This is a genomic window from Streptomyces sp. SDr-06 (assembly GCF_003324565.1).
In the GTDB taxonomy this organism is placed as follows: domain Bacteria; phylum Actinomycetota; class Actinomycetes; order Streptomycetales; family Streptomycetaceae; genus Streptomyces.
This window is the reverse complement of sequence record NZ_QOLA01000022.1, coordinates 1-112,827: the sequence shown is the minus strand read 5'-3', so window position 1 is coordinate 112,827 and position 112,827 is coordinate 1. Positions and strand designations below refer to the sequence as shown.

The following is a 112,827-nucleotide window of genomic DNA, read 5'->3' as shown; positions in this document are numbered from 1 at the left end:
CGAGCCAGAAGGCGTGGGTAGCAGTCATGCCCTCACCGTAGGCCGGGGGGCGGGGGCGTGTGTTTGTCCGAGGTGGAGTGGTCGCCCCCCCGGCATACGCCGCTTTGTCATCCCCGCCCACCCTTTCAGAGGCTCTGCACCGGTGCCGCCAAGGGGCGCGGGGAACTGCGCGAGAAGCGGGCACGGTCCGCAGGCGAGAGCGGGTTGAGGGGCGCGGGGAACTGCGCGGGAAGCGGGCACGGTGCGCAGACCGAAGAGGGTGGATGGGGCGCGGGGAACGCGCGGGAAGCGGCCTCGGCTCGCGGCCGAACGAAGCCCCCGGAGGGTCTCGGGAAGGGGCGGGGCGGGGAGAAATTCAGCCCCCGGAGGCAGACGTCGCCTTCAGGGCCAGCCACAGCTCCATGCGGACATCGGGGTCCTCCAGGGACCGCCCCAGGATCTCCTCGACCCGCCGAATCCGGTACCGGAGAGTGTGCCGGTGCACCCCCAGGTCCGCCGCCGCCGCGTCCCACTGCCCGTGCCGCGACAGCCACGCCCGCAGCGAGGCGACCAGATCCCCGCGCCCCGTGGCGTCGTGCTCGTACAGCGCCCGCAGCATCCCGTCCGCGAAGGCCCGCACCGCGTCGTCGGCCAGGAGCGGCAGGACGGACCCCGCCGCGAGGTCCTCGTGCTCGACGAGCCGTTTGCCGCGCCGCCGGGCCACCGAGAGCGCCTGCTCGGCCTGCTTGTAGGCGGAGGCCGCCGCGATCGGCCCGGCCGGGGCGGAGAGCCCGACGACGAGTTCCTCGCCCTCGGCGTCCTCGTGCCGCTGGCAGGCGGTGACGGCCTCGCCGCCGTCGGTGGCGAGCACAACGAGCCGCCGGCCGTCGGGCACCACGAGCACCGCCTCGCCGCCGCGGGCGGCGGCCGACTCCATGGCCTCGGCGAGCGCGGCGAGCCCGGCGGGCTCGCCCTCGCCCGCGACCTCGGCGACGACCAGGCGGAACGGCGCGTCCAGGAGCCCGCCGTAGAGATCGCCCGCGACCGCGCGGGCGTGGTCCTGCTGGCCGGACAGGAGCATGCGCAGGACCGCCGCGCCCAGGCGTTGTTCGGCCGCCTGGAGGGACCGGGAGCGTTCGGTCGTCAGGGTCAGCAGGGCGACCGCGGAGTGCACGGCGTACCGCTCCGCCGTGCCGAGCGGCGCCCCCGTGCCGACGGCGAGCGCGCCGCGCACCCGGCGTCCGGTGCCGAGCGACTGGAGCTCGACGCGGTCGCCGGAGGCGTCCTCGGCGCCGCCGACCACCGCGCTGGCCGGGGCCGCGCGTTCGCGCAGCCGGGCGACGTCGGCGGTCAGCCGGGCGGCGCGGCGCGCGGCCCAGTCCGGGGCGGCGGCCACGACCGCGCCGGAGGCGTCGTACAGCGCGGCCCAGCCGTCGACGTGCGCGGCGAGCTTGGCGATCAGGACGGACGGGCCGTCGGCGAGGGCCGCCTTGGTGAGCTCGCGCTGCGCCGCGAACCCGGCGGTCACCGCGCGGTACTGGTCGGCCGAGATCGCCGCCGAGACCTCCTTGGAGATGGCCAGGAACGGGGTGCGCCGGGGCACCTCCAGGAGCGGCAGGCCCTCCTCGCGGGCGGCCGTGAGCAGCGCGTCCGGCACGGTGTCGTAGTTGACGCCGACGGCGAAGCCGAGCCCGACCACCCCGGCCCTGGCCAGCCTGCGCACGTAGCGGCGCATGGCCTGGGGGTTCTCGGCGTCCAGCGTCATGGCGGTGATGAGCAGCAGCTCGCCGCCCTCCATGTACGGGACGGGGTCGGCGAGTTCGCTGACGTGGGCCCAGCGCACCGGGCGGTCCAGGTGCTCCTCACCCGCGCGCACGGTGAGCTTGAGCGCCGAGTGCTGGACGAGCGAGGCGAGCGTGGGCGGCATGGGACCGGGCTACCTTCGGCGGAGGTGCGGGACGCGATTGCTACGTCCCGTATGAACGGGGCACCTCCATTTTGCCAGCCCGGCCAGGTTCCGGGGCGCCGGTCGACCGACCGGTACCGGCCTCATCCGCGCAGGTCGACCAGGAGCGGCGGGGCGTGTTCTCCGTTCACCGTCGTCAGCGAGAGCACCGCGTGCCCCGCGGGCACCTGGTGGGCGAGCTCGGAGGCCGACCAGCGCTCCCGCTCGACCTTGCGCACCGTGACGGCGTCGGTGGTGACGGCCTTGCCGGTGACGAGCTTGCGCAGCGCGTGGACCGCGCGGGTGAGCGGCTGGTCGGCGAAGACGGTGTGCTGGGCGACCTCGGTGGTCTCGACCCACTCGGTGCCCCACGCCTGCGCGAAGAGCCGTCCGTCCCAGGTGGTGACCCCGGAGAACGCCATGTGGCAGCCGACCGAGCCGAGCAGCGAGGTGTGCAGCTGCTCCGGTACGTCGCCGAGCGCGCGCAGGGTGAGCAGCACCCCGGCGTTGCAGTTCCGCAGCCGCTGGAGGGCTCGTACGGACTCGGCGGTGACGGCGTGCGTGGCGTCGTCGACGGCCAGGAAGGCGAAGAGGGACCGGTCCCTGCGGGCGGCGGCCGCCGCGGTGAACTGGGCGAGGACGAGCCGGGTCAGCAGGTGGGCCGCCTCCGGGTGGCCGCGCTCGGGCACGTCGATCCGCACCCGCAGGGGGTGTTCGAGCGAGCGCAGCGAGAACGGCCGACTCTCGCCGGTGGTGTCGAAGAACCCCTCGAAGGCGGGGCGGTCGAGCACCGCGACGCGCGCGGCGAGCGCGAGCCCCGGGTCGCCCGGTGAGCCCAACTGCCGCTCGCGGGCATCGAGTTCACGGTGGTAGGCGCGGTGCGCTTCGGCGTCCAGACGTGCCCGGAGGCCTTCCACCGCGCCCGGCGATCCGTCCAGGAGTTCACGCAGGACGGGGACGGAGGGGAAACACCCGTGGGCCGCGCGGTAGGGGCCGAGCAGCTGGGCCAGCGCGGTCGCCGCGCGCCGCGAGTCGACCTCGGGGAGGTCGCCCGCGAAGGCCTCGGCGAGCAGGGCGGCGGCCTCGTCGGGATCGGTGGTGCCGCCGTACAGATCGAGGTCGTACGCGGATGCCGCGTCGCCCGGCTTGATCACCACGTCGTAGCCGTCGTCGGGGCCGAGCGGGGTGCCCGCCGCGCACACCGCGACGACGGCGGCCTTCCCGGCGAGCGCCTGGAGGGCGAGCGATTCCACCACGGGCCGGACCAGATGCCGGGTCTTGCCCGAGCCGAACGGTCCGACGGCGAGGAGCGAGGAGCCGAGCGCGGCCGGGTCGACGGCGGCGCCCGCTCCCCTGCGGGCGGCCGGGGTGCGTTCCGTGTCGGGGTAGCGGCCGATCCGCACCTGCGAGGTCAGCAGGTCGTGGGTGGCCGCGCGGGCGGGCAGATCACGGTCGCCGGAGGGGTGCAGACAGGCCCGCGCGCCCTGGTGCGCGACGGCCTCGGTGAACGCGCCGAGCCGGGACGGGTCGGCCTTCACCGAGGCCCAGGCGCGCCGGATCCGTACGCAGTCGACGTCGTTCATGCGCCCGGACCGCTCCTCCGCCACGAGCCGGTCGGCGGCGGCGCTCTGCCCCGCGGCGCGCAGCTGGGGCCAGTCGGCCGGGGAGGGCGCGGGCGCGGCGGGGGGCGCGGCCGGGGTCCCCGGCGCGGGAGCGGCCTTGCGTCCGCGCAGCTGCCCGAGCCAGTCGCCCGCCTTGGCGAAGGGCCACAGCACGGCGGCGCCGACCACGACGTACAGGGCGTAGTTGACGAAGGTGGCCACCGCCCGGTCGCCGTCGCCGGTGGTCCAGGACAGCGGGAACAGGCTCCAGATGGTGAAGAAGAAGGGGAACAGACCGGTCCCGATCACGAGCCACACCGCGAGGGCGCCCGCGAGGCCGGTGCGCAGGGTCCGCTCCGGCTGGGGGCAGTCCACGGCGTACCGGCGGAAGACCTCCAGCCAGTTGCCCATCCGGCCGAACACGTAGATCAGCAGCGCCGCGAACAGGCTGTTGTAGACCTCGATGGCGGTCAGCGCCTGCGGCGGCCGCGGATAGCTCCACCACTCGGTGGGGGTGAAGAGTTCGAGCAGGACCCGGCTGTGCGGGACGTAGCCGTTGGTCCACAGCGACCAGACGAGGGTGGCCGCGAGCAGCGCCACGAGCGCGCCCACGAGCAGGGCCCGGTCGGGCACCCGGTCCGGGTCGGCGTCCGGGCGCGGCCGGTGGCCGAAGCGCCACAGCCCCGGCTCGGCGGGGGCGCGCGGGGTGCGCAGCCAGTCGCCGAGGGCGGGCCCGGCCGTCGGCGCCTCGACGGGCCTGGGCGGGAGCGCCGGGCGCGGCGGCGGTCCGGCGGGCCGTGGGACGCCCCCCGAACGGGTGCCGCGTGCGTCGTGCGTGCCTTCGGTGTCCATCGACCCCTTGCCCCCTGACCAGCCAGGTCCGTTCCGAGCGGTGCGAACGCTCAATCTAGTGGCAGCACACGTCGGTTCACCGCTGCCGCGCACCGCGCGCCCATCCGGGGCAACTGTCCGCCGAGGACAAGGGGCACACCCCCACCACTACCGAACGGAGCATGCCGCGGCCCGGCCGGGCGCTCTAGCCTGCCAGGAAAGCCAAGGAAGCGTCCGCATCCCCCAGAAGATCTCCAGGAGCCCCTCATGAGCGCGATCCCGCAGGAGCGCCGCGTCGTCACCGCCATCCCCGGCCCGAAGTCGCAGGAGCTTCAGGCCCGCCGTCTCGCGGCGGTCGCCGCCGGTGTGGGCTCCACGCTGCCGGTCTTCACCGCGCGCGCGGGCGGCGGCATCATCGAGGACGTCGACGGCAACCGCCTGATCGACTTCGGCTCCGGCATCGCGGTGACCTCGGTCGGCGCCTCCGCCGAGGCCGTGGTGCGCCGCGCGAGCGCCCAGCTGCAGGACTTCACGCACACCTGCTTCATGGTCACGCCGTACGAGGGCTACGTCGCCGTCGCCGAGCAGCTCGCCGAGCTGACGCCGGGCGACCACGCCAAGAAGTCCGCGCTGTTCAACTCGGGCGCCGAGGCCGTCGAGAACGCCGTCAAGATCGCCCGTGCGTACACCAAGCGCCAGGCCGTCGTGGTCTTCGACCACGGCTACCACGGCCGCACCAACCTGACGATGGCGCTGACGAGCAAGAACATGCCGTACAAGAACGGCTTCGGCCCGTTCGCGCCCGAGGTCTACCGGGTGCCGGTGGCCTACGGCTACCGCTGGCTCACCGGCCCGGAGAACGCCGGCGCCGAGGCGTCCGCCCAGGCCATCGACATGATCAACAAGCAGATCGGCGCGGACAACGTCGCCGCGATCATCATCGAGCCGGTGCTCGGCGAGGGCGGCTTCATCGAGCCCGCCAAGGGCTTCCTGCCCGCGATCAGCCAGTTCGCCAAGGACAACGGCATCGTCTTCGTGGCGGACGAGATCCAGTCCGGCTTCTGCCGCACCGGCCAGTGGTTCGCCTGTGAGGACGAGGGCATCGTCCCGGACCTGATCACCACCGCCAAGGGCATCGCGGGCGGCCTGCCGCTCGCCGCCGTCACGGGCCGCGCCGAGATCATGGACGCCGCGCACGCGGGCGGCCTCGGCGGCACCTACGGCGGCAACCCGGTGGCCTGCGCCGCCGCGCTCGGCGCGATCGAGACGATGAAGGAGCTCGACCTCAACGGCAAGGCCAAGCGCATCGAGGAGGTCATGAAGGCCCGCCTCGCCACGATGGCCGAGAAGTACGACATCATCGGCGACATCCGCGGCCGCGGCGCCATGATCGCCATCGAGCTGGTCAAGGACCGCGCCTCCAAGACCCCGAACCCGGAGGCCGCCGGCGCGCTCGCCAAGGCCTGCCACGCGGAGGGGCTGCTCGTCCTGACCTGCGGCACCTACGGCAACGTCCTGCGCTTCCTGCCTCCGCTGGTCATCGGCGAGGACCTGCTGAACGAGGGCCTGGACATCATCGAGCAGGCCTTCACCGGCGTGTGACACCGCCTGTGAAGAAGGTGTGGGGGGCCAATGGCGGGATGGAGTTCCCGCTGTTGGTCCCCCCGTCCTCTGCCGTACGGTTTCTGCAGATGAGAGAAACACCCCGCCCGCAGGGGACTGCGGGTGATTCCAGGGCGGAGCATCCCCAGCCTTGCCCTGGTCGTGCCCTCGCGCACACCACTGGAGCCTCCGGCTCCGGAACTCCTCACCGATCGGATGGCCGTCCGCCCCACACCCCCCGGGGCGCGCGGTACACCGGTCCAGGCGGCCGCCCCGGAACCTCCCCCCCTGTTCCGGGGCGGCCGGCTTTCCTCTTCGCCGCGCTGCTCTGCGCGTTCGCGGTGATCACCTGGCAGGTCGCGTCCGGCGGCCCGCTGCGCCGTCTCGACGAGCGCGTGGACCCCTCGCTCACCGGCCACGGCCCCTCCTGGCTCGCCGAGGCGCTCGCCGACCTGGGCAGCATGCCGGTCGCGCTGCCGGTCCTGGCCCTGGCCATCGGGTACGCCCTGTGGCACGGGCTGCGCCGCCGGGCCCTGATCGCCGCCGCGACGATGGCCCTGGTGCCCCTGCTCGTGGTGCCGCTCAAGGAGTGGATCGCCCGCCCGGGCCCGTTCGACCCGGCCACCGGCTACTACCCCTCGGGGCACACGGCGACCGCGATGGTGGCCTACGGGAGTGCCGCTCTGCTGCTCTCCCCCTTGCTGCGCCGCCGGTGGCCGATGCCCGCCGCCGCGGGGGCGCTGACGGCGGCGACGGGCATCGGCCTGGTGCTGCACGGCTACCACTGGCCGCTCGACGTGCTGGCCAGTTGCTGCCTGTGCGGGGCGCTGCTGGTGGTCAGCTCCACGGGTATGCGTCGTAGTTCTTCGAGAACTCGCCGCCGTTGAACCGGTCCCAGTTGATGGACCAGGTCATCAGGCCGCGCAGCCCCGGCCAGCTGCCGTGGGTCGCGTACGAGCCGCAGTTCGCCTTCCTGGTCAGGCAGTCCAGCGTCTTGGTGACCTCGGCCGGGCTGGTCCAGCCGTTGCCCGCCTGACTGGAGGCGGGCAGGCCGATGGCCACCTGATCGGGCCGCAGCGCCGGGAACGTCTTCGCGGCGTCGCCCGCCACCGGGAAGCCGGTGAGCAGCATGTCCGTCATGGCGATGTGGAAGTCCGATCCGCCCATCGAGTGGTACTGGTTGTCCAGGCCCATGATCGAGCCCGAGTTGTAGTCCTGGACGTGCAGCAGCGTCAGGGAGTCGCGCAGCGCGTAGATGACCGGGAGGTAGGCGCCGCAGCGCGGGTCCTGCCCGCCCCAGGGGCCCGAGCCGTAGTACTGGTAGCCCATCTGCACGAAGAACGTCTCCGGGGCCATCGTCAGGACGAACGCCGGGCCGTACTTGGCCTTGAGGGTCTTCAGGGCGTCGATGAGGTTGACGACGACCGGGGTCGTCGGGCTGCGGAAGTCCGTGTCGCCGGTGTTGAGCGACAGGGAGTGCCCCTCGAAGTCGATGTCGAGCCCGTCCAGGCCGTAGTCGTCGATGATCTTCGAGACGGAGGAGACGAAGGTGTCGCGGGCGGCGGCCGTGGTGAGCTGGACCTGGCCGTTCTGGCCGCCGATGGAGATCAGCACCTTCTTGCCCGCGGCCTGCTTGGCCTTGATGGCCGCCTTGAAGTCGGCGAGCGGCTCGACGGTGGGACATTCGCTGACCGGGCACGGGGTGAAGCGGATGTCGCCGGAGGTCGGGGAGGTCGGTTCGCCGAAGGCGAGGTCGATGATGTTCCAGTCGGCGGGCACGTCCGCCATGCGCGTGTAGCCCGCGCCGTTGGCGAACGAGGCGTGCAGATAGCCGACCAGCGCGTGGCCCGAAGGGGGCGGGTTCCCTCCCCCGGACGTGGTGGCCGCGGTGACGGTGGCCGACTTCGGGGATTCCCCCGCGCTGTTGGTCGCGGTGACCTGGAAGGCGTACGAGGTGGCGGGCGCCAGACCCGTGACGGTGGCCGAAGTCCCGCTCACCGAGGCCGCCTTGGCGCCGTCCCGGTAGACGGTGTAGCCGGTGGCGCCCGCCGAGGCGGACCAGGTCAGGTTCACGGACGAGGCGGTGGCGCCGGACGCGGTGAGCCCGGCGGGGGCGGTGGGTATCTGGACGGGGGCGCCGCCGGGACCGGTCAGGGTCACGTCGTCCGCCCCGTACGCGCCGGTGCCGTACCAGCCGTGTGTGTAGACGGTCACCGACGTGGTGTTCGCGCCGGTCCTGAAGGTGGTCGTCAGTTGCTGCCAGGACGGCGCGGACTGGGTCCAGGCCGACACGTCGGTGGTGCCGGTGCCCGAGGCGCCGAGGTAGACATAGCTGCCCTGCACCCAACCGCTCAGCGTGTACGCGGAGTTGGGCTGGACGGCCACGGTCTGGGAGCACTGCGCGTTGTCGCTGCCCATCGGGGTGGCCCGCAGCGCGCCGGTGCCGCTGTGCACGGGCGAGGAGACCGCGGCCCCGCTGCCCGCGGTGCAGTTCCAGCCGTCGAGTCCGGATTCGAAGCCGCCGTTGCGCAGGAGGTCGGTGTCGGCGGCGCGCGCGGACGGCGCCACGGCGACGAGTCCGGCCGCGGCGAGTGCGGCCGCCGTCACGGCGGCGCAGAGGGATGGCCACAGGGCCGGATGTCTGGTGCGGTCCACGACTGCCTCCCGGCAAGGGGGTATGGAGACACGAAGTCCGCACAACATGGTCCAGACCAATCGGCTTGTCAAGATGTCCGGCGACGAGCCGCCCCGGGCGGTTCCCCTTTTTTTCCGTCAGTCCCCCCCGCGCGCGAGCCGGGCCGCCGCCTCGTGCATCGCCAGCTCCAGGAGGGCGGGATCGGTGAGCGTGCCCGAGCCGTCGGGCGGCACCAGCCAGCGCACCCCGCCCGACGCCCGGCCCGGGTACGGCACCACGATCCAGGTGCCGCGGCCCGCGCCGCGCACCCCCGTCCCGAGCCAGCGCCCCGCGGTGCCGGGCGGCACGAAGAACCCCACCCGCGCGTCACCGAAGTCGGCCAGCACGGGGCCCGGCCGGTCCACGAGCCGGGTCAGCACCTCCAGCGCGCCGTGCCCGAGCTCACCCGGCAGGATCAGTACGTCCCAGCGCCTGCCGGCCGGAAGAAGAGCGACCCCCAGGGGGTTGCGCTCCCATTCCCACCGGCAGGCGTCGGGATCCGGTGCCACCGATGCCAGCCATTCCACCGCGGTCTTCGACCCCGAGGCAGTCATTGCCGTCCTCCGATCCGGTTCCACTTCACCGGGCGGCGCCCGGTGCGTCCCGGGGGAGAGCGGCGCGGGGCCGGACTATGACGCGACTTCGGCCACCTCGTAGGGGTGAACCGGGTCACACCATGATCGAAAGAAGTGCGCCCCCGGCGTGACCGGGGGCGCACGGAGGATCAAGCGCGGTGGACCACCGAGCCGACGGGTCAGGAGTCGAAGCCGAGACCCACCCGGTCCATCGCCCTGAGCCACAGATTGCGCCGGCCGCCCCGCTCGTCGGCGCGGGCCAGCGACCACTTGGTGATGCCGATGCCCGCCCAGGCCACCGGCTCCGGCGGGAAGGGCAGGGGCTTGGTGCGCACCATCTCCAGTTCGGTGCGCTCGGTCTGCTCGCCCGCGAGCAGGTCGAGCATCACCTCGGCGCCGAAGCGGGTCGCGCCGACCCCGAGCCCGGTGTACCCGGCGGCGTACGCGACCCGGCCCGCGTGCGCGGTGCCGAAGAACGCCGAGAAGCGCGAGCAGGTGTCGATCGCGCCGCCCCAGGCGTGGCTGAAGGCCAGCCCCTCCAGCTGAGGGAAGCAGTGGAAGAACTGCTCGGCGAGTTTGGCGTAGGTCTCGGGCCGGTCGTCGTACTCGCTGCGCACCTTCCCGCCGTACGGATAGACGGCGTCGTAGCCGCCCCACAGGATGCGGTTGTCGGCGGACAGCCGGAAGTAGTGGAACTGGTTGGCCGCGTCCCCGAGCCCCTGGCGCCCGTGCCAGCCGATCGAGGCGAGCTGGGCGGCGTTGAGCGGCTCGGTCATCAGCGCGTAGTCATACACCGGGACCGTGTACGGCCGCAGCCGCTTGACCAGCGAGGGGAACACATTGGTGCCGAGCGCCACGTGCTCGGCGCGGATCTTCCCGTACGGGGTGCGCACGCCCATGCCGGTGCCGACCCGGGCCAGCGAGAGGCCCGGCGTGTGCTCGTAGATCCGTACGCCCAGGTCGAGACAGGCCCGCTTCAGGCCCCAGACGAGCTTGGCGGGATGGAGCATGGCGACGCCGTCGCGGTCCCAGAGGCCGCCGAGGAAGGTGGGCGAGTCGACCTCGGCCCGCAACGCCTCCTCGTCGAGGAGTTCGAGCCCGCCGAAGCCGAGGCTGGTGGCCTCCTCGTACATCTCGTGCAGCTCTTCGAGCTGGTGGGGCTCGGTGGCGACGTCGATCTCGCCGGTCCGCTCGAAGTCGCAGTCGATCCGGTAGCGGGCGACGGCGGCCTCGATGGCGTCGAGGTTCGCCGCGCCCAGCTCCTCGAGCCGGGCGAGCTCGTCGGGCCAGCGGGCCAGGCCGTTGCCCAGGCCGTGGGTGAGGGAGGCGGCGCAGAAGCCGCCGTTGCGGCCGGAGGCGGCCCAGCCGATTTCCTTGCCCTCGATGAGGACGACCTCGCGGCCGGGCTCGCGCTCCTTGGCGATCAGCGCGGTCCACAGGCCGCTGTATCCGCCGCCGACGACGAGGAGGTCGCACCTCTCGTCGCCGGTGAGGGCGGGCAGCGCCTCGGGGCGGCCGGGATCCTCCAGCCAGAAGGGAACGGGCTTCGCGCCCGCGAGAGACTTCGTTGCCGCACTGCTCATGGCTCGGGTCACGGCCATGATTTCAACTCCCTCAGGAACTGCGTGGGTTACGCTTTCGCGCTGTTCTTGCGCCGGTTCGCAATGAATTGTCCGGTGGTGACCACCACGACGGCGATGATGAACATGGCCGTCCCGATGACGTTGATCTGCACGGGCGTGCCGCGCTGCGCCGAGCCCCACACGAACATGGGGAAGGTCACGGTGGAGCCCGCGTTGAAGTTGGTGATGATGAAGTCGTCGAAGGAGAGCGCGAAGGCGAGCAGCGCGCCCGCCGCGATGCCGGGCGACGCGATCGGCAGCGTCACCCGCAGGAACGTCTGGACGGGCCCGGCGTAGAGGTCGCGCGCGGCCTCCTCAAGGCGGGGGTCCATGGACATCACGCGGGCCTTGACGGCAGTGACGACGAAGCTGAGGCAGAACATGATGTGGGCGATCAGGATCGTCCAGAAGCCCAGCTGCGCGCCCATGTTGAGGAAGAGCGTGAGCAGGGAGGCGGCCATCACGACCTCGGGCATCGCCATCGGCAGGAAGATGAGCGAGTTGATCGCGCCGCGCGCCCGGAACCGGTAGCGGACCAGGGCGAACGCGATCATCGTGCCGAGCGCGGTCGCGCCGATCGTGGCCCAGACGGCGATCTGGAGGGAGAGCGAGAGCGAGCCGCACATGTCGGCGACCCCGCACGGGTCCTGCCAGGCGTCGGTCGAGAACCGCGTCCAGGAGTAGTTGAAGCGCCCGTTCGGCTTGTTGAACGAGAACACCATCACGACGATGTTCGGCAGGATCAGGTACGCGAGCGTCGCGAGTCCCGCGATGACCACGAGGTTGCGGCGCAGCCACGTGAGAAGGGGCATGGACCTCATCAGACCAAGTCCTCCGTCCCGGCTCGGCGGATGTAGACGGTGACCATGACCAGGACGATCGCCATCAGGATGAAGGACAGGGCGGCGGCGGTCGGATAGTCCAGGACGCGCAGGAACTGCGACTGGATGACGTTGCCGACCATCTTCTGGTCGGTGGAGCCGAGCAGTTCGGCGTTCACGTAGTCGCCGCTCGCCGGGATGAAGGTGAGCAGGGTGCCGGAGACGACGCCGGGCATGGACAGCGGGAAGGTCACCTTGCGGAAGGTGGTGGCCGGGGTCGCGTAGAGGTCGCCGGCGGCCTCGTGCAGCCGGGAGTCGATGCGCTCCAGGGAGGTGTACAGCGGCAGGATCATGAAGGGCAGGAAGTTGTAGGTGAGCCCGCACACCACCGCCATCGGCGTGGCCAGGACCCGGTTGCCCTCGGTCCAGCCCAGCCAGTTGGTGACGTCCAGGACGTGCAGCGAACCCAGCGCGTGCACCACGGGTCCGCCGTCGGCCAGGATCGTCTTCCAGGCGAGCGTGCGGATCAGGAAGCTGGTGAAGAACGGCGCGATGACCAGGACGAGGACGACATTGCGCCAGCGGCCCGCCTTGAAGGCGATCAGGTACGCCAGCGGATAGCCCAGCAGCAGGCACAGCAGGGTCGCCGTCCCCGCGTACAGCAGCGAGCGGACGAACTGCGGGTAGTACTCCTTGAAGGCGTCCCAGTAGGTCTGGAAGTGCCAGGTGACCTGGAAGCCCTTCTCGAGTGAGCCCGTCTGTACGGAGGTCGAGGCCTGGTACACCATCGGCAGCGCGAAGAACACGATCAGCCACAGGATGCCGGGCAGCAGCAGCCAGTACGGGACGAGCCGCTTGCGGGTGGACGCCTTGCGGAGCGGCAGCTCCGCCGGCGCTTCGGCGAGGGCGGTCACGCGGCGTCCTCGACCTTCTCGACACCCGCGTCGATCGCCTGCGCCGCGTCGAGGCCGAAGGTGTGCGCCGGGTTCCAGTGCAGGACGACCTCGGCGCCGGGAACGAGCCCCGCGCGCCTGTCCACGTTCTGCTCGTAGACCGAGAGGCCCTGGCCCGCCGGGGAGTCGACGAGGTACTGGGTGCAGACGCCGATGAAGGACGAGTCGACGATGCGGCCGGGGACGCGGTTGCGGCCCTCGGCGACGGCGCCCTCGTCGTCGCGGTGGGCGAGCGAGATCTTCTCGGGGCGTACGCCGACGAGGAGCTTGCCGCCGCTGCTGGTGGCGGCCGGACATCGCCCGCCGGGCAGCCGCAGCTTGGCGCCACCGGCCGTGACCACCACGTCCTCGCCGGTCTTCTCGGCGACCTCGGCCTCGATGAGGTTGGAGGTGCCGAGGAAGTTCGCGACGAACGTGGTCTGCGGGTTCTCGTACAACTCGGCCGGCGCGCCGAGCTGTTCGACCCGCCCGCCGTTCATCACCGCGACCGTGTCGGCCATCGTCATGGCCTCCTCCTGGTCGTGGGTGACGTGGATGAAGGTGATCCCGACCTCGGTCTGGATGCGCTTGAGCTCCAGCTGCATCTGGCGGCGCAGCTTGAGGTCGAGGGCGCCGAGCGGCTCGTCCAGGAGCAGCACCTGGGGGTGGTTGATGAGCGCGCGGGCGACCGCCACGCGCTGCTGCTGGCCGCCGGAGAGCTGGTGCGGCTTGCGCTGGGCGAAGTCGCCGAGCTGCACGAGCTCCAGCATGTCGTCGACCTGCTTCTTCACCGACTTGATGCCCCGCCTGCGCAGCCCGAAGGCGATGTTCTCGGTGACGTTCAGGTGCGGGAAGAGGGCGTAGGACTGGAAGACGGTGTTCACCGGACGCTTGTACGGCGGCAGGTCGGTGACGTCCTTGTCGCCGAGGAAGACGGTGCCGGTGCTCGGCTCCTCCAGCCCCGCGATCATGCGGAGGGTGGTGGTCTTGCCGCAGCCGGACGCGCCGAGCAGGGCGAAGAACGAGCCCTGCGGAACGGTCAGTTCGAGCGGATGGACGGCGGTGAAGGAGCCGTACGTCTTGCTGATCCCGGTGAGGCGGACATCGCCGCCGGCGGTGCTGTCAGTCATGGGTGGGGTCCCAGGGGGGTCGAGAGGACGGGGGGTAAGGGCGAGCGCCCGTAGGGGCGCGGGGAACTGCGCGACCGGCCACGACGCACCCGCAGCCGAAAAGCGGGCGCACCCGCGGAGCGCTCACGCTCCGATGAGCTTGGAGAACTTCTGCTCGTACGCCGTCTCCTCGGCCTCGCTGAGCGAGCGGAAGGCGTGCGACCTCGCGGTCATCGCCCGGTCCGGCAGGATCAGTTCGTTCTGCGCGAGCGCCGGGTCGATCTTGGCGAGTTCGTCGCGGACCCCGTCGACCGGGCACTGGTAGTTGATGAACGCGGCGAGCTTGGCAGCCACCGGCAGCTCGTAGTAGTAGTCGATCAGCTTCTCCGCGTTGCTCTGGTGGCGGGCCTTCGCCGGGATCAGCAGGTTGTCGCTCGACGTCATGTACCCGGCGGCCGGGATCGCGTACTTGATGTCCGGGTTGTCGGCGCGCAGCTGGGTCACGTCACCGCCCCAGGCGACACAGGCGGCGAGGTCGCCCTTCACCAGGTCACCGGTGTAGTCGTTGCCGGTGAAGCGGCGGATCTGCTTGGTGTCGACGCCCTTCTGGAGCCGTCCGATCGCCTCGTCGAAGTCGGCGTCGGTGACCTTCGCCGGGTCCTTGCCGAGGTCGAGCAGGGTCATCCCGATGGTGTCGCGCATCTCGGACAGGAAGCCGACCCGGCCCTTGAGGCTCGGGTCGTCGAGCAGCTGGGTGATGGAGTCGACCTTCTTGCCGCCGGTCGCCTTGGCGTTGTAGGCGATGATGGTCGGGATGCCGGTCCAGGGGTAGGAGTAGGCGCGGCCGGGGTCCCAGTCGGGCATGCGGAACTGGGGCGCCAGGTTGGCGTACGCGTGCGGCAGGCGCGCCGGGTCGAGCTGCTGCGCCCAGCCGAGCCGGATGAGCCGGGCCGCGAGCCAGTCGGTGAGCACCACGAGGTCCCGGCCGGTGTCCTGGCCGCCCGCGAGCTGCGGCTTGATCTTCCCGAAGAACTCGACGTTGTCGTTGATGTCCTCGGTGTACTTGACCTGGATCCCGGTGCGGCGGGTGAACTCGTCCAGCGTCGGATGGTGCTTCTTGTCGTCGCTGATGTCCATGTACTGCGTCCAGTTGGAGAAGTTGACCTCCTTCTCCTGGGCGGAGTGGTCCGCGTTGGACGGTCCGGTGCCGTTCTCCTTGGTGGCCGCCGGGATGCCGCAGGCGCTCAGGCCGGCGAGACCGCCGACGGTGAGCGCGCCCATGCCCGAGGCGCGCAGCAGGGAACGGCGGGTCAGGGCGCCCCGGCCGTTGGTCATGCTGCGCCGGATGGCCGCCAGTTGGGCCGGGGCGAGGGGGGCTCTCCCCGCTCCGGCCGAGTGGAGGGCCGGGGGGAGGTCGGGCTCGTACTGCTCCATGCGCTGGATGCCCTTTCGGGTGGGTTCGGAGGCCTGGTCGGGCCGCCTCTGCTATCGGTCCCCGAAGATCGTGCGGTGCCAGTCCTTCCTCGGCACCGCTGTGTTGTCGTACATCACATGCTTGACCTGCGTGTACTCCTCGAAGGAGTACGCCGACATGTCCTTTCCGCTGCCGCTCGCCTTGTAGCCGCCGTGCGGCATCTCGCTGAGGATCGGGATGTGGTCGTTGATCCACACGCAGCCCGCCTTGATCTCGCGGGTGGCCCGGCCGGTGCGGTACACGTCGCGGCTCCAGGCGGAGGCGGCGAGCCCGTAGGGGGTGTCGTTGGCGAGCGCGATGCCCTCGTCGTCGGTGTCGAAGGGCAGGGCCACCAGGACCGGGCCGAAGATCTCGGCCTGGACGACCTCGCTGTCCTGGGGGGCGTCCGCGACGAGGGTGGGCCGGTAGTAGGCGCCGTCGCTCTTCGGCGCCTCGCCGCCGGTGACGATCCGGGCGTAGGCCCTGGCCCGCTCGACGAAGCCGGCGACGCGGTCGCGGTGGACGTGCGAGATCAGCGGGCCGAGGTCGGTGTCCGGGCGGAACGGGTCGCCGAGCCGCACGGTCTCCATCAGGGCGGCGACCTGCTCGACGAAGGCCTCGTACAGCGGGCGCTGGACGTAGGCGCGGGTGGCGGCGGTGCAGTCCTGGCCCGAGTTGATGAGCGAGCCGGCGACCGCGCCGTGCACGGCGGCCTCCAGGTCGGCGTCGTCGAAGACCACGAAGGGCGCCTTGCCGCCGAGTTCGAGGTGGATGCGCTTGACGGTGCGGGTGGCGATCTCGGCGACCCGCTTGCCCACGGCGGTGGACCCGGTGAAGGAGGTCATCACGACGTCCGGGTGTCCGACGAGGTGCTCGCCGGCGTCCTTCCCGGCACCCGAGACGATGTTGACGACCCCGTCCGGGATCCCGGCGTCCCGCGCTGCCTCGGCGAACAGGAGCGAGGTCAGCGGGGTGGTCTCGGCGGGCTTGAGGACGATGGTGTTGCCCGCCGCGATCGCCGGGAGGATCTTCCAGGCGGCCATCTGGAGCGGGTAGTTCCAGGGCGCGATGGAGCCGATGACGCCGATGGGCTCACGCCGTACGTACGAGGTGTGGTCGCCGTCGTACTCCCCGGCCGACCTGCCCTCCAGGTGCCGGGCCGCGCCCGCGAAGAACGCCGTGTTGTCGATGGTGCCGGGCACGTCGAACTCCCGGCTCAGCTTGAGGGGCTTGCCGCACTGGAGGGACTCGGCCCGCGCGAACTCCTCGGCGCGCTCGGCGAGGATCCCCGCGAGCCGGTGCAGGGCGTCCGAGCGCTCGCCGGGGGCGGCACCGGCCCAGCCGGGGAAGGCCGCCTTGGCGGCGGCGACCGCCGCGTCGACGTCGGCGGCGCCGGCCAGTTCGTAGCGGTAGACCGTGGCTCCGGTCGCCGGGTCGACGACGTCCTGGCACCGTCCGGAGGTGCCGGGACGCAGCCGCCCGCCGATGTACTGGGCCCCGGCCGCGAAGCGGTCCTGTGCCGGGAAGCGGTCCTCCACGGGAAAGCGATTGCCGGTGTCGGTGTCCATGTCGCCCACGTTCTTCGTAGCTCCAGCTCGATTTGAGTGCCGATCCTGGCAGAGGCACATCTGGCCAACAAGTGATTCCGTTGTTGCCTTTTGGTTACGCGACGGAATCTGTCGACCATGTGTCGCGTCGGGGCGGTCCCGGCCCGACGGAGTGTCAGTGGCGCGTGCCAGACTCGCGTGCATGGAAGGGATCACGGGGGATCGCGCGCCGCTGGACGAGCTGATCGCACAGGTCAAGAACGGTGAACGGATCAAGTTTCTGTATTTCTGGGGACACCGGGCGAAGCGGGACGGCACGCTCGGCCCGAGCTGCTTCAGCCAGTGGTGGCCCTCACGCTTCACGGTCGACGGCGTCGAGTACGCCACGGCCGAGCACTGGATGATGGCGTCGAAGGCGCGGCTGTTCCAGGACCCGGAGGCGGAGCGGGCGGCGCTCGCGGCGGCCAGTCCGGCCCTGGCGAAGAAGGCCGGGCGCTTGGTGCGGGGCTTCGACGACACGGTGTGGCAGCGCGAGCGCTACCGGATCGTGCTGGCCGGCAGTCTGCACAAGTTCGGCCAGGACGAGGCGCTGCGGCGGTATCTGCTCGGCACCGGCGGCCGGGTGCTGGTCGAGGCGAGCCCGCTGGACCGGATCTGGGGCATAGGCCTCGCGGCGGACGCACCGGAGGCGGCGGACCCGGCGCGGTGGCGGGGGCTGAACCTGCTGGGCTTCGCGCTGACCGAGGCGCGCGAGCTGCTGCGCTGACCTCCGGCGATCGCGCGGGCCCGGACCCGGGAGCGGGCCCGGCCCGGACGAACCGGACGGAGGGGCCCGTCGCGGGCCCCTCCCTCGCAGCCATGCCTCAGCGGGCCGAGGAGGCCAACGCCAGGAAGTTCGAGTAGTCGTCGTAGGTGGTGTGGTGCTTGGGCGCGTTGGCCACCACCACGATCAGCAGCACGAGGATCAGGATGCCGAGCACGATGCCGACGATGCCCATGATGACGCCCGCGAGCGCCTGACCCCGGTTGTTCGCCTCACCGCGGGCGACCCGGCCCTTGCCGAGCAGCCCGAAGATCAGCGCCAGTGCGCCGAGCACGATCCCGGCGATGCCCCAGGTGCAGATCATCAGCACGCAGGCGGCGATGCCGAGCACCATCGCGGCGGTGCCGAACCCGTTCTGCGGGACGGGCATCCCGGTCCAGCCGGGGTAGCCGAACGCGGGCTGCTGGCCCGGGTATCCGGGGTAGCCCTGGGCGGGCTGCTGCGGGTAGCTGGGGTAGCCGTAGCCGGCGGGGGCGGTCTGGCCGGGCGCGGGCGGCGGTGTGGGGCCGCCGAAGCCGGGGCCGGGCGGACCGGGGAAGGGGCCCGGCGCCGGCGCGGTGCCGGGAGCGCCCTGGACCGGGGCAGGACCCTGACCCTCGGAGCCGGGCATCGAGACGACCGTCGGCTGGTCGTGGACCGGCGGCTTGTCCAGCGGAACCTTGTGCTCCGGCGGCGCCCAGGGGTCGCGGGGCTCCTGGCCTCCCGACGGCTGCTGGGTGTTGTCTGACATGGGCCTCCCCCATCGTGGTGCCGTCATGCTACGGCCCGCGTTCCGGGCGGCTCCGCCCGGCCTACCATGATCCCCGACGGGCGAAGGCCGTACGCCGCCGACCGCGCGAGGACCCTCGCGGCAGACCCCTGGAGGACCCCATGACCGATCTGCACCCCTTCATCGCGGGGCTGCCCAAGGCCGAGCTCCACGTGCACCACGTCGGCTCCGCGTCGCCGCGCATCGTGGCCGAACTCGCCGCCTGCCACGCCGACTCGAAGGTCCCCACCGACCCCGAGGCGCTCGCCGACTACTTCACGTTCACGGACTTCGCGCACTTCATCGAGGTCTACCTCTCGGTCGTCGACCTGATCCGCACCCCCGAGGATGTGCGCCTTCTCACCTACGAGGTGGCCCGGGACATGGCCCGGCAGAACATCCGCTACGCCGAGCTGACCATCACCCCGTTCTCCTCCACCCGCCGGGGCATCGACGAGCGGGCGTTCATGGACGCGATCGAGGACGCCCGCAAGGCCGCCGAGACCGAATTCGGCACCGTCCTGCGCTGGTGCTTCGACATTCCGGGAGAGGCCGGTCTCGAAGCCGCCGCCGAGACGGCCCGGCTCGCCACCGAGGACGCGGTGCGCCCCGAGGGCCTGGTCTCCTTCGGCCTCGGCGGACCCGAGATCGGTGTGCCCCGCCCGCAGTTCAAGCCGTACTTCGACCGGGCCATCGCCGCCGGTCTCCACTCGGTGCCGCACTCGGGAGAGTCCACCGGACCGCAGTCGATCTGGGACGCGCTGATCGAGCTGCGCGCCGAGCGCATCGGCCACGGCACCAGCGCCACCCAGGACCCGGCGCTGCTCAAGCACCTCGCCGAGCACCGGATCGCCCTGGAGGTCTGCCCGACGTCCAACCTCGCCACCCGGGTGGTGCCCGACCTCGACCAGCACCCTGTCCGGGAGATGGTGGCCGCGGGTGTCCTGGTCACCGTCAACAGCGACGACCCGCCGATGTTCGGCAGCGACCTCAACAACGAGTACGCGGTCGCCGCCCGCCTCCTGGACCTGGACGAGCGGGGCCTGGCCGACCTCGCCAAGAACGCCGTCGAGGCGTCCTTCCTGGACCCGGCGGGCAAGGCGCGGCTCGCCGGCGAGATCGACGACTACACCGCGAAGTGGCTCGCGCGCTGACCTCCCGGCCCCCGGCGCCGGGCCGGCCGGCTGGCTGACCCAGGCGCCGCTCAGCACAATGTCCCCATGCGCACCGTGACAGTCGTGGGCCACCGCGGCGACCCGTACCGCGTCCGCGAGAACACCCTGCCCTCCATCGCCTCGGCGCTGGCGCGGGGCGCGGACGCGGTCGAGATCGATGTCCGCACGACCCGGGACGGCGTACCCGTGCTGCTGCACGACGACACCCTCAAACGGCTGTGGGACTTCGACCGGCCGCTGGCCGAGCTGCCGTACGAGGAGGTGCGCGAGGTCACGGGCGGCGGGGTTCCCACGCTGCGGCAGGCTCTGATGACGGCCGGCGCGCACCGGGTGATGCTCGATCTGCCCGGCGCGGGCGAGGAGACGGTGCGCACGGTGGTGGGCACGGTCCGCGAGTGCGGGGCGGGCGAGCGCGTCCACTACTGCGGGGGGCCGGTCGCCATGCTGCACGTCCGCGCCGCCGACCCGCACGCCGAGATCGCGCTCAGCTGGGTCTCCACCGCCCCGCCGCGGCGTTCGCTGGTCGACGCCGTGCGGCCGCGCTGGCTCAACTACCGCTTCGGTCTGGTCGGTTCGGAGCTGGTGGCGCGGGCGCACGGGGACGGGATGCTCGTCTCGGCGTGGACCGCGGACACCGCGCGGACCATGCGCCGGCTCGTCGGGCACGGCGTGGACTCGATCACCACCAACCGGGTGGACACGCTGTGCGGCATTCTGTCCGGGCGGTAGGACGGGCGCTGTTCGGGACGGGCGGGGGGACACGGGGTGGGTACGGAGACGCTGGCCGCACGGCTGCGGACGGTGAACGGCTGGGTGGTCGACATCGGCCTGGCCCTGCTGGTGCAGGTGGCGGTGTCGATCCCGTTCGTCGTGGACCGGCCCGACGGGCTGCGCCCGGCCACCTGGGCCGACTACGCGATGACCTCCCTCGGCGTGCTGCCCCTCGTGTGGCGGCGCCGCGCCCCGGTCGCGGTGACGCTGGCGGTCCTGGCCGCCCAAGCGGCGTACAAGCTGACCCTGGACGGCCCCGGCCAACCGCTGCCCTACGCGGGGCTCGTCGCCCTCTACACGGTCGCGGCGCTGTCCTCGGCGCGCCGCCGGATCGGCATCGCCGCGCTGGTCGCGGCGCTGATCCTGCCCTCGGTGGCGCTCAACACCCAGGACGCCAAGGAGCTGATGTTCTCCTTCTTCGTCTTCGGCGCCGCGTACGCGCTCGGGCGGCTCACCCACACCCGGCAGGCCTACACGGCGGCCGTCGAGGATCGCGCGGCGCAGCTGGAGCGGGCCAACCGCATCGAGGCCGAGCAGGCGACGGCGCGTGAACGGGCCCGGATCGCACGGGAGATGCATGACATCCTGTCGCACGCCGTCAGCATCATGATCGTGCAGGCCGAGGCGGGGCCGCTGGCCGTGCGGGCGGCGCCCGCCCGGGCGGAGGCCGCCTTCGAGGCGATCTCCGAGACCGGCCGGGACGCCATGGTGCAGTTGCGCCGGATGCTGGGGGTGCTGCGCGAGGAGGCCGCCCCCGACAGCCCGGCCGCCCCGCGCGAGCCGCAACCGGGGATCGCGGCCCTGCCCGCGCTCGCCGAACGGGTCTCGCTCGGCGGGCCGCCGGTCGCGTACGAGGTGACGGGCACCCCGAGTCCGCTTCCGCCGGACACCGAGGCCACCGTGTACCGGATTGTGCAGGAGGCCCTGACGAACACGGTCAAGCACGCCGCGGCCCGGACGGTTTCCGTGCGCCTCGCCTACACCGGGCGGGAGTTGACCCTCACGGTCCTGGACGACGGGCGCGGCCCCGGTGCCGCGCCCGGACCCGGCACCGGGCACGGTCTCATCGGCGTCCACGAGCGCGCCGCGGCGCACGGCGGCCGTGCCTGGGCGGGCCCGGGGCCGGGCGGCCGGGGCTTCGAGGTCGGGGCCGTCATCCCGCTGGACGGCCTCGCCCGCCCGGCGCCGAACGGCGGCTCGGTAGGCTCCTCGGCGGAGGTGGGGGCGTGACGATCCGTGTGGTGGTGGCCGACGACCAGGAGCTGGTGCGCAGCGGCTTCGCGCTGATCCTGGACGTGCAGCCGGACATCGAGGTGGTGGCCGAGGTGGGCGACGGCGCGCAGGCGGTGGAGGCCGTGCGCCGCCTCGCGCCCGACGTGGCGCTGCTCGACATCCGCATGCCGCGCCTGGACGGCATCGAGGCCTGCCGTGCGATCAGCGCGGCCGGGTCCTGCCGCACGGTGATGCTGACCACCTTCGACGCCGACGAGTACGTCTACGAGGCGCTGCACGCGGGGGCGAGCGGCTTCCTGCTCAAGGACGTGCGGCGGGACGACCTGGTGCACGCCGTGCGGGTGGTGGCGGCCGGGGACGCGCTGCTCGCGCCGTCGGTGGCGCGCCGCCTTGTCGCCGAGTACACCGCGCGGCCCGCCGCGCCGAGCCCCTCCTCGCGGCTGGAGGCGCTGACCGCGCGCGAGCGCGAGACGCTGCTCCTGCTCGGCCGGGGCCTGTCCAACGCCGAGATCGCGGCCGAGCTGACCGTGTCCGAGCACACGGTGAAGACGCATGTCGGCAACGTGCTGGCCAAGCTCGGGCTGCGCGACCGCGTCCAAGCGGTGATCTGCGCGTACGAGACGGGCCTGATCGCCGCGGGCACCCCTTCCTGAGCGCGGCCCCGCGGAGGGATCTCGCTCGCGCGGGGGAGGGAGCCGTCGTCGAACTCCCCCGCACCGGTGAGGTGTCGGCCCGCCGGAACCGCCCGCGGCGGCGATCCGCCCGGGGGTCCCTGCTCGGCAGGATGGAGTCCGTCAACACATCGGACCGCCCGAGCACGGAGACCCCCTCATGAACCCCCGCACCCGCACCACCCTGATCGCCGCCGCCCTGGTCCTGGGGATCTCGGCGGGCCCGGCCACCGCCGCTTCCCCGGCTCCCCCGGCGGCCCGGGCCGCCGCGCACCTGGACAGCGGCAGCCTCGACACCGCGGCCCTGCGCGCGGCCATCGCGAAGGCGGGACAGCCGGGCGCCGACGCGACCGCCGCGCTCGTCCGCGTCGGCGGAGGCGAGGGACGCTGGGTCGGCAGTGCCGGGGTGCACGACCTGGCGAGCAGCACCCCGGCGGACCCGGACGCGCGGTTCCGGGCGGGGTCGGTCACCAAGGTCTTCACCGCGGCGATGGTGCTCCAGCTCGCGGGCGAGGGCCGCGTCGACCTGAACCGGCCCGCGCGCGCCTATCTGCCGGACCTGATCCCGGCCGCGTACGCGGAGGTGACGGTGCGTCAACTCCTCAACCACACCAGTGGCATCCCGTCGGCCGGCTCGCCCGACGACTCCGTGGAGTATCTGTACGCGCACCGCTTCGAGGCCCGCGACCCGGCCGACGTGGTGCGAGAGGCGACCGCCCGGAGGCCCGACTTCGCGCCGGGGACCGCGCAGCACTACGACAACATCGGCTACACCGTGGCGGGTCTGCTGATCGAGCGGGTCACCGGTGACACCTACGCCCACCAGCTCGCCGCCCGCATCGTGCGGCCGCTGCGCCTCAAGGACACCTATGTGCCCGGCGCCGACCCCGCCATCCGCGGCCCGCACAACCACGGCTACCAGGTGTTCGCGAAGCCGGACGGCTCGACCGAGCTGCGGGACGTCTCGGAGTGGGGCGCCGGGGACACCTTCGCCGCGGGCGACCTGATCTCCACCACGGCCGACCTGGAGCGCTTCACGCGGGCACTGTTCACCGGCCATGTGGTGCGCGGCGCGCAGCTCAAGGAGATGTTCACGCTGCCCGGCCCGTCGGTGCGCGCCATGGGGACCGGCAAGCCCGCCTCCTACAGCGCGGGCCTGTCGACGATGCGGCTCGGCGGTCACGACGTATGGGGCAAGACGGGTGGCCGCTGGGGCTACAACACGGTGATCGCGGCCACCGTGTCGCCCACCGGAGCGCTGTCGCGGACCCTGGTCTACAGCGTCAACTCCACGGACGCCAAGGGCTCCGACATGAACCCCACCGCCCAGCGGATCATGCTGGCCGCCTTCGGCGCCCCGGACCGCGCCTGACCCTCACGCCGGTACGGGCGCGCCCATCGCCTCCAGGGTCTTGATCTTGCGCCGCACGATGAACAGCGGGATCACGCCGAACACCCCGAACGACATGTCGATCACCGACCACCAGAAGGGGATGCCGCGCAGGGGCCCGCAGATCAGCGCGAGGGGGATGATGCCCGCGCAGGCGATCATCCCGAACTCGACGACCCAGATGTTGCGTACGGGGTCGCGCAGCGGCCCGCAGAAGGCGACCGCGATGACGAGGTGGGCGAAGGCCAGCCAGTCCGTGCCGTACAGCAGGAACGGGTACTCGGCGTCCGCCGAGTCCAGCCCCGCGCGCACGCGGTCGATCCAGGCGGCCGCCCCCGGCAGCCAGTCGCCCAGCGGCGTGTTCCGCAACAGGGACTGCGTCCAGTGCAGTTCATGGACCAGGGGAAAGGCCGTCAGACCGCTCAGCACGAGGCAGACGACGAAGACGGCCAGCCATACGCGGGTACGCCGCACGAGGGCGTTTCGCTCGCTCATGATCACAGCGTACGCCCCTGTTGAACGCGTTCAAAACCCGGTCCGGTCCGCGGTCACAGGCCCACGATCGCGTTCCAGCGTTTGGCGAACTCGACCCGCTCCTCGGAGGTGATGTCCCGGGCGATCGCGAGGCGCTTGCGCATCGCGTCGTCCGGGAAGATCAGCGGGTCCTCGGCGAGTTCGGCCTCGTCCTTGTTCTTGGAGGAGGCCAGGACGTCGCGGGCGGCCGGCACCGGGCAGACGTAGTTGACCGAGGCGGCCAGCTCGGCCGCGACCCGGGGGTCGTAGTAGTAGTCGACGAGCGCCTCGGCGTTGGCCTTGTGGCGGGCCAGGTTGGGGATCATCATCGACTCGGCCCAGAGCTCCGCGCCCTCCTCGGGCACCACGAACTCGATGTCGGGGTTGTCGGCCTTCAGCTGGAACACGTCGCCGCTGTAGGCCTGACAGGCCAGCACGTCGCCCTTGTTGAGGTCGCTGGTGTAGTCGTTGCCGGTGAAGCGCCGGATCTGCTTCTTCGCCACCATCTTCTCGACGTGGTCGCACATCCGGTGGAAGTCGGCCGCGGTCCACTTCGTGATGTCGGTGCCGTCGCCCTGCATCAGCAGCGCGAACGACTCGTCGAGGCCGGAGAACAGCGTGACCTTCCCCGCGAGCCGCGGGTCCCACAGATCGCTGACGTGCTTGATCTCGCGGCCGAGCCTCTTCCTGTTGTACGCGATGCCGGTGATCCCGGACTGCCACGGGACGCTGTGCAGGCGCCCCTTGTCGAAGGCGGGTGTGCGCAGTTGGGGATCGAGGTGGCGGGCGACGTTGGGCTGCTTGGCCCGGTCCATCTCCTGCACCCAGCCGAGCCGCACGAACCGGGCCGCCATCCAGTCGCTGATCACCATGAGGTCCCGGCCGGTCTCCTGATGGTTCATCAGGGCCGGGCTGATCTTCCCGAAGAACTCGTCGTTGTCGTTGATCTCCTCGGTGTACGTGACGGAGATCCCGGTGTTCCTGGCGAACGCGTCGAGGGTGGGGCGCTTGGAGGCGTCCTTGTCGTCGACGTCTATGTAGAGCGGCCAGTTGGCGAAGGTCAGGGACCGGTCGGCCGCCGAGCGGTCGCGCCCGGCCCGGTCGCCCGGTTCGACGTACGCCGCGGGGACCCCGCAGCCGGACAGCGCGGCCAGCGCGGCGCCGCCGCCGAGGGAGCGCAGGAGGCTGCGGCGGGAGAACGGGCTGGCTGCGGGGAAGGCGGTCGGTCGCATTCCGGCAGGATGCCCGCGGCGCCCCGGCGCGTTCAATGGACGCTGCGTACAGCCGTGGGGCCCAGGCCGGACACCCTGTCGGGGGTGCGGCGGCAACGCCGAAGGGGCGGGGCACCAACTCCCCCGCCCCTTCGGCGCGTTCAGGCTCCGACTCAGCCCTCGATGGACGTCATCACGTGCTTGATGCGGGTGTAGTCCTCGAAGCCGTACGCCGAGAGGTCCTTGCCGTAGCCGGACTTCTTGAAGCCGCCGTGCGGCATCTCGGCGACCAGCGGGATGTGGGTGTTGATCCACACGCAGCCGAAGTCCAGGTTCTTGGACATGCGCATGGCGCGGGCGTGGTCCTTGGTCCACACCGAGGAGGCGAGCGCGTACTCGACGCCGTTCGCGTACTCCAGGGCCTGGGCCTCGTCGGTGAAGGACTGGACGGTGATGACCGGCCCGAACACCTCGTTCTGGATGATCTCGTCGTCCTGCTTGAGGCCGGAGACGACGGTCGGGGCGTAGAAGTAGCCCTCCTCGCCGACCCGGTGGCCGCCCGCCTCGACCTTGGCGTGCGCGGGCAGGCGGTCGATGAAGCCGGAGACCTGCTTGAGCTGGTTGGCGTTGTTGAGCGGCCCGTACAGCACGTCCGCGTCGTCCGGCCGGCCGGTCCTGGTCTCGGCGGCGGCCTTGGCGAGCGCGGTCACGAAGTCGTCGTGGATCGCCTCGTGCACCAGGACGCGGGTCGCGGCCGTACAGTCCTGGCCGGCGTTGAAGTACCCGGCGACCGCGATGTCCTCGACGGCCTTGGCGATGTCGGCGTCCTCGAAGACGACGACCGGGGCCTTGCCGCCCAGCTCCAGGTGGACGCGCTTGACGTCCTTGGAGGCGGACTCGGCGACCTGCATGCCGGCCCGTACGGAACCGGTGATGGAGGCCATCGCCGGGGTCCGGTGCTCGACCATGGCGCGGCCGGTGTCGCGGTCGCCGCAGATGACGTTGAAGACACCCTTGGGCACGATCGCGCCGATGATCTCGGCGATCAGGACCGTCGAGGCGGGGGTGGTGTCCGACGGCTTGAGGACGACCGTGTTGCCCGCCGCGAGCGCCGGGGCGAACTTCCACACGGCCATCATCATCGGGTAGTTCCACGGCGCGACCTGCGCACAGACGCCCACCGGCTCACGGCGGACGATCGAGGTCATCCCCTCCATGTACTCGCCGGCGCTGCGGCCTTCGAGCAGCCGGGCCGCGCCCGCGAAGAAGCGGATCTGGTCCACCATCGGCGGCACTTCTTCGGTGCGGGTGAGCTCGATCGGCTTGCCGGTGTTCTCCGACTCGGCGGCGATCAGCTCCTCGGCGCGCTCCTCGAAGGCGTCCGCGATCTTGAGCAGCACCTTCTGGCGCTCGGCGGGGGTGGTGTCGCGCCAGGCCGGGAAGGCCGCGGCGGCGGCCGCCATGGCGGCGTCCACGTCCTCCTGGCCAGAGAGCGGCGAGGTCGCGTACGCCCGGCCCGTCGCCGGGTTGACCACCTCGATGGTCCGCCCGTCGGCAGCATCGCGGAACTCCCCGTCGATGTAGTTGCGCAAACGACGCAGTTCGGTGGTCACTTCGCTGGCCTCCCGGTCCGATGTCCGATGGGTGAGACAGCCCACCCTAGTCGGTCGAGTGACGCTTTCGACAGACCCACCGCCCGTGAACTTCGGATTCAGTTCTCTGGAGGTCACGGAACAACGAATTTCATCGCTTTGGGGTTGCGGGACGGACGACTCGGGTGCACAGTGGCTCCGTGGCCAGCCGAAGCACAGACCCCAGGATCGGGAACGGATCACCCTCCCGTGTCCCGACCACCGCCCCCCAGGCGGACGCCCCGCGTCGCACCAACGGGACGTCGATCGATGCCGTCTCCCTGGCGATCATCGAGCAGCTCCAGGAGGACGGGCGCCGCCCGTACGCCGCGATCGGCAAGGCCGTCGGCCTGTCCGAGGCGGCCGTGCGCCAGCGCGTCCAGAAGCTCCTGGACCAGGGCGTCATGCAGATCGTCGCCGTGACCGACCCGCTCACCGTGGGGTTCCGGCGCCAGGCGATGGTCGGCATCCGGGTCGAGGGCGACCTCGACCCGGTGGCGGAGGCCCTGACGGCCATGGCCGAGTGCGAGTACGTGGTGATGACCGCGGGCTCCTTCGACCTGATGGTGGAGGTCGTCTGCGAGGACGACGACCACCTCCTCGAAGTGATCAACAAGAGGATCCGCGCCCTCCCCGGCGTGCGCTCCACCGAGAGCTTCGTCTACCTCAAGCTGAAGAAGCAGACCTATATGTGGGGAACCCGATAGCCGTGAGCAAGGACCTCAGCCAGACCGCCTACGACCACCTGTGGATGCACTTCACCCGCATGTCGTCGTACGAGAACGCGCCCGTTCCCACCATCGTCCGTGGCGAGGGCACCTACATCTACGACGACAAGGGCAAGAGGTACCTGGACGGCCTGTCGGGCCTGTTCGTCGTCAACGCCGGCCACGGCCGTCACGAGCTCGCCGAGACCGCCTACAAGCAGGCGCAGGAGCTGGCCTTCTTCCCGGTGTGGTCCTACGCCCACCCCAAGGCCGTCGAGCTCGCCGAGCGCCTCGCGAACTACGCGCCGGGCGACCTCAACAAGGTCTTCTTCACCACCGGTGGCGGCGAGGCCGTCGAGACCGCCTGGAAGCTGGCCAAGCAGTACCACAAGCTCACCGGCAACCACACGAAGTACAAGGTCATCTCGCGCGCGGTCGCCTACCACGGCACCCCGCAGGGCGCCCTGTCCATCACCGGCCTGCCCGCCCTGAAGGCGCCCTTCGAGCCGCTGGTCCCCGGCGCGCACAAGGTGCCCAACACCAACATCTACCGCGCTCCGAGCCACGCTCACGCCGATGATCCCGTGGCCTTCGGCCGCTGGGCCGCCGACCAGATAGAGCAGGAGATCCTCTTCGAGGGTCCCGAGACCGTCGCCGCCGTCTTCCTGGAGCCGGTGCAGAACGCGGGCGGCTGCTTCCCGCCGCCGCCCGGCTACTTCCAGCGCGTGCGCGAGATCTGCGACAAGTACGACGTGCTGCTCGTCTCCGACGAGGTCATCTGCGCCTTCGGCCGGCTGGGCACGATGTTCGCCTGTGACAAGTTCGGCTACGTACCGGACATGATCACCTGTGCCAAGGGCATGACCTCGGGCTACTCCCCGATCGGCGCCTGCATCGTCTCCGACAGGATCGCCGAGCCGTTCTACAAGGGCGACAACACCTTCCTGCACGGCTACACCTTCGGCGGCCACCCGGTCTCCGCCGCGGTGGGCCTGGCCAACCTCGACATCTTCGAGAAGGAGGGCCTCAACCAGCACGTGCTCGACAACGAGGGCGCCTTCTTCGACACCCTCAAGAAGCTGCACGACCTGCCGATCGTCGGCGACGTCCGCGGCAACGGCTTCTTCTACGGCATCGAGCTGGTGAAGGACAAGGCCACCAAGGAGACGTTCAACGACGAGGAGACCGAGCGCGTCCTGTACGGCTTCCTCTCCAAGGCGCTCTACGACAACGGCCTGTACTGCCGGGCCGACGACCGCGGCGACCCGGTCGTCCAGCTCGCCCCGCCGCTGATCTCCGACCAGTCGACCTTCGACGAGATCGAGGGCGTGCTGCGCCAGGTCCTCACGGAGGCCTGGACGAAGCTCTGACCGTCGGCGCCCCCGGCCCGGCCGCGCCCATCCGAGTGAGATGGGCGCGGCCGGGCCGCGTGCTGTCCGGGCAGCCATGCCCCAGTCCCTAGCGTGCCCAGTGACCGATCGGCCCTGCCTTCGTTCCCCCGTACGGGGAGCAGGAAATCTGATCTGAACCGAGGTGTGCACCATGGTGGCTCCGCCGGACAACGACGTGCTGTGGGCGCGTTCCCTGCACCATTCCCACAGCGGCTCCCCCGCCCTGACCGGCGTCAGCGTCGGGGTCCGCGAGGGCGAGATCCTCGCCGTCGGCGGACCACGCGGCAGCGGCAAGACGACGCTGCTGCGCTGCCTGTCGGGCTCCCTGGTCCCCGACGAGGGCGAGGTGTGGTTCAACAGCGGGCCGGTGCACACCCTGGGCGCGGTCGCCCGCGAGCGGCTGCGCCGCGACCGGTTCGGCTGGATCGACCCCGAACCCACCCTGGTCCCCGAACTCACCGCCTGGGAGAACGCCGCCCTGCCGCTGCTCCTGCGCGGCATCGCGCACCGCGCCGCGAAGAAGGCCGCCCTGGAGTGGCTGGAGCGGCTCGACATCGACATGTGCGCGAGGAAACGCCCGCACGCCCTGCTCCAGGCGCAGCGTCAGCGCGTGGCCATCGCCCGGGCGCTGATCGCCACCCCGGCCGTGCTGTTCGTCGACGAGCCGACCGCGACCCTGCACCGCGCCGACCGGGCCCAGGTGCTGCGCACCCTGCTCACCGCGGCCCGCTCGCACCGGATCACCACACTCATCGCCACCCACGACACCGACATCGCGGCGCTGGCCGACCGCACGGTGGTCCTGATCGACGGCCGCCGGGTCAACTCCCCCGGAAACAAAGGCGCTTCGGAAACGGAGGGTATCGCGGCGTGCTCGCTCTCCGTCTAGCCCGCGCCACCCATCCCCTGGTCCTGCTGCGCCGTCTGCTGGTGTCCGCCGCGTCCGCCGGGGTCGGCTTCCTGCTGCTGTGCACGCTCGGGTACGCGGTCGGCCATCCCGGCGGGTCGGCGCTGCGGCTGCTGTGGTGCGTGGTGCCCCTGGCGGCCACCGTGTACTTCGCGGTCGCCGTGGCCCGCACCGACCCGAGCACCCGGCCGCGTACCGGGCTGTCCGCGGTCGGCCTGGGCCCGGCCCGCCTCGCCGCGATCGCCGCGGTGTCCACCCTCGTGTCGTGCACGCTGGGCTCGGCGGTGGCGCTGCTCGTCTATCTGCGTCTGCGCGGCGACATCTCGGGACTCCCCTTCGACGGGGCCGCCGCCGGTCTGCTCACCGCGGACCAGCCCATGCCGCTGGCGGGCGCCCTGACCCTGCTCGCCGTCCTGCCGGTGACGGCGTCGGCGGCGGCCGGGATCGCGCTGCGCCCGCGCACCCCGCGCCCCGGCGACGAGAGCGATCCGGTGCGCCCCGAGGAGCCCGCGCCGGCGCCGAGCGGGCTGCCCTGGGGCTTCGCGCTCGTCGCGGCGGGGCTCGCGGTCGAGACGTACGTGAGCCGCGGGAGGTCGCAGGCCGCGTTCCCGATGCCGGGCCACCCCGAGGGCAGCCCGGCCGGGGTGCTGGCCGGGTGGGCGCTGACCGCGGTCGGCCTCGCCCTCGCCGGGCCGGGGCTCGCGCACTTCAGCGGGCGGCTGCTCCAGCTCGCCCGGCCGGGCGCGGCCCGCCTGCTCGCGGGCCGGATCCTGATGACGGAGGCCCGCCGCATCGGGCGCCCGCTGGGGGTGGTGTGCGCGGTGGCCTCCGCGGGGATCGCGGCGGGCACGCTGTACGGGGACCGGGCCGGGCCGCACCCCTTCGGGCCGCTCACCGGGCTCGGCGCGGCGCTGGTGATCAGCTGCACGGTGGCCACGCTGCTGACGGCGACGCTGGAGTCCCGGCACGCCCGTGCCCGCACCACGGAGGCCCTGCTGTCCCTGGGCACCCCGGCGACCCTCCTCCGTACCGCCGCCACCCTGCGCGCCGTGTCCCTGCTGGCCGTCTTCACCCCGCTGACCCTCACGATCGCAGAACTCGCGGCCCTGCCGCTGCGCTGAGGGGCCAGCCCCCTGGGGCTCCGCCCCAGACCCCCGTTCGCGCCTGAACGGCGCTCGTCCTCAAACGCCGGACAGGCTGAAGATGCCCATACTGGCCAGCACCAGTGCCTTTAGGGGCGCGGGGAACTGCGCGAGAAGCGGGCACGGTCCGCAGGTCGAAGGGGGTTTGAGGGGCGCGGGGAACTGCGCGACAAGCCGCGCGCGGTCCGCGGGTGAAAGCGGGGTTGGGGGGCGCGGGGACCCCGTGAGGGGCTCGGGCGGTGCGTTTAGCATGGACGCCGTGCCGGACGAAGAAGCGACGCGCCCCACGCGCAGCGAGACCGAGATCGAATCCCTGGCCGAGTTCGACGCGGCCACCGCCCACCGCGGCCTCGCCGGCTTCAGGGTCCAGTCGGTGGACCTGACCGCCCGCACGCCCGTACTGCTCGCCACCGACACCGCCGACGCCGTGTTCCTCGGCTGCGCGATGGAGCCGGAGGCCGCCGCCAAGGTGCGGGCCGACGGCGCCCTGGTCTTCCCGCCCGTACCGCACCTGCCGTTCGACCCGTACCGGGGCGCGCTCTACTCCCCCGCCGAGCTCTTCGAAGGTCTGGCGTCCGGCTACGAGCGGACCCCGGACGCGCTGTCGTACGCCTGGTTCCAGCGGACCAGGACGGACGGCGACATCTTCTCCTCGATGCTGCGCTCCATCCACGACGACGCGATCTCCGACGCCCTGGACGAACTCCTCGTCGGTGCACGGGTGGTGGGCGTGATGGGCGGTCACGCGATGGCGCGCGGCACGGCCGAGTACGAGGGCGCCGCCGTGCTCGGGCGCACGCTGGCCCGCGCCGGGTTCACGGTGGCCACGGGCGGCGGCCCGGGTGCGATGGAGGCCGCGAACCTGGGCGCGTACGCGGCGCCCTTCGACGACGCGATGCTGGCCTCGGCCCTCGAACTCCTCGCCACGGAGCCGTCGTTCAGGCCGTCCGTGTCCGCGTGGGCGCGCGCCGCCTTCGACGTCCGTACGAAGTGGCCGCGCGGCGGCACCTCCGTCGGCATCCCCACCTGGTTCTACGGCCACGAGCCGCCGAACGCCTTCGCGAACTCGATCGCCAAGTACTTCGCCAACGCCACCCGCGAGGACGGCCTGCTCGCCCGCTCCAACGCCGGGGTCGTCTTCCTGCCGGGCGCGGCGGGCACCGTACAGGAGATCTTCGACAACGCGACGCCGAACTACTACGAGTCGCGGGGCGGCCCCACCCCGATGGTGCTGGTCGACCGCGCGCACTGGACCGAGCGGCTGCCCACCTGGCCACTGCTCCGGGCACTCGCGCGGGACCGGCCGATGGCGGCCCGGATCGCGCTGGTCGACTCGGTCTCCGAGGCTCCGGCGGCGCTGGCCCGTATGTCCCTCCAGCCGTCGGCCGGGTGACGGGCGAGCGCTTCGGAAGCCGATATTCCGTGAGCGTCGCAAGAGGAGCATCCGCTCAGGCAACTCCCAAGGGGCGGTAAACGTCTGGTAAAGCGGAGTGGGGCGGACAGGCCGCCCCCGCCAGGAACGGAGTCACTTGTGCTGCTCGGTCTGCTGACCGCCATCGCCGCCTCGGTCTGCTACGGCACGGGTTCGGTCCTGCAAGCGGTGGGGTCCCGCAAGTCCGCCCGCCGCGACGCGGCCGCCGGTGACCGGACCCAGCACGGCGGGCCCAGCCTCTCCTCCACCGCCAAGGCGGCGACGACGTGGGAGTTCATCGTCGGGACCGTGCTCGACTTCGTCGGGTTCGGCCTCGGCGCGCTCGCGGCCCGCCTCCTGCCCCTCTTCCTCTCCCAGACGGTGATCAGCGCGAACCTGGTCATCACGGCCGTCCTCAGCGTCAAGCTCCTGGGCATCCGGCTGAACCGCGCGGAGTGGACGTCCATCGGCGTGGTGTGTTCGGCGCTGGTCCTGCTCGCCTCGGCGGCGGGCCACGAGGGCAGCGGGCACACCGAGCGGGCCACGCACTGGTGGCTGCTGGCGGTCTCGATCCTGCTGATGGCGGGTGGCACGGTGGTGGTACGGCTCCTGGGCGCCCGCGCCGCGATCCTCGCGGGACTCCTGTCCGGCCTCGGCTTCGGCGCGCTCGGCGTCGGCGTACGCGTCCTGAACGGCATCGACCCCTTCGACGTCGGCGCCCTGCTCGGCGACCCGGCGCTGTACGCGATCCTGGTCGCGGGTGTCGGCGGCATGTACCTGCACACGGTGGCCCTCCAGATCGGCTCGGTCAACGGTGCGACGGCGGCGCTGGTGGTGGGCGAGACGGTGCTGCCCGGCGCGATCGGTGTGCTGTGGCTGGGGGACGCGTCGCGCGAGGGCCTCGCGTGGATGGCGGTGCTGGGGTTCGTCCTCGCGGTGGCCGGGGCGGTGGCGGTGGCGTGGTTCGGTTCGCCCGACGCGCACGGGGCGCCGGAACGCGAGCGCGAACTGACCCCGGTGGGCTAGGCGCGGACACCACGGGGCCCTGGGTGGAACCCGGCCCCACGGAGGGTCTAGGCAACGGGCGGGGTGGGGGAATCGCCCAGCACCACCACCGCCTCCGCCGCGAAGGCGACCCCCGTCTCCGCCCCCACCACGGGCGCCCCCTCCAGCCCGCACTCCGCCTCCAGATGCGGCCCCGCGTCCGGCCGCAGCCGGAGCGAGACGTGGCTGCCGCGGAACGTCCGCGCGACCACCGTGCAGGGCAGCCCGTCCCGCGGGGGGACGAGCCGGACGCCCGCCGGGCGGACCAGGACCCGTACGGGACCCTGGGGGGAGCCCGCGGGGACCGGCACCTTGCCCCAGGGCGTGTCGGCGATCTCTCCCGCCACGGTCGCCGGGACCACGTTTTCGAAGCCGAGGAAGCGGGCCACGAATTCCGAGGCGGGCCGCTGCCAGACCTCCAGAGGCGTACCGGTCTGCGCGATACGGCCGTCGCGCATCACCACGACCCGGTCGGCCAGCGCGAACGCCTCGCCCTGGTCGTGCGTGACGGCCAGCACCGTGGTGCCCAACTGGCCGAAGAGCGCGCGGAGTTCGATCACGAGGCGTTCGCGCAGGGTGCGGTCGAGCTGGCCGAGCGGCTCGTCCAGCATCAGGAGCCGAGGCGAGGGCGCGAGGGCCCGCGCCAGCGCCACGCGCTGCTGCTCGCCGCCGGACAGCGCGGCGACGGCCCGCCGCTGCGCGCCGGGGAGCCCGACGAGTTCGAGCAACTCGGCCACTCGGCGCGCTTGTTCGGCCCGCGCTGCCCCCCGCATCCGGAGCCCGAACGCCACGTTCCCGGCGACGTCGCGCTGCGGGAAGAGCTGGTGGTCCTGGAACATCAGGCCGAGCCCGCGCTGGTGCACGGGCACCCCCGCCTGGTCCACCCCGGCGAGCAACACCCGCCCGGCGTCCAGGGGCTGGAGCCCGGCGACGACCCGCAGCAGCGTCGACTTGCCGCTGCCGCTGGGCCCGAGCACGCACACCGTCTCGTGGTCGGCGACCTCCAGGTCGACCGCGTCGAGCGCGGCGCGCTGTGCGAACCGTACGGTCGCACCGTCCAGTCTCAGCATCAGAACTCCCCGCTCCGGTCGGTCCGGATCCGTTCCAGGACGAGCAGCGACACCGCGCACACCACCATCAGAATCGTGCTGAGAGCCATGGCCTGGCCGTAGTTGAGGTCGCCGGCCCGGCCGAGGAGGCGGGCCACGGCGACGGGCAGGGTCGGATGGTCGGGCCGGGCGATGAAGACGGTCGCCCCGAACTCCCCGAGCGAGACCGCGAAGGCGAAGCCCGCCGCGATCAGGAGGGCGCGCCGCACCAGCGGCAGGTCCACCTCTCGCCAGGCCCGCAGCGGGGACGCCCCGAGCACGGCCGCCGCCTCGCGCAGCCGCCCGTCCACCGCGCGCAGCACCGGCAGCATGATCCGTACGACGAAGGGAGTGCCCACCAGCGCCTGGGCGAGCGGCACCAGGATCCACGAGGTCCGCAGGTCCAGCGGCGGCTCGTCGAGGGTGATCAGGAATCCGAAGCCCACGGTCACGGCGGAGACGCCGAGCGGCAGCATGAGGAGTGCGTCGAAGCCGCGGATCAGCCGGCCGCTGCCGCGCCGGGTCAGGGCGGCCGCCGCCAGGCCGCCGATGACGAGCGCGATGGCGGTGGCGGCGAGCGCGTACTGGAGCGAGTTCCCGATCGCCTCGATGGGCGGCACGAGGAAGCTGCCGTTGTCCCCGGCGTCCTGGAGCGCCCGGTAGTAGCCGAGACCGTAGCCGTCGGGGGTGTCCAGGGAGCGCTCGATCAGTACGCCGACGGGCAGCAGGATGAGCAGGACGACGACCGCGAGGACTCCGGCGAGCAGCGTCCACTGCCCGGCGCCGCGCGGGCGCCGCGCGGTCTGGGCCGGGTCGACCAGTGTGAGCGCGCTCTCGCGGCGGCGCACCGTGCGGGCGTGCACGGCGAGGACGGCGCCGACCGCCGCGAACTGCACGAGCGTCAGGACGGCCGCGGTGGGCAGGTCGAGGAGTTCGGCGGTCTGCCGGTAGATCTCCACTTCGAGGGTGGAGAAGGTGGGGCCGCCGAGGATCTGGACGACGCCGAAGGAGGTGAAGGTGAAGAGGAAGACCATGAGCGCGGCGGCGGCGACCGCGGGACCGAGAGCGGGCAGCGTCACCGTGCGCCAGGCCGCGAACCGTGAGGCGCCGAGCACCCGGGCCGCCTCTTCCTGGCGGGGGTCGAGCTGGGACCACAGGCCGCCGACGGTGCGGACGACCACCGCGTAGTTGAAGAAGACGTGAGCGAGCAGGATCGCCCACACCGTGGTGTCCAGGCGCACGCCCCACAGCTGGTCGAGCAGCCCGCCGCGGCCGAGCAGCGCCAGGAACGCGGTGCCCACCACGACGGTCGGCAGCACGAACGGCACGGTGACGACGGCCCGCAGCAGTTGCTTGCCGGGGAAGTCCAGGCGGGCGAAGACGTAGGCGCCGGGCAGGGCGATCAGCAGGGTGAGCGCGGTGGAGGCGAGCGCCTGCCAGGTGGTGAACCACAGGACGTGCCCGATGTCCGGGTCGCCGAGCACCTCGCCGATCCGGCCGAACTGCCAGGCGCCGTCCGCCCGGAGCCCGCGGCCGACGATGGCGGCCACGGGCCAGGCGAAGAACACGGCGAAGAACACGGCGGGCAGGGCCATCAGGCCGAGCCGCACCGCGCCCCGCCGCGCTTTCGTGCCTACTTCAGGACGAGCGAGGACCACGTCTTGACCCACTGGTCACGGTTCTTGGCGATCTTGTCGGGGGCGACGGTCGCCGAGTTCGTGACCTTCGCGCCGAACTTGGTGAACTCCGGCGGGACCGCCGCGTCCTTGGCGACCGGGTCCACGAACATCTGCAGCGGCATGTCCTCCTGGAACTTCTTGGAGATCAGGAAGTCCAGGAGCGCCTTGCCGCCGGCCTCGTTCTTGGCACCCTTGAGCAGGCCCGCGAACTCGGTCTGGCGGAAGCAGGTACTGGTGGCGACGCCGGTGGGGGCCTCGGCGGGCTTGGGGTCGGCGTAGATCACCTCGGCGGGCGGGCTGGAGGCGTACGAGACGACCAGCGGCCGGTCGCCCTTGGCCTTCCTGCCGCCGGCCGAGCCGGAGAAGTCGGTGTTGTAGGCCTGCTCCCAGCCGTCGACGACCTTGACGCCGTTGGCCTTCAGCTTCTTCCAGTAGTCCTGCCAGCCCTCGTCGCCGTACCTGGCGACCGAGCCGAGCAGGAAGCCGAGCCCGGGCGAGGACGTCGCCACGTTCTCCGTGACGAGGAGGTCCTTGTACTCGGGCTTGATCAGGTCGTCGAAGGACTGCGGCGGGGTGAGCTTCTTGTCCGCGAAGTACTTCTTGTCGTAGTTGACGCAGATGTCGCCGGTGTCGACGGGCGTGACCCGGTGCTTGGCCCGGTCGAGCTGGACGTCGGCGGGGATCCGGTCCAGGCCCTTGGCCTCGTACGGCGTGAAGACGCCGTTGTCGAGGGCGCGCGAGAGCAGTGTGTTGTCGACGCCGAAGAACACGTCGCCGCGCGGGGAGCCCTTGGTGAGGATCTCCTGGTTGAGGGCGGCCCCGGCGTCCCCGCTCTTGAGGACCTTCACGGTGTAGCCGGTCTGGGCGGTGAACGCCTTGAGCACCGGGTCGGACGCGGCGAACGAGTCGTGGCTGACCAGCGTCACCGTCTTACTGGCGGGCCCGCTCGCCGTGCCGGACTTCTTGCCGTCCGAACCGCCGCAGGCCGCCAGGGTGGTGACCCCGAGGGCGGCGGCGAGCGCGCCGGCCGCGAGCCTCTTGGTACGCATGTGTTCATTCCTCCTGGAGATGACCAGGAAGAGACGCGGCCCTGCCCGCACGACGTGGCGTCGTGCGGGCAGGGCGCAACAGCTTGAGTAATCGCCGAACTTCCTACCCCGAATGACCGGGGCAAGGTTCAGAGGGTCTGCGGTCCGTGTCCCTCGCGGGCACCGCACTCTCAGCGCTGTGGCGCTCCCCTGTCGGAATATGCAGATGTTTCCAGCCAGGTTACACGGGGCCCTTCACGCGCCCGGGGCCGTTTCGCCGTTCGGACGCGCCGTGGCTAGCGCTCGGAGGCGGCGAGCTGGCCGCAGGCCCCGTCGATCTCCTGACCGCGGGTGTCGCGGACGGTCACGGGCACGCCGTGGGAGGCGATGGCCTCGACGAACGCCTTCTCGTCCTCGGGCCGCGAGGCCGTCCACTTGGAGCCCGGCGTGGGGTTCAGCGGGATCAGGTTGACGTGCACCCGCTTGCCCTTGAGGAGCCGCCCGAGCAGATCACCGCGCCACGCCTGGTCGTTGATGTCGCGGATCAGGGCGTACTCGATGGAGATGCGGCGGCCGGACTTCTCGGCGTACTCCCACGCCGCGTCGAGGACCTCGCGGACCTTCCACCGGGTGTTGACCGGGACGAGGGTGTCGCGCAGCTCGTCGTCCGGCGCGTGCAGGCTCACCGCGAGGCGGCACTTGAAGCCCTCGTCGGCGAAGCGGTGCATGGCGGGCACCAGGCCCACGGTGGAGACGGTGATGCCGCGCTGGGACAGGCCCAGGCCGTCCGGCTCGGGGTCGGTGAGCCGGCGGATGGCGCCGACCACGCGCTTGTAGTTGGCGAGCGGCTCGCCCATGCCCATGAAGACGATGTTGGACAGGCGCGCGGGACCGCCGGGGACCTCGCCGTCGCGCAGCGCCCGCATGCCGTCGACGATCTGGTGCACGATCTCGGCGGTCGACAGGTTGCGGTCGAGACCCGCCTGGCCGGTGGCGCAGAACGGGCAGTTCATGCCGCAGCCGGCCTGCGAGGAGATGCACATCGTCACCCGGTCCGGGTAGCGCATCAGGACGGACTCGACGAGCGTGCCGTCGTGCAGCTTCCACAGCGTCTTGCGGGTGGTGTCGTCGTCGCACGAGATGTGGCGCACGACCGACATCAGGTCGGGCAGCAGCTCCTCCTGGAGCCGGCCGCGCGCGGCGAGCGGGATGTCGGTCCACTCCGCCGGGTCGTGGGCGTACCGCGCGAAGTAGTGCTGCGAGAGCTGCTTGGCGCGGAACGGCTTCTCGCCGATCGCGGCGACGGCTTCCTTGCGCTCGGCGGGCGAGAGGTCGGCGAGGTGCCGCGGCGGCTTCTTGGCTCCGCGGGGGGCGACGAAAGTGAGTTCTCCGGGCTTGGGCATGGTTCCTCAAGTGTCTCAGACGTACGGAAAAGGGCTCGCCGTCCTGTGGACGACGAGCCCTCACCGTGCAAAGCGATACGAAAACGCAGGTCAGCCGGTTCCCACGAACACCACGAGCAGCAGCCACACCACGGGGGCCGTCGGCAGCAGGGAGTCCAGGCGGTCCATGATGCCCCCGTGGCCGGGGAGCAGCGTGCCCATGTCCTTGATGCCCAGGTCCCGCTTGATCATCGACTCGCCGAGGTCGCCGAGCGTGGCGCTCGCCGCGACCGCGAGGCCCAGCAGCAGGCCCTGCCACCAGGTGCCGTCGTCGATCAGGAACTGCATGCACAGCGCGCCCGCCACCATCGCGAACGACACCGCGCCGAACAGGCCCTCGCGGGTCTTTCCGGGGCTGATGCGCGGCGCCAGCTTGTGCTTGCCGAAGCGCCAGCCGACCGCGTACGCGCCCGTGTCGCTGACCACCGTGAGCAGCAGGAAGACGAACACCCGCCAGGGGCCGTCGTCCGCCGTGAGCAGCATCGCGACGAACGTGGCGAGGAACGGCACGTAGAACGCCGCGAAGACGCCCGCCGTGACGTCCCGCAGATAGCCCTCGGGCGGCTCGGTCATCCGCCACACCAGCACCGCGAGCGAGGTGAGCGCCATCGCAACCCAGGCACCCTCGGCACCGCTGACGTACCCGGCGACGACCATCGCCGCGCCGCCGACCGCGAGCGGCACCAGCGGCGCCTTGATCTGCTTGCGCTCATCGAGGCGGCTCGTCAGCTCCCACAGCCCGACGACCACGGCGACCGCGATGACGCCGACGAAGACGGCCTTGACGATGAAGAGCGACGCGAGGATGACCGCGCCGAGCCCCACGCCGACCCCTATCGCGGCCCGCAGATCGCGGCCCGCCTTCTTCTTCTCCGGCTGGGCGGGCACGGACGGCGTGGGCGGGGTGCTTGCCATGGGCTCCTGCGGCGTCTCGTCGCGGAACAGGGGACCGCCCGGCAGAGCGGCCCCCAGGTCACGTTCGTCGCGGTCGTCGGGGCCTCTGCCTGCGTCGGGCACGATGGGCATCTGCTGCGTCCTCGACGGAGGCGGGGCGTCATACGCATCGTATGCGGGCCCCGCCGGGAACGCCCCCTGGGAAGGCCCCTCGGGGGTTCCCCAGTATTCGGGTCTCGGCGGAGCCCCCCAGGAAGAGTCGTTCATCAGACCTCGAGCAGCTCGGCTTCCTTGTGCTTGAGCAGCTCGTCGACCTGCGCCACGTACTTGGCGGTGGTGTCGTCGAGCTCCTTCTCCGCACGGCGGACCTCGTCCTCGCCGGACTCCTTGTCCTTGACGAGCTTGTCGAGAGCGTCCTTCGCCTTGCGGCGCACGGCGCGGATCGACACCTTGGAGTCCTCGGCCTTGGTGCGCGCGACCTTGATGTAGTCCCTGCGGCGCTCCTCGGTCAGCTCCGGGAAGTTCACGCGGATGATGCTGCCGTCGTTGCTCGGGTTGACGCCGAGGTCCGAGTCGCGGATGGCCTGCTCGATGTTGCGCAGCGCGCTCTTGTCGAACGGGGTCACCACCGCCATGCGCGGCTCCGGCACCGAGAACGAGGCGAGCTGGTTGATCGGCGTCAGCGCGCCGTAGTAGTCCGCCACGATCTTGTTGAACATCGCCGGGTGCGCACGCCCGGTGCGGATCGCGGCGAAGTCCTCCTTGGCGACCACGACGGCCTTCTCCATCTTCTCCTCGGCCTCGAGGAGGGTTTCTTCGATCACCACTTGCTCCTGCATGTCTTGGGTGGGCCGGGAGTTCTCAGTGCGACCTGAGCCCTTGAGCCCCGGATAACCAGCGTCTTTCCCTGCACGGTGTCCGACCGGCAGGGGATTGTCCATCCCCCGGTCAGGCCCGGGTGCCCTGGTCGCTCACGAGCGTGCCGATCTTCTCACCCTTCACGGCGCGCGCGATGTTGCCCGCCGTCAGGAGCTCGAAGACGAGGATCGGGAGGGTGTTGTCGCGGCACAGGGTGATGGCGGTCATGTCGGCGACCTTCAGGTCGCGCGTGATGACCTCGCCGTACTCCAGCGCGTCGAACTTCACCGCGTCGGGGTTGACCCGGGGGTCGGAGTCGTAGACCCCGTCCACGCCGTTCTTGCCCATCAGCATGGCCTCGGCGTCGATCTCCAGGGCGCGCTGGGCGGCCGTGGTGTCGGTGGAGAAGTACGGCATGCCCATGCCGGCGCCGAAGATGACGACGCGGCCCTTCTCCAGGTGGCGCACGGCCCGCAGCGGAATGTACGGCTCGGCGACCTGACCCATCGTGATGGCGGTCTGGACGCGCGAGTCGATGCCCTCCTTCTCCAGGAAGTCCTGGAGGGCGAGGCAGTTCATGACCGTACCGAGCATGCCCATGTAGTCGGAGCGGGCCCGGTCCATGCCGCGCTGCTGGAGCTCGGCGCCCCGGAAGAAGTTGCCTCCGCCGATGACGACGGCGATCTGCGCCCCGTCCCGGACGACTGCGGCGATCTCGCGGGCGATGTTGTGCACGACGTCGGGGTCGACACCGAGCCCCCCACCGCCGGCGAACGCCTCACCGGAAAGCTTCAGCATGAAGCGCCCGGCCACCTTGCCGTCATCGCGCTTGTGGTCGGCCGAGTGATCGGCCTTGGCGGCGTCCGCGCCCTGATTCATGGGGATCTCCTCGTGCACATACGAAGAAGGCCATTGCCGTGGGTACTCATGGTCCCTTGCGGCAATGGCCTCCTCGTCAGATCTGCGGTCGTCCGTCGCGTGCGCGGCCGACGACTGCCTCAGACCCTAGCGGGGTCTAGTGTCGAACGCTGAACAGACTCAGATGCCGACCTTGATGCGCGAGAAGCGCTTCAGGGTGACACCGGCCTCCTTCAGAACCTGCTCGACGGACTTCTTGTTGTCCAGCGCGTACGGCTGGCCCAGCAGCGTGGCGTCCTTGAAGAAGCCGTTGACGCGACCCTCGACGATCTTCGGGAGCGCGGCCTCGGGCTTGCCCTCGGCGCGGGTGGTCTCCTCGGCGACGCGACGCTCGGTCTCGACGACCTCGGCCGGAACGTCCTCACGGGTGAGGTACTTCGGCGCGAAGGCGGCGATGTGCTGCGCGACACCCTTGGCGACCTCGGCGTTCTCCTTGTCGAACTCGACGAGGACACCGATCTGCGGCGGCAGGTCAGGCATGGTGCGGTGCATGTACGCGGCCACGTAGCCGCCCGTGAACTGCGCGAAGCGGTCCAGGACGATCTTCTCGCCGAGGTTGGCGTTGGCCTCGTCGACGAACGCCTGGACGGTCTTGCCGGCCTCGATCTCGGAGGCGAGCAGCGCGGCGATGTCGGCCGGGGAGGTGGCGGCGACGTGCTCGGCCAGCTTGGCGGCGACGGCCTGGAACTTGTCACCCTTGGCGACGAAGTCCGTCTCGCACTTCAGCTCGACCAGAACGCCGGACGTCTTGTCCTCGGAGATGAGGGAGACGACGGCACCGTTCTCGGCAGAACGGCCCTCGCGCTTGGCGACGCCCTTCTGGCCCTTGATGCGCAGCGCCTCGACGGCCTTGTCGACGTTGCCGTCGGCCTCGTCCAGGGCCTTCTTGCAGTCCATCATGCCGGCGCCGGTGAGCTCACGGAGCTTCTTGACGTCAGCGGCGGTGTAGTTCGCCATGAGTCTGTGTTTCTCTCTCGGAGTCGATGAGATCTACGAAGATCTGCGGGGCTACGGGTCGACGGCGGGGGCTTGTGGCCCCCGCCGTCAACTACCGAACCTGTTGGGTCCCTGGGGAGGGTCAGGCCTGCTCGGCGTCCGTGGCCGGAGCCTCGGCCGGCTTCTCGGCCTCGGCGGCGGGGGCCTCGGCAGCAGCCTCGGCGGGCTTCTCCGCCTCGGCGTCGTCAGCCTTCTTCTCACCCTCGAGCAGGTCGCGCTCCCACTCGGCGAGCGGCTCGCCGGCCGCCTTCTCGCCCGGCTTCGAGTCGCCGGTGGCCGCGCCGGAGCGGGCGATGAGGCCCTCGGCGACAGCGTCGGCGATCACACGGGTGAGCAGGGTGACGGAACGGATCGCGTCGTCGTTGCCCGGGATCTTGTAGTCGACCTCGTCGGGGTCGCAGTTCGTGTCGAGGATCGCCACGACCGGGATGTGGAGCTTGCGCGCCTCACCGACGGCGATGTGCTCCTTCTTGGTGTCGACGATCCAGACGGCGCTGGGAACCTTCGACATCTCGCGGATACCACCGAGGGTCTTCTCCAGCTTGGCCTTCTCGCGCGAGAGGACCAGGAGCTCCTTCTTGGTGAGACCCGACGCCGCGACGTCCTCGAAGTCGATCTGCTCGAGCTCCTTGAGGCGCTGCAGACGCTTGTAGACGGTGGAGAAGTTGGTCAGCATGCCGCCGAGCCAGCGCTGGTTGACGTAGGGCATGCCCACGCGCGTCGCCTGCTCGGCGATCGCTTCCTGCGCCTGCTTCTTGGTGCCGACGAACATGATGGAGCCGCCGTGCGCGACGGTCTCCTTGACGAACTCGTAGGCGCGGTCGATGTACGACAGCGACTGGAGCAGGTCGATGATGTAGATGCCGTTGCGCTCCGTGAAGATGAAGCGCTTCATCTTCGGGTTCCAACGACGGGTCTGGTGACCGAAGTGGACGCCGCTCTCCAGCAGCTCCCGCATCGTGACGACGGCCATGGCCGTACTCCTTGAGGTACTCGGTTATCGCGGCCGCCGGTCGGCTGCCGCGCCTGACGCCCCGGTGCGCCGTGCCCAGAACCCTGAACGGGTGAGGACCGAGAGGCGCGGCCGGCGATGGTGGTGAGACCGCCGGCGGGGCGTGCGAAGTCGACCCGGTCACCCGGATCGCCACAAGAAGTGTACGGGACCCGCACAGTGCCGGGTGACGGCGCTGTCCACAACCAGCGAGTACTCCACAGCTTCCCGTCAAGATCCCCCCGCCCCGCCGCATCCCGGGACCCTGATACCCATGTACCGAGCACTCCTGATCGCCCTCGCCGCCGCGGCCGCCTGGCCGGTCCTCCCACCCGCCGTCATCCACCCGTGGGCACCGCCCGCCACGCCCTACGGCCCCGGCCACCGCGGCGTCGACCTCGCCGCACCACCCGGCACCCCCATCCATGCCGCCGCCGGCGGCCGGGTCACCTTCGCCGGCCAGGTCGCCGGGCAAGGAGTCCTCACCATCACCCTGCCGGGCCCGACGTCCCCACCGCTGAGAACGACCTACGAACCAGTACGCCCCCTGGTGACCCGGGGCACCGAAGTAACAGCGGGCCAAATCGTCGCCACCGCCGACAGCGCCCCCTCCCACTGTCCGGGCGGCTGCCTGCACTGGGGCCTGCTCAGAGGCGACATCTACCTGAACCCCCTGCTCCTCCTGCACCGCGCCGCGCCCTCACGGCTGCTGCCGGTGACGGGGGTGGTCGAGCCTGGGGGGTGAGGGGTGGGGGTGCGGGGAGGGGTGGGGGGGAGGGGGCGGGGGGGAGGGGGGCGGGGGGGAGCCCCCGCCAGAAGGATCAGCCGCGTACGCCTCGCAGCGCCATGGCCACCGCCGCGTCGGCGATCGCGGTGGAGGATTCCGTCGGGCCCTGTTCGATGCGGCGGACCGCCGCGTCGACGATGCCCTGGAGGAGGACGGCGGCCAGGCGCGGCTGGTCGTGGTCCAGGTCGGCGAGGGCTTCGACGATCATGGCGATGAGGCCGCCGTGGGCGGCCCGGATCTTCTCGCGGGCGCCGGCGTCGAGTTCGCTGGCGGAGATGGCGACGACGGCTCGGTGGCGCTGGTCGCCGACGAGGCCGAGCTGGTGGCGTACGTACGCCTCGACCTTGGCCTCGGGGGTTTCGGCCCGCTGCATGGCGCCCTCGATCTCGGCGGCCCAGAGCGGGAAGTCGACGGCGCAGAGTTCCTCGACGACCGCGGCGCGGGAGCGGAAGTACTCGTACACGGACGAGCGGGCGAGGCCGGTGCGCTCGGCCAGGGCGGGGAAGGTCAGTGCTTCCGTCCCGCCTTCGGACAGCAGGGAGCGGGCGGCGTCGAGGAGGGCGTCGCGCTGCATGGTGCGGTGCTCGGCCACGGAGGCCGCTCGGATCCTGGGCACTGCTCCACTTTACGACCGGCCCGCCAGGGTGCCCGGCAAGGACGATTCGCCGGGGCCCTCACCGCCCGACGTCGGCCAGTTTGGCCCTCAGCTGGAGGACCGACTTGGTGTGGATCTGGCTCACTCTGCTCTCGGTGACGCCGAGCACGTTGCCGATCTCGGCGAGGGTGAGGCCTTCGTAGTAGTAGAGCGTGACCACGGTCTTCTCGCGTTCGGGGAGCGTGTTGATGGCGCGGGCGAGGAGTCGGCGCAGTTCGCGGTCCTCGGCGACCTCGACGGGGTCGTCGGCGGAGGTGTCCTCGAGGGTGTCCATGAGGCTGAGCCGGTCGCCGCTCTCGCCTCCGACGTGCAGCAGTTCTTCGAGGGCGACGACGTTGGCGAGGGACAACTGGCTGAAGACGGCGTGCAGTTCCTCGACGGCGATGCCCATCTCGGAGGCGACCTCGGCCTCCGAGGGCGTGCGTCTGAGCTGGGCTTCGAGGGTGGCGTAGGCGCGTTCGACGGCACGGGCCTTCTGGCGCACGGAGCGCGGGATCCAGTCGAGGGCGCGCAGTTCGTCGATCATCGCGCCGCGGATGCGGGTGATGGCGTACGTCTCGAACTTGATGGCCCGCTCGATGTCGAACTTCTCGATGGCGTCGATGAGCCCGAAGACGCCGGAGGAGACGAAGTCGGCCTGCTCGACGTTGGGCGGCAGGCCCACGCTCACGCGTCCCGCGACGTACTTCACCAGGGGCGAGTAGTGCAGGATCAACTGCTCGCGCAGCCGCTCGTCGCCGGTGGCCTTGTACGACCGCCACAGCTCGTCGACGGACGAGGGCGCCGGTGGCCGCACGGTGCCGCTGCCGCGGGCAGCCGGGGGCGCTGCCGTGCGATCAGACCCGGAGGTGTGCTGGGGCATGCGTTGCCTTGAGCCGTTCTGCTGTGTCGTGAGCGGAGAGCCGTGTCCGGTCGGGGATCCTCGTGAGCGTAGCGTGACTGGGCTGTCGCGGTGCGCGAAGGCCCGGCGGCAGGGCGCGGTCGTCGGCACCGGGTGCGGCGCAGTCGCAGGTGGGGGCCGTCGCGCCGCGCGTCGGCCCCGAAAGCGCTGTCGTGCGGCCCGCGGTGGACATCGCTCCTCACCTTGTCACCCGATTGCTCCAGGTCAAGCACCGCCTCGCCGCGCGCCCGCCGGGCGCAGGGCGTCGGCCGTCAACTTCCAGTTGTCTCCGACGCGTTCGACGAAGCCGAGGGAGTGCAGTTCGTAGAGCCGGCCGAGCGCTTCGTCGGTGCTGGTTCCGGCTTCGCGGGCGAGGTCGCGGGCCGCGACGGCGCCGCGTGAGGGGAGGGCTTCCAGGACGCGGGCGGTGGTGGGGGCCAGGAGGTCGCGGGGCAGGACGGGTCCGCGGCGGGCGGGTGCGAGTTCGCCCATGTCTCCGACGAGTTCGATGATCTCCGCGGCGTCGGTGACCAGCACGGCTTCGCCGCGCAGGAGTTCGTGGACGCCGGCCGAGAGGCCGCTGGTGGCCGGGCCGGGGACGCCCATGGTGAAGCGGCCGAGTTTCTGTGCGGCGCGGGCGGTGACGAGTGAGCCGCTGCGGTATTCGGCTTCGACGACGACGGTTCCTCGGGTGAGGGCGGCGATGACGCGGTTGCGCAGGATGAACCGGCTGGGCGTGGGGTGGTCTCCGGGTGGCAATTCGCCCACGAGGAGGCCTTGTTCGGCGATGCGTCCGATCAACTCGGCGTGCCCGCGGGGGTAGACGACGTCGACTCCGCAGGCGAGGACGGCGATGGTGGCGCCGCCGGCGGCGAGGGTGCCGCGGTGGACGGCTCCGTCGATGCCGGCGGCGGCGCCGGACACGACGACCCACCCTTTCTCGGCGAGGCCGGAGCCGAGCACGGCGCCCATGTGGGCTCCGTAGGGTGTGCAGGCGCGGGCGCCGACGACGGCGACGGAGCGCAGTGCCCAGATCCGCAGGTCGCTGTGGCCCCGCACCCACAGGCCGACGGGGCGGGCGTCGGCGAGGTCGTCGAGTTGGCGTGGCCATTCCTCGTCGCCGGGGATGAGGAATCTGGCTCCGGCGGCGGTGGCGGTCGCGAGGTCCTGGACCGGGTCGGCGAGGGCGGCTCGGCGGCGGTGGCTTTCGAGTCGTGCGGTGCTGGCGCCGGGCAGGTCGTCCTCGGGGCCTTGGGGGTGGGTGAGGCGGCGCATGAGGTCGACGGCGCCGTAGGTGCGCAGCCAGCGGCCGCCGCGTTCGTCGCCGGGTTCGATGACGCGGGTGAGGGCGGCTCTGGCGAGGCGTTCGGCGCTGGCTCGCGGGGTGTTCATGGGGTGCTCCCGGTGGGCATGGGGGCGCCTCGGGAGATGCCGGTGCGCAGTTCGAGGGCGAGGGCGACGTGTCCGGCGTCGGGGCGGTCGTCTCCGGCGAGGTCGGCGATGGTCCAGGCGACGCGCAGGACGCGGTCGAGTCCGCGGGCGGTGAGCAGTCCGCGTTCCATGTCGCGTTCGGCGCCGGTGAGGGCGCCGGGGGCGGTGAGCCAGCGGGTGCGCAGTTCGTGTCCGGGGACTTCGCTGTTGTTGTTCCAGGGGGTGTCGCGCAGGCGTGCGGCGGTGCGGTCGCGGGCGGCGAGGACGCGTTCGGCGACGACGGCGCTGGGTTCGCCGCGGCCGCCTCCGCCGAGGAGGTCTTCGCGGCGTACGGGTTCCACTTCGACGCGGAGGTCGACGCGGTCGAGGAGGGGTCCGGAGAGTCTGGCCTGGTAGCGGCGGATCATGGAGGCGGGGCATTCGCAGCCCGCTCCGTGCAGGGTGTGGCGGCCGCAGGGGCAGGGGTTGGCGGCGAGGATCATCTGGAAGCGGGCGGGCAGGCGGATGACTCCGGCGCTGCGGGCGATGACGACGTGCCCGGATTCGAGTGGCTGGCGGAGCGCGTCGAGGGCTTTGCCCGCGAACTCGGGGGCCTCGTCGAGGAAGAGGACGCCGCGGTGGGCGACGGAGACGGCGCCGGGGCGTGGGAGGCCGTTGCCGCCGCCGACGAGGGACTGCATGGTGGCGGAGTGGTGCGGGGCGCAGTAGGGGGCGCGGCGGACGAGGGGTTCGCCGGGCGGGAGGATGCCGGCGACGGAGTGGACGGCGGTGACTTCGAGGGATTCCTGGCGGGTGAGGGGCGGCAGGATGCCGGGGAGTCGTTCGGCGAGCATGGTTTTTCCGGCGCCGGGTGGGCCGGAGAGGAGCAGGTGGTGGCCGCCTGCTGCGGCGATTTCGAGGGCGGCGCGGGCGGCGTGCTGGCCCGCGACGTCGACGAGGTCGTGGTCGCCGTCGCGGGGGCCCGTGGTCAGGCCGGTGCCGGCTCCGGCGCCCGGTACGACGAGTCCCGCGAGCATGGCGTCGGGGCGGCCCTTTTCGGCGGGCTCCTCCTCGGGGACCGCCTCGTCGGTGAGGACGGCGACGAGTTGGCGCAGGCTGCGGACGCCGAGGACGGAGATGCCGGGGACGAGGGCGGCTTCGGCGGCGGTCTGTTCGGGGACGACGACCTGTTCGTAGCCCGCTTCGGCCGCGGCGAGGACGGCGGGCAGGATGCCGCGTACGGGGCGTACGCGGCCGTCGAGGCCGAGCTCTCCGATCATGACGAGGTCGGTGAGTTCGCGGGGGTCGATGCGTTCGGCGGCGCCGAGGATCGCGCAGGCGATGGCCAGGTCGAAGCCGCTGCCGCTCTTGGGTACGGAGGCGGGGCTGAGTCCGACGGTGAGTTTCTTCTGGGGCCAGGTGTCGCCGGAGTTGACGACGGCGGCCCGTACGCGGTCGCGGCTTTCGGCGAGGCTCTTGTCGGGGAGGCCGACGAGGGTGAAGGCGGCGACGCCGGGTTCGAGGTCGGCCTGGACCTCGACGACGACTCCTTCGACGCCGACGAGGGCGACGGAGCAGGTGCGTGCGAATCCCATGTCAGGCCGCCCCTCGCACGTGTTCGGCGCGCGGGGCGCCCTTGCGGGGCAGGACGACGCCGATGAGGTCGATGCGCACACCGCCGGGCGGTGGCCCTCCGTGGGCGGCGAGCCAGTGGCCGGCGAGGCGTTGGAGCCGGTCGGCCTTGGCGGGGGTGAGGGCGGCCATGGGGTGTTCGTAGTCGCCGGCCCTGCGGGTCTTGACCTCGCAGATGACGAGCGCGGGGCCGCCGGGGGACGTGTCGTCGCGGGCGACGACGTCGATCTCTCCGGTCCTGCCGCAGCGCCAGTTGCGTTCCAGGACTGTCATTCCGGCTGCTTCGAGCAGCCGTACCGCCAGGTCTTCGCCGTACTTTCCGAGTGCTCCGCGAGCGTTCATGTCGGCACCACCTCCGGCACCGACTGTCACGCATCCGGCCGCAGGAAGTGGATCTTGGTGGACAACGCTTCGGCTGTGGAAAACTCCGCCACTCGAAGGGGGCGTTCCGCGCCCCACACCCCGGGTTGCCCCTGCTCCTCACCCCGGCTTGGGCCTGCCCCTCGTCCCTGGTCCGGCCCCGCCCCTCCCCCGCGCCCCGCTCAAGCCCGCCGCGCCGCCCGGACGAACCCTGCGGCCCGGGCCGACCGGCCCGTGGCGGCTCAGTCGCCCGAGGCCCGGCCGCCCGGCGCTCAGCCGCCGGGCAGTTCGAGGTCGCTCTTGTTCAGCTCCTCGATGTTCACGTCCTTGAACGTGAGCACGCGTACCTGCTTGACGAACCTGGCGGGCCTGTACATGTCCCACACCCAGGCGTCCGCCATCGACACCTCGAAGAACACCTCGCCCTGGACCGAGTGCACCTGCATCTCGTAGTCGTTGGTGAGGTAGAAGCGCCGCTCGGTCTCAATCACGTATTTGAACAGACCGACGACGTCGCGGTACTCCCGGTAGAGCTTCAGCTCCATCTCGGTCTCGTACTTTTCGAGGTCCTCGGCGCTCATGGCATGTTCCCCTTCAGCCGTGCGTCCCCCTATTGTGCGTCAGCCTCCTGGGCCCCTAAACGATTTCCGGGGCCAGGACCACCGGCGCGTGCGGAGGACCCTCGTCGAGCAGCGTGCGCAGCAGCTCGGCGAGCCTGGTCGGGTACACCGTCTCACGCGCCGCCGACAGTTCGGCGGAGGTCCACCACCTCAGGCCCGAGGTACTGCGCCGCTCCAGCTCCGTCAGGCCGCCGGGGGCGGTCTCGGTCTGGCTGGTGCGGGCCAGGTAGTACCACTCGTCCTGGTCCCAGCGGCGGCCGTCGAAGGGGAAGGAGCAGGTCCGCTGCCACAGCACCGGGCCGAGCTCGACGTCTGTGATCCCGGTCTCCTCCGCGAGTTCGCGCAGGGCCGCCTCGGCCCGGGTCTCGTCGCCCTCCAAGCCGCCGCCGGGGGTGAACCACCAGGTGTCGGCGGGGTCTTCGGGCTCGTACCCGTGCATGAGCAGGATGCGGTCGTCCGGGTCGAGCAGGATGACCCGGGCGACCTTGCGCGGCTCGGTCATCGGCGTCACCTCGCGGGCGCGGCGGCGCGGGTCCTGCCGCGCCGGGCGAGGGCGGCGATCGGTCCGTGGGCGGCGCCCAGCAGGATCAGCACGGCGCCGGTCACGACGGCGCCCAGGACCAGTTTCAGCGGGCCGGGCCGGGAGATGCCGCCGGGCAGGTCCTCGAAGCCCGAGGGGCGCCCCAGCATGCCGTCCATGGGCCAGGCGATGGCGTCCACCCTCGCGGTCACGGCGGTCAGCGGGACCGAGCCGTTGGTGGCGTCGTCCAGGTGGACGCGGGAGTCCATCGAGACGTACCGGTCGTCGCCGAGCAGGAAGACCTGCCCCTGGGGGACCTTGGCGTCGAAGGACGAGGCGGAGGCGGGGGTCTTGCCGTGCAGATACGGTTCGTCGACGGCGCGGCCGTTGACGGTGAGCTTTCCGTCCGTGCCGCAGCACTTCACGGTGTCGCCCCCGATGCCGACGACCCGCTTGACCATGGGCATGTCGCCCCAGGTCTTGTCGGTGAACACGACGACGTCACCGCGCCGGACGTCACCGGCGGATATGCGCTGGGCGAGCACGTGGTCGCCGGCCTTGACGGTCGGCGACATGGATTGGGTGGGCACGGTGTACGGCTTGTACTGCACGGCCCCCCAGGCGAATCCGCCGAGGAAGAGGACACAGCCGACGGCCACGGCGAGTCCCGACAGCACACTGCCGAGACTGCGGCCGCGGCCGTCGTGGTCCAGTCCGTTACCGCTCATCGCAGCGCTCCCTTTCCGGCAGCGCCCGGGGTGCGTGGCGCACCCCGGGCTCCGGAGATCGACGATCCGGGACCGCACCCTACCCGGCGGTACGCCCGCGGGTCAGCCCTTGGCGACCGGGCTTTCCGCCTTGACCTGCGCTTGAAGGAGCTTGCGGCGCCGCCACAGCACCATCGGCACCGCGCCGACGAGGCCGACGGCGGCGGGCGCCGCCGTGCCCATCGCGCTCAGGCCGGGCTGGTCGAAGGTGTCCGGGACGCCGAGCCAGTCGATGCGGTTGAGCGGCCAGGCGATGGTGAAGGCGCGGCCGACGACCTCGTCGGTGGAGACCGTGCCGCCACCGGTCAGTTCCTGGTGGTAGCGGGAGTCCAGCGAGTTCTGGCGGTGGTCGCCCATCACCCAGATCCGGCCCGATGGCACCTTGATCGGACCGAACGGCATGTCGTCGCAGGCGCTGTCACCGGGGTAGATGTACGGCTCCTTGAGCGCCTTGCCGTTGACCGTGACCGGGCCGCCCTTCTTGCACTCGACCGTGTCGCCGCCGACCGCGATGACCCGCTTGATCAGGTCCTTCTCCTCGGCGGACGGCATCAGGCCGATGAAGCTGAGGAACTTCTGCGCCGCGTTCGGGTTCGGGGTGGGCTCGCCGTCGAGCCAGCCGCCCGGGTCGTGGAAGACGACGACCTCGCCGCGCTGCGGCTCGGCGCCGAACCACGGGGTGAGCTTGTCGACCAGCACCCGGTCCCCGCGCTGAAGGGTGTCCTGCATCGAGTCCGAGGGAATCGAGAAGGCCTGCACCAGGAACGTCTTGATCAGCAGGGCCAGGACGAGCGCGATGCCGATGAGCAGCGGCAGTTCCTTCCAGAAGGAACGCGGCTTCTTGGGGGCGCGCCCCTCGCCGTCACCGGGGCCTTCGCCGCCGGGTCCGCCGTCGCTGGGTCCACTGTCCTGCGCGGGCACCGTGTGCTCGGTCGCGGGGCTGTCCGCCGGTTCCGCGGAGGCCGGCCCCGCGGTGGATCCCGGGGAGGAATCGGCGAGCTCGTTCTCCGGCCGCTCCTCCGGCTCTTCGCGTCCGGATCGTGCGCCGACCGCCAAATCCCCCACATCCACTCCTCACTCTGTGCCACCGCCTGGCCCGTACGAGGCTCAGGCCCACCACTCCCATAACGAGCGGGAGTTCCGCAGGGGTCGGGGGCTGGCTCGCTTGGTCCGGCTCCACCGCCGGTTCCCGGGACGACACCCTATGCGACATACCGAGGGCCGAGCCGCCGGGCGCGGCGGGCACCGGGCCGAACGCGGAGGGCACCTCCAGCCGGCGCCAGTGTGCGAAAGGCCAGGCCACGACCACCGCGCGGCCCACCACCCCGCTCACCGGGACGGTCCCCTGGTGGCCGTCGTCGAGGTGGTACCGGGAGTCCGCGGAGTTGGACCGGTGGTCGCCCATGACGAAGATCCGGCCTTGCGGAACTTTTACCTCGAATTGGATGAGGGAGGGCGGATTGCCGGGGTGGACGTACGGCTCGTCGAGCGGCCGGCCGTTGACAGTGATCCTGCCGTCCTTGTCGCAGCACTTCACGGTGTCGCCGCCGACCGCGATGACCCGCTTGATCAGGTCCTGCTCGTTGTCGGAGGGGAGCAGGCCGATGAAGGTCAGGCCCTGCTTGACCTGTTTGACGACGACGGGGTCCTCGCCCGAGGACGCCTTGTGTTCGTCCTTGAGCCAGCCGCCGGGGTCCTTGAACACGACGACCTGGCCCCGCTCCGGTTCCGAGCCGAACCAGGGGGTGAGTTTGTCGACGAGGACGCGGTCGCCGATGGTAATGGTCTGCTGCATCGAGCCGGACGGGATCACGAAGGCCTGGACGAGGAACGTCTTCAGGACGAGGGCGATGAGCAGCGCGACGACGATCAGGAGCGGGATCTCGCGCACGGCCGACCTGCGCCGGCGCCGTTTGACCTTGCGGGCGAGCCTGCGCCGCTCGGCCCGGCCGCTCTGGCCGCGCCGTCCCTGGGCGCCGGACGTGGGCCGGGTGCCGGTGGGCAGCGGCTGGTCGGGAGCGGGGGCGGGGGCGGGGGTTCGCGACCGCCCGCGGCTACCCATGTCCCCCGCCCGGGCTCGGTACGTCCGCGAAGGCGCCGGAGCCGCCCACCGAGGTCCACCGGCCGAAGGGCCAGCCGATCCAGTCGGCGCGCCCGATCACGCGGTCGACGGGCACCATGCCGCCGCCGGGGTCGCCGAGGTGGTCGCGGGAGTCGCTGGAGCGGGAGCGGTGGTCGCCGAGGACCCACAGGGTGCCGTCGGGTACGACGATGTCGAAGGGCACCTGGGAGGGGCTGTCTCCGGGGTGCAGATAGGGCTCGTCGACGGCCGTGCCGTTCACCTGGATCCTCCCCCGCCGGTCGCAGCAGACCACGTGGTCCCCGCCGACTCCGACGACGCGCTTGACGTAGTCGGTCTCGACGGGCTCGGTGAGGCCGAGCGCCGCTCCTGCTGAACGCACCGCGCGCCCCAGCGGGTTCCCCTCGTCCCCTTCGCGTACGAAGGAGCCCCGGCCGTCGAAGACGACGACGTCGCCGCGCCCGGGGGCGGCGCCGAAGCGGTAGGCGAGCTTGTTGACCAGGACCCGGTCGCCCACGTGGAGGGTGGGTTCCATGGATCCGCTGGGGATGAGGAAGGGCTGCACCACGAAGTGGCTGAGCAGCAGCAGGAAGACGACGCAGAGCGCGAACAGTGCTCCGGCCTTGCGCCAGGGCCCGTCGAGGTGGTCGGCCAGGGCGGTGAAACGCGCGGAGCGCGACTCTTCCGCGGGCCCCGGATCGGGGGTGGCGGAAGGGTCGCGCTCCGTGTGTTGTGCTTCGGTGTCCATCGGGGCCAGAGCTTATCCGGCCGCCGTCGGACCCGTACGCGCGTGTGAGCCGGGGGCTCAGCGGTCGCGCTTCTCCTTGATCTTGGCGGCCTTGCCGCGCAGCTCACGGAGGTAGTAGAGCTTGGCGCGACGGACGTCACCGCGGGTCACGACCTCGATCTTCTCGAAGATCGGGGAGTTCACCGGGAAGGTGCGCTCGACGCCGACGGAGAAGGAGACCTTGCGGACGGTGAAGGTCTCGGAGACACCGGCGCCCTGGCGGCGGATGACGACGCCCTTGAACTGCTGGATACGGGAGCGGTTGCCCTCGATGACGCGGACGTGGACGTTGACGGTGTCACCCGGGCGGAAGGCCGGGACGTCGCTGCGCAGCGCGGCGGCGTTGACGGAGTCGAGCAGGCTTGCCATGACTGACTACTTCCTCACTGATGCCACAGGTCATCAGCGGCGTTCGAGATGGATGGGGTGCCGGGCGCGGTGGGCGGGCGTCGTTCCCCCTGTGGCAGGGGCGCCGGCCGGGCGTACAGCAGCGGCCTATTCTTCCACGTCCTGGGGCCTGCGCCAAAATCGGCCGCCGGGCTCGGGGGCCCAGCCGAGGATGGAGAGGGTTTCGCGGTCCTTCTTGTCGAAGGCGGTGGCCTCGCAGCGTTCGATCAGGTCGGGCCGGTGGAGGGCGGTGCGCCTGAACGCCTCGTCCCGGCGCCAGCGGGCGATCTTGCCGTGGTGGCCGCTGAGCAGGACGTCGGGGATGCCGCGGCCGCGCCACTCGGGGGGCTTGGTGTAGACGGGGCCTTCGAGGAGGTTGGCCATGGCGCCGGGCGCGAAGGAGTCGTCGCGGTGGGACTCGGCGTTGCCGAGGACGCCGGGCAGCAGCCGGGCCACCGCCTCGGTGATCACCAGCACCGCGGCTTCGCCGCCGGCCAGGACGTAGTCGCCGATGGACACCTCGTACACGGGCAGCCGGGTCGCGTACTCGTCCATGACGCGGCGGTCGATGCCTTCGTAGCGGGCGGGCGTGAAGATCAGCCAGGGCCGCTCGGAGAGCTCGACGGCGAGTTCCTGGGTGAAGGGGCGGCCGCTGGGGGTGGGCACGACCAGGACGGGCCCGTGCGCGCCGGATTCGTAGCCGTTCGCGAGCGTCTCGTCCAGGCAGTCGCCCCAGGGCCCGGTCTTCATGACCATGCCGGGGCCGCCGCCGTAGGGGGTGTCGTCGACGGTGTTGTGCCGGTCGTGGGTCCAGTCCCGCAGGTCGTGGACGTGGACGTCGAGCTGGCCGCGGGCGCGGGCCTTGCCGACCAGCGAGACGTTCAGCGGGTCGAGGTACTCGGGGAAGATCGTGACGACGTCGAGCCGCATCAGTTCCGGCCCTCGGTCTCTTCGCCGGGCTCGTCGTCGCGGGCGGAGGCGATCTCGGCGCGGTCGTCGATCAGGCCGGGCGGCGGGTCGATGACCGCGCGCTGCGCCTCCAGGTCGATCTCGGTGACGATCTGCTCCACGAACGGGATCATGACCTCGGTGCCGTCGGGCCGCTCCACGATGAAGAGGTCCTGCGAGGGCAGGTGGGTGATCTCGGTGATGCGGCCGACCTCGGTGCCGTCGGCGAGCACCACGTCGAGGTCCATGAGCTGGTGGTCGTAGTACTCGTCGGGCTCTTCGGGCAGTTCGGCCGGGTCGACGTCGGCGATGAGGAGGGTGTTGCGCAGGGCCTCGGCGGCGTTGCGGTCGCGCACGCCCTCGAAGCGCAGCAGCAGCCGGCCGCTGTGCACCCGGCCGGTCTCGATGGTCAGCGGGCCCGCCGATGCCGGGTCGGTGGTGAGTACGGCGCCGGGGCCGAGCCTGAGCTCCGGCTCGTCGGTGCGCACCTCGACGGTGACCTCGCCCTTGATGCCGTGGGCGCGGCCGATCCGCGCGACTACCAACTGCACGCTTGCTTCTCCTTCGGACAACTGCGGCCTGGGTGCGGCCGCGGCCTTCGCCCGGCCGCGGGGTCCGGGCCGGGCGCCCCGGTCTCGTACATCCGGGGCCTTCGTACCACTATGGCCTCTGCGGCCTGTATGGGCTGTACGGCCTGTATGGCCTGTATGGCCCTGTATACGACTACGGGCCGGGGAGGGCCAGAAGCCCTCCCCGGCCCGAGCCGGCGTATCTAGGTAAAGCGACCCAACTGGTCAGCGGACCTGGTCCACGTCGACGAGGTCGACGCGGATGCCACGACCGCCGATTGCGCCCACGACGGTGCGCAGGGCGCGGGCGGTACGGCCGTTGCGGCCGATCACCTTGCCGAGGTCGTCGGGGTGGACCCGGACCTCCAGCACGCGCCCCCGGCGCAGGTTGCGCGAGGCGACCTGCACGTCGTCGGGGTTGTCGACGATGCCCTTCACGAGGTGCTCGAGAGCCTCCTCGAGCATGCTCAGGCCTCGGTCGACTCGGCGGCGGCCTCGGCCTCGTCCGCCTTCTTCTCGGTCTTCTTCGCCTTCTGGGTGATGGCCTCACCCTTGGCGTCGTCGCCCTCGAGGGTCTTGGCGAAGGCCTCGAAGGAAGCGCGCTTGTCTTCCTTCGTCTCCGGCTGGAGCAGCGGCGCGGGGGCCGGGAGGCCCTTGTGCGCCTGCCAGTCGCCGGTGAGCTTCAGGATGGCGAGGACGGCCTCGGTCGGCTGGGCGCCGACGGACAGCCAGTACTGCGCACGCTCGGCGTTGACCTCGATGCGCGACGGGTTGTACGTCGGGTGGTACAGACCGATTTCCTCGATCGCGCGACCGTCACGGCGAGTGCGGGCGTCGGCGACGACGATGCGGTAGTGCGGCTGGCGAATCTTGCCGAGGCGCTTGAGCTTGATCTTGACTGCCACTGGAGTGGTGTCTCCTGGTCTTGACGTGGTTGGGCACATGAGATGCCACGTGGGGTTGCGGTACTCGGGTGCCCGATGGACGCGTCAGCCGGAGGCGAGAGGGTTCCTGTGCGGCTGTCGAGTACAGCTAGCCATTGTGCCACACGCCTGGAGTGCGCACGCCGGGGGTCCGTGGGGCACCCCCGGTGGATCCGCTTCCACGGGCCCGTGCCGCCCCTGCCGGCGGCCGGACCCGGGGTCAGCCGACCGCGGCGACCACTTCGGCCCCTTCCGGGATGCGGAACGGCTTGCCGCAGCCGCCGCAGACGATGGGCGCCTGGGCGAGCACGGAGGGGACGACGCGTACGTTGCGCCCGCAGTCGCACACGGCCTTGACCCGCACGCCGCCGCCGGAGGAGCCGTGCCGGGCGGCAGGTCCGCGGAAGGAGCGCTTGGTGTCGGCGGCGGTGGCGACGGTGTGCGCCTTCAGTGCGCGCTGCAGCCGTTCGATGGTGGGCCGGTAGCGGCGCCTTGCCTCGGCGTTCAGCGTGACCAGGGAGAAGCCGCTGCTGGGATGCGGTTCCTCCGGGTGGTCGAGGCCGAGCTCCTCGGCGATCGCCAGGAATCTCCGGTTGTGGTAGCGGCCGGCGCGGGAGGTGTCGCGGACACCGCGGGCGGCGGCAATGCCGTGGACTGCCTCATGGAGCAGTCGCTCGAAGGAGAGCTCGGCGCCACAGGCGGACGACGACTCTCCGATCAGGGACTCGGGCGCGGCTAGGTCCGGCAGCTCGGAGTGGTACCGCTGAATGTCGGCCCACGCCTGTGCCAGCTCTGCGGCGAGAACAGGTGGTGTCGTGCTCACGTCGTGACAACGAGCCGCAGGGCCGCTGTGTTCCTATTCCGGGCCATCCCAAATAATTTGCTCGTACCCGTCAGTTGGCATTGATGCGCGCGGACGAGGGCGGGTGCGCTGATCTGCGGAGAAGGCTCACAGCTCACACCAAGGTATGACGTAGCGGCGCGTACGCCCCGGCGCGTAGCTGAAGTGTGCGCGCCGGGACGGTCGTTGTCATCTGATGGGCAAGAGGTGTTTCGGCCGAGTCGGGGTGGCTTGTCGGCCACCGCTCGGACCGCACGGGTTCCGCTCAGTAGGCGCGGGCCACGATCGCGACGATACCGGGTGCGTCGTCGGTCTCGGGCACCGACCCGTCCTCGGCGACCAGACACCGTACGGACACGGCCTGTTCGGCGAGCTTGGCCTCGCCCTCGGGGCCGAGGTCCGCCCACGGGATGCGCGCCCAGCCGCCGGCCACGGCCGCCTCGGCGGCCTCGGCGAGGGTGGCGACGTCGCTCGTGCGGGACTCGCGGCGCTCGCGGGACTGCCGCAGGAGCAGCGCCTGGTCCTCTTCGAGGACGGTGGGCAGCAGTGCGGCGAGCGCGGCCGCGTCGCTGGACACGGCCTCCTTGCCGCCGGGGATGCGGCGGGCCAGCATCGCGGTGCCGTTCTTCAGGTCGCGCGGGCCGATCTCGATGCGTACCGGTACGCCCTTGAGCTCCCAGTCCACGGCGCGGCGGCCGAACGGGGTGTCCACGCGGTCGTCGACCTGGACGCGCAGGCCCGCGGCCTTGAGGCGGTCGCCGAGTTCGCGGACCTTGGCGACGGCCTCGTCGCCCTTGATCGCCATGACGACGACCTGGACGGCGGCGAGCCGCGGCGGCACCCGCAGTCCGCTGTCGTCGCCGTGCGACATGATCAGCCCGCCGACCATGCGGGTGGAGACGCCCCAGGAGGTCTGCCAGACGAGTTCCTGCTTGCCGTCCTTGGACAGGTACTGGGTGTTGAAGGCCTTGGCGAAGTTGGTGCCGAGCTCGTGGCTGGTGCCCATCTGGAGGGCCTTGCCGTCGCCCATCATCCCTTCGAGGGTGAGGGTGTTGATGGCTCCGGCGAAGCGCTCCTTGGCGGTCTTGCGGCCGAGGACCACGTCGATGCCGAGCACGTTGATCATGAAGTCGGCATAGACGTCCCGGTGGATGCGGGCGGCGTAGTCGCGGGCGTCCTCGTAGGTGGCGTGGGCGGTGTGGCCCTCCTGCCAGAGGAATTCGCTCGTACGGAGGAAGACGCGCGGGCGCATCTCCCAACGGACCACGTTCGCCCACTGGTTGATGAGCAGCGGCAGGTCGCGGTAGCTCTGGACCCACTTCGAGAAGTAGTCGTTGATGATCGTCTCGGAGGTGGGGCGCACCACGACGGGCTCTTCGAGCTCCTTGCCGCCACCGTGCGTGACCACCGCGAGCTCGGGCGCGAAGCCCTCGACGTGCTCAGCCTCGCGAGTCAGGTAAGACTGGGGGATGAAGAGCGGGAAGTAGGCGTTCTGGGCGCCCGCGTCCTTGATGCGGGCATCCATCTCCTGCTGCATCCGCTCCCACAGGCCGTATCCGTACGGCCGGATCACCATGGTGCCGCGCACGGGACCGTTGTCCGCGAGCTCGGCCTTGTTGATCAGATCCTGGTACCAGCGGGGAAAGTCTTCCGCCTGGGGCGTGAGAACGGGTGCCTTTGCCATGGCGCGAATGGTACGGCGCAAGGGTCGTGGAGCGTGAATCGGCTTCCGGCCGCACCCGGTCCGCGCTTTACGCGGTTGATGGCTCCGCCCTCTGGACGCGGGGCAGGATGCGGAGTTCCCTGGCATACGGGGGAAGTGCGTACGGACATTCACGGGGGGCTGTCAATCAGGGCACAGCTGACCTCTCGGCGATTGGGGCGCTTTCCATGACACCAACGCTCGTCCGGCATCAGTCCCGCACGGCCTCCGCCCCCTCGGCGGGCACGTCCGAGCGCGCGCGGGACTGGGCGGAGATCCAGGAACGGATGCTGGTCCCCCTCATCGAGGCGGCGTACGAACGGCTCGACGTGGGGCCTGCCACCCGGTTGCTCGGGCTGGGCTGCGGATCGGGGCTCGCCCTGCTGATCGCGGCCTCGCGCGGGGCGGTGGTCACCGGTGTCGACCGTCCCGAGCGCGCGGCGCGCCTGGCGCTGGCGCGCGACCGGCTGGTGCCCGAGCCCGGCTGGGACGGCGCGCCGGGGATGGGTGCGAGCCGGGTGGTGACGGGCGGGCCCGCCGACGCGGCGGAGCCGGGCCGTCCCCCGTACAACTTGATCACCGCTTTCGAGCCGGTCGGCTGCGCGGCCGGTGACACCGAGGGGCTCGTGGCGGCCCTGGAAGGGGCCGTCCGCCTCGCCGAGCACGGCAGTGCGGTGGTGCTGGTCGGCTGGGGGCCGCCGGAGCGGTGCGCGACCTCGGGCGTGCTGCGGGTGGCGACCCGGCTGACGTCCCGGCTGAGCGAGGCCCCGCGCTGGCGGCCGAGCCGCCGTGACGACCTGGAGGACGTGGCCGCGCGTGCCGGGTTGCGGCCGGACGGTTCGGGCCGGGTGGCCTGCCCGTTCGGCTACGCGGATCTGGACAGTGCGATACGCGGCCTGATGTCGACGGGCGCCTTCGACGCGGCGGCCCGCGCGACCGACCAGGCGCAGGTGGAGAAGGAGCTCACCGAGGCGCTGCACGGGCATGTACGGCGCGACGGCACGGTGTGGATGCCGAATGTCTTCCGCTATCTGATCGCCCGTACGCCCTGACGGTCACAACCCCCTTGGTCCGCAGGCCAGTTGGGGCGGGCCACTAGCTCCCCGCCTTGGACAGGCGGGGAATCCCGGCCGCGCGGTAGGCCGCCTCCTCCTCCAGGGTCTCGTTGGCCAGCAGCGCCTTAGCGAGCGCGTCCAGCTTGTCGCGGTTCTCGCTCAGCAGCAGGCGGGCCCGGTCGTAGCACTCGTCGACGATGCGGCGCATCTCGACGGCGATGGCGTCCAGGGTGCCGGGCGCGGCCGAGAGCCCGTAGGCCTGCTGGGCGTCGCCGGGCAGCGCGGACAGCGGGCCGATCTTCTCGCTCATGCCCCAGCGGCCGACCATGCCGCGCACGATGCTGGTGACCTGTTCCAGGTCGTTCTCGGCGCCGGTGGTGATCACGTCGAAGACGAGCTGCTCGGCCGCCATGCCGCCGAGCGCGCCGATGATCCGGCCGCGCAGGTACTCCTCGGTGTAGGCGTACTTGTCGGCGTCGGGGGTGGACAGGGTGACGCCGAGGGCCCGGCCCCGGGGCACGATGGTGACCTTGCGGACCGGGTCGGCGCCGGGCTGGAGCATGCCGAGCAGGGCGTGCCCGCTCTCGTGGTAGGCGGTGCGGCGGCGCTCCTCGTACGGCATCACCAGGGGCCGCTCGGCGCCGAGTTGGACCTTTTCGAGAGCGTCGGAGAGGTCGGACTGGGTGACCTCGCGCTGCTGACGCTTGACGGCGAGCAGGGCGGCCTCGTTGGCGAGGTTGGCGAGGTCGGCTCCGGTCATGCCGGGCGTGGTGCGGGCGACCTGCTCCAGGTCGACGTCCTGCGCCATCGGGATCTCACGGGTGTGGATCTTCAGGATGGCCTCGCGGCCGCCCCGGTCGGGCGGGCTGACGTGGACGATGCGGTCGAAGCGGCCGGGCCGGGTGAGGGCCGGGTCCAGGACGTCGGCCCGGTTGGTGGCGGCGAGCACGATGACGCCCTCGGAGCCGGAGAAGCCGTCCATCTCGGTGAGGATCTGGTTCAGGGTCTGTTCGCGTTCGTCGTGGCCGCCCATGCCGGAGCCGCCGCCGCGGGCCCGGCCGATGGTGTCGATCTCGTCGATGAAGACGATCGCGGGGGCCACCTTGCGGGCCTCGGCGAAGAGTTCGCGTACGCGTGAGGCGCCGACGCCCACGATCATCTCGATGAACTCGGAGGCGGAGGCGGAGAAGAAGGGCACCCCGGCCTCGCCCGCGACCGCCCGGGCGAGCAGCGTCTTGCCGGTGCCGGGCGGGCCCGCGAGCAGCACGCCGCCGGGCATCCGCGCGCCCATCCGGTGGTAGGCGCCGGGGTTCTTGAGGAAGTCGACGACGTCGTTGAGCTCGCCCTCGACCTCGTCGATGCCCGCCACGTCCTCGAAGGTGGTGCGTTTGCCGTCGGCCATCTCGACCGGTTTGGGCGGCGTCTTGCGGCCGAGCATGCCGCCGGCGCCGCCGCCCATGCCCGCACTCATGCGGCGGGCGATGAACAGCCACAGGACAACGAGCAGCAGCATCGGGGCGAGCGAGATCAGCAGGTTGGAGAGGAAGCTGCGGTGCTCGACGACCGGCTCGGCGGTGACGGTGACGCCCTGCTTGGTGAGCTGGCTCCACAGGTTGTCGTCGGCGAAGGTCGGCCGCTGGGTGGTGAACTTCGTGTAGTCACCGCTGCCCTCGCCGGAGGGGACGGGCGCCTTGTTCTTGAGCTGGCCCTGGATGGCGTCGCCCTTGGCGTAGATCTTCGAGACGTTGCCGGCCGCGACCTGCTTGCTGAACTCGGTGTACGAGACGGTCGGCTCGTCGCCCTCGTTGAAGAACGACAGGATCAGGTTGGTGATCAGGTAGACGATCAGCGCGGTGAGGATCAGCCGGCCCCAGCCGCCGGGCATCTTCCTCTTCGGCGCGGGCGGCGGGGGCGCCCCTTCCGAGCGCCACGGCTGGTCGGGGCGGTCGCGCGGGGGTACGGATGTGGGCACGTGCTCTCCTCAGGGCCGGTACGCGCCATTATTGGAGACCCGTATAGAGAAGGCATTCCGGGCGGGTCCGACGGGTCGCCCGCACGCGAAGGGGCGCCCCCCGGACCGGCCGGAGGGCGCCCCACGCACAGGACCGCGAGCGGTCAGCCCATGAACTTCTTGAACTCGTCGGGCAGCTCGAAGTTCTTCTGCTCCTCGGCGGACGGGAGCCCGAGCGCGCCGCCCTGCGCCTTGCGCTCGGCGGCCGCGGCCTCCTCGGCCTTGCGCTTCATGGGGTTGCCGCTCTTGCGCTTGCCCTTGGCCTGCTTGATCTGCTTCTTCTGCCGGCCGGGGCCGCCGCCCATGCCCGGCATCCCGGGCATCCCCGGCATGCCGCCGCCCTGGGCCATCCGGGACATCATCTTGCGGGCGTCGAAGAACCGCTCGACCAGGTTCTTCACCGCGCTGACCTCTACGCCGGAACCCTTGGCGATACGGGCGCGGCGCGAGCCGTTGATGATGGTCGGGTCGTGGCGCTCACCCGGGGTCATCGACTTGATGATGGCCGCGGTGCGGTCCACGTCCCGCTCGTCGATGTTGTTGATCTGGTCCTTGATCTGCCCCATGCCGGGCAGCATGCCGAGCAGCTTGGAGATGGAGCCCATCTTGCGGACCTGCTCCATCTGGGCCAGGAAGTCGTCGAGCGTGAAGTCCTTGCCCTTGCTGGACGCCAGCTTGGAGGCCATCTTCTCGGCCTCGGCCTGGCTGAACGTCTTCTCCGCCTGCTCGATCAGGGTGAGCAGGTCACCCATGTCGAGGATGCGGGACGCCATCCGGTCCGGGTGGAAGGCGTCGAAGTCCTCCAGCTTCTCGCCGTTGGAGGCGAACATGATCTGCTTGCCGGTGACGTGGGCGATCGAGAGCGCCGCGCCGCCGCGGGCGTCGCCGTCGAGCTTGGAGAGCACCACGCCGTCGAAGCCGACGCCGTCGCGGAAGGCCTCGGCGGTGTTCACCGCGTCCTGACCGATCATCGCGTCGACGACGAAGAGGACCTCGTCGGGGCTGACGGCGTCGCGGATGTCCGCGGCCTGCTGCATCAGCTCCTGGTCGATGCCGAGGCGGCCGGCGGTGTCGACCACGACCACGTCGTACTGCTTGGACCGGGCGAACTCGATGGAGTCCTGCGCCACCTTGACCGGGTCGCCGACGCCGTTGCCCGGCTCCGGCGCGTAGACCGCGACGCCCGCGCGCTCGGCGACGACGCTCAGCTGGTTGACGGCGTTGGGGCGCTGGAGGTCACAGGCCACCAGGAGCGGGGAGTGGCCCTGGCCCTTGAGCCACTTGCCGAGCTTTCCGGCGAGGGTGGTCTTACCGGCACCCTGGAGGCCCGCGAGCATGATCACGGTGGGCGCGGTCTTGGCGAACCGCAGGCGCCGGGTCTCGCCGCCGAGGATGCCGATGAGCTCCTCGTTGACGATCTTGATGACCTGCTGGGCCGGGTTGAGGGCCTGGGAGACCTCGATGCCGGACGCGCGCTCCTTGACCTGCTTGATGAAGGCGCGGACTACGGGAAGCGCGACGTCGGCTTCCAGGAGCGCGATGCGGATCTCGCGCGCCGTGGCGTCGATGTCCGCCTCGCTCAAGCGTCCTTTGCCCCGGAGGTTCTTGAACGTCGCACTCAGGCGGTCGGAAAGGGTATCGAACACGGTGGTCGCGGGTCCTCGGCTCGTGGGGCGGGCGGGTGAACGTCCCCCAGGGTATCCCGGGCGGCGGAGGTGCGCGGGGGTGCCTGTGGCGGGCCGCTCCGCTACTCGGCTCCGGGTGCGGCCGCGAGGAGCGCCTGAAGTCTCTGGGCCACCCCCGCCGCCTCGCCCGGTGTCAGCGTCGCTCCCTTCGCGTCCGTCACATAGAAGGCGTCCACGGCGTTCGACCCCAGTGTCGACACGTGTGCGGACCGCACCCGTACCTTCGCCCCCTCCAGCGCGTGGCCGATGCGGTGCAGGAGGCCGGGGGCGTCCTGGGTGCGCACCTCGATGACGGTGGCGTGCCGGGAGGCGGAGGGGGCCACCGTCACGCGGGGCGGGGGCGCCGGGACGCCGCGGCGGCGCGGGTAGGCCGCCTCGCGCTCGGCGAGGCGGCCCTCGATGTCGAGGGACCCTTCGAGCGCCCGCGCCAGGTCGGCCCGCAGCCGGGCCGCCTGCGGCAGCGAGCCGTACTCCGCGGCCACCCGCCAGTCCAGCAGGAGCACCGAGCCGCCGACCGGTTCGGGCAGTTCGACCGCGCGCAGCTCGGCGGCGCGCACGGTGAGGCGGTGCAGGGCGAGGACCCCGGCCGTCACCGGGAGGACGCCCGGCTGGTCCGGGACGGCGACGAGCAGCTCCACCCCGAGGGGTTCCTGCTCCGCGGCCACCTCGGCACCCTCGGCCCGGGTGCGCAGGGCGAGGACGGGCCCGCCGGTGCGGTGGGCCTCCACGGCGAGGCGTTCCTGTTCGGCGGTGATCGCAGCGGGCTCGGGGTCGACGGGCTGTCCGGCGAGGACCGCCGAGGCCCGGCCGACCAGGTCCGCCACGAGCGAGCCGCGCCAGGAGGACCAGGCGGCGGGCCCGGTGGCCAGCGCGTCGGCCTCGGTGAGGGCGTGCAGCAGCTCCAGGGTGCCCGTCGAGCCGACCGCCTCGGCGACCGCGCGGACGGTCACCGGGTCGTCGAGGTCACGCCGGGTCGCGGTCTCGATGAGCAGCAGGTGATGGCGTACGAGGGTGGCGATCACGGCCACGTCGGCGGCGTCGAAGCCGATCCGCGCGGCGACGTCGCGGGCGATGGTCTCGCCTGCCACCGAGTGGTCGCCGGGCCAGCCCTTGCCGATGTCGTGCAGGAGGGCGGCGACCAGGAGCAGGTCGGGGCGGTGCACCCGGCGGGTCAGGTGCGCGGCGCGGACGGCGGTCTCCACGAGATGGCGGTCCACGGTCCAGGTGTGCACGGCGTTGCGCTGCGGCCGGCAGCGCACCCGCTCCCAGTCGGGCAGCAGCCGGGTGATGAGGCCCTCCGCTTCGAGGGCCTCCCAGACGGGGACGGTGGACTCCCCCGCGCCGAGCAGCGTGACGAGCTGCTCGCGGGCCTCGGCCGGCCAGGGCGTGGGCAGCGGCCGGGCGACGGCCGCGAGGCGGCGTACGGCGTGCAGGGAGATGGGCAGGCCCGACTGGGCGGCCGCGGCGGCGGCGCGCAGCGGCAGCACGGGGTCCTTCTCGGGGCGGGCGGTCAGTGCGAGCACCACCTCGCCGTCCTGTTCGACGACGCCCTCGGCGAGCGGGGTCCGCTCGGGCGCGCCGGTGCGGCCGCCGAAGAGGCGGCTCAGCCGGGGGCGGGCGGAGCGGGCCCGCAGCACCCGGCCGACCTCGCGCCAGGTGACGTCGCCCGCGTAGGAGATGACGCGGGCCGCCTCCGAGACCTGACGCAACATCACATCGGCGTCCAGGAGCCCCAGTTCGGCCGCGACGGCGTCCTGTTCCTGGAGCGCGAGGCGGTCGGTGGCGCGCCCGGTGCACAGGTGGAGCGCGTCGCGTACGTCCAGGAGGCGGCGCCGGGCCTCGGCGAGGCCCTCGCGGGGGGCGTCGGCGAGCCAGGACGCGGCGACCGCGCGCAGGGCGGTCGCGTCCCGCAGGCCGCCCCGGGCCTCCTTGAGGTCGCCTTCGAGCAGGTACTGCAACTCGCCCTGGCGCTGGGCCCGTTCGCGGCACAGCTCGCCGAGTTCGGGCAGCCGCCCAGGGGCGGTGTTGCGCCAGTCGGCGAGCACCGCGGTGCGCAGCTCGGAGGTCAGGGAGAGGTCGCCCGCGACGTGGCGGGCGTCCAGGAGGCCGAGCTGCACCTTGAGGTCCTCGCCCGCGGTCCTGCGGGCCTGGGCCGGGGTGCGCACGGAGTGGTCCAGGGCGAGGCCGAGGTCCCACACCGGGTACCAGATCCGGTCGGCGAGCAGGGCCAGCGCCCCCGCGTCGGCCCGTCCGTCGTGCAGGAGCAGCAGGTCCAGGTCGCTGCGCGGGGAGAGTTCGCCGCGCCCGTAGCCGCCGACCGCGACCAGGGACGCGCCGCTCACCCCGGCCTCCTGGCCGGCCGCGGTGAACAGCGCGGCCAGCCAGTGGTCGGTCAGGTCGGACAGGGCCGCACGGCGCGGCGGCCCGCCCTGCCCCTTCTCGGTGAGAAGGCGCAGCCGGGCCGCCGCGTAGCCGCCGGGCTCCGAGTCGCCGTCGTTGGACCCGTAACTCACTTCAACGCTCGTCACCCAGCAGCTCCTTGGCCGTGTCTACAGTGCGTCGGGCCCGCGCTCGCCCGTGCGGACGCGGACGGCGGTCTCGACCGGCACGCTCCACACCTTGCCGTCGCCGATCTTTCCGGTGCGGGCCGCCTTGACGACGACCTCGATGAGCTCCTCGGCGTCGGCGTCGTCGACCAGGACCTCTATGCGGATCTTGGGTACGAGGTCGACGGTGTACTCGGCGCCGCGGTAGACCTCGGTGTGGCCGCGCTGGCGGCCGTATCCGCTGGCCTCGGTGACGGTCAGCCCGTGGACGCCGAAGGCCTGGAGGGCCTGCTTGATCTCGTCGAGCCGGTGCGGCTTGACGACCGCGGTGATGAGCCTCATGCGTCCACCTTCTTGTTCGCTGCTGCCTCGGCCGGGACCGGCACGCTCGTGCGGGAGGCGGTGCCGCCGCCCGCGCCGCTGAAGTCGTACGCCGTCTCGGCGTGCTCGACCTGGTCGATGCCGGAGATCTCGTCGTCCTCGGGGACCCGCATGCCGATCGTCTTGTCGAGCAGGAGGGCGAGGACCGCCGAGACCACCAGCGAGTAGCCGAGGACCGCGCCGACACCGATGGCCTGCTTGCCGAGCTGGTCCAGGCCGCCTCCGTAGAAGAGGCCCTTGGCGGTGGACTGTACGCCGCCGGTGGCGAAGAGGCCGACGAGCAGCGAGCCGGTGATGCCGCCCACCATGTGGACGCCGACGACGTCGAGGGAGTCGTCGAACCCGAAGCGGTACTTGAGGCCGACGGCCATGGCGCACAGGACGCCCGCGATGGCGCCGACCGCGATCGCGCCGAGCGGGCTGACGCAGCCGCCGGACGGGGTGATGGCGACGAGGCCCGCGACCGCGCCGGACGCGGCGCCCAGGGTGGTGAAGGAGCCGTGGCGGAGCTTCTCGTAGAGGAGCCAGGCGAGCATGGCCGCGGCCGTGGCGACCTGGGTGTTGACGAACATGACGGCGCCCACGCCGTCGTCGTTGCCGAGCCAGGAGCCCGCGTTGAAGCCGAACCAGCCGAACCACAGCAGGCCCGCGCCGAGCATGACGAGCGGCAGGCTGTGCGGGCGCATCGGGTCCTTTTTGAAGCCGACGCGCTTGCCGATGACCAGGATGACGCCGAGGGCGGCCGCGCCCGCGTTGATGTGCACGGCCGTGCCGCCGGCGAAGTCGATGACGCCCTTCTTGAAGAGCCAGCCGTCCGAGGCCCACACCCAGTGCGCGACCGGGAAGTAGACGACGGTGACCCACAGGGCGGTGAACAGCGACCAGGCGGTGAACTTGACGCGGTCGGCCAGGGCGCCGCTGATGAGCGCGGGCGTGATGACCGCGAACATCAGCTGGAAGACGGCGAAGACATAGATCGGGATGGAGTATCCGGGCCAGAGCTGGACCAGGCCGATGCCGCTGAGCCCGAAGTAGTCCTTGGACCAGCCGATGAAGCCGTTGCTCTCACCGAAGGCCAGGCTGAACCCGTAGAGCACCCACAGGATGGTGACGATGCCGAGGCTGATGAAGCTCATCATCAGCATGTTCAGGGTGCTCTTGACGCGGACCATGCCTCCGTAGAAGAAGGCGAGTCCGGGCGTCATGATCATCACCAGCGCTGAGCAGATCAGCATGAATCCGGTGTTGGCGCTGGACAGCTGCGGAGCGTCAGCTGCGAGCGTGATGCCTGGAGGCATCGGCGTCTCCTCGTCGTCGGTACGGCCCGTGCGGGGGCGTTACTCGGGCGGGAACTGGCTGGAGGCCGGTTATGCGCCATGAGGTTGTCCCAGCGCGGTTTCCGTCGATGCCGCTCGATGTTTCGCCGCAGTGACGAAGGGGGCGGGCGTGTTACGCGCCAGTGAACTGACGGATCGGAGGAGGGGTCGGCGGCTACCATCCGCGTACGTCCACGCACGCCGGACCGGCCGCGACGCCACCCGCTTGACCTGGCGTGGGGGGGCCGAGTCGGGCTGAACGGGGTGGGTGTCGCGGCCGGAGTCCTGTATGCCGTCGCCCGGGCGGGCAAGGGGCGGTGCCTCAGACGGCCTCGGCCGTCTCGGGCAGTTCCCTGCTGAGCAGGTCCGTCATCTGGACCACCTCGCCGACGTCCGAGAAGTCGCGGGCGGCGGTGTCGACGGTCTTGCGCAGCCGGGTGTTGACCCGCTCGGAGCGGACCCGCTTGGCGACCCGCAGGGCCTGCTCGGCCAGCACGGTCGACTGCTCGGGCTCCCGCTTGAGCAGGTGGACGGTGGCCATGCCGATCAGGTTGAGGGCGTAGGAGCGCTGGTGCTCCTCGTCCTTGCCGAACAGGGCGACGGCCTTCTCCATGACGGGCTCGGCGAGCGAGGCGTAGGTGGGGCTGCGGCCGGCCACATAGGCGAGGTCGCGGTAGGAGTGGGCGTTCTCGCCGTTGAGCTCCGCCTCGGAGAAGAAGCGGATCCAGTCGGGCTCCGGCTCGCCGTCGAGACCGGCGTCGCCGAAGGTCTCCTCGGCCATGCGGACGGCCCGCTTGGTCTTGCTGGGCTGGCCCATGTTGGCGTAGGCGCGGGCCTCCATCGCATACAGCATGGCCTGGGTGCGGGCGGTGGCGCAGTCGCGGCTGCCGTACTGGGCGAGGTGGATCAGTTCCAGGGCGTCGTCGGGCCGGCCGAGGTGGATCATCTGGCGGCTCATGGAGGACAGGATGTACGAGCCGAGGGGCTTGTCGCCCGCCTCCTTCGAGGCGTGCAGGGCGAGCACGAAGTACTTCTGGGCGGTGGGCTGGAGGCCCACGTCGTAGCTCATCCAGCCGGCCAGCTCAGCGAGTTCGGCCGCGCACCTGAAGAGGCGTTTGGCGGTGGCCACGGGCTGCGGCTCCTGGAGGAGGTCGGTGACCTCGTGCAGCTGGCCGACCACGGCCTTGCGGCGCAGGCCGCCGCCGCACTGGGCGTCCCACTGGCGGAACATCGCGGTGGTGGACTCGAGCAGCTCCAGCTCGGGCCGGGACAGCCGGGAGGGGCGCCGGGCGGTCGCCGCGGTCTCCTGGGGACCGCTCTCGCCCGAGAGCGAGGGCACCAGCCAGCGCTGCATGGGCTCGATGAGGGAGGGCCCCGCGGCCAGCATCAGCGAGGTGCCGAGGAAGCCGCGCCGGGCGAGCATGAGGTCGCTGCGGGAGAACTCGCTGAGCAGCGACACGGTCTGGGGCCCGGCCCAGGGCAGGTCGACGCCGGACACCGATGGCGACTGGTGGGCCTGGCGCAGCCCGAGGTCCTCGACGGCGACGACGCTGCCGAACCGCTCGGAGAACAGCTCCGAGAGGATCCGGGGAATGGGCTCGCGGGGCATCTCGCCGTCGAGCCAGCGCCGCACCCGGGAGGTGTCGGTGCTGATGTGGTGCGCGCCCATCTGGCGCGCCCGCCGGTTCACCTGGCGCGCCAGCTCACCCTTCGACCAGCCGCTCCGTACAAACCACGAACTCAGCTGCTCGTTGGGGCGCTTGCCGGCGCTCGTACCGCTAGCCCCACTGCCGCCCACTGGAACGCCCCCAATCCACTGAAGCCTCTTGTGCGTCGGTTGTGCATCGATTGCTCGAACCCCTATCAGAATGCCGCTAGTTGGGCCTCCTGTCCCGCGGTTGCACCCGCTCGAACCGGAAACCGGCTTGCCTCCGGCATACCCGCGGGTGCGTATACCCCCTAGGTCCGTGTACCGACGGTAATCCTACGATCACCCGTCCGGCCATGGCGATTCCAGAAACGCCACCATTCGCCACCCCTTCGAATGAACTCCCCCGCCGCCAGGCGCGATTCACTTGACACAGGACGATCAGCGTCGGGTGGAGCGGAGTGAGCCGGGGCGCGCGGCGCTCGACGCACCACCCCTTTCACGACCGTGTCCGACCTGGCGGAGACGGTGTGTGACGGGAAAACTCCGGATAGTCACGACTATGTCACTGGCGTCGTAACCCCGACGCGACAGACCCGTTGGAGGGGGCATGGGCTTCACGATCGGCGGCAGCCGGGGGATCAAGGAGACCCGGCCCGGCTCTTGGCGCCGCGGCCGCTCCGCGCGCATCACCCGTACGAGCGAGGTCACGGCGGCGGCCGAGTACACCGGCCTGTGGGGCTGGGACGTCTCACCGGGCGCCCGCGCCCTGAACGGCGAGTGCTCCTGCGGCAGTTCGTCCTGTGCGGCGCCGGGCGCGCACCCGCTCGCCTTCGCCCCGGAGATCACCGCGGGCGCGACGCTCGACGAGGTGACCAAGGCGTGGTCGCAGTGCCCGGGCGCGACGGTGCTGCTGCCGGTCGGGCGGACCTTCGACGTGCTGGACGTGGCGGCCCCGGCCGGGCGGCGGGCCCTAATTCGGCTGGAGCGGATGGGTCTTCCGCTGGGCCCGGTGTCGACCACGCCGGCCGGCCGCACCCACTTCTTCGTCGCCCCGGGCGCCTCGGCCGAACTGCCGCGGCTGCTCTACCGGATGGGCTGGGACGACGCCGTCCTGGACCTGCGCTGCCCGCCGCGGGGCAGCTATGTGCCGGCGCCGCCGTCGGGCGAGGTGCACTGGCTGCGCCCGCCGTCCCTGGACACGGCGACCCGGCCGCCCGAGGCCCGGCTGCTCCTGGGCACGCTGGCCTACATCTGCCACCGCTCGGCCGCCTAGCCGCCCGGCGGTCCGGGGACCCCGGACACGGCGACGCCCAGCCGCACCTCTCCGGTGGGGCTGGGCGTTCGTGTGCGGGGGCCGCTAGTCGCCGATGAGGGCGTCGACGAACGCCTCCGGCTCGAAGGGGGCCAGGTCGTCCGCGCCCTCGCCGAGGCCGACGAGCTTGACGGGCACGCCCAGTTCGCGCTGGACGGCGATGACGATGCCGCCCTTGGCGGTGCCGTCGAGCTTGGTCAGGACGATGCCGGTGATGTCGACGACCTCGGCGAACACCCGGGCCTGGACCAGGCCGTTCTGTCCGGTCGTGGCGTCGAGGACGAGCAGGACCTCGTCCAGCGGGCCGTGCTTCTCGACGACGCGCTTGACCTTGCCGAGCTCGTCCATGAGCCCGGTCTTGGTGTGCAGCCGGCCCGCGGTGTCGATGAGCACGACGTCCGCGCCCTCGGCGATGCCCTCCTTGACGGCGTCGAAGGCGATCGAGGCGGGGTCGCCGCCCTCGGGGCCGCGCACGGTGCGGGCACCCACGCGCTCGCCCCAGGTCTGGAGCTGGTCGGCCGCGGCGGCGCGGAAGGTGTCGGCGGCACCGAGGACGACGGACTTGCCGTCGGCGACCAGGACGCGGGCGAGTTTGCCGGTGGTGGTGGTCTTGCCGGTGCCGTTGACGCCGACGACCATCACGACACCGGGGACCGTCTCGCCGCCCTCGGTCCTGACCTCGCGGTCGAAGTCGGTGCCGAGCAGGGTGAGGAGCTCCTCGCGCAGCAGGGTGCGCAGGTCCTCCGGGGTGCGGGTGCCGAGCACCTTGACGCGCTCGCGGAGCCGGTCGACCAGCTCCTGGGTGGGTGCGACGCCGACGTCGGCGGTCAGCAGGGTGTCCTCGATCTCCTCCCAGGTGTCCTCGTCGAGGTGCTCGCGGGAGAGCAGCGTGAGCAGCCCCTTGCCGAGGGAGTTCTGCGAGCGGGCGAGGCGGGCCCGCAGCCGGACGAGCCGTCCGGCGGTCGGCTCGGGGACCTCGATGGCCGGGACCTCGGGGGCGGCCGGCTCCTCGACGACGACCGGCGTGGCGGGGGCCTCGGGGAGCCCGACCTCCTCGATGGTGCGGCGCGGCTCCTGCGCCGTCTCCGCGGCGTCCTCACCGACCTGAGGCTCGGCGGGCGGGGCTGTGATGGTCGGCGTGCTCGGCGGCGCGGTGGGCGGCAGCTGCTTCTTCTTGCGGCTGCTGACCACGAGCCCGCTGATCGCGCCGACCGCGACCAGGGCGATGACTACAGCAAGGATGACGAATTCCATAACTCCCCCAGTATCGGGTACGGGCCCACGAGGGCCCAGTTTGTGCCTTCGTCCGAGAACGGAAGGGAATTATGGGGCAGGTGTCAGATTAAAGTACGATAGAGGTGGGCGCATCAACGCGCGTAGAGTCCCCTTCGACTACCCCCACCGGCTCAGCGTCGAGCCGAGCGAGAGGCACGGAACTCCACCCCCATGAACACTGGCACCTCCGACGAACCGCAGAGCGCCCTGGAAACCCGCGGCCTTGAGCCCGTGCCGGACGCGGAGCGCACCGCGAGAACCCGCGAGCTCTTCCCCACCTGGGTCGCCGCGAACATCAGCGTGCTGCTGCTCACGATGGGCGCCAGCCTCGTCGTCGCGTACAAGCTCAACTTCTGGCAGGCGATCGTGGTCGCCGTGGCCGCGCCCGTCCTCTCGTACGGCCTGGTCGGGCTCATCGGGATCGCGGGCAAGCGCGGCGGCGCCCCCGGCATGGCGCTGTCGCGCGCGGTGTTCGGCCAGCGCGGCAACCTGCTGCCCGGTTCGCTGATCTGGGTGGCGCGCTGGGGCTGGGAGACCATCAACGCGGTGACCGGCGCCTACGCGGTGCTGACCGTGCTCGACATCCTCTTCGGGATCAAGAGCAACACCTTCCTGATCATCGTCACGCTCGCCGTCTTCGTGGTCATCACCTTCGCCATCTCGGGCCTCGGCATCCACGTCGTGCAGAAGTGCAACAAGTACGCGACGTTCCTGTTCGGCGCGTTCTCGGTCCTGGTGCTGGTCTACCTCGTCATGAACACCCACTGGTCCGCGGTCTTCGACCAGCCGGCCGGCAAGACCTCGCTGATGGTCGCGGGCACCGGCATGATCGCCGCCGGCGGCGTCAGCTGGATCCCGTCCGCCCCCGACTTCGCCCGCTACCTGCCGCGCACCGCCTCCGCGAAGGCGATCGTCGGCAACTCCATCGGCGGCGCCGGCATCGTGGTGCTCCCGATGGTCCTGATGGGTGCCGTCATGGCGGTCTCCACGCCGGACCTGGCCTCCGCCGCCGACCCGGTGTCCTTCCTCGGCGAGATCCTGCCGATGTGGATCGCGGTGCCCTACCTGCTGATCGCGCTGGTCGGCATGCTGCTGATCAACTCGATGTCGATGTACTCGGCGGGCTTCACCGCGCAGACCCTCGGCTTCAAGATCCCGCGGCACTGGGCGGTCTCCGTCAACGCGGTGATCTCGCTGGTCTTCGGCGGCGTCCTGATGCTGGTCGCCACCAGCTTCATGGGCTCGTTCATCGCCTTCCTCTCGCTGCTCGCCGTCGCGTTCTCGGCCTGGGTCGGCGTGTTCGGCGCGGACATGCTGCGGCGCACCGAGTACAACGCCAAGGCGCTGCTCGACACGGGCCGTACCAGCGCCTACTGGTACAGGGGCGGCTTCTCCCCCGCCGCCGTGGCCGCGTGGGCCATCGGCCTGGTCGGCGGCCTGATGTTCACCACGTCCGACTGGTTCACCGGCCCGCTGGCCGCCAACAACCCGGTCGGCGAGTACGGCCTGGGCTGGGTCGCCACCATCGTGATCTCCGGCCTGCTGTACGTCGTGCTGCCCAAGCCCGCCGTGGTGGCCGCGGAGCCGTCCGGGTCCGCCGACGCCGAGTCCGCCGAGACCCTGGCCGTCTGACGCATCGTCAGCTAACGTCCCCCTTCGCCCGGGGTTCCGCGGAACCCGCCCGGTGGAGGGGGACTTTTCCATGCCGTTCACGGTCGTACGCATGAACCTGGTGGACCCGGACGCGACCCGGCCGTCACTGTCGGCCCGCTACCGGGCGGCTCTGGAGATGGCGGCGTACGCCGACGACCGGGGCGTCGACACCGTCCAGACCGAGGAGCACCACGGCGCGGACAACAACTGGCTGCCGTCCCCCTTCACCTTCGCGGGGGCGGTCTTCGGCGCCACCCGCCGCATCGCGGTGACCGTCTCCGCGATCATCGGCCCGCTGTACGACCCGCTGCGGCTCGCGGAGGACATCGCGGTGCTCGACCTGGTCAGCGGCGGCCGCCTGGTGACCGTCTCGGGGATCGGCTACCGGCCCGCCGAGTACGAGCGGCAGGGCGTGGAGTGGGGCCGCCGCGGCCGACTCCAGGACGAGCTGCTCGACACGCTCCTGAAGGCGTGGACGGGCGAGGAGTTCACCTTCCGCGGGCGCCGGGTCCGGGTCACGCCGCGCCCGTTCACCGAGCCGCATCCGATGCTGCTCGTCGGCGGCTCCTCGCGGGCGGCCGCCGACCGGGCGGCCCGGTTCGGCCTGCCGTTCTTCCCGAGCGCGCACCTGCCGGAGCTGGAGGCGTACTACACCGAGAGGCTCGCCGCGTACGACACCGAGGGCTTCTGCAGGATGCCCGCGGAGCGGACGCCGCTGCTGCACGTCAGCGAGGACCCGGACCGCGCCTGGGCCGAGTACGGCGAGCACTTCCTGCACGAGGCGCGGACGTACGCGTCCTGGCAGTCCAAGGACATCCGCTCGGCGGTGAAGTCGTCGGCGGGCTCGGTGGCGGAGCTGCGCGCGGAGGGCGTCTACCGGATCGTCACACCCGAGGAGTGCGCATCCCTGGGCGCCGACAGCCTCGTGCTGCACCCGCTGTGCGGCGGCCTGCCGGTGGACGAGGGCTGGCGCAGCCTGCACCTGTTCTGCGAGCGGGTGCTGCCCGCCCTCTAGGCCCCTCGCGCGGCGGGGAGGAGCACACCGAACCGCCCCGGCTCGATCAGCGAGCCGGGGCGGTTGAGTGCGAGGAGCGGGGCAGCGGGGATTAGCCCATCTCCTCCAACGCCTTGCCCTTGGTCTCCTTGACGTACTTGAGCACGAAGGGGATCGAGAGCGCGGCGAAGACCGCGTAGATGATGTACGTGCCCGACAGGTTCCAGTCCGACAGGCTCGGGAAGCTGGCCGTGATGGCCCAGTTGGCGATCCACTGGGCGGCCGCGGCGACACCGAGGGCGGCGGCGCGGATCCTGTTCGGGAACATCTCGCCGAGGAAGACCCACACGACCACGCCCCAGGACAGGGCGAAGAAGAGCACGAAGACGTGGGCGGCGATCAGGGCCACGACGCCCTGGGTGTTGGGGAGCTTGCCGTCGACGAGGTGGGCGGAGAAGGCCCAGGCTTCGACGGCGAGCGCGGCCGCCATGCCGATGGAGCCGGTCAGCGCGAGCGGCTTGCGGCCGACCCGGTCGACCAGGACCATCGCGATCACGGTGCCGACGATGTTGATGATCGACGTGGTGAACGAGTAGAAGAACGAGCTCGACGGGTCGATGCCCACGGACTGCCACAGCGTCGAGGAGTAGTAGAACGCGACGTTGATGCCGACGAGCTGCTGGAAGACCGAGAGGCCGATGCCGACCCAGACGATGGGCAGGAAGCCCCACTTGGAGCCGAGCAGGTCCTTGAACGTCGACTTGTGCTCGGAGCGCATGGCGTGCTCGATCTCGGCGACGCGGGCGTCGAGGTCGACGTCCTTGCCCTCGACGTCGGCCAGGACCTTCTTGGCGGCGGCGTCGCGGCCGACCGAGATCAGGAAGCGGGGCGACTCGGGGATGGCGAAGGAGAGCAGGCCGTACAGGAGGGCCGGGATGACCATCACGCCGAGCATGACCTGCCAGGCCTCAAGCCCGATGATCTTGCCGCGCTGCTCGCCGCCCGCGGCGTTGAGGATGCCCCAGTTGACGAGCTGGGAGATCGCGATGCCGATGACGATCGCGGCCTGCTGGAAGGAGCCGAGCCGGCCCCGGTAGGCGGGCGGGGCGACCTCGGCGATGTAGGCGGGGCCGATGACCGAGGCCATGCCGATGGCGAAGCCGCCGATGATCCGCCAGAAGGCGAGGTCCCAGAGCGCGAAGGGCAGTGCGGAGCCGACGGCGCTGATGGTGAAGAGGACGGCCGCGATCTGCATGCAGCGGATGCGGCCGATGCGGTCGGCGATCCGGCCCGCGGTGGCGGCACCGATCGCGCAGCCGATCAGAGCGATGGCGATGACCTGGGCGAGCGTCCCCGAGCCGATGGAGTACCGGTCACGGATCGCCTCTACGGCGCCGTTGATCACGGAACTGTCGTAGCCGAAGAGGAAGCCGCCCATCGCGGCCGCCGCCGTGATGAAGATGACATGGCCGAGGTGGTCCGGGGCGGTGTGGCCGCCTCCGGACGCCTGCGCCTGCGCGGTACTGGTCACGTGTACTCCTGGGGCCGCCCGGCAGCGTCGTCGGGCGTGAGGGGACTCCTTCAAGTGGTGCACAACTTCTCGCCACCCACCACTTGAAGGTAAAAGCAACGTTGCAGAGACTATGCCTTCAAGTTTCGAAGTCAATACCTGTTCACTTGTGAATCTGCCGCCAGGACTTGCCACTCAGTGTTCAAGAGTTGAATAGGTGAGGTCAGCGGCCGGTGCCGCCGCCCATCGTCGTGGCCGCCTGGTTCAGCGCAGCCGCTGGCTGATGACCTTGGACACGCCGTCGCCCTGCATCGAGACGCCGTACAGCGCGTCGGCGACCTCCATGGTCCGCTTCTGGTGCGTGATCACGATGAGCTGTGAGGACTCCTGGAGCTCCTGCATGATCCGGATCAGCCGCTGGAGGTTGGTGTCGTCGAGGGCGGCCTCGACCTCGTCCATCACGTAGAAGGGACTGGGCCTGGCCTTGAAGATGGAGACGAGCAGCGCCACCGCCGTCAGCGAGCGCTCACCGCCCGAGAGCAGCGAGAGCCGCTTGACCTTCTTGCCCGGCGGACGCGCCTCCACATCGACTCCGGTGGCGAGCATGTTGCCGGGGTCGGTCAGGATCAGCCGCCCCTCGCCGCCCGGGAAGAGCCGCGAGAACACCCCCTCGAACTCCCTGGCCGTGTCGCGGTAGGCCTCGGTGAAGACCTGCTCCACCCGCTCGTCCACCTCCTTCACGACTTGAAGGAGGTCGGCCCGGGTCTTCTTGAGGTCCTCCAGCTGCTCGGACAGGAACTTGTGGCGCTCCTCCAGCGCGGCGAACTCCTCCAGGGCGAGCGGGTTGACCTTTCCCAGCTGCTGATACGCCCGTTCGGCTGCCTTGAGCCGCTTCTCCTGCTCGGCCCGCACGTAGGGGACCGGCTGGTTGCGCGGATGGTCCGGGTCATCCGGCAGCTCCTCTCCCTCGGCGGGCGGCGAGGGAGCCACCGGCTGGTCGGGGCCGTACTCCGCCACGAGCCCCGCCGGCTCGACTCCCAGCTCCTCCAGCGCCCTGGTCTCCAGCTGCTCGATCCGCAGCCGCTTCTCTGCTCCCAGTACCTCGCCGCGGTGAACCGAATCCGTGAGTTTGTCGAGTTCCGCCTTGAGGTCCCGCCCGGCGCCGCGCGCCGCGGTCAGCTCCTGCTCGCGCTCGGCCTTGGCGGCCTCGGCCCCGGCCCGCTCCCGCTCGGCCCGCACCAGCGACACCTCGACGTGGGCGAGCAGGGTGCGGGCGCCCGAGGCGACGGCCCCGGCGACGGCCGCCTCGTGACGCAGCCGGGCGCGCCGCTGCTCGGCGCGGGCCCGCGCCTCGCGTTCGGCCCGGGCCCCGCGGTCGAGCGCCTCGGCCCGCCCCGCGAGCGCCTTGACCCGCTCCTCGTGGGTACGGGCCTGGAGGCGGGCCTCCATCTCGGTCTGGCGGGCGTTGGCGCCGTCCGCCGCGAGCCGGTCGCGCACCGAGGTGTCGGGCTCCTCCTCGACCGGCATCTCCTCGGCGACGAGCAGCCGCTCGGCCAGCTCCTGCGCCTCCTCGGTCGCCTTCTCCAAAGCCTCCTGGGCGCGGGCCGCGGCGGCCGCGGTCCGCTCGGCCTCCCCGGCCGCCCCGCGCGCCTGTCCGGCGAGCCGGCCGAGCTGCTGGGCCACGGAGGACCGCGCCTTCTCGGCGGCCCGCCGCCGCTCCCCCAACTCCTCCACAGCGAGCGCCAGTTCGGCCCGGCGTCCGCTCGCCTCCTGCTGCACCCGAGCCAGTTCCTCGCACCGTACGGCCAGGTCGGCGAGCTCGGCGGCGGCTTCGTCGACGGACGCCTGGACCTCCAGGAGGCTGGGCGCTCCGGCCGATCCGCCGTGCGCGAAGTGGGCGCCGAGCACATCGCCCTCGGCGGTGACCGCGATCAACGCGGGCCGGGTGTAGACGAGGTCCTCGGCGTCCTCCAGGGTGGCGACCACCACGACGTCGCGCAGCAGCCGCCGTACGGCGGGCAGCAGGTCGGCGGGGCCACGGACCAGGTCGGCGGCGCGGGGCGGGCCGTCCCCGCGCGCGGGCCGCGCGTCCTCGTCCTCGGGGGCGCCGTTGAGGAGCAGGGCGGCGCGGCCGGCGTCCTGCTTGCGCAGCATCCGGATGGCTTCGGCGGCCGCCGAGGGGCCGCTCACCGCGACGGCGTCGGCGGCGGCGCCGAGGGCCGCGGCGACGGGCACCTCGTACCCCGGGGCCACGGTGAGCAGCTCGGCGGCCGGGCCGAGCAGCCCCGTCAGCGCGTCGCGGGCGGCGAGCAGCGCGCCCGTGCCGTCCTTGCGGCGCAGTCCCAGCGCGAGGGCGTCGTGCCGGGCGGAGACGGCGGCACGTTTCCGCTCGGCTGCGGTGGCCTCCTCGCGGGCGGCGCCCAGCGCGGTCTCGGCCGCGGCAAGCTCCCGCTTGGCCGCGTCGTGGGCCTCGGCGAGCTCGGTGTCGTCCGCCTCCAGGCCGTCCACCTCGGCCTTGAGCTGTTCGTACTCCTCCTGTGCGAGGGCCGCCCGCTCCCCCGCCTCGTCGCGCGCGGCGGCGAGCCGGTCGATCTCGGCCTGCGCGGAACCCGCCCTGCTCCGCGCCGCGTTGACCTGCCCGTGCAGCCGCGCCAGGCCCTCGCGCCGGTCGGCGATGGCGCGGGCCACGTCCTTCAAACGCCGTTCCTCGGCGGCGAGTTCCCGTTCGAGCTCGGCGCGGTGGGCGGCGGTGTCCTCCAGGGCGTGCTCGGCCGCTTCGAGGGCCGCCTCCAGCTCGGCCTCCTGCTCGCGGATCCGGGCGGCCTCGCGCTCCATGTCCTCGGGGTCGCGCCCGCGCCGCTCCTCGGGGGGCTGCGCGCTCGCGCTCTTGACCCGGGCGTCGGCGAGCGAGATCGTGCCGCGCACCCGCTCGGCCAGCTGGGACAGCTCGTACCAGGTCCCCTGCGCGCGCTGGAGCCGCGGCGACAACTGCCGCACCTGCTCCTCCAGTTGGGCCTCGCGGGCCAGCGCGGCCTTGAGGTCGGCCGCCGCGCTCTCCTTGCGGCGCAGCAGCTCGGCCTCGTCGGCGATCTCGGCGCTGAGCGCCTCCCGCATCCGTACGAGGTCGTCGGCGAGCAGCCGGAGCCGGGCGTCACGCAGGTCGGCCTGGATGACGGCGGCGCGGCGGGCGACCGCGGCCTGCCGGCCGAGCGGCTTGAGCTGGCGCCGCAGCTCGTCGGTGAGGTCCTGGACGCGGGCGAGGTTGGCCTTCATCGCGTCCAGCTTCCGCAGCGCCTTCTCCTTGCGCTTGCGGTGCTTGAGGACGCCCGCGGCCTCCTCGATGAACGCGCGCCGCCCCATCGGGTCGGCGTGCAGCACCGAGTCGAGCTGGCCCTGCCCGACGATGACGTGCATCTCGCGGCCGATGCCGGAGTCGGAGAGCAGTTCCTGGATGTCGAGCAGCCGGCAGGTGTCCCCGTTGATCTGGTATTCGCTGCCGCCGTTGCGGAACATGATCCGCGTGATGGTGACTTCGGCGTATTCGATGGGCAGCGCGCCGTCGGAATTGTCGATGGTGAGGGAGACTTCGGCACGGCCCAGCGGCGGACGGCCGGTGGTCCCGGCGAAGATGACGTCCTCCATCTTTCCGCCGCGCAGCGACTTGGCCCCCTGCTCGCCCATCACCCAGCTCAGCGCGTCCACGACATTGGACTTGCCGGAGCCGTTGGGGCCCACCACACAGGTGATGCCCGGCTCGAACTTCAGCGTGGTCGCGGAGGCGAAGGATTTGAATCCGCGCAGAGTGAGGGCCTTGAGGTGCACGCCGCCGGACTCTACCTTTCACTCTCGGTTTCGCCCAGGAAGGTGCAGGGCACATCAGACCGTAAGAGAAAGGCAGACCGGGCAGACCGGCGCGGACCGGCCCGGAAGAAAGAAAGAAGGGACGCCGAAGCGTCCCTTGCAATGCATTGCAGGTCTTGCGGATCTCTCGATCTCGACGAGAGGAACGGAAGCCTCTCTCACCCGACGATCAGGTGAGGGCGGGCTCCGCCTGCGGGACGTCGATGTCGATGCCTTCGAGCAGCGAATCTCCGCGGTGCGAAGCGGCGGCAGCCGACAGCACGTCGTTCTCGGACTGAATCCGGTTCAGCTCGGACTCGAGGTCCTGGACGCGCTGCTGGAGCCGTCGCATCTCGGCGAGGAGTCGCGGGTCGGAACCGCCGACGTAACCGAGAAGCGCCTTTGCCATGATGGATGGTCCTCCACACTGAGTGACCGACCGAAGCGGTGTGGGTCGTGAGGGAATCGCACCCGCGGTGCTTGGACTTTGACTGCGGTTCTTCATGCCAAACAGCTAAGGTGCGCGGGGCTTCCAGAGTCTCACCAAAAAGTTTGACGGTCAACACGATCACGCCCCGTATCCACCGGCAATCCGGGGGCCCGCGGCCGCGGAACGCGCGGCGGGGCCTTTCCTCGGAGCCCTGGGGGCGTGGAGATCATCCTTACTGCCGCAGCCTTGCACGCCGCGCGCGAGATGGCAACAGCCAGATCGTTCGAGGTCAGCGCGTGGTTGCGAGCCGGACGCGGGGTGTCACCGCGGTCGGCCGCCGCCGTCGGCGCAGCGACGCTCAGCGGATGGCGAAGGTGTCGTAGCCGCCGCGCGGTGTGTCCCAGATCTCGGTCACACCGTCGACGCGGCCCGGTGTGTCGTCGGAGCGAAGCCACTCCAGCAAACGGTGGCAATTCTCACGTGGCCCCTCGGCGACGACCTGGACGCGTCCGTCGTCCAGATTGAGGGCGAACCCGCTGAGGCCGCCGATCTCCAGAGCATTTGCCCTGGTGAACCAGCGGAAGCCGACTTGCTGCACTCGCCCGCGCACCCAGGCCGTCAGTCGAACAACTTCGTGCGCATCTTCGTTCATAGGTGCACGCTAACCGGCCAATTGCTCACGCAGCACTTCGCCCCCATGCGTCATGGCGTACAGTCGCGACGAAATGAGCCTCACCCGTATGGGTTAGTGCGCATTTGATCATTTCGGGCCGATCATGGCCCTCTCGGCAATGCGACCAGGCATTGCCCACGGCATTGAGGAAGGCACAGATGGGACGCCATCGTCGCTCCGCCGCCGACCCCGCGCCCGCAGACGTCGCGGCGGGTCAGGACGGCCGGTCCCCGGGCGGATCCCGCAGGAAGCGGGGGAGCGTGCCCGTGCGCATCGGGCTGCTCGGCGTCTCCGCCGCGGTGGCCGTGGGCGCCGTGGCCGTCGCCTCGGGCCTGCTGCCCGGTGGCGGCACGTACAAGGTGAGCGGCGACACCGCGGCCGATGGCCGGCTCCACGCGAGCGCCACGCCCAACGTGCAGGCGCAGGGCGGCGAGTCGGAGAAGCCCAGCAGTGCGGCGCCGACCCCCGCCGAGACGGCCAAGGCGGCGCACGCGCCGTCCACCGCCCCCTCCCCCAGCGCCTCGGCCACGCCGTCGGCACCCGCATCTGCGCCCGCGCCGCAGAAGAAGACCGAGGCCCCCGCCTCCGTCCCGCCGAAGCCGGCCGCCCCGTCGGGCACCCCGGCGGCCCGCGTCCCCGCGCAGCGCGTCCAGGCGCCCTCCGCCGAGGCCTCGGCCGCGGCCACCGTGATGTCCCTGGTCAACCAGCAGCGGGCGATGGCCGGTTGCACCCCGGTGAACGCCGACCCGGCGCTGGCCTCGCTCGCGACCGCGTTCAGCGACGACATGGCGGCCCGCGGCTTCTTCGACCACACCGACCCGGACGGCAGGACGCCGTGGGACCGGGCCGCGAAGGCGGGCGTCCAGGGCCTCGGCGGCGAGAACATCGCGCGCGGCCAGGCCGATGCCAAGGCCGTGATGGACGCCTGGATGAACAGCCCGGGCCACCGCGCGAACATCCTGAACTGCTCGTACAAGTCGCTGGGCGTCGGCGTGCACTTCGGCCCCGGCGGCCCCTGGTGGACCCAGGACTTCGGCTTCTGATCAAGCGCGCGACCGTACCTTCCGTACGGGCCGTCGCTCATGCGTAGGCGCGTGGACGGAATTCGTTCGTACGCGCATGAAAAGCCCCCGCCGTTGCGACGGCGGGGGCTTTTTCACAGGAGCGGAAGTGGATCACCGCGCGGGAATCGCCTGGAACTCCGGTCCGCCGCCATGAATCGATCAGGCGCTGAGGGCGGCCCTGCCCACGAGGAAGACGCGGGTGGTCTCGGCGACGCGGCGGCCGAGGCGCTCGGCGGTCGCTATGTCGGCCTTGTGGACGCCCTCGGGGCCCTGGTCGGTGTGGGTCTGGGCGGCGGCGCCCGAGGAGAAGCCGAGCCGGTTCAGGTCGTGCTCGGAGGCCGTGCTCGCGTTCCAGCCGGGCTTGAGGCCGAGGTTCACCCAGTGCATGCCGTGCTGGGCGGCCAGCGTCTGGAAGTACTGGAGGGTGTGGCCCTTGTCGCCGCTCTTGGAGCCCGAGTTGGTGAAGCCGGCGGCGATCTTGTCCCGCCAGGCGTCGGTGAACCAGCGCTTCGAGGTGGCCTCGGCGAACTGGTGGAAGGCGCCGGACGCGGTGCCCATGTAGGTGGGCGAGCCGAAGATCACGGCGTCGGAGGCGTCGAGCAGCTCCCACTCCGCCTCGGTGATGGCGTCCACGGCGATGACGTGGACGGTGGCCCCGGCCTCGGCGGCACCGGCGCGGACGGCTTCGGCGAGCACGGAGGTGTGGCCGTACCCGGAGTGGTAGGCGATCGAGACAACAGGAGTGGTCACGGCGGGGGATCCCCTCAGAACGTCAGAAGAACGACAGAACGGGCGCGACGGCCGACGGCCGGTTCCGCGGCGGCTGCCCGCCGCGGCGCTGCACACAGGTAAGCACTAACTTTTGGTTAGCGCAACCCATGCGTGTGCGCTGTGGAGGAGTAGCCTGTAGGCATGGACGAGATCACCACCGCCGCACCCACAGCGCCCTGCGACGGCACGGACCTGGCGTTCGACGTGTTCTCCAGGTCCTGTCCGTCCCGGCGCACGCTGGAGAACGTCACGGGACGCTGGGGCAGCCTCACCCTGGGCGCGCTGCGCGAGAGCAGCCTGCGCTTCAACGAGCTGCGCCGCCGGGTCGACGGCGTGAGCGAGAAGATGCTGTCCCAGACGCTGCACGCGCTGGAGCGGGACGGCCTCGTCCACCGCGAGGCCCAGCCCACCAACCCGCCGCGGGTCGACTACGAACTGACCCCGCTGGGGCGCGAGGTGGCCGACCGGCTGCTCTCACTCATCCACTTCGTGGAGGAGCGGATGCCGGCGGTGCTCGACGCGCGGCAGAGCTACGACGCGGCGCGCGGGACCCTCTGACACTTCGGGCAGAAGTAGCTGGAGCGGTTCATCCAGGCGCGCCTGCGCATCGCCGTTCCGCAGCGCCGGCACGGCTCGCCCTCGCGGCCGTACGCGTCCAGCGAGCGATCGAAGTAGCCGGACTCGCCGTTGACGTTGACGTAGAGGCTGTCGAAGCTGGTGCCGCCGACGGCGAGCGCCGCGTTCATGACGTCCCGTGCGTGGCCCAGGAGTTCGGCGGCCTTGGGGCGGTTGAGGGTCGCGGTGGGGCGGTCGTAGTGCAGCCGGGCGCGCCAGAGCGCCTCGTCGGCGTAGATGTTGCCGACCCCGCTGATGAGCGACTGATCGAGCAGGGCCCGTTTGACCGTGGTGCGCTTCAGGCGGAGCGCCACGAAGAAGGCCTCGTCGTCGAACTCGGGGTCCAGCGGGTCCCGGGCGATGTGCGCGATGACGTCGGGCAGCCCGTCGGGCGTGTTGTCGTGCAGCGAGAGCCCGCCGAAGGTCCGCTGGTCCACGAAGCGCAGCTCGGTGCCCGCCTCGTCCTGGAACCGCACCCGGATCCGCAGGTGCTTCTCGTCCGGGGCGTCCTCGGGCTGCACCAGCAGCTGCCCGCTCATGCCGAGGTGGCCGAGCACGGAGGCGTCCGTGTCCGCGAGCGGCAGCCACAGGTACTTTCCACGCCGCCGGGCGACCCCGATCCGGTGGCCCTTGAGCCGGGCCGCGAAGTCCTCGCCCCCGGCGAGGTGGCGGCGTACGGCGCGGGGATGCAGCACCTCGACGTCCGCCACGACGCGCCCGGCCACCCAGCGCTCGAGTCCACGCCGTACCACTTCGACTTCGGGCAGCTCAGGCATGGCCGCAGATTACCGCGTGCCCCTCGGCCGCTCGCAACGGGCCGGGTCCGGGCGGCCCCGGGGCGGGCGGGCATGCGAAACCCCCGCCCGGCACCGCGGGTGCTGGACGGGGGCTCGAAGGAAGGAGGGCCCTCAGGCCGCCGAACCGCCGGCGGCGGGGGTCGGCGACCCGCCATCGGTCGCGGCGGCGACGGGAGCTTCCGCCGCTGCCTTGGCCCGCTCGTCGGCGGCGGCCCGGATGGCCCGCCATGCCGACTCCGCGGCCTGCTGCTCCGCTTCCTTCTTGCTGCGGCCGGTGCCGGTGCCGTACGAGACACCACCGACGCGGGCGGCAGCAGTAAAGGTCTTCTCGTGGTCGGGCCCGGTTTCGGAGACCAGGTACTCGGGAACACCGAGCCCTTCGGCCGCCGTCAGCTCCTGGAGACTGGTCTTCCAGTCCAGGCCGGCCCCGAGGTTCGAGGACTTCTCGATCAGGGGGTCGAACAGCTTGTGGACGAGCGCGGACGCCGCCTCAAGACCCTGGTCGAGATAGACCGCACCGATCACCGCTTCAAGGGTGTCGGCGAGGATGGATGCCTTGTCCCGGCCGCCCGTGCCCTCTTCGCCCCGGCCGAGCCGGATGAAGGAGCCGAGTTCGAGCCCGCGGCCCACCTCCGCCAGCGCACGAGAGTTGACCACCGCGGCCCGGAGCTTGGCCAGTTGGCCTTCCGGAAGGTCGGGGTGGGTGCGGTACAGCGTGTCGGTGACGACCAGACCGAGCACCGAGTCCCCGAGGAACTCGAGCCGCTCATTCGTCGGCAGACCGCCGTTCTCGTACGCGTACGAACGGTGGGTGAGCGCACGCACCAGAAGGGCGGACTCGAGCTGATACCCGAGCCGCCCTTCCAGAAGCGTGTGGGACGAGGCCGTGTTGTTGTCCGCCTTTTTGGCGTTGGACTCAGACATCGGGCCTCTCACCAGCCGCTCAGACCTCGAGGACCTGGCGCTTGTTGTAGGTGCCGCAGCTCGGGCACGCGATGTGCTGGAGCTTCGGCTCATGGCAGCGCTCGCACGCAACCAGGGTGGGGACCGCAGCCTTCCACTGCGACCGGCGGTGGCGCGTGTTGCTGCGCGACATCTTCCGCTTCGGAACAGCCACGGCTACTTCTCCTGCTTCTCGGCGGCGTGCTGCGCGTCAGAGGCAGTGCCGCTCATGTTGTCCTTCTCGCCGTCCTGGATGGTCCCGGCGAGTCCCTGCAGTGCCGCCCAACGGATGTCGACGGCGTCATGGTGGTGGTCCGGGTCGTCTGCCAGGCTCGCTCCACATTCGGAACAGAGCCCGGGGCAGTCCTCCCGGCACACCGGCTGCATCGGCAGTGCGAGCACTACCGCGTCACGCAGCAAGGGCTCGAGGTCGAACATGCCGTCCTCGAGCGGAATCATGTCCTCGTCGTCCTCGGCATCGTCGTCCGCGGCTGCCTTGCGGCGGCCCCGGTCGTCGGTGTCGGGGTACGAGAACATTTCCTGGAAGTCCACTTCAACGTCCTGCTGAAGCGGCTCCAGACACCTTACGCACTCCCCCTCGGCCGATGCACGGGCGGTGCCTGTGACAAGCACCCCTTCCATGACCGACTCCAGACGGAGCTCGATGTCCACGGGCCTTCCCTCGGGCACGTGGATGACCTCGGGGATCCCGAGTTCCTTCGGGGCCTCCACGGTGCGGGAGAGCCGCTGGAGCGCACCGGGACGCCGTCCCAGCTCGTGTGTGTCGAACACGAGGGGATTGCGGTGGTCGAGGCGCGTGCTCAGGGCTCTTCCTGCTTTCGAGGTCGTGGAGTGGCTGCCACCGGCTTCGCGGAGCGAATCGGGCAGCTTGGATCGCGGACGTACGCGCGACCGAACAGCCAGGATACTGGACCGGCCGCCATAGGCCCAATCCGGTCCCGGTCCGCTCCGGTCCCGGCCGCTACGAGCGGTTCTGTCCGTGCCCCTGCTCATAGGCGCGCAGCTGATCCAGGTTGATCATGCTGGTGTCGAAGAGGCTGGTCTCATCGAGCGCGCTCTGCTGCTGGGGCTGCTGCTGCGGCGGCCCGCCGTAGTGCCCGGCGTCGGCCGCGCCCGCGTACTGCTGTTGGTTGGGGTCGTAGGCGTACGGGTCCTGCTGGCCGTATCCATACTGCGCGTACTGCTCCTGCTGCTGGGGCTGCTGATGCTGCTGGTACGCGTAAGGGTCCTGCTGGGGCTGCTGGTAGCCGTACGGGTCGTACGCCTGGGGCTGCTGCTGGGCGGGGATGTGCGGCTCGGCCGGGGCGTGGGCGGCGGCGTGGGCCGCGGCCGGGTCCGGATCGGCCAGCTCGGCGAGGCCGGCCAGGTAGTCGGCGTCGCTGGTGTGCTGGTGCAGGCCGCCCGCGGCGTCCTGGGCGGCCATGTGCGCGCCGAGCTCGTCGGAGGCGGTGTGGCCGTGCAGCTTGCGCCGGCCGCGGCCGACGGCTTCGAGGGTCTTGGCGAGCACGGCCTCGAAGGCGCCGAGCTTGGCGTCGACGTACTCGTCGGCCCGGTGGATCAGCGTCTGCGGGTCCGCGCTGTACTCGGGGGCGTCCTCGTCGGTGTTGCCCTGCTCGTCGAGGCCGGGGCCGCGGCCGAGCAGCTTCTCGCGGCCCCGGTCCACGGAGCCGATGGTCTTGGTGAGGACGACCTCGAAGTTGGCGAGCTTGGAGTCGACGTAGTCGTCGGCCTCGGCCCGGATCTCCTCGGCCTCCCTGCGGGCCTCCTCCAGGATCCGGTCCGCCTCGTCCTGGGACTGGCGGGCGACGGCGGTGTCGGAGATCAGGGTGCCGCGCTGGGCGTGCGCGGACTCGATGATCCGCTCGGCCTCCTGGCGGGCCTGCTCCACCATCTGCTCACGGCCGCCGATCAGCTCCTGGGCCTGGGCGAGCGAGCCGGGCAGGGCCTGGCGCACCTCTTCCAGCATGGCCAGGAGGTCGGCGCGGTTGACCACGCACGAGGCCGACATGGGCATGGACCGGGCGCTGCCGACCACCTCGACGATCTCGTCGAGCTTCTTCTGCACGTCCACCGGTGATCGCCACTCTTCTAACGGATTGGAGACGGACGGGACGACTGTAAGGCCAGTCGGCGCCCGCCCGACACCGGGTGACGAGCTGTCAGCTCACGACTCGGGCACCGCCCGGCGGCTCACTTCTCGGCGAGCCGCGCGACCAGCGCCTCGTGGACGGTGGCCGGCAGCAGGTGGGAGACGTCTCCGCCCCAGGTCGCGACCTCCTTGACCAGCGAGGACGACAGGAAGCTGTACGTCGGGTTGGTCGGCACGAACAGGGTCTCGACGCCCGAGAGGCCATTGTTCATCTGGGCCATCTGCAGCTCGTAGTCGAAGTCGCTGACGGCCCGCAGGCCCTTGACGATCGCGGGGATGTCCCGCTGCTTGCAGAAGTCGACGAGCAGGCCGTGGAAGGACTCGACCTCCACGTTGCCGAGGTCGGCGGTCACCTCGCGGATCATCTCGATCCGCTCCTCGATGGTGAACAGGCCCTGCTTCGACTGGTTGATCATCACCGCGACGTGTACGACGTCGTACAGCCGGGAGGCGCGGGCGATGATGTCGAGGTGTCCGTTGGTGATGGGGTCAAAGGACCCCGGACAGACGGCGCGGCGCAACTGATGTCCCTCGCTCTCCGGTCCGGTCATGGGGTGTCTCTCGGTGCGTTTTCGCACGTGGAGGCGGCGCGACCGTACCAAAGCGTGCCCTCGCCGTATCGACGGGCCCGCAGTGCTTCGAATCCTTCGGGCCAGCCGAATTCCCCGCCTCTGGTGCTGCGCTCCACGGTGACGAGGCAGTCCTCGGCGAGCCAGCCCCCGCGGCGGAGTGTGAGCAGGATCTCCCGAAGATCGTCGTCGGTGACGGCGTACGGCGGGTCCAGGAAGACCACGTCGTACGGGTCGGCGGGTGCCGGGCCTGTCACGATCTGCTCCGCTTTGCCGGTACGCACCTCGGCGCCCGGGAGCTTCAGCGCGGCCACGTTGTCGCGAACGGTGCGGGCGGCGCGGCCGTCGGCCTCGACGAGCAGGGCGTGCCCTGCGCCCCGGGAGAGCGCCTCCAGGCCGACGGCTCCGGAGCCCGCGTACAGATCGGCGATCCGGATGCCGTCGAGCGTGCCGAGCAGCGCCTCCCAGGTGGAGAAGAGGCCCTCGCGCGCCCGGTCGGAGGTGGGGCGGGTGCCGGTGCCCGGCGGTACGGCGAGGCGGCGTCCACCGGCCCGGCCGGCGATCACGCGGGTCATCTCAGTCCTTGTCGGTGTCCATGGGGGTCATGGGGGGTCCTGCGTCGGATGTGCTCCCCCAGTCTGTCAGCCCTTGTCGAGGTACTGCTCGCGGTCCTTGTCCAGCAGGGCGTCGAGCGCGGTGCGCAGCCCCGGCAGCCCGTCGAGCCCGGGGTCGGTGGCGACGACCGTGACGGCCTCCTCGCGGGCCGCGGCGATGACCTCCTCGTCGTCGATGACGGTGAGCATCCGCAGCGAGGAGCGCACCCCGGACTGGGCCTGGCCCAGCACATCGCCCTCGCGGCGCTGTTCGAGGTCGATGCGGGAGAGCTCGAAGCCGTCGAGGGTGGAGGCGACCGCGTTGAGCCGGGCCCGGGCCGGGCTCGCCTCGGGCATGTCGGTGACGAGCAGGCACAGGCCGGGCGCCGAGCCCCGGCCGACGCGGCCGCGCAGCTGGTGGAGCTGGGAGACGCCGAACCGGTCGGCGTCCATGATCACCATCGCGGTGGCGTTCGGCACGTTCACCCCGACCTCGATGACGGTGGTGGCGACCAGCACGTCGACCTCGCCGGCGCCGAACCGGCGCATCACGTCGTCCTTGTCGTCCGGCTGCATCCGGCCGTGCAGGATCTCGGTGCGCAGCCCCTGGAGCGGGCCCTTGGACAGCTGGTCGGCGATCTCGATCACGGCGAGCGGCGGCCGCTTGTCGGCGGTCTCGGCCTCCTCGGCCTTCTTCCTGCCCTTGGCGGTCCTGGCCTCCTCCTCGTCGTCGCCGATGCGCGGGCACACCACGTACGCCTGGTGTCCCTTGTCGACCTCCTCGCGGACCCGCTCCCAGGCGCGGGCCAGGAAGTGCGGCTTGTCCTGGGCGGGGACCACGTGGCTCGCGATGGGCGAGCGCCCGGCGGGCAGCTGGTCCAGGACGGAGGTCTCCAGGTCGCCGAAGACGGTCATGGCGACGGTGCGCGGAATGGGGGTGGCCGTCATGACGAGCAGGTGCGGGGGCTGCTTCCCCTTGCCGCGCAGGGCGTCGCGCTGCTCGACGCCGAAGCGGTGCTGCTCGTCGACGACGACCAGGCCCAGGTCGTGGAACTGCACCTTGTCCTCGATCAGGGCGTGGGTGCCGATGACGAGGCCCGCCTCGCCGGTGACCAGGTCGAGCAGGGCCTGGCGCCGGGCGGGCATCCCCATGGACCCGGTGAGCAGGACGACCTTGGTGCCGAGGTCGGAGCCGCCCAGCATCCCGCCCTCGGCGAGCTCGCCCATCATCTCGGTGATGGAGCGGTGGTGCTGCTGGGCCAGGACCTCGGTGGGCGCGAGCATCGCGGCCTGACCGCCCGCGTCGACCACGGCGAGCATGGCGCGCAGCGCGACCATCGTCTTGCCCGAGCCGACCTCTCCCTGGAGCAGGCGGTGCATCGGGTGCTCCGTCGCCAGGTCGTCGAAGATCTCCTTGGAGACCTTCTCCTGGCCCTCGGTGAGGGTGAAGGGCAGCTTGGCGTCGAAGGCGTCGAGCAGGCCGCCGGGCGCGGGTCGCCGTGCCACGGCCGGGAGTTGGCCGTCCGCGTGCCGTCGGCGGGCGAGCGCCACCTGGAGGACGAAGGCCTCGTCCCACTTCAGGCGCCGGCGCGCGTCCTCGATGTCGGCCCTGCTGTGCGGCCGGTGGACCTTGAGGAGGGCCTCGGGCAACGGGACGAAGCCGCGTCCCGCGCGCAGCGTCTCGGGGAGCGGGTCGACGGCCTCCTGGGCGCTGGGCAGGACCGCGTCGACCGCCTTGGCGATCTTCCAGGACTCCAGGCCCTTGCAGGCCGGGTAGATCGGGATCAGGGCGCCCGCCCACGAGGCGATGTCCACCCCTCCGTCCGCGCCGTCCCCGTCGGCCGGATCCGCGCCGAGTTTCGCGTAGGTGGGGTGGGCGAGCTGCATGCGCCGGTTGAACATCGACACCTTGCCCGCGAACATGGCGCGGCTGCCGGGCAGCAGTTCCTTGTGCGGCTTGTGGATGCCCCGCCCGAAGAACACCAGCTGGAGGCGGCCGCTGCCGTCCGTGATGGTGATCTCCAGGCGCTGGCCCCGGCCACCGTTGAAGGTGTGCACCCGGGCGTCGGCGACCTGGGCGACGACCGTGACGTCCTCGTCGAGGGGCAGCTCGGCCAGCTTGGTGAGCTGGCCGCGCTCCTCGTACCGCCGCGGGTAGTGGTGCAGGAGGTCGCCGACCGTGTGCAGGTCGAGGTGCTCGGCCATCACCTTCGCGGTGGGTCCGCCGAGCAGCTTCTTCAGTGGTTCTTCGAGCGCAGGCACGCGATCCATTGCACACCACCGGACTGACAGCCCGCCCAGGGCTGTGGACAACCGCTGGTCACACCGGCGACGCGGGGCCTCCCCCGGCGCCGTGCGGGGAGGGTCTACTCGACGCCGATGAGCAGCGGAACCCCTTGGTGGCCGCCCTCGTACACCACCGTGTCGACCGCCAGATGGGCCTTGCTGACGTGCGACGCGAGCTGGGCGGCCAGCTCCTGCGGCGCGTCGGCGGACACGACGAGGGTGACCAGTTCGCCGCCCGCCGCCAGCATCCGGTCGAGGACGGTGCGGGCGGTGTCGGCGAGGTTCTGGCCGATGACCACGACGTCGCCGTCGATGAGGCCGAGGACGTCCCCGGCCTGGCAGACCCCGGCCATCGTCCACGACTGCCGCTCGGCGACGGCCAGTTCGGCGTGCCGGGTGGCGCCGGCGGCCGAGGTCATCGTGACGACGTCCTCGTCGAAGCGCCGCTCGGGGGCGTGCACGGCGAGCGCCGCGATGCCCTGGACGGCGGCCCGGGTCGGGATGAGCGCGACCCGGATGCCCTCGGCCCGCGCCTGTTCGACGGCGGCCGCGGCCGTGTGGCGCAGCTCGGCGTCGTTGGGCAGCAGCACGACCTCGCGGGCGTGCGCGCGCCGGATCGCCTCGACGAGCTCCCCGCTGGCCGGGGCCTCGCCGGGCCGGGCCAGCACGGTCGTCGCGCCCGCCTCGGCGCAGAGCCCGGCCAGACCCTCGCCCGGTACGACGGCGACCACGGCCCGCTGGACCTGCTCCCGGGGCGGCTCGACCACGGCCGGCTGCTCGAAGTGCGTGATCCGGATCCGGTGGGGCCGGCCCGACTCGACGCCGGCCTCCACGGCGGCGCCCGCGTCGTCCACGTGCACATGGACGTTCCAGAGCCCGTCGCCGCCGACGACGACCAGGGAGTCGCCGAGCCCGTCGAGCCGGGCCCGCAGCCGGTCCACGGCCGCGTCGTCGGCCTCCAGGAGGTAGATCACCTCGAAGGCGGGTCCCGCCGCGGCGGGCTCGGCCGGGCAGTCCTCCACGGGCACCGGCACCCGCGCCTCGTGGCGTACGACGGGGGCCTCGCCGGAGAGGGCCTGCACCAGGGCGCCGAGAACGGTCACCAGGCCCCGGCCGCCGGCGTCCACGACGCCCGCGCGGCCGAGGGCGGGGAGCTGGGAGGGCGTGGCGTCCAGGGCGTCGCGGGCCCCGGCGTACGCGGCCTGCGCCACCGCGGCCGGGGCGCCGCTCGCGTTCTCGGCCGCCTTGGCGGCGGCGGTGGCCACGGACAGGACGGTGCCCTCCACGGGGTGGGCGACCGCCAGGTAGGCGGCGGAGGCGGCCCGGCGCAGCGCCGCGGCGAGGTCCCCCCCGTCCTCCGCGACGACCTCGGCCATGCCGCGCAGGAGCTGGGCGAGGATCGTGCCGGAGTTCCCGCGGGCGCCGATCAGCGCGCCGTGCGCCATGGCCCGTACGACGTCGGAGGTGGGCGGGACGCCGTCGTAGACGGGCGGCTCGGGGTAGGCGGCGAACACCGCCTCCACGGCCTGCGCCGCGGACTCCATCGTCAGATACAGGTTGGTGCCGGTGTCCCCGTCCGCGACCGGATACACGTTGATCGCGTCGATCGCCTCGCGGTCGCGGCCCAGCGCGTCGAGCGCCAGCGCACACCAGCCGCGTACCGCGACGGCATCGAGGGTCTGCGGCACCGGGTGTTCCTCCTTGCGGGCGGGAAGCGGATGAGAGCCCGTGGCTGCATCCGGGCGGGGTGCAGACACAGGCTCTGAGCGCAGAGTAGACCCGGGGGCGGCCCGGGGTCCGGGGCGGGGGCGGCCGGGGTCGTGGTAGTTTCGTATCTCAGGAGCAGCCGTTGTATGCTGCTTCGGTTGCCCGACGAGAGTCGGGCCAATTCCCCCGGCAAGCCACTTCAGATCTCTGATTCCGGTGCGCCGGATTTCACTGTAAGTGCATTTAATGCATCTGAAGCTTTTGGAGTGACCCGTGGCTGCCAACTGCGACGTCTGCGGCAAGGGGCCGGGCTTCGGCAACAACATTTCGCACTCGCACCGCCGTACGTCTCGTCGCTGGAACCCGAACATCCAGCGTGTGCGTGCCGTGGTCGGTCGGACGCCGAAGCGGCTCAACGTCTGCACCTCGTGCATCAAGGCCGGCAAGGTCTCGCGCTAATTGCGACGTCTGTCGTAGCGCAGCCCCTGCGGTTGCCTTGAAAAGCCGGTCCACCTCGGTGGACCGGCTTTTTGCCGTACCCGCTACCTGAAGCGCCAGCCGTGGTCGACGGGGCCGATGCCCGCCCCGAGTGCGAATCCCGCGCGGATGGCGCCGGTCACGTACTCCTTGGCCGCCCCGGTCGCCTCCGGGACAGTGAGGCCACGGGCCAGGCCGCAGGCGAGCGCCGAGGCCAGGGTGCAGCCCGTGCCGTGGGTGTGGCGGTTGTCCAGGCGCGGCGAGCGCAGCCAGTGCTCCTCGGTGCCGTCGGTGAGCAGGTCCACGGCGTCGCCGGGATAGTGCCCGCCCTTGATGAGCGCCCACCGGGGCCCGAACTCCAAGATCGCGGCCGCGGCCCGGCGCATCCCGTCCTCGTCCTGGACGTGCACGCCGGTGAGCTGGGCCACTTCGTCGAGATTGGGCGTGGCCACGGTCGCGGCGGGCAGCAGCCTCGTCCGTACGGAATCGAGGGCCTCGGCCGCCAGCAGCGGGTCGCCGTGCTTGGAGACGCCCACCGGGTCCACCACGACGGGGGCGTCGGTGGCGGCGAGCAGTTCGGCGACGGCCTCCACGAGGGGGGCCGAGGACAGCATGCCGGTCTTCACGGCGCCTACGCCGATGTCGCCGACGACGGCCCGGTACTGGGCCCGCACCGCCTCCACCGGAAGCTCCCAGGCGCCCCGCACACCGAGCGAGTTCTGCGCCGTGACGGCCGTGATCACGCTCATGCCGTGCACGCCGAGGGCCAGCATCGTCTTGAGGTCGGCCTGGATGCCGGCGCCGCCGCCGGAGTCGGATCCGGCGACGGTCAGCACACGGGGGATCACGCGGGATCGTCCCCGAAGTGGTCCCAGCCGCCCTTGCTGGTCCAGGGTGCGCCGTCCACGGTGACGGTGGGCAGCGCGGACGGGTTGAGGACCTCGCCGATGACCTTCCAGCGGGCGGGCAGCTTCACGTCCGGCGGGAACGTGGCCACGATCGCGTGGTCCTCGCCGCCGGTGAGCACCCACTGGAGCGGGTCGACGCCCACGGCCTGGCCGATGTCGCTCATCTGCGTCGGGATGTCGATGAGGCCCGAACGCAGGTCGATGCGGACCTTGCTGGCCTCGGCGATGTGGCCGAGGTCGGCGACCAGGCCGTCGCTGACGTCGGTCATCGCGGTGGCGCCGAGACCGGCCGCCGCGGGGCCCGCGTGGTACGGCGGCTCGGGGCGGCGGTGTGCCTCGACGAAGGCGCGCGGCGAGCGGAATCCGCGCGAGAGCACCGCGAAGCCCGCCGCCGACCAGCCGAGCCAGCCGGTCACCGCGACGACGTCGCCGGGCTGAGCGCCGGCCCGGGTCACCGGCTCGTGGTTGCGCAGGTCGCCGAGTGCGGTGATGGCGACGGTGATGGTGTCCCCCCGCACGATGTCGCCGCCGACCACGGCCGCGCCCGCGACCTGGCACTCGTCGCGGATGCCGTCCATCAGCTCGGTGGGCCAGGTGACCGGCAGCTCGGCCGGGACGACGAGGCCGAGCAGGACCGCGGTCGGCACCGCGCCCATGGCGGCGATGTCGGCCAGGTTCTGCGCGGCCGCCTTGCGGCCCACGTCGTACGCCGTCGACCAGTCGCGCCGGAAGTGGCGCCCCTCCAGGAGGATGTCCGTGCTGGCGACCACCCTGCGGTCGGGTGCGGTCACGACCGCGGCGTCGTCGCCCGGCCCCAGCCGGACCGCGGGGGTGGAGGTGAGCCGGGAGGTCAGCTCCCTGATGAGCCCGAACTCCCCCAACTCGCCCACAGTGCCTTTCACCGTGTCCCACCTCTCATCTTCGTACCCCTTCTGCCCCGTGCGCCTGCGGTCGCGAGCGGTCACGGGCGTGGGTACCGTCAACACATACGTCAACTTCATGGCCGCTCTCGCCGCACGGCGTGAGCGGCCGCTCGCGCGGGTCTCCCCGTCGCGCGTGGCGACGCGGTACCGTGGCGTCTCTTTCTCTCCCCCACATGATCCTCGTGGCCGCCCTGGAGGTTCCGTGGTACAGGCGTACATCCTCATTCAGACCGAGGTGGGCAAGGCGTCGACAGTCGCCGAGGCCATCGGAAAGCTCGCTGGGGTGATCCAGGCCGAAGACGTGACCGGACCGTACGACGTGATCGTGCGCGCCCAGGCCGAGACGGTCGACGAACTCGGTCGCATGGTGGTCGCCAAGGTCCAGCAGGTGGACGGCATCACCAGAACGCTGACCTGCCCGGTCGTCCATCTGTAGCCCCCGCTTACCCTGGGCCGGTGACTCTCTCTCGCCGCCGGCCGCTTCTCGTCCTGCCCGCGGTCGCCCTCCTGGCGGCCGCGGGCTGTTCTTCGTCCGACGCCCCCGCGAAGGTGGCGGTTCCCTCACCACCGGCGAAGGAGGCGGCCGCCTGCGCCGCCCTCGACAAACTCCTGCCCGGCACCGTGGCCGGGCAGAAGCGGCACGACCCCACCCCGGATTCGCCGCTGACGGCCCGGTGGGGGGACGGGGACGCGGAGATCGTACTGCGCTGCGGGATCCCCCGCCCCGAAGAGGTGGCGGATCCGAAGTATCCGGGGGTCGAGGTGGAGGGGGTCTCCTGGACCGTGCAACCCCGCTCCCAGGGGCCGCGCTTCATCACGCAGTACCGGGAGCCCTATGTCGAGCTGCTGACGGGGACGCGGTACGAGCACGACGCCTCCGTGCTCCAGCCGTTCGGCGCCCCCGTCGCACAGGCGGTCCCCAAGACGCTGGACGTGCCCTAGCGCAGCCCCGTGGACCGTCGCAGCGCCGCCTGGATGAGCTTGTCGACCAGGTCCGCGTACTCGACGCCGCTCTCCTGCCACATCCGCGGGTACATCGAGATCGGCGTGAAGCCGGGCATCGTGTTGATCTCGTTGATGACGAACTCGCCGTTGTCCTGGAGGAAGAAGTCCGCGCGGACCAGGCCCTCGCAGGAGGCCGCCTCGAAGGCCTCCACCGCGAGCCGCCGCACCTCGGCGGTGGCCTCGTCGCCGATCGGTGCGGGCACGATCCCGGCCGCCGAGTCGATGTACTTGGCCTCGAAGTCGTAGAACTCGTGGGCGGTCACCGGCGGGATCTCCGCGGGCACGCTCGCCCGCGGGCCGTCCTCGAACTCCAGGACCCCGCACTCGATCTCGCGGCCGCGCAGCAGCGACTCGACGAGGAACTTAGGGTCGTGGCGGCGGGCCTCGGCGATGGCCTCGTCCAGGCCCTCGAAGGATTCCACCTTGGTGATGCCGAACGAGGAACCGGCCCGGGACGGCTTGATGAACAGCGGCCAGCCGTGCTCACCGGCGAAGTCCGCGATGCGCTGGCGGGCGGCCTTCTCGTCCTGCTCCCACTCGCGCGGGCGGACCACCAGGTAGGGCCCGACGGGCAGCCCGAAGGAGGTGAAGACGCGCTTCATGTACTCCTTGTCCTGGCCGACGGCGGAGGCGAGCACGCCCGAGCCGACGTACGGGATTCCGGAGAGTTCCAGCAGGCCCTGGAGGGTGCCGTCCTCGCCGTAGGGGCCGTGCAGCATCGGGAAGACGACGTCGACCTCGCCGAGCACCTTGGGCACCGAGCCCGGCTCGCTGTAGACCACTTCGCGGCTGGCCGGGTCCACCGGCAGGACCACACCGCCCTCGGGGGACTCGGCGAGCTCCTCGACGCTCGGGGTGCGCCGGTCGCTGATCGCCATCCGCTCCGGTTCGTCGGCGGTGAGCGCCCAGCGGCCGTCCGTCGTGATGCCGATGGGCAGCACGTCGTACTTCGTACGGTCGATGGCGCGCAGCACCGCACCGGCGGTCACGACCGAGATGCCGTGTTCCGAACTGCGGCCGCCGAACACTACGGCCACCCGCGGCTTGCGGAGCTGCTTCTCAGGGCTCTGGGGGAGGTTCTCGCTGCTCATATCGCGTTGAGGGTACCCGTTCCGAGCGCCGCATCCATGGCCGCGGGGGCCCGGCGCGGTCAGCGCCGCTCGGCCTTGGCGCTGCGCGACATCAGCTCCTTGAGGGCGACGACCGGCGGCTTTCCCTCGTGGACGATGCCGACGACGGTCTCCGTGATGGGCATGTCCACCCCGTGCCGACGCGCCAGATCCAGTACGGATTCGCAGGACTTGACGCCCTCGGCGGTCTGCTTGGTGACCGCGATGGTCTCCTGCAGGGTCATGCCCCTGCCGAGGTTGGTGCCGAAGGTGTGGTTGCGCGAGAGCGGCGACGAGCAGGTGGCGACGAGGTCGCCGAGGCCCGCGAGGCCGGAGAACGTCAGCGGGTCGGCGCCCATCGCGAGGCCGAGCCGGGTCGTCTCGGCGAGGCCGCGGGTGATCAGCGAGCCCTTGGCGTTGTCGCCAAGACCCATGCCGTCGGCGATGCCGACGGCGAGCCCGATGACGTTCTTGACGGCGCCGCCCAGTTCGCAGCCGACGACGTCGGTGTTGGTGTACGGGCGGAAGTAAGGGGTGTGGCAGGCGGCCTGGAGGCGCTGGGCGACGGCCTCGTCGCGGCAGGCCACGACGGCGGCGGCCGGCATCCGCTTGGCGATCTCCTTGGCCAGGTTGGGCCCGGTGACCACGGCGACGCGGTCCTCGGCGACCTTGGCGACCTCGGCGATGACCTCGCTCATCCGCTTGGCGGTGCCGAGTTCGACGCCCTTCATCAGGGAGACCAGCACGGTGTCGGGTGCCAACAGGGGCGCCCAGGCGGCGAGGTTGTCGCGCAGCGTCTGGGAGGGGACGGCGAGGACGGTGAAGTCCGCGCCGGCCGCGGCCTCGGCGGGGTCGGTGGTGGCCCGCACGGACGCGGGGAGTTCGATGCCGGGCAGGTAGTCCGGGTTGGTGCGCGTGGAGTTGACCGCTTCGGCGAGCTCGGGGCGGCGGGCCCAGAGGGTCACCGCACAGCCCGCGTCGGCGAGGACCATGGCGAACGCCGTGCCCCACGAACCGGTCCCGAACACCGCTGCCTTGGTGGTGCCCTGTGTCACTTGGTGCCCTCCCCGGCGGCCTTGCGGCGCTGCTGTGCGCGGACTTGGCGCAGATCGTACGGCTTCTCCGGTGCCTTCTCGCCCCGCAGCTCCTCCAGGAGCGAGGTGATCGCGGCCATGATGACCTCGGTCACCTCCTTCAGCACCTCGGGGGTGGGCTCCTTGTCGTAGAACCGGTCGAGGTCCACGGCCGGACCGGCCTTCACCTGAAGGGTCTTGCGCGGGAAGAAGCGGACCTTCTTCTCCTTGGCGTACGGCGGCATCGCCAGGTTGGCGCCCCACTGGGCCACGGGGATGACGGGCGCCCGGGTCAGGAGCGCGGCCCGCGCGACGCCGGTCTTCGCGGTCATCGGCCACTGTTTGGGGTCGCGGGTGAGGGTGCCCTCGGGGTAGAAGGCGACGCATTCACCCCGCTCCACGGCGTCGACGGCGGCCCGGAAGGCGCCGACGGCGTTGGTGGACTCGCGGTAGACGGGAATCTGGCCGGTGCCGCGCAGCAGGATCCCGACGCCGGGGGCCTTGAAAAGCGCGGCCTTGGCCAGGAATCGGGGCACCCGGCCCGTGTTGTATTGGAAATGCCCGTAGGAGAACATGTCCAGATACGAGTTGTGATTGATGGCGGTGATGAATCCACCGTCGGCCGGAATGTTCTCCATTCCGCGCCAGTCCCGCTTGAACAGAACGACCAGCGGCGGTTTTGCGATGACCGCCGCCAGGCGGTACCAGAAGCCGATTCTGCGGCGGGACACTCGGACACCTTCCTCTGCGGACCCCGGCCAGGCCTCTGCGACCCGGGGGAACTGACCCTGCGTGGCTGCTGGGGGAAAGTGTCGCCCCCGGCCCCTGGTCTGTCGAGAACACCGTACGCCCCGGTCCGCGCGCCAGCCGTCCGGGCGGGTGACAATGAAGCCCGCCGCCGCCCGGCCGACTCGGGGCGGCGCCCGGACGGAGGGGACGCCACGAACACCGCCACAGCTGCCCGCTGGTCCCTCGTCATCCCCCTGAAGCCCTTGGCGCTGGGCAAGAGCAGGCTGACGGCCGCCGTCGGCGAGGCGCTGCGGCCGCGGCTGGCCCTGGCGTTCGCGCTGGACACGGTGGCGGCCGCGCTCGCCTGTCCCGCGGTGCGCGGTGTGGCGGTCGTCACGGACGATCCGCTGGCCGGTGCGGAGCTGGCCGCGCTCGGGGCGCGCATCGTGCCCGACTCCCCCGGCGCGGGTCTCAACGCGGCGCTGGCACACGGGGCGTACCGGGTGCGTTCGCGGCGCCCGGAGCTCGCGGTGGCCGCCCTCAACGCGGATCTGCCCGCGCTGCGCCCCGCGGAACTGGGCCGGGTGCTCGCCGCGGCCGGCGCATTTCCGCGTGCATTTCTCTCGGATGCGGCGGGAATCGGCACGACTTTCCTTTCGGCGGCTCCCGGCGCCGATTTGAACCCGGTTTTCGGCGGTCCTTCACGGGCCGCCCACGGTGCGTCGGGGGCGGCCGAAATCCTGCTCGACGGGGTGGACTCGGTGCGCCGGGACGTCGACACGGGCGCCGATCTGCGGGCCGCGCTCTCCCTGGGCGTGGGCCCCGCCACCGCCGCGCTGCGGGGCGCCCTCGATCCCGTGCCGGGGCACTAGGCTGGCGGTATGCAGGCGACCGCGTACACATACGACTTTGAGACCCGCAGCGGCAGCGTGCTGCTCGACGACGGCACCCCGGTGCAGTTCGGGGCGCCGGCCTTCGACGCGGGCGGTCTGCGGCTGCTGCGGCCGGGCCAGCGGGTGCGCGTCGAGACCGAGGGGTCGGGCGCCGATCTGCGCATCACGCTGGTGACGCTGCAGACGTTCTGAGCCCGCCCCGGGCGCGCTCACCTGGCCGGAAACGGCCGCGGGCCGGGTCTCCCCGAGGGGAGCCCGGCCCGGCGCTTGAGCCTTGCCGCTGCTGACTACTTCTTGCGAGCGGTCGCCTTCTTGGCGGTGGTCTTGCGCGCCGTGGTCTTCTTCGCGGGCGCCTTCTTCGCGACGGCCTTCTTGGCCGGCGCGGTCTTCTTCGCGGTGGCCTTCTTGGCGGTCGCGGTCTTCTTCGCCGGCGCGGCCTTCTTGGCGGTGGCCGTCGTCTTCTTGGCGGTCGCCTTCTTCGCGGTGGTCTTCTTGGCCGCCGTGGTCTTCGCCGCGGTGGTCTTCTTCACCGCCGCGGTCTTCTTGGCGGTGGCCTTCTTGGCGGTCGTGGCCTTCTTGGCCGCGGCCTTCTTGACGGTCGTGCGGGTGGAAGTACCGCCCGAGAGGCTGCCCTTGGGGGCCTTCTTGACGGCCACGTCGTTCTTCGGGAGCTTCTTCGAGCCCGCGACGAGGTCCTTGAAGCCCTGACCCGCGCGGAAGCGCGGAACCGAGGTCTTCTTGACCCGGACGCGCTCACCCGTCTGCGGGTTGCGGGCGTACCGGGCCGGGCGGTCGACCTTCTCGAACGAGCCGAAACCGGTGACCGAGACGCGGTCGCCGGCGACGACCGCACGGACGATCGCGTCCAGCACCGCGTCCACCGCGTCCGCGGCCTGCTGACGGCCGCCGACCTTGTCGGCAATCGCTTCTACGAGCTGCGCCTTGTTCACGTCTTCCCCTTCGGAGACATTGCCTGAGCGAAAGCGTCCAGGCCTTTTCGCACGTTAGGCAGATATATACCGCAAATCAAACACGAAACGGGCTAATCACCCTAGTGCCGCAACGAAGTCGGCTCGCACCGAGTTCCTTACGGCTCAGTCGCCTTCGGGGAATCGGCCCTCGTCGAGGTCCTTCATCAACCGGTCCAGACGCCTTGCCGCATCGGCGACATCGTGTTTGGCAGCCGCTGTTATGACCAGCAGCTTCCGGGACAGCGCCATCCGTACGCCCTCCGGGACTTGCAGTTCGCGCACCCTTGTGTGCGCTTCTTTCAGTTGGTCCGCCACCAGCCCGTAGAGCTCGAGTTGGCTGTCGCGTTCCATGCGTCGATTGTGCCATCTGAGGCGAGTTGTCACCTCCGGCGGGGGCAACTGAGCGAATCAGGCGTCTCCTGGACGTCCGTACGATGCCCCGATCGCGCAAGCGAGTATCCGGCCATCTGCCCTGTCTACAAGGCTAGTTGACGTCACCCCCGGAGCCCAAAACGCGACGCGCCCCCTGCCCGGAAATCAATCCGGAAATCAGGGGGCGCGATGCAGCCGAAGGGGGGTCAATACGCGGTTCAGGCCTGGATCGTGCTCGGCTTGAAGGCGGGTCGGCGGGCCTCGTAGGCGGCGATCTCGGGCTCGTTCTGGAGCGTGATCGAGATGTCGTCCAGACCGTTCAGGAGCCGCCAGCGGGCGTTCTCGTCGAGTTCGAAGTCGGCCGTGACGCCTTCCGCGCGAACTTGGCGATCCTGCAGGTCAACGGTGATTTCGGCCTGCGGATCGCGCTCGGTCAGCTCCCACAGCGCGTCCACGACCTTCTGGTCGAGAACGACGGTGAGCAGCCCGTTCTTCAGCGAGTTGCCGCGGAAGATGTCGGCGAAGCGGGACGAGATCACGGCCTTGAAGCCGTAGTTCTGCAGGGCCCACACCGCGTGCTCGCGGGAGGAGCCGGTGCCGAAGTCCGGTCCGGCCACCAGCACCGTGGCGCCCTCGCGCTCGGGCCTGTTCAGGACGAACTCGGAGTCCTTGCGCCAGGCCTCGAAGAGCCCGTCCTCGAAGCCGTCCCGGGTGACCTTCTTCAGCCAGTGGGCCGGGATGATCTGGTCGGTGTCGACGTTGGAACGGCGCAGCGGTACGGCCCGGCCGGTGTGCGCGGTGAAAGCTTCCATGGTTCTCAGGCCTCCACGGGGGTGCGGACGTCGGACAGGTCGGCGGGGGCGGCCAGATGGCCGAGAACCGCCGTCGCGGCGGCGACCTGGGGCGAAACCAGGTGGGTGCGGCCGCCCTTGCCCTGCCTGCCCTCGAAGTTGCGGTTGGAGGTGGACGCGGAGCGCTCACCGGGGGCCAGCTGGTCGGGGTTCATGCCCAGGCACATCGAGCAGCCCGCGTGCCGCCATTCGGCGCCGGCGGCGGTGAACACCTTGTCCAGGCCCTCGTCGATGGCCTGCAGAGCGACCCGGACCGAGCCCGGGACGACCAGCATCCGTACGCCGTCGGCGACTTTGCGGCCCTCGATGACGGCCGCCGCGTTGCGCAGGTCCTCGATCCGGCCGTTGGTGCACGAACCTACGAAGACGGTGTCGACGTTGATGTCGCGCAGCGGCTGTCCGGCGGTCAACCCCATGTATTCCAGGGCCTTTTCGGCGGCCAGGCGCTCCGAAGCGTCTTCGTACGAAGCCGGGTCGGGGACGGACGCCGAAAGCGGCGCACCCTGGCCGGGGTTGGTGCCCCAGGTGACGAACGGCGAGAGCTCGTCGGCCTTGATGACGACCTCGGCGTCGAAGACCGCGTCCTCGTCCGTCCTCAGGGTCTTCCAGTACGCGACCGCCGCGTCCCAGTCCTCGCCCTGGGGGGCGTGGGCGCGGCCCTCCAGGTAGTCGAAGGTGGTCCGGTCGGGGGCGATCATGCCCGCGCGGGCACCGGCCTCGATCGACATGTTGCAGATGGTCATGCGGGCTTCCATCGAGAGCTTCTCGATGGCGGAGCCGCGGTATTCCAGGACGTAGCCCTGGCCGCCGCCGGTGCCGATCCGCGCGATGATGGCGAGGATCAGGTCCTTGGCGGTGACGCCCTCGGGCAGTTCGCCGTCGACGGTGATGGCCATCGTCTTGAACGGGGCCAGCGGCAGCGTCTGGGTGGCCAGGACGTGCTCGACCTGGCTGGTGCCGATGCCGAAGGCCAGCGCGCCGAAGGCGCCGTGGGTGGAGGTGTGCGAGTCGCCGCAGACCACGGTGGTGCCGGGCTGGGTCAGGCCCAGCTGCGGTCCCACTACGTGGACAACACCCTGCTCGACGTCGCCCAGCGGGTGCAGGCGCACCCCGAACTCGGCGCAGTTCTTGCGCAGCGTCTCCAGCTGGACCCGGGAGACCGGGTCCGCGATCGGCTTGTCGATGTCGATGGTGGGGGTGTTGTGGTCCTCGGTGGCGATGGTGAGGTCGAGGCGCCGCACCTGGCGACCGTTCTTGCGCAGTCCGTCGAAGGCCTGCGGGCTGGTCACCTCGTGCAACAGGTGCAGATCGATGAAGAGGAGGTCGGGCTCGCCCTCGGCTCGCCTGACGACATGGTCGTCCCAGACCTTCTCCGCGAGTGTCCTACCCATCGCCTTCCCTCCGGCCGGCGTCGTCGCCGGCACTACTAGAGATCGATTGCCCGTACCCGTACCGCACGCCCCGGGCGAGGGCCGCGCCCCGTTGTACGGATCGCCAGTACAGCTTGACGACTTCCGGAGAAAATTGAACTTGCGTTTCACAGAGTGAGACGTGAATATCGTTGCATGGACAACTCTAGCGGCGTAGGCGTTCTGGACAAGGCTGCCCTTGTCTTGAGCGCTCTGGAGTCCGGTCCGGCCACCCTCGCAGGTCTGGTCGCGGCCACTGGGCTCGCACGACCCACGGCACACCGCCTCGCCGTGGCACTGGAACACCACCGGATGGTGGCGCGCGACATGCAGGGCCGTTTCATTCTCGGCCCGCGTCTCGCCGAGCTCGCGGCGGCGGCCGGCGAGGACCGCCTGCTGGCCACGGCCGGCCCGGTCCTGACGCATCTGCGGGACGTCACCGGCGAGAGCGCCCAGCTCTACCGCCGGCAGGGCGACATGCGGATCTGCGTGGCGGCCGCCGAGCGCCTCTCCGGCCTGCGCGACACCGTCCCGGTCGGCTCCACGCTGACCATGAAGGCCGGCTCGTCCGCCCAGATCCTGATGGCCTGGGAGGAGCCCGAGCGCCTGCACCGCGGCCTTCAGGGCGCCCGCTTCACGGCGACGGCCCTTTCCGGGGTGCGCCGCAGGGGCTGGGCCCAGTCGATCGGCGAGCGCGAGCCGGGTGTGGCCTCGGTCTCGGCGCCGGTGCGCGGGCCGTCGAACCGGGTGGTGGCCGCCGTCTCGGTCTCCGGCCCGATCGAGCGCCTGACCCGGCACCCGGGCCGGATGCACGCCCAGGCGGTCATCGACGCAGCCGCCCGGCTGTCCGAGGCCCTGCGCCGCAACGGCTGACCTGTCCCCTGCTGCCACTTTCCCGGCCCACCGCTTCAACGCCGCAGCGGTGGGCCGCAGGTGTGTCCGGGCCGGTTCAACGGGCCGCGCGAGCTGGGAGGTTGGCAGCGGCGCCGCCGAAGTCACTTGTCCCGCAGTGGAGTTGGGCCCTCCACCGGTCCCAGGCGCGAAGACGGCAGAGTGCGGTTCCGGGCAAACGAAGAGGCCCTCCGCAAGATGCGAAGGGCCTTTTCTCTGTGCGTACCCCCGACCGGATTCGAACCGGCGCTACCGCCTTGAGAGGGCGGCGTGCTAGGCCGCTACACAACGGGGGCCTGCCTGCGTGTTCGGACCTTCCAAGAAGATCCAGGATCTTGACATGATCCGCTGGGCTACCAGGACTCGAACCTAGAATGACGGTACCAGAAACCGTAGTGTTGCCAATTACACCATAGCCCATGGTGGTTTAGACCAGTACCCCCGACCGGATTCGAACCGGCGCTACCGCCTTGAGAGGGCGGCGTGCTAGGCCGCTACACAACGGGGGCCCTAGCGATCCTGCATCGGGTTCACCGGGTGCGACCCTGGTGATCCCGCGGGAAGGATCTGTACCCCCGACCGGATTCGAACCGGCGCTACCGCCTTGAGAGGGCGGCGTGCTAGGCCGCTACACAACGGGGGCCTTGCAGATAAAGCTCTGCGAGCTGGGCTACCAGGACTCGAACCTAGACTAACGGAACCAGAAACCGTCGTGCTGCCAATTACACCATAGCCCACCAAAACGCAACTCCCGTGAGGAGTTTTGCTTGGCTTGCGCTTTCGGTTCCGGGCTTTTCTTCCCGTTCCCCTCGGCGCAGGAAGAACATTACCCGAAGGTGTCCGGCGCTCCAAAACGGGTATCGAGCCGCAGGAGGTCGGGGAGCTGGTCGAGTCCCGTGATGCGGACGAGCTCGGGTCGCCCGCCGGTTCCCGACCGGTCGAGCCAGACTCCCTTGAGCCCCGCCTCCACCGCCCCGCGCGCGTCGATGTCCGGCTGGTCGCCCACGTAGGCGACCTCCTCGGGCGGCAGTCCGAGCGCCTCGCAGCCGGCGTGGAAGGCGGCCGCTTCCGGCTTGGCGATGCCGAGTTCGGCGGCGCACAGCAGCGCCTCGAAGCGGTCCCGCACGCCCAGGATCTTGAGCTTCCGCTCCTGGTTGGGGAGGGAGGAGTTGGAGAGGATGGCGTGCCGGTAGTCGTCGGCCAGCAGGTCGAGGACGGGCAGGGCGTCCGGGAAGAGGCTCCAGGCCGCTTCGTAGTGGGCGATGTGCCGGTCGAACCAGGCGTCGGCGGTCTCGTCGCTCACCTGCTCGCCGACGAACGCCCGCACCCGGTCCCGCCGCTGACCGTGCCAGTCGATCTCACCTGCCGCGAACCGCGCCCAGTGGAAGGCGGTGACCTCGTCCCAGCGGTCCAGGGCGCGCTCCACACAGTCGTACGCCCCGGGCAGTCCCTCCAGCCCGAGGTGCGTACGCATACCGGAGCGGGAGGCCGTGGAGTAGTCGAAGATCGTGTCGTCGATGTCCCACAGGACCGCGCGGATGGGCATGCTTCGAGCTTAGGTCTTGCGTCCGGATCGCGGACGGCGTTCCGGCATATGCGGTCCGGGCCGCCGGGTCAGGACACCAGGGCCTCGACGGGGACCACGAAGAAGTCGGTGACGAAGCAGGTGATCGCGCCCGCCTCGTCGCGCCCTATCCACGTGGGGTACGCGCCGTCGCCCCAGCCCGAGGTGAAGGCGATCAGGTTGTGGCCGGTGGCGGGGTCGGTCACGGTGTGCGGCCCCGGAGTGGGCGGGACCGTGTCGAAGGCGTCCCACAGCGGGCCCTCGTCGCCCTCGCAGTCGGGGAAGGAGCCGTCGGACCCGGCGTCGTAGAAGCAGCCCGTGCCCGCGTCGACCCCGTACCCGAAGAACTCCTCGTCATCGAGCTCGGCGAGGTCCTGGCCGGGCTGGAGCGCCAGCTCCCACGAGACGGTGGGGGCGTCCTTGATGACGAGCCGCGCGGCGGCCACCCGCAGATGCGGGGTGTCCGGCTCCGGCTCCCCCGGCCGCACGAGCGTGGCCACCGCCGCGTCCACCCGGTACCGCCCCGGCTCGACCTGCGCGGTGAACGGCTCGGCCTCACCGGCCCCGAGCGAGACGAACGGGTCACAGGCGATGACCCGCCCGGTGTGCAGCCACAACCGCCCCCCGGGCACAACGCTCAGCGTGCCGGTGCTGCCCGACTCCTCGGTGAACGTGTTGCCCGGGGTGAAGTGCCAGGAGAAGTCGGGGGCGGACATGGGCATGAGGATCTCCCGGTGAGGCGTGGCGGCACGGACCGCAGCGGTTGTCTGCACTGCCCAAAACATAACTCGGGGCACTGACAACGGGATCGGGGGCGGGGCGATGCCTCGCCGCTTCTGCCCGTGGGGCAACTTCCTTACCCATGGGGCGTGTTGTCAGGGACTTCCGCCTCGCGTCAAAGCCGGCGTACGTCTCCGCGCCGGTCCGGGGCGTACCGGAGTCGGTCCTCACGGGGGGGCAGAGACGCCCGAGGGGCGGCAGCCGGGTTGGCTGCCGCCCCTCGGGCGTGTGTACCGATGCGACTACGCCGCCAGCTTCGCCAGTGCCGCGTCGATGCGGGTCAGCGTCTTCTCCTTGCCCAGGATCTCCAGGGACTCGAAGAGGGGGAGGCCGACCGTGCGGCCGGTCACGGCCACGCGGACCGGGGCCTGGGCCTTGCCCAGCTTCAGGCCGTGCTCCTCGCCCGCCGCCAGGACCGCGTTCTTGAGGGACTCGGGGGACGTCCAGTCCGCCGCGTCCAGCTTCTCGCGGGCCGTGCGCAGCAGCGCGTCCGAGCCCCCCTTCATCGCCTTCGTCCAGGACGCCTCGTCCTCGACCGGCTGGTCCAGGAAGAGGAAGTCGACGTTGGCGGTGATGTCGGAGAGGACCGTCACGCGGGTCTGGGCGTGCGGGGCGATCGCCTGCCAGGCCTTCTCGTCGAAGTTCTCGGGGGCCCAGTTCGCGTGCGGGGCGCGCAGCCACGGCTCGCACGCCGCCGCGAACGCCTTCTCGTCCAGCATGCGGATGTGGTCCGCGTTGATGGACTCGGCCTTCTTCAGGTCGAAGCGGGCCGGGTTGGCGTTGACGTCCGCGATGTCGAACTTCGCGACCATGTCCTGGATCGAGAAGACGTCCTGGTCCGCGGAGAACGACCAGCCGAGCAGCGAGAGGTAGTTCAGGAGGCCCTCGGGCAGGAAGCCGCGCTCGCGGTACACGTTCAGGGACGCCTGCGGATCGCGCTTGGAGAGCTTCTTGTTGCCCTCGCCCATGACGTACGGCAGGTGGCCGAAGGTGGGGATCTCCTTGGCGATGCCCAGCTCGATCAGCGCCTTGTAGAGCGCGATCTGGCGCGGGGTCGAGGAGAGCAGGTCCTCGCCGCGCAGGACGTGGGTGATCTCCATCAGGGCGTCGTCGACCGGGTTGACCAGCGTGTAGAGCGGGGCGCCGTTGGCGCGGACGATGCCGTAGTCGGTGACGTTCTCGGCCTGGACGGTGATCTCGCCGCGGACCAGGTCCGTGAAGGTGGTCGCCTCGTCGGGCATCCGGAAGCGGACGACGTGGCTGCGGCCCTCGGCCTCGTACGCCTGCCGCTGCTCGGCGCTCAGGTCGCGGCAGTGGCCGTCGTAGCCGGACGGCTTGCCGGCGGCGCGGGCCGCCTCGCGGCGGGCGTCGAGCTCCTCGGTGGTGCAGTAGCAGTTGTAGGCGTGGCCACCGGCGAGCAGCTTGTCCGCGACGTCCCGGTAGATGTCCATGCGCTGCGACTGGCGGTACGGCTCGTGCGGGCCGCCCACCTCCGGGCCCTCGTCCCAGTCGAAGCCCAGCCAGCGCAGGGAGTCCAGGAGCTGGTGGTACGACTCCTCGGAGTCGCGGGCCGCGTCGGTGTCCTCGATGCGGAAGACGAACGTACCGCCGTGGTGCCGGGCGAAGGCCCAGTTGAACAGGGCGGTGCGGACCAGGCCCACGTGGGGGTTGCCGGTCGGGGAGGGACAGAAACGTACGCGGATCGCGTTAGCCACGCTTGATCACCTTGTTGGTGAGAGTGCCGATGCCTTCGATGGTGACGGCGACTTCGTCGCCGACGTTGAGGGGGCCGACCCCGGCCGGAGTGCCGGTGAGGATGACGTCGCCCGGGAGCAGCGTCATGGCCTCGGTGATGTGGACGACCAGGTCCTCGATGGAACGGATCATGTCGGCGGTGCGCCCGAGCTGGCGCTGCTCGCCGTTGACCGTCGCCTGGATGGTGAGGTCCGCCGGGTCCAGGTCCGTCTCCACCCACGGGCCCAGCGGGCACGAGGTGTCGAAGCCCTTGGCGCGGGCCCACTGCTTCTCGCGCTGCTGCACGTCGCGGGCGGTGACGTCGTTGGCGCAGGTGTAGCCGAAGACGACGTCCTTGACGCGCTCGCGCGGGACCTCGCGGCACATGCGGCCGATGACGACCGCGAGCTCGGCCTCGTGGTGCAGCTCGTTGGAGAAGGAGGGGTACTCGATGGCGTCGCCGGGGCCGATCACCGAGGTGGTCGGCTTGAAGAAGGCGACGGGCACCTCGGGCACCTCGTTGCCCAGCTCCTTCGCGTGCTCCGCGTAGTTGCGGCCGATGGCCACGACCTTGTTGGGGAGCACGGGCGGCAGGAGGCGGACCTTGCTCAGCGGGACCTTGGTCCCGCTGAGTTCGAAGTCGCCGTACGGGATGCCCTTGATGATGTCGAGTACGAGACCGTCGGGGCCTTCGCCCTCGACGGCTCCGAAGGCGACATTGCCGTCGATGGAGAACCTGGCGATGCGCACGAGTGCTGTCGCCCCTCACTTCGCTTGAGCTGGTACTGGCTGGAGTCTGACGCTCCAGGCTAACGCGGGCGAGGACACCGGACGTGCGATTACTCCGCGGCGCGAGGGGCCGGGGACGGTGCGGAGCGGCGGGCTCAGCCGGCGGTGGCGGCGCTCTGGGCGGGGGCCTTCATCAGGATGGTGCGGCGGGGGTTGGCCGTCTGCGCGGGAAGGTCGACGGTGTGCTCCGGCTGCGCCGCCCGCTGCAGCTCCTCGGCGTCCGCGAGGTGCGCCAGGGTGGTGCGGCGCGGGTTGGCTATGTTGCGGATGATCATCGTCGTCTTCATCTCTGCTACGAACCCTGTCGGTACGGGCGCCGCGGCGGCGCCGGTTGTCGGATTGGCCATCCCTGTAAAGCGCCAGGCTAAACATTCGAATTCCCGGCAAAGGGTCGTAGAGACGACGATCAACATGTGAGTTTGCTCACGAATCAAGCCACAAAAGGGATATAAGGGTCCGTCAACTAGGCGGCCAGGAACGGACATTCCGGCATTGAACCCTCTATTCCGCTCCTGATCATCGCGACTGGGACACCCCCCACCCGTAAGCGACTCGTACGCATTGGTCCGCTTTCTCCGTGATCACTTTCTACGTCTTGTGACGCACCCTGCACAATGTGTCACTCAGGTCACGGCCCGGTACGCGGGCCTTGTTGGAGATCCGGCACTGTGCTGGAATTCCACGCACCGCCGCGGGTCACTGACCGGCGCGCAGGGGCGCAACGCAGCGCCGGGTGAGCGGCGGGAGGGGGAGCAGGACAAGCGCCGGTCACTCAGACCACACAGGGGGCGCGCAGTGCCCCCCATGACGCCGACACCGTCCCATCCGCCTGTGCGGAGGGACGCCTGGTCCAGAGGTTGCGACGCTAGTGCAGGGACGTTTCAAGAGGGATGGCAGCGCTGCGGCGGAGCAGGAGCCGCAGGGCGGGACTGGCCCCAAGACGGCCAGTTCCTCGCCCCAGCACGCCCAGAACCCCCGGGGCCCCGAGAACCCCTCCGCCGCACCGGCCGGCGAGGCGGGCGGACAGACGGCGCGTACCAGCGGGCCCTCGGGTCCTTCCGCCGGTGACCCGAGCGGCGCCGACCGCAAGCCGACGGGCCCCGTCGACACGGGCTCCCGAATAGCCCTGCGCAACTGGCGCATCTCGACCCGCCTGGTCGCCCTGCTCGCCCTCCCCGTGGTCGCCGCGACCACCCTGGGCGGCCTGCGCATCAACCAGTCGATGAACGACATGCAGCAGCTCGACCACATGCAGCTGCTGACCGACATGACCAAGCAGGCGACCGAGCTCGCCGCCGCGCTCCAGACCGAGCGCGACGACTCGGCGGGCCCGCTCTCCACCGGCACCTCCGACGCCCGCGTGCAGACCGACCGCGGCGCCACCGACCTGGTCAAGAAGTCGTTCATCAACGCGACCCAGGACGTCAGCGGCACGGAGAACGACGACGCCCTGGAGTCGATCCGGCGCAACGTCACCAACATCGCGATCCAGCTCCAGGACCTGGAGAGCATCCGCAAGACCGCCTACCAGGGGAACGGCTCCACCGACTCGCAGACCGTCGAGTCCTACAGCCGCCTCATCCGCGGTCTGCTGAGCCTCTCGCAGGACATGGCGCAGGCCACCTCCAACCCGGAGATGATCAAGCGGACCCGTGCCCTGGCGGCCTTCTCCTCGGCCAAGGAGTACGCCTCGGTCCAGCGCGCGATCATCGCCGCGGCGCTGCCGCCCACGAAGGACAAGCCGGGCAACCTCCTGGAGCCCGACCGTCTCTACGCCAAGGCCGCCCAGGACGGCGAGCGCCAGGCCCTCGCCTCGTTCCAGAACGTGTACGAGGCCAACGGCGGCAACTCCACCGAGCTGATGGCCCCGCTCGACAAGGGCAACTCGGAGATCACCGCCGCCAACGCGTACTCGCAGCGCGTGCTCAAGAACCCGGGCGGCATCGAGCAGGAGCAGAAGCGCTCCTACCTCGACTGGTACGACCAGGACTCCAACAAGATCAACCAGATGAAGACCATCGAGCAGACCCTGCTCGGCGAGATGGAGCAGAAGGCGCGCGAGCTGCGCGACTCCTCGCAGCGCGACGCGATCCTCAACGGTGCGCTGATCCTCGTCGTCCTCGGTGTCTCGCTCGTCGGCGCCTTCGTCGTGGCCCGCTCCATGATCCGCTCGCTGCGGCGGCTCCAGGACACCGCGACCCGGGTCGCCCAGGACCGTCTGCCCGAGCTCGTCAAGCAGCTCTCGGAGTCGGACCCGCAGGACGTCGACACCTCCGTGGAGTCGGTCGGCGTGCACTCCCGGGACGAGATCGGCCAGGTGGCCGCGGCCTTCGACGACGTGCACCGCGAGGCCGTCCGCCTCGCCGCCGAGCAGGCCCTCCTGCGAGGAAACGTCAACGCGATGTTCACCAACCTCTCGCGCCGCTCCCAGGGCCTGATCCAGCGTCAGCTCTCGCTCATCTCCGAGCTGGAGTCCCGCGAGGCCGACCCGGACCAGCTGTCCTCGCTGTTCAAGCTCGACCACCTCGCGACCCGTATGCGCCGTAACGGCGAGAACCTCCTCGTCCTCGCGGGCGAGGAGCCCGGCCGCCGCTGGACCCGCCCGGTCCCGCTGGTCGACGTGCTGCGCGCCGCCGCCTCCGAGGTGGAGCAGTACGAGCGCATCGAACTGGCCGCCGTGCCCGCGACCGAGGTCGCCGGCCGCGTGGTCAACGACCTCGTGCACCTCCTCGCGGAGCTCCTGGAGAACGCCACCTCGTTCTCCTCGCCGCAGACCAAGGTCCGCGTCACCGGTCACGCGCTGCCCGACGGCCGCGTCCTGGTCGAGATCCACGACACCGGCATCGGCCTCTCCCCCGAGGACCTCGCCGCGATCAACGAGCGGCTGGCGTCGCCGCCCACCGTGGACGTCTCGGTCTCGCGCCGCATGGGTCTGTTCGTGGTCGGCCGCCTGTCCCTGCGACACGGCATCCGCATCCAGCTGCGCCCCTCCGACTCCGGTGGTACGACCGCGCTCGTCATGCTGCCCGTCGACGTCGCCCAGGGCGGCAAGAAGATGCCCGGCAAGCCAGGCGCCGGACAGCAGCCGCAGGCTCCGGCCGGCCAGGGCGGCCGTCCCGGCCTCGCGGGCGGCCCGCCCTCGCGTGCCGGTCTGGCCGCGGGCCCGCTCAGCGGTGGCCCGGGTGCTCCCGGCGGCCGGGTCGAGCGGGGCCGCCGTGCGGATGCCCTGGATGATGGCGCGGGCCTCCGGCTCGTGGCCGTACTCCCACAGGTTCGCCGCCT

105 protein-coding genes, 5 tRNA genes and 1 riboswitch (1 of these 111 only partly in view) are annotated in these 112,827 nt (G+C 71.4%); of the genes, 28 read left to right on the top strand and 82 right to left on the bottom strand.

Annotated features, from left to right (window positions below; all coding sequences use genetic code 11):
* The 3 genes from DT019_RS32020 to DT019_RS32010 form a co-directional block, all read right to left on the bottom strand.
* Positions 1–28, bottom strand: the beginning of a protein-coding gene (locus DT019_RS32020; protein WP_114040467.1) for an aldehyde dehydrogenase family protein. It extends 1,418 nt beyond the left edge of the window; only the first 28 of its 1,446 coding nucleotides appear in the window; the start codon lies at positions 26–28; its stop codon lies beyond the left edge, outside the window.
* A 327-nt stretch (positions 29–355) separates the two neighbouring features.
* Positions 356–1,906, bottom strand: a complete 1,551-nt coding sequence (locus DT019_RS32015; protein ID WP_114040466.1) for a PucR family transcriptional regulator — start codon at positions 1,904–1,906, stop codon at positions 356–358.
* A gap of 122 nt (positions 1,907–2,028) precedes the next feature.
* Positions 2,029–4,377 (bottom strand): ATP/GTP-binding protein, encoded by a 2,349-nt coding sequence (locus DT019_RS32010; RefSeq protein ID WP_114040465.1) that lies wholly within the window; start codon positions 4,375–4,377, stop codon positions 2,029–2,031.
* A gap of 246 nt (positions 4,378–4,623) precedes the next feature.
* On the opposite strand from DT019_RS32010, the gene gabT reads away from it, so the two are divergent.
* Positions 4,624–5,958, top strand: coding sequence for a 4-aminobutyrate--2-oxoglutarate transaminase (gabT, locus tag DT019_RS32005; protein WP_114040464.1), 1,335 nt, complete (start codon positions 4,624–4,626; stop codon positions 5,956–5,958).
* An 89-nt stretch (positions 5,959–6,047) separates the two neighbouring features.
* A complete protein-coding gene (locus tag DT019_RS32000) occupies positions 6,048–6,845 on the top strand; it encodes a phosphatase PAP2 family protein (RefSeq protein WP_114040480.1) in 798 nt (265 codons plus the stop codon).
* On the opposite strand, the gene DT019_RS31995 is transcribed toward DT019_RS32000, so the two are convergent.
* The 8 genes from DT019_RS31995 to DT019_RS31960 all read right to left on the bottom strand — a co-directional run bounded on the left by DT019_RS31995 (position 6,796) and on the right by DT019_RS31960 (position 16,712).
* Complete coding sequence (locus DT019_RS31995) at positions 6,796–8,613, bottom strand: chitinase (RefSeq protein WP_223279858.1); 1,818 nt, start codon at positions 8,611–8,613, stop codon at positions 6,796–6,798. The two genes, DT019_RS32000 and DT019_RS31995, sit on opposite strands and share 50 nt — an antisense overlap.
* Positions 8,614–8,730: 117 nt before the next feature.
* Positions 8,731–9,186, bottom strand: a complete 456-nt coding sequence (locus DT019_RS31990; RefSeq protein WP_114040463.1) for a hypothetical protein — start codon at positions 9,184–9,186, stop codon at positions 8,731–8,733.
* Positions 9,187–9,386: 200 nt separating this feature from the next.
* Positions 9,387–10,808: an NAD(P)/FAD-dependent oxidoreductase gene (locus DT019_RS31985; protein WP_388981529.1), complete on the bottom strand. Its 1,422-nt coding sequence runs from the start codon at positions 10,806–10,808 to the stop codon at positions 9,387–9,389.
* Positions 10,809–10,837: 29 nt separating this feature from the next.
* Complete coding sequence (locus DT019_RS31980) at positions 10,838–11,641, bottom strand: ABC transporter permease (RefSeq protein WP_114040477.1); 804 nt, start codon at positions 11,639–11,641, stop codon at positions 10,838–10,840.
* 8 nt (positions 11,642–11,649) lie between these two features.
* Positions 11,650–12,564, bottom strand: a complete 915-nt coding sequence (locus DT019_RS31975) for an ABC transporter permease (RefSeq protein WP_114040462.1) — start codon at positions 12,562–12,564, stop codon at positions 11,650–11,652.
* On the bottom strand, positions 12,561–13,712 hold the full coding sequence (locus tag DT019_RS31970) for an ABC transporter ATP-binding protein (protein ID WP_114040461.1): 1,152 nt from the start codon (positions 13,710–13,712) through the stop codon (positions 12,561–12,563). Before DT019_RS31970 ends, DT019_RS31975 begins: the two co-directional genes overlap by 4 nt.
* 123 nt (positions 13,713–13,835) lie before the next feature.
* Positions 13,836–15,125, bottom strand: coding sequence for a PotD/PotF family extracellular solute-binding protein (locus tag DT019_RS31965; RefSeq protein WP_114040460.1), 1,290 nt, complete (start codon positions 15,123–15,125; stop codon positions 13,836–13,838).
* Between the two features lie 51 nt (positions 15,126–15,176).
* Entirely contained in the window at positions 15,177–16,712 is a 1,536-nt protein-coding gene (locus DT019_RS31960; RefSeq protein WP_114040476.1) for a gamma-aminobutyraldehyde dehydrogenase, read from the bottom strand.
* Positions 16,713–16,893: 181 nt separating this feature from the next.
* On the opposite strand from DT019_RS31960, the gene DT019_RS31955 reads away from it, so the two are divergent.
* A complete protein-coding gene (locus tag DT019_RS31955) occupies positions 16,894–17,457 on the top strand; it encodes an NADAR family protein (protein WP_114040459.1) in 564 nt (187 codons plus the stop codon).
* Between the two features lie 97 nt (positions 17,458–17,554).
* Here DT019_RS31955 and DT019_RS31950 read toward each other — a convergent pair whose 3' ends face one another.
* A complete protein-coding gene (locus DT019_RS31950; RefSeq protein ID WP_114040458.1) occupies positions 17,555–18,244 on the bottom strand; it encodes a DUF4190 domain-containing protein in 690 nt (229 codons plus the stop codon).
* Positions 18,245–18,384: 140 nt separating this feature from the next.
* Between DT019_RS31950 and DT019_RS31945 the strand changes: the two genes are divergently transcribed.
* The 5 genes from DT019_RS31945 to DT019_RS31925 all read left to right on the top strand — a co-directional run bounded on the left by DT019_RS31945 (position 18,385) and on the right by DT019_RS31925 (position 23,484).
* On the top strand, positions 18,385–19,416 hold the full coding sequence (locus DT019_RS31945) for an adenosine deaminase (protein WP_114040457.1): 1,032 nt from the start codon (positions 18,385–18,387) through the stop codon (positions 19,414–19,416).
* Between the two features lie 66 nt (positions 19,417–19,482).
* Positions 19,483–20,166 carry a glycerophosphodiester phosphodiesterase gene (locus DT019_RS31940; protein WP_114040456.1) on the top strand — a complete coding sequence of 228 codons (684 nt, stop codon included), beginning with the start codon at positions 19,483–19,485 and terminating at the stop codon, positions 20,164–20,166.
* 36 nt (positions 20,167–20,202) lie between these two features.
* Complete coding sequence (locus DT019_RS31935) at positions 20,203–21,438, top strand: sensor histidine kinase (protein WP_223279857.1); 1,236 nt, start codon at positions 20,203–20,205, stop codon at positions 21,436–21,438.
* Positions 21,435–22,094 (top strand): response regulator, encoded by a 660-nt coding sequence (locus DT019_RS31930; RefSeq protein WP_114040455.1) that lies wholly within the window; start codon positions 21,435–21,437, stop codon positions 22,092–22,094. The genes DT019_RS31935 and DT019_RS31930 overlap by 4 nt, the downstream gene beginning before the upstream one ends.
* Before the next feature lie 178 nt (positions 22,095–22,272).
* A complete protein-coding gene (locus DT019_RS31925) occupies positions 22,273–23,484 on the top strand; it encodes a serine hydrolase domain-containing protein (protein ID WP_114040454.1) in 1,212 nt (403 codons plus the stop codon).
* A gap of 3 nt (positions 23,485–23,487) precedes the next feature.
* On the opposite strand, the gene DT019_RS31920 is transcribed toward DT019_RS31925, so the two are convergent.
* The 3 genes from DT019_RS31920 to DT019_RS31910 all read right to left on the bottom strand — a co-directional run bounded on the left by DT019_RS31920 (position 23,488) and on the right by DT019_RS31910 (position 26,839).
* Entirely contained in the window at positions 23,488–23,997 is a 510-nt protein-coding gene (locus DT019_RS31920; protein WP_114040475.1) for a hypothetical protein, read from the bottom strand.
* 53 nt (positions 23,998–24,050) lie between these two features.
* Positions 24,051–25,247: a spermidine/putrescine ABC transporter substrate-binding protein gene (locus DT019_RS31915; RefSeq protein WP_114040453.1), complete on the bottom strand. Its 1,197-nt coding sequence runs from the start codon at positions 25,245–25,247 to the stop codon at positions 24,051–24,053.
* Between the two features lie 152 nt (positions 25,248–25,399).
* A complete protein-coding gene (locus tag DT019_RS31910) occupies positions 25,400–26,839 on the bottom strand; it encodes a gamma-aminobutyraldehyde dehydrogenase (protein ID WP_114040452.1) in 1,440 nt (479 codons plus the stop codon).
* Positions 26,840–27,018: 179 nt separating this feature from the next.
* Between DT019_RS31910 and DT019_RS31905 the strand changes: the two genes are divergently transcribed.
* From DT019_RS31905 to DT019_RS31880, 6 genes are all read left to right on the top strand, one after another.
* On the top strand, positions 27,019–27,564 hold the full coding sequence (locus DT019_RS31905) for an Lrp/AsnC family transcriptional regulator (RefSeq protein WP_223279856.1): 546 nt from the start codon (positions 27,019–27,021) through the stop codon (positions 27,562–27,564).
* The gene (locus DT019_RS31900) at positions 27,549–28,934 is read left to right on the top strand and encodes an aspartate aminotransferase family protein (protein WP_114040450.1); all 1,386 of its coding nucleotides are present in this window, start codon (positions 27,549–27,551) and stop codon (positions 28,932–28,934) included. The genes DT019_RS31905 and DT019_RS31900 overlap by 16 nt, the downstream gene beginning before the upstream one ends.
* A 172-nt stretch (positions 28,935–29,106) precedes the next feature.
* Positions 29,107–29,844: an ABC transporter ATP-binding protein gene (locus DT019_RS31895; RefSeq protein WP_114040449.1), complete on the top strand. Its 738-nt coding sequence runs from the start codon at positions 29,107–29,109 to the stop codon at positions 29,842–29,844.
* Positions 29,826–30,983, top strand: a complete 1,158-nt coding sequence (locus tag DT019_RS31890) for a hypothetical protein (RefSeq protein WP_114040448.1) — start codon at positions 29,826–29,828, stop codon at positions 30,981–30,983. The genes DT019_RS31895 and DT019_RS31890 overlap by 19 nt, the downstream gene beginning before the upstream one ends.
* A 280-nt stretch (positions 30,984–31,263) precedes the next feature.
* On the top strand, positions 31,264–32,397 hold the full coding sequence (locus DT019_RS31885; protein ID WP_223279855.1) for an LOG family protein: 1,134 nt from the start codon (positions 31,264–31,266) through the stop codon (positions 32,395–32,397).
* Between the two features lie 138 nt (positions 32,398–32,535).
* Complete coding sequence (locus DT019_RS31880) at positions 32,536–33,441, top strand: hypothetical protein (protein ID WP_114040446.1); 906 nt, start codon at positions 32,536–32,538, stop codon at positions 33,439–33,441.
* Between the two features lie 47 nt (positions 33,442–33,488).
* Here DT019_RS31880 and DT019_RS31875 read toward each other — a convergent pair whose 3' ends face one another.
* The 9 genes from DT019_RS31875 to rpsB all read right to left on the bottom strand — a co-directional run bounded on the left by DT019_RS31875 (position 33,489) and on the right by rpsB (position 43,335).
* Positions 33,489–34,529 carry an ABC transporter ATP-binding protein gene (locus tag DT019_RS31875; protein ID WP_114040445.1) on the bottom strand — a complete coding sequence of 347 codons (1,041 nt, stop codon included), beginning with the start codon at positions 34,527–34,529 and terminating at the stop codon, positions 33,489–33,491.
* On the bottom strand, positions 34,529–36,142 hold the full coding sequence (locus DT019_RS31870) for an ABC transporter permease (protein ID WP_114040473.1): 1,614 nt from the start codon (positions 36,140–36,142) through the stop codon (positions 34,529–34,531). Before DT019_RS31870 ends, DT019_RS31875 begins: the two co-directional genes overlap by 1 nt.
* 38 nt (positions 36,143–36,180) lie before the next feature.
* A complete protein-coding gene (locus DT019_RS31865) occupies positions 36,181–37,275 on the bottom strand; it encodes a thiamine ABC transporter substrate binding subunit (RefSeq protein WP_114040444.1) in 1,095 nt (364 codons plus the stop codon).
* 82 nt (positions 37,276–37,357) lie between these two features.
* Positions 37,358–37,476, bottom strand: a riboswitch (TPP riboswitch).
* Positions 37,477–37,550: 74 nt separating this feature from the next.
* A complete protein-coding gene (gene rlmN / locus DT019_RS31860; protein ID WP_114040443.1) occupies positions 37,551–38,657 on the bottom strand; it encodes a 23S rRNA (adenine(2503)-C(2))-methyltransferase RlmN in 1,107 nt (368 codons plus the stop codon).
* 90 nt (positions 38,658–38,747) lie between these two features.
* On the bottom strand, positions 38,748–39,857 hold the full coding sequence (locus DT019_RS31855; RefSeq protein ID WP_114040442.1) for a phosphatidate cytidylyltransferase: 1,110 nt from the start codon (positions 39,855–39,857) through the stop codon (positions 38,748–38,750).
* A complete protein-coding gene (gene frr / locus DT019_RS31850; RefSeq protein ID WP_114040441.1) occupies positions 39,857–40,414 on the bottom strand; it encodes a ribosome recycling factor in 558 nt (185 codons plus the stop codon). The genes DT019_RS31855 and frr overlap by 1 nt, the downstream gene beginning before the upstream one ends.
* A 124-nt stretch (positions 40,415–40,538) precedes the next feature.
* Positions 40,539–41,327, bottom strand: a complete 789-nt coding sequence (gene pyrH / locus DT019_RS31845) for a UMP kinase (protein WP_189390091.1) — start codon at positions 41,325–41,327, stop codon at positions 40,539–40,541.
* A gap of 159 nt (positions 41,328–41,486) precedes the next feature.
* Complete coding sequence (gene tsf / locus DT019_RS31840) at positions 41,487–42,323, bottom strand: translation elongation factor Ts (RefSeq protein WP_114040439.1); 837 nt, start codon at positions 42,321–42,323, stop codon at positions 41,487–41,489.
* A 121-nt stretch (positions 42,324–42,444) separates the two neighbouring features.
* Positions 42,445–43,335: a 30S ribosomal protein S2 gene (gene rpsB / locus DT019_RS31835; protein WP_114040438.1), complete on the bottom strand. Its 891-nt coding sequence runs from the start codon at positions 43,333–43,335 to the stop codon at positions 42,445–42,447.
* A gap of 292 nt (positions 43,336–43,627) precedes the next feature.
* Between rpsB and DT019_RS31830 the strand changes: the two genes are divergently transcribed.
* On the top strand, positions 43,628–44,098 hold the full coding sequence (locus DT019_RS31830) for a M23 family metallopeptidase (RefSeq protein ID WP_114040437.1): 471 nt from the start codon (positions 43,628–43,630) through the stop codon (positions 44,096–44,098).
* Between the two features lie 76 nt (positions 44,099–44,174).
* Here the strand turns inward: DT019_RS31830 and DT019_RS31825 are convergent, their stop codons facing one another.
* The 18 genes from DT019_RS31825 to proS form a co-directional block, all read right to left on the bottom strand.
* Positions 44,175–44,732: a TetR/AcrR family transcriptional regulator gene (locus DT019_RS31825; protein WP_114040436.1), complete on the bottom strand. Its 558-nt coding sequence runs from the start codon at positions 44,730–44,732 to the stop codon at positions 44,175–44,177.
* Positions 44,733–44,814: 82 nt separating this feature from the next.
* A complete protein-coding gene (gene whiG / locus DT019_RS31820) occupies positions 44,815–45,657 on the bottom strand; it encodes an RNA polymerase sigma factor WhiG (protein WP_100577968.1) in 843 nt (280 codons plus the stop codon).
* A 243-nt stretch (positions 45,658–45,900) separates the two neighbouring features.
* Positions 45,901–47,067, bottom strand: a complete 1,167-nt coding sequence (dprA, locus tag DT019_RS31815; RefSeq protein WP_114040435.1) for a DNA-processing protein DprA — start codon at positions 47,065–47,067, stop codon at positions 45,901–45,903.
* Complete coding sequence (locus DT019_RS31810) at positions 47,064–48,680, bottom strand: YifB family Mg chelatase-like AAA ATPase (RefSeq protein ID WP_114040434.1); 1,617 nt, start codon at positions 48,678–48,680, stop codon at positions 47,064–47,066. Before DT019_RS31810 ends, dprA begins: the two co-directional genes overlap by 4 nt.
* A 1-nt stretch (position 48,681) precedes the next feature.
* Positions 48,682–49,059, bottom strand: coding sequence for a YraN family protein (locus DT019_RS31805; protein WP_114040433.1), 378 nt, complete (start codon positions 49,057–49,059; stop codon positions 48,682–48,684).
* 290 nt (positions 49,060–49,349) lie between these two features.
* The gene (locus tag DT019_RS31800; RefSeq protein WP_003965949.1) at positions 49,350–49,658 is read right to left on the bottom strand and encodes a DUF2469 domain-containing protein; all 309 of its coding nucleotides are present in this window, start codon (positions 49,656–49,658) and stop codon (positions 49,350–49,352) included.
* A 55-nt stretch (positions 49,659–49,713) separates the two neighbouring features.
* Entirely contained in the window at positions 49,714–50,199 is a 486-nt protein-coding gene (locus DT019_RS31795; protein WP_114040432.1) for an NUDIX hydrolase, read from the bottom strand.
* 5 nt (positions 50,200–50,204) lie between these two features.
* A complete protein-coding gene (gene lepB / locus DT019_RS31790; RefSeq protein ID WP_114040431.1) occupies positions 50,205–50,945 on the bottom strand; it encodes a signal peptidase I in 741 nt (246 codons plus the stop codon).
* A gap of 102 nt (positions 50,946–51,047) precedes the next feature.
* Positions 51,048–51,905: a signal peptidase I gene (lepB, locus tag DT019_RS31785; RefSeq protein WP_114040430.1), complete on the bottom strand. Its 858-nt coding sequence runs from the start codon at positions 51,903–51,905 to the stop codon at positions 51,048–51,050.
* The gene (lepB, locus tag DT019_RS31780; RefSeq protein ID WP_114040429.1) at positions 51,847–53,046 is read right to left on the bottom strand and encodes a signal peptidase I; all 1,200 of its coding nucleotides are present in this window, start codon (positions 53,044–53,046) and stop codon (positions 51,847–51,849) included. Before lepB (DT019_RS31780) ends, lepB (DT019_RS31785) begins: the two co-directional genes overlap by 59 nt.
* Positions 53,039–53,812: a signal peptidase I gene (gene lepB, locus DT019_RS31775; protein WP_114040428.1), complete on the bottom strand. Its 774-nt coding sequence runs from the start codon at positions 53,810–53,812 to the stop codon at positions 53,039–53,041. The genes lepB (DT019_RS31780) and lepB (DT019_RS31775) overlap by 8 nt, the downstream gene beginning before the upstream one ends.
* A gap of 57 nt (positions 53,813–53,869) precedes the next feature.
* The gene (gene rplS, locus DT019_RS31770; RefSeq protein WP_053727934.1) at positions 53,870–54,220 is read right to left on the bottom strand and encodes a 50S ribosomal protein L19; all 351 of its coding nucleotides are present in this window, start codon (positions 54,218–54,220) and stop codon (positions 53,870–53,872) included.
* A gap of 126 nt (positions 54,221–54,346) precedes the next feature.
* Entirely contained in the window at positions 54,347–55,168 is an 822-nt protein-coding gene (gene trmD / locus DT019_RS31765; protein WP_114040427.1) for a tRNA (guanosine(37)-N1)-methyltransferase TrmD, read from the bottom strand.
* Complete coding sequence (gene rimM / locus DT019_RS31760; protein ID WP_114040426.1) at positions 55,168–55,737, bottom strand: ribosome maturation factor RimM; 570 nt, start codon at positions 55,735–55,737, stop codon at positions 55,168–55,170. Before rimM ends, trmD begins: the two co-directional genes overlap by 1 nt.
* Before the next feature lie 243 nt (positions 55,738–55,980).
* Positions 55,981–56,220 carry an RNA-binding protein gene (locus tag DT019_RS31755; RefSeq protein WP_005311361.1) on the bottom strand — a complete coding sequence of 80 codons (240 nt, stop codon included), beginning with the start codon at positions 56,218–56,220 and terminating at the stop codon, positions 55,981–55,983.
* A 2-nt stretch (positions 56,221–56,222) separates the two neighbouring features.
* The gene (gene rpsP / locus DT019_RS31750; RefSeq protein ID WP_053727931.1) at positions 56,223–56,660 is read right to left on the bottom strand and encodes a 30S ribosomal protein S16; all 438 of its coding nucleotides are present in this window, start codon (positions 56,658–56,660) and stop codon (positions 56,223–56,225) included.
* Positions 56,661–56,898: 238 nt separating this feature from the next.
* Positions 56,899–57,501, bottom strand: coding sequence for a hypothetical protein (locus tag DT019_RS31745; RefSeq protein ID WP_114040425.1), 603 nt, complete (start codon positions 57,499–57,501; stop codon positions 56,899–56,901).
* Positions 57,502–57,784: 283 nt separating this feature from the next.
* On the bottom strand, positions 57,785–59,203 hold the full coding sequence (proS, locus tag DT019_RS31740; RefSeq protein WP_114040424.1) for a proline--tRNA ligase: 1,419 nt from the start codon (positions 59,201–59,203) through the stop codon (positions 57,785–57,787).
* A gap of 206 nt (positions 59,204–59,409) precedes the next feature.
* On the opposite strand from proS, the gene DT019_RS31735 reads away from it, so the two are divergent.
* The gene (locus DT019_RS31735; protein WP_114040423.1) at positions 59,410–60,273 is read left to right on the top strand and encodes an SAM-dependent methyltransferase; all 864 of its coding nucleotides are present in this window, start codon (positions 59,410–59,412) and stop codon (positions 60,271–60,273) included.
* Between the two features lie 43 nt (positions 60,274–60,316).
* Here the strand turns inward: DT019_RS31735 and ftsH are convergent, their stop codons facing one another.
* The 6 genes from ftsH to DT019_RS31705 form a co-directional block, all read right to left on the bottom strand.
* Positions 60,317–62,161, bottom strand: a complete 1,845-nt coding sequence (gene ftsH, locus DT019_RS31730; RefSeq protein ID WP_411292756.1) for an ATP-dependent zinc metalloprotease FtsH — start codon at positions 62,159–62,161, stop codon at positions 60,317–60,319.
* 230 nt (positions 62,162–62,391) lie between these two features.
* Positions 62,392–63,933: a signal recognition particle protein gene (gene ffh / locus DT019_RS31725; RefSeq protein ID WP_114040421.1), complete on the bottom strand. Its 1,542-nt coding sequence runs from the start codon at positions 63,931–63,933 to the stop codon at positions 62,392–62,394.
* 101 nt (positions 63,934–64,034) lie between these two features.
* Positions 64,035–66,500, bottom strand: coding sequence for a [protein-PII] uridylyltransferase (locus tag DT019_RS31720; RefSeq protein ID WP_114040420.1), 2,466 nt, complete (start codon positions 66,498–66,500; stop codon positions 64,035–64,037).
* A 21-nt stretch (positions 66,501–66,521) separates the two neighbouring features.
* On the bottom strand, positions 66,522–66,860 hold the full coding sequence (locus tag DT019_RS31715; protein WP_114040419.1) for a P-II family nitrogen regulator: 339 nt from the start codon (positions 66,858–66,860) through the stop codon (positions 66,522–66,524).
* Complete coding sequence (locus DT019_RS31710) at positions 66,857–68,197, bottom strand: ammonium transporter (protein WP_114040418.1); 1,341 nt, start codon at positions 68,195–68,197, stop codon at positions 66,857–66,859. Before DT019_RS31710 ends, DT019_RS31715 begins: the two co-directional genes overlap by 4 nt.
* Before the next feature lie 340 nt (positions 68,198–68,537).
* Positions 68,538–70,013, bottom strand: a complete 1,476-nt coding sequence (locus DT019_RS31705; RefSeq protein ID WP_114040417.1) for a hypothetical protein — start codon at positions 70,011–70,013, stop codon at positions 68,538–68,540.
* Between the two features lie 460 nt (positions 70,014–70,473).
* Here DT019_RS31705 and DT019_RS31700 point away from each other — a divergent pair, with 460 nt between their 5' ends.
* Complete coding sequence (locus DT019_RS31700; protein ID WP_114040416.1) at positions 70,474–71,139, top strand: bifunctional DNA primase/polymerase; 666 nt, start codon at positions 70,474–70,476, stop codon at positions 71,137–71,139.
* An 84-nt stretch (positions 71,140–71,223) separates the two neighbouring features.
* Here DT019_RS31700 and ftsY read toward each other — a convergent pair whose 3' ends face one another.
* Positions 71,224–72,432 carry a signal recognition particle-docking protein FtsY gene (ftsY, locus tag DT019_RS31695; RefSeq protein WP_114040415.1) on the bottom strand — a complete coding sequence of 403 codons (1,209 nt, stop codon included), beginning with the start codon at positions 72,430–72,432 and terminating at the stop codon, positions 71,224–71,226.
* Positions 72,433–72,624: 192 nt separating this feature from the next.
* On the opposite strand from ftsY, the gene DT019_RS31690 reads away from it, so the two are divergent.
* A complete protein-coding gene (locus DT019_RS31690; RefSeq protein ID WP_114040414.1) occupies positions 72,625–74,085 on the top strand; it encodes a cytosine permease in 1,461 nt (486 codons plus the stop codon).
* Between the two features lie 70 nt (positions 74,086–74,155).
* The gene (locus tag DT019_RS31685) at positions 74,156–75,121 is read left to right on the top strand and encodes an LLM class flavin-dependent oxidoreductase (RefSeq protein ID WP_114040413.1); all 966 of its coding nucleotides are present in this window, start codon (positions 74,156–74,158) and stop codon (positions 75,119–75,121) included.
* 91 nt (positions 75,122–75,212) lie between these two features.
* On the opposite strand, the gene DT019_RS31680 is transcribed toward DT019_RS31685, so the two are convergent.
* The 4 genes from DT019_RS31680 to DT019_RS31665 form a co-directional block, all read right to left on the bottom strand.
* Positions 75,213–76,631, bottom strand: a complete 1,419-nt coding sequence (locus DT019_RS31680; protein ID WP_114040412.1) for a sugar porter family MFS transporter — start codon at positions 76,629–76,631, stop codon at positions 75,213–75,215.
* Positions 76,632–76,874: 243 nt separating this feature from the next.
* Positions 76,875–80,432, bottom strand: a complete 3,558-nt coding sequence (smc, locus tag DT019_RS31675; RefSeq protein ID WP_114040411.1) for a chromosome segregation protein SMC — start codon at positions 80,430–80,432, stop codon at positions 76,875–76,877.
* A 208-nt stretch (positions 80,433–80,640) separates the two neighbouring features.
* Positions 80,641–80,859: a hypothetical protein gene (locus tag DT019_RS31670; protein ID WP_053727915.1), complete on the bottom strand. Its 219-nt coding sequence runs from the start codon at positions 80,857–80,859 to the stop codon at positions 80,641–80,643.
* A gap of 379 nt (positions 80,860–81,238) precedes the next feature.
* Positions 81,239–81,532: an acylphosphatase gene (locus DT019_RS31665; RefSeq protein ID WP_114040410.1), complete on the bottom strand. Its 294-nt coding sequence runs from the start codon at positions 81,530–81,532 to the stop codon at positions 81,239–81,241.
* Between the two features lie 179 nt (positions 81,533–81,711).
* On the opposite strand from DT019_RS31665, the gene DT019_RS31660 reads away from it, so the two are divergent.
* Complete coding sequence (locus DT019_RS31660) at positions 81,712–82,596, top strand: CAP domain-containing protein (protein ID WP_114040409.1); 885 nt, start codon at positions 81,712–81,714, stop codon at positions 82,594–82,596.
* Positions 82,597–82,776: 180 nt separating this feature from the next.
* Here the strand turns inward: DT019_RS31660 and DT019_RS31655 are convergent, their stop codons facing one another.
* Positions 82,777–83,367, bottom strand: a complete 591-nt coding sequence (locus tag DT019_RS31655) for a flavodoxin family protein (RefSeq protein WP_114040408.1) — start codon at positions 83,365–83,367, stop codon at positions 82,777–82,779.
* 162 nt (positions 83,368–83,529) lie between these two features.
* Between DT019_RS31655 and DT019_RS31650 the strand changes: the two genes are divergently transcribed.
* Entirely contained in the window at positions 83,530–83,946 is a 417-nt protein-coding gene (locus tag DT019_RS31650; protein ID WP_114040407.1) for a winged helix-turn-helix transcriptional regulator, read from the top strand.
* Here the strand turns inward: DT019_RS31650 and mutM are convergent.
* The 9 genes from mutM to DT019_RS31605 all read right to left on the bottom strand — a co-directional run bounded on the left by mutM (position 83,919) and on the right by DT019_RS31605 (position 93,048).
* The gene (gene mutM, locus DT019_RS31645; protein ID WP_114040406.1) at positions 83,919–84,779 is read right to left on the bottom strand and encodes a bifunctional DNA-formamidopyrimidine glycosylase/DNA-(apurinic or apyrimidinic site) lyase; all 861 of its coding nucleotides are present in this window, start codon (positions 84,777–84,779) and stop codon (positions 83,919–83,921) included. The two genes, DT019_RS31650 and mutM, sit on opposite strands and share 28 nt — an antisense overlap.
* Before the next feature lie 132 nt (positions 84,780–84,911).
* On the bottom strand, positions 84,912–85,724 hold the full coding sequence (gene rnc, locus DT019_RS31640; protein WP_114040405.1) for a ribonuclease III: 813 nt from the start codon (positions 85,722–85,724) through the stop codon (positions 84,912–84,914).
* Positions 85,725–85,743: 19 nt separating this feature from the next.
* The gene (gene rpmF / locus DT019_RS31635; protein ID WP_007493396.1) at positions 85,744–85,917 is read right to left on the bottom strand and encodes a 50S ribosomal protein L32; all 174 of its coding nucleotides are present in this window, start codon (positions 85,915–85,917) and stop codon (positions 85,744–85,746) included.
* A gap of 2 nt (positions 85,918–85,919) precedes the next feature.
* Positions 85,920–86,567: a YceD family protein gene (locus DT019_RS31630; RefSeq protein ID WP_189390097.1), complete on the bottom strand. Its 648-nt coding sequence runs from the start codon at positions 86,565–86,567 to the stop codon at positions 85,920–85,922.
* A gap of 157 nt (positions 86,568–86,724) precedes the next feature.
* Positions 86,725–87,834 carry a cell division initiation protein gene (locus tag DT019_RS31625; RefSeq protein ID WP_114040404.1) on the bottom strand — a complete coding sequence of 370 codons (1,110 nt, stop codon included), beginning with the start codon at positions 87,832–87,834 and terminating at the stop codon, positions 86,725–86,727.
* A 119-nt stretch (positions 87,835–87,953) separates the two neighbouring features.
* On the bottom strand, positions 87,954–88,433 hold the full coding sequence (coaD, locus tag DT019_RS31620) for a pantetheine-phosphate adenylyltransferase (RefSeq protein ID WP_189390095.1): 480 nt from the start codon (positions 88,431–88,433) through the stop codon (positions 87,954–87,956).
* Between the two features lie 26 nt (positions 88,434–88,459).
* Positions 88,460–89,056 (bottom strand): 16S rRNA (guanine(966)-N(2))-methyltransferase RsmD, encoded by a 597-nt coding sequence (gene rsmD / locus DT019_RS31615; RefSeq protein ID WP_114040402.1) that lies wholly within the window; start codon positions 89,054–89,056, stop codon positions 88,460–88,462.
* Positions 89,057–89,122: 66 nt separating this feature from the next.
* The gene (gene recG, locus DT019_RS31610) at positions 89,123–91,345 is read right to left on the bottom strand and encodes an ATP-dependent DNA helicase RecG (protein WP_114040401.1); all 2,223 of its coding nucleotides are present in this window, start codon (positions 91,343–91,345) and stop codon (positions 89,123–89,125) included.
* A gap of 95 nt (positions 91,346–91,440) precedes the next feature.
* Positions 91,441–93,048 (bottom strand): DAK2 domain-containing protein, encoded by a 1,608-nt coding sequence (locus DT019_RS31605; protein WP_114040400.1) that lies wholly within the window; start codon positions 93,046–93,048, stop codon positions 91,441–91,443.
* 292 nt (positions 93,049–93,340) lie between these two features.
* Here DT019_RS31605 and rpmB point away from each other — a divergent pair, with 292 nt between their 5' ends.
* The gene (gene rpmB, locus DT019_RS31600) at positions 93,341–93,526 is read left to right on the top strand and encodes a 50S ribosomal protein L28 (RefSeq protein WP_003957616.1); all 186 of its coding nucleotides are present in this window, start codon (positions 93,341–93,343) and stop codon (positions 93,524–93,526) included.
* Between the two features lie 83 nt (positions 93,527–93,609).
* Here the strand turns inward: rpmB and thiD are convergent, their stop codons facing one another.
* Both thiD and DT019_RS31590 read right to left on the bottom strand, forming a co-directional pair.
* Positions 93,610–94,392, bottom strand: coding sequence for a bifunctional hydroxymethylpyrimidine kinase/phosphomethylpyrimidine kinase (gene thiD, locus DT019_RS31595; RefSeq protein WP_114040399.1), 783 nt, complete (start codon positions 94,390–94,392; stop codon positions 93,610–93,612).
* Positions 94,389–95,354 carry a thiamine-phosphate kinase gene (locus DT019_RS31590; RefSeq protein WP_114040398.1) on the bottom strand — a complete coding sequence of 322 codons (966 nt, stop codon included), beginning with the start codon at positions 95,352–95,354 and terminating at the stop codon, positions 94,389–94,391. The genes thiD and DT019_RS31590 overlap by 4 nt, the downstream gene beginning before the upstream one ends.
* A gap of 223 nt (positions 95,355–95,577) precedes the next feature.
* On the opposite strand from DT019_RS31590, the gene DT019_RS31585 reads away from it, so the two are divergent.
* Both DT019_RS31585 and DT019_RS31580 read left to right on the top strand, forming a co-directional pair.
* A complete protein-coding gene (locus tag DT019_RS31585) occupies positions 95,578–95,811 on the top strand; it encodes an Lrp/AsnC family transcriptional regulator (RefSeq protein WP_053727902.1) in 234 nt (77 codons plus the stop codon).
* 20 nt (positions 95,812–95,831) lie between these two features.
* Positions 95,832–96,317: a DUF3515 family protein gene (locus DT019_RS31580; RefSeq protein WP_114040397.1), complete on the top strand. Its 486-nt coding sequence runs from the start codon at positions 95,832–95,834 to the stop codon at positions 96,315–96,317.
* Here DT019_RS31580 and DT019_RS31575 read toward each other — a convergent pair.
* Genes DT019_RS31575 through DT019_RS31565 form a run of 3 tightly spaced genes read right to left on the bottom strand, consistent with a single transcriptional unit; the run spans position 96,314 to position 99,293 of the window.
* Positions 96,314–97,471, bottom strand: a complete 1,158-nt coding sequence (locus DT019_RS31575; protein ID WP_114040396.1) for a D-alanine--D-alanine ligase family protein — start codon at positions 97,469–97,471, stop codon at positions 96,314–96,316. The genes DT019_RS31580 and DT019_RS31575 overlap by 4 nt on opposite strands.
* A gap of 59 nt (positions 97,472–97,530) precedes the next feature.
* The gene (locus tag DT019_RS31570; RefSeq protein ID WP_114040395.1) at positions 97,531–98,544 is read right to left on the bottom strand and encodes an NAD(P)H-dependent glycerol-3-phosphate dehydrogenase; all 1,014 of its coding nucleotides are present in this window, start codon (positions 98,542–98,544) and stop codon (positions 97,531–97,533) included.
* Positions 98,541–99,293 (bottom strand): lysophospholipid acyltransferase family protein, encoded by a 753-nt coding sequence (locus tag DT019_RS31565; RefSeq protein ID WP_114040394.1) that lies wholly within the window; start codon positions 99,291–99,293, stop codon positions 98,541–98,543. Before DT019_RS31565 ends, DT019_RS31570 begins: the two co-directional genes overlap by 4 nt.
* 246 nt (positions 99,294–99,539) lie before the next feature.
* Between DT019_RS31565 and cofC the strand changes: the two genes are divergently transcribed.
* Together cofC and DT019_RS31555 are read left to right on the top strand one after the other, a co-directional pair.
* Positions 99,540–100,163 carry a 2-phospho-L-lactate guanylyltransferase gene (gene cofC, locus DT019_RS31560; RefSeq protein WP_223279859.1) on the top strand — a complete coding sequence of 208 codons (624 nt, stop codon included), beginning with the start codon at positions 99,540–99,542 and terminating at the stop codon, positions 100,161–100,163.
* Between the two features lie 9 nt (positions 100,164–100,172).
* Positions 100,173–100,376, top strand: a complete 204-nt coding sequence (locus DT019_RS31555) for a hypothetical protein (RefSeq protein ID WP_114040393.1) — start codon at positions 100,173–100,175, stop codon at positions 100,374–100,376.
* Positions 100,377–100,471: 95 nt separating this feature from the next.
* Here DT019_RS31555 and DT019_RS31550 read toward each other — a convergent pair whose 3' ends face one another.
* The 4 genes from DT019_RS31550 to leuC form a co-directional block, all read right to left on the bottom strand.
* Positions 100,472–101,134, bottom strand: coding sequence for an HU family DNA-binding protein (locus DT019_RS31550; protein ID WP_114040392.1), 663 nt, complete (start codon positions 101,132–101,134; stop codon positions 100,472–100,474).
* Positions 101,135–101,278: 144 nt separating this feature from the next.
* Positions 101,279–101,506, bottom strand: a complete 228-nt coding sequence (locus DT019_RS31545) for a hypothetical protein (protein ID WP_114040391.1) — start codon at positions 101,504–101,506, stop codon at positions 101,279–101,281.
* A gap of 239 nt (positions 101,507–101,745) precedes the next feature.
* Complete coding sequence (gene leuD, locus DT019_RS31540; RefSeq protein ID WP_114040390.1) at positions 101,746–102,339, bottom strand: 3-isopropylmalate dehydratase small subunit; 594 nt, start codon at positions 102,337–102,339, stop codon at positions 101,746–101,748.
* 5 nt (positions 102,340–102,344) lie between these two features.
* Positions 102,345–103,769 (bottom strand): 3-isopropylmalate dehydratase large subunit, encoded by a 1,425-nt coding sequence (gene leuC, locus DT019_RS31535; protein ID WP_114040389.1) that lies wholly within the window; start codon positions 103,767–103,769, stop codon positions 102,345–102,347.
* A gap of 174 nt (positions 103,770–103,943) precedes the next feature.
* Here leuC and ndgR point away from each other — a divergent pair, with 174 nt between their 5' ends.
* Positions 103,944–104,660, top strand: coding sequence for an IclR family transcriptional regulator NdgR (gene ndgR, locus DT019_RS31530; RefSeq protein WP_005311436.1), 717 nt, complete (start codon positions 103,944–103,946; stop codon positions 104,658–104,660).
* A 241-nt stretch (positions 104,661–104,901) separates the two neighbouring features.
* Here the strand turns inward: ndgR and DT019_RS31525 are convergent.
* The 10 genes from DT019_RS31525 to DT019_RS31480 all read right to left on the bottom strand — a co-directional run bounded on the left by DT019_RS31525 (position 104,902) and on the right by DT019_RS31480 (position 109,832).
* Positions 104,902–104,974 (bottom strand) — tRNA-Glu (locus tag DT019_RS31525).
* Between the two features lie 52 nt (positions 104,975–105,026).
* Positions 105,027–105,098 (bottom strand) — tRNA-Gln (locus DT019_RS31520).
* A 16-nt stretch (positions 105,099–105,114) separates the two neighbouring features.
* Positions 105,115–105,187 (bottom strand) — tRNA-Glu (locus DT019_RS31515).
* Between the two features lie 61 nt (positions 105,188–105,248).
* A tRNA-Glu gene (locus DT019_RS31510) sits at positions 105,249–105,321 on the bottom strand.
* 22 nt (positions 105,322–105,343) lie between these two features.
* Positions 105,344–105,415, bottom strand: a tRNA-Gln gene (locus tag DT019_RS31505).
* A gap of 89 nt (positions 105,416–105,504) precedes the next feature.
* A complete protein-coding gene (locus tag DT019_RS31500; RefSeq protein ID WP_114040388.1) occupies positions 105,505–106,224 on the bottom strand; it encodes an HAD family hydrolase in 720 nt (239 codons plus the stop codon).
* 68 nt (positions 106,225–106,292) lie between these two features.
* Positions 106,293–106,964: a DUF4241 domain-containing protein gene (locus DT019_RS31495; protein ID WP_114040387.1), complete on the bottom strand. Its 672-nt coding sequence runs from the start codon at positions 106,962–106,964 to the stop codon at positions 106,293–106,295.
* Between the two features lie 300 nt (positions 106,965–107,264).
* The gene (gene gltX / locus DT019_RS31490) at positions 107,265–108,737 is read right to left on the bottom strand and encodes a glutamate--tRNA ligase (protein ID WP_114040386.1); all 1,473 of its coding nucleotides are present in this window, start codon (positions 108,735–108,737) and stop codon (positions 107,265–107,267) included.
* Positions 108,730–109,506, bottom strand: a complete 777-nt coding sequence (locus DT019_RS31485) for a fumarylacetoacetate hydrolase family protein (RefSeq protein ID WP_114040385.1) — start codon at positions 109,504–109,506, stop codon at positions 108,730–108,732. Before DT019_RS31485 ends, gltX begins: the two co-directional genes overlap by 8 nt.
* A 134-nt stretch (positions 109,507–109,640) precedes the next feature.
* Entirely contained in the window at positions 109,641–109,832 is a 192-nt protein-coding gene (locus tag DT019_RS31480) for a hypothetical protein (RefSeq protein ID WP_114040384.1), read from the bottom strand.
* A 581-nt stretch (positions 109,833–110,413) separates the two neighbouring features.
* Here DT019_RS31480 and DT019_RS31475 point away from each other — a divergent pair.
* A partial coding sequence (locus tag DT019_RS31475) for a nitrate- and nitrite sensing domain-containing protein (RefSeq protein ID WP_114040383.1) occupies positions 110,414–112,827 on the top strand: 2,414 nt, incomplete at its 3' end.

Excerpts from the sequence above, each read along its gene's own strand:
- DT019_RS32015 (WP_114040466.1), bottom strand. The coding sequence starts at position 1,906 with ATGCCGCCCACGCTCGCCTCGCTCGTCCAGCACTCGGCGCTCAAGCTC.
- DT019_RS32010 (WP_114040465.1), bottom strand. The coding sequence starts at position 4,377 with ATGGACACCGAAGGCACGCACGACGCACGCGGCACCCGTTCGGGGGGC.
- gabT (WP_114040464.1), top strand. The coding sequence starts at position 4,624 with ATGAGCGCGATCCCGCAGGAGCGCCGCGTCGTCACCGCCATCCCCGGC.
- DT019_RS32000 (WP_114040480.1), top strand. The coding sequence starts at position 6,048 with ATGAGAGAAACACCCCGCCCGCAGGGGACTGCGGGTGATTCCAGGGCG.
- DT019_RS31990 (WP_114040463.1), bottom strand. The coding sequence starts at position 9,186 with ATGACTGCCTCGGGGTCGAAGACCGCGGTGGAATGGCTGGCATCGGTG.
- DT019_RS31985 (WP_388981529.1), bottom strand. The coding sequence starts at position 10,808 with ATGGCCGTGACCCGAGCCATGAGCAGTGCGGCAACGAAGTCTCTCGCG.
- DT019_RS31980 (WP_114040477.1), bottom strand. The coding sequence starts at position 11,641 with ATGCCCCTTCTCACGTGGCTGCGCCGCAACCTCGTGGTCATCGCGGGA.
- DT019_RS31970 (WP_114040461.1), bottom strand. The coding sequence starts at position 13,712 with ATGACTGACAGCACCGCCGGCGGCGATGTCCGCCTCACCGGGATCAGC.
- DT019_RS31965 (WP_114040460.1), bottom strand. The coding sequence starts at position 15,125 with ATGGAGCAGTACGAGCCCGACCTCCCCCCGGCCCTCCACTCGGCCGGA.
- DT019_RS31960 (WP_114040476.1), bottom strand. The coding sequence starts at position 16,712 with ATGGACACCGACACCGGCAATCGCTTTCCCGTGGAGGACCGCTTCCCG.
- DT019_RS31955 (WP_114040459.1), top strand. The coding sequence starts at position 16,894 with ATGGAAGGGATCACGGGGGATCGCGCGCCGCTGGACGAGCTGATCGCA.
- DT019_RS31950 (WP_114040458.1), bottom strand. The coding sequence starts at position 18,244 with ATGTCAGACAACACCCAGCAGCCGTCGGGAGGCCAGGAGCCCCGCGAC.
- DT019_RS31945 (WP_114040457.1), top strand. The coding sequence starts at position 18,385 with ATGACCGATCTGCACCCCTTCATCGCGGGGCTGCCCAAGGCCGAGCTC.
- DT019_RS31940 (WP_114040456.1), top strand. The coding sequence starts at position 19,483 with ATGCGCACCGTGACAGTCGTGGGCCACCGCGGCGACCCGTACCGCGTC.
- DT019_RS31925 (WP_114040454.1), top strand. The coding sequence starts at position 22,273 with ATGAACCCCCGCACCCGCACCACCCTGATCGCCGCCGCCCTGGTCCTG.
- DT019_RS31920 (WP_114040475.1), bottom strand. The coding sequence starts at position 23,997 with ATGAGCGAGCGAAACGCCCTCGTGCGGCGTACCCGCGTATGGCTGGCC.
- DT019_RS31915 (WP_114040453.1), bottom strand. The coding sequence starts at position 25,247 with ATGCGACCGACCGCCTTCCCCGCAGCCAGCCCGTTCTCCCGCCGCAGC.
- DT019_RS31895 (WP_114040449.1), top strand. The coding sequence starts at position 29,107 with ATGGTGGCTCCGCCGGACAACGACGTGCTGTGGGCGCGTTCCCTGCAC.
- DT019_RS31875 (WP_114040445.1), bottom strand. The coding sequence starts at position 34,529 with ATGCTGAGACTGGACGGTGCGACCGTACGGTTCGCACAGCGCGCCGCG.
- DT019_RS31870 (WP_114040473.1), bottom strand. The coding sequence starts at position 36,142 with ATGGCCCTGCCCGCCGTGTTCTTCGCCGTGTTCTTCGCCTGGCCCGTG.
- DT019_RS31865 (WP_114040444.1), bottom strand. The coding sequence starts at position 37,275 with ATGCGTACCAAGAGGCTCGCGGCCGGCGCGCTCGCCGCCGCCCTCGGG.
- rlmN (WP_114040443.1), bottom strand. The coding sequence starts at position 38,657 with ATGCCCAAGCCCGGAGAACTCACTTTCGTCGCCCCCCGCGGAGCCAAG.
- DT019_RS31855 (WP_114040442.1), bottom strand. The coding sequence starts at position 39,857 with ATGAACGACTCTTCCTGGGGGGCTCCGCCGAGACCCGAATACTGGGGA.
- pyrH (WP_189390091.1), bottom strand. The coding sequence starts at position 41,327 with ATGAATCAGGGCGCGGACGCCGCCAAGGCCGATCACTCGGCCGACCAC.
- tsf (WP_114040439.1), bottom strand. The coding sequence starts at position 42,323 with ATGGCGAACTACACCGCCGCTGACGTCAAGAAGCTCCGTGAGCTCACC.
- rpsB (WP_114040438.1), bottom strand. The coding sequence starts at position 43,335 with ATGGCCGTCGTCACGATGCGGGAGCTGCTGGAGAGCGGCGTCCACTTC.
- DT019_RS31830 (WP_114040437.1), top strand. The coding sequence starts at position 43,628 with ATGTACCGAGCACTCCTGATCGCCCTCGCCGCCGCGGCCGCCTGGCCG.
- whiG (WP_100577968.1), bottom strand. The coding sequence starts at position 45,657 with ATGCCCCAGCACACCTCCGGGTCTGATCGCACGGCAGCGCCCCCGGCT.
- dprA (WP_114040435.1), bottom strand. The coding sequence starts at position 47,067 with ATGAACACCCCGCGAGCCAGCGCCGAACGCCTCGCCAGAGCCGCCCTC.
- DT019_RS31810 (WP_114040434.1), bottom strand. The coding sequence starts at position 48,680 with ATGGGATTCGCACGCACCTGCTCCGTCGCCCTCGTCGGCGTCGAAGGA.
- DT019_RS31805 (WP_114040433.1), bottom strand. The coding sequence starts at position 49,059 with ATGAACGCTCGCGGAGCACTCGGAAAGTACGGCGAAGACCTGGCGGTA.
- DT019_RS31800 (WP_003965949.1), bottom strand. The coding sequence starts at position 49,658 with ATGAGCGCCGAGGACCTCGAAAAGTACGAGACCGAGATGGAGCTGAAG.
- DT019_RS31795 (WP_114040432.1), bottom strand. The coding sequence starts at position 50,199 with ATGACCGAGCCGCGCAAGGTCGCCCGGGTCATCCTGCTCGACCCGGAC.
- lepB (WP_114040431.1), bottom strand. The coding sequence starts at position 50,945 with ATGAGCGGTAACGGACTGGACCACGACGGCCGCGGCCGCAGTCTCGGC.
- lepB (WP_114040429.1), bottom strand. The coding sequence starts at position 53,046 with ATGGGTAGCCGCGGGCGGTCGCGAACCCCCGCCCCCGCCCCCGCTCCC.
- lepB (WP_114040428.1), bottom strand. The coding sequence starts at position 53,812 with ATGGACACCGAAGCACAACACACGGAGCGCGACCCTTCCGCCACCCCC.
- rplS (WP_053727934.1), bottom strand. The coding sequence starts at position 54,220 with ATGGCAAGCCTGCTCGACTCCGTCAACGCCGCCGCGCTGCGCAGCGAC.
- trmD (WP_114040427.1), bottom strand. The coding sequence starts at position 55,168 with ATGCGGCTCGACGTCGTCACGATCTTCCCCGAGTACCTCGACCCGCTG.
- DT019_RS31755 (WP_005311361.1), bottom strand. The coding sequence starts at position 56,220 with ATGCTCGAGGAGGCTCTCGAGCACCTCGTGAAGGGCATCGTCGACAAC.
- proS (WP_114040424.1), bottom strand. The coding sequence starts at position 59,203 with ATGGCAAAGGCACCCGTTCTCACGCCCCAGGCGGAAGACTTTCCCCGC.
- DT019_RS31735 (WP_114040423.1), top strand. The coding sequence starts at position 59,410 with ATGACACCAACGCTCGTCCGGCATCAGTCCCGCACGGCCTCCGCCCCC.
- ftsH (WP_411292756.1), bottom strand. The coding sequence starts at position 62,161 with ATGCCCGGCGGCTGGGGCCGGCTGATCCTCACCGCGCTGATCGTCTAC.
- DT019_RS31715 (WP_114040419.1), bottom strand. The coding sequence starts at position 66,860 with ATGAGGCTCATCACCGCGGTCGTCAAGCCGCACCGGCTCGACGAGATC.
- DT019_RS31710 (WP_114040418.1), bottom strand. The coding sequence starts at position 68,197 with ATGCCTCCAGGCATCACGCTCGCAGCTGACGCTCCGCAGCTGTCCAGC.
- DT019_RS31700 (WP_114040416.1), top strand. The coding sequence starts at position 70,474 with ATGGGCTTCACGATCGGCGGCAGCCGGGGGATCAAGGAGACCCGGCCC.
- ftsY (WP_114040415.1), bottom strand. The coding sequence starts at position 72,432 with ATGGAATTCGTCATCCTTGCTGTAGTCATCGCCCTGGTCGCGGTCGGC.
- DT019_RS31690 (WP_114040414.1), top strand. The coding sequence starts at position 72,625 with ATGAACACTGGCACCTCCGACGAACCGCAGAGCGCCCTGGAAACCCGC.
- DT019_RS31685 (WP_114040413.1), top strand. The coding sequence starts at position 74,156 with ATGCCGTTCACGGTCGTACGCATGAACCTGGTGGACCCGGACGCGACC.
- DT019_RS31670 (WP_053727915.1), bottom strand. The coding sequence starts at position 80,859 with ATGGCAAAGGCGCTTCTCGGTTACGTCGGCGGTTCCGACCCGCGACTC.
- DT019_RS31665 (WP_114040410.1), bottom strand. The coding sequence starts at position 81,532 with ATGAACGAAGATGCGCACGAAGTTGTTCGACTGACGGCCTGGGTGCGC.
- DT019_RS31660 (WP_114040409.1), top strand. The coding sequence starts at position 81,712 with ATGGGACGCCATCGTCGCTCCGCCGCCGACCCCGCGCCCGCAGACGTC.
- DT019_RS31650 (WP_114040407.1), top strand. The coding sequence starts at position 83,530 with ATGGACGAGATCACCACCGCCGCACCCACAGCGCCCTGCGACGGCACG.
- mutM (WP_114040406.1), bottom strand. The coding sequence starts at position 84,779 with ATGCCTGAGCTGCCCGAAGTCGAAGTGGTACGGCGTGGACTCGAGCGC.
- rnc (WP_114040405.1), bottom strand. The coding sequence starts at position 85,724 with ATGTCTGAGTCCAACGCCAAAAAGGCGGACAACAACACGGCCTCGTCC.
- rsmD (WP_114040402.1), bottom strand. The coding sequence starts at position 89,056 with ATGACCCGCGTGATCGCCGGCCGGGCCGGTGGACGCCGCCTCGCCGTA.
- recG (WP_114040401.1), bottom strand. The coding sequence starts at position 91,345 with ATGGATCGCGTGCCTGCGCTCGAAGAACCACTGAAGAAGCTGCTCGGC.
- DT019_RS31575 (WP_114040396.1), bottom strand. The coding sequence starts at position 97,471 with ATGAGCAGCGAGAACCTCCCCCAGAGCCCTGAGAAGCAGCTCCGCAAG.
- DT019_RS31555 (WP_114040393.1), top strand. The coding sequence starts at position 100,173 with ATGCAGGCGACCGCGTACACATACGACTTTGAGACCCGCAGCGGCAGC.
- DT019_RS31545 (WP_114040391.1), bottom strand. The coding sequence starts at position 101,506 with ATGGAACGCGACAGCCAACTCGAGCTCTACGGGCTGGTGGCGGACCAA.
- leuD (WP_114040390.1), bottom strand. The coding sequence starts at position 102,339 with ATGGAAGCTTTCACCGCGCACACCGGCCGGGCCGTACCGCTGCGCCGT.
- leuC (WP_114040389.1), bottom strand. The coding sequence starts at position 103,769 with ATGGGTAGGACACTCGCGGAGAAGGTCTGGGACGACCATGTCGTCAGG.
- ndgR (WP_005311436.1), top strand. The coding sequence starts at position 103,944 with ATGGACAACTCTAGCGGCGTAGGCGTTCTGGACAAGGCTGCCCTTGTC.
- DT019_RS31500 (WP_114040388.1), bottom strand. The coding sequence starts at position 106,224 with ATGCCCATCCGCGCGGTCCTGTGGGACATCGACGACACGATCTTCGAC.
- DT019_RS31495 (WP_114040387.1), bottom strand. The coding sequence starts at position 106,964 with ATGCCCATGTCCGCCCCCGACTTCTCCTGGCACTTCACCCCGGGCAAC.
- DT019_RS31480 (WP_114040384.1), bottom strand. The coding sequence starts at position 109,832 with ATGAAGACGACGATGATCATCCGCAACATAGCCAACCCGCGCCGCACC.